This window comes from Sinorhizobium sp. RAC02 (genome assembly GCF_001713395.1).
Lineage (GTDB): Bacteria > Pseudomonadota > Alphaproteobacteria > Rhizobiales > Rhizobiaceae > Shinella.
In genome coordinates this window covers 567462-680896 of record NZ_CP016452.1, presented here as the reverse complement: position 1 = coordinate 680896, position 113435 = coordinate 567462, and the positions used below count along the sequence as shown (strand labels likewise).

Annotated in this window: 103 protein-coding genes and 9 pseudogenes (2 of these 112 cut by a window edge); 49 read left to right on the top strand and 63 right to left on the bottom strand. The window is 61.5% G+C overall.

All coding sequences use genetic code 11. The annotated features are described in order from the left end of the window. Positions 1-844, top strand: partial view of a hypothetical protein gene (locus BSY16_RS24320; protein ID WP_069062389.1) — the 3' portion only. Its footprint begins 56 nt before the window's first position; only the last 844 of its 900 coding nucleotides appear in the window; its start codon lies off the left edge, out of view; the stop codon is at positions 842-844. A gap of 127 nt (positions 845-971) precedes the next feature. Further along, positions 972-2051 (top strand): extracellular catalytic domain type 1 short-chain-length polyhydroxyalkanoate depolymerase, encoded by a 1080-nt coding sequence (locus BSY16_RS24315; protein WP_069062388.1) that lies wholly within the window; start codon positions 972-974, stop codon positions 2049-2051. A 220-nt stretch (positions 2052-2271) separates the two neighbouring features. Here BSY16_RS24315 and BSY16_RS24310 read toward each other — a convergent pair whose 3' ends face one another. From BSY16_RS24310 to dctP, 4 genes are all read right to left on the bottom strand, one after another. Continuing rightward, the gene (locus BSY16_RS24310; protein ID WP_069063682.1) at positions 2272-2481 is read right to left on the bottom strand and encodes a hypervirulence associated TUDOR domain-containing protein; all 210 of its coding nucleotides are present in this window, start codon (positions 2479-2481) and stop codon (positions 2272-2274) included. A gap of 17 nt (positions 2482-2498) precedes the next feature. Continuing rightward, complete coding sequence (locus tag BSY16_RS24305) at positions 2499-2735, bottom strand: DUF2934 domain-containing protein (RefSeq protein WP_069062387.1); 237 nt, start codon at positions 2733-2735, stop codon at positions 2499-2501. An 82-nt stretch (positions 2736-2817) separates the two neighbouring features. Beyond that, a complete protein-coding gene (locus BSY16_RS24300; protein ID WP_069062386.1) occupies positions 2818-3114 on the bottom strand; it encodes a PRC-barrel domain-containing protein in 297 nt (98 codons plus the stop codon). Positions 3115-3259: 145 nt separating this feature from the next. Next, positions 3260-4354: a TRAP transporter substrate-binding protein DctP gene (dctP, locus tag BSY16_RS24295; RefSeq protein ID WP_083243229.1), complete on the bottom strand. Its 1095-nt coding sequence runs from the start codon at positions 4352-4354 to the stop codon at positions 3260-3262. A gap of 156 nt (positions 4355-4510) precedes the next feature. Here dctP and BSY16_RS24290 point away from each other — a divergent pair, with 156 nt between their 5' ends. The 3 genes from BSY16_RS24290 to katE all read left to right on the top strand — a co-directional run bounded on the left by BSY16_RS24290 (position 4511) and on the right by katE (position 8120). Then, a complete protein-coding gene (locus tag BSY16_RS24290; protein WP_069062385.1) occupies positions 4511-5164 on the top strand; it encodes a TetR/AcrR family transcriptional regulator in 654 nt (217 codons plus the stop codon). A 211-nt stretch (positions 5165-5375) separates the two neighbouring features. Beyond that, positions 5376-5882, top strand: coding sequence for a YciE/YciF ferroxidase family protein (locus BSY16_RS24285; RefSeq protein ID WP_069062384.1), 507 nt, complete (start codon positions 5376-5378; stop codon positions 5880-5882). Positions 5883-5975: 93 nt separating this feature from the next. Beyond that, positions 5976-8120 carry a catalase gene (gene katE / locus BSY16_RS24280; RefSeq protein ID WP_069062383.1) on the top strand — a complete coding sequence of 715 codons (2145 nt, stop codon included), beginning with the start codon at positions 5976-5978 and terminating at the stop codon, positions 8118-8120. A 301-nt stretch (positions 8121-8421) separates the two neighbouring features. Here the strand turns inward: katE and BSY16_RS24275 are convergent, their stop codons facing one another. Together BSY16_RS24275 and BSY16_RS24270 are read right to left on the bottom strand one after the other, a co-directional pair. Further along, the gene (locus tag BSY16_RS24275; RefSeq protein ID WP_069062382.1) at positions 8422-8904 is read right to left on the bottom strand and encodes a pyridoxamine 5'-phosphate oxidase family protein; all 483 of its coding nucleotides are present in this window, start codon (positions 8902-8904) and stop codon (positions 8422-8424) included. 68 nt (positions 8905-8972) lie between these two features. After that, positions 8973-9440 (bottom strand): PPC domain-containing DNA-binding protein, encoded by a 468-nt coding sequence (locus BSY16_RS24270; protein ID WP_069062381.1) that lies wholly within the window; start codon positions 9438-9440, stop codon positions 8973-8975. 200 nt (positions 9441-9640) lie between these two features. Here BSY16_RS24270 and coxB point away from each other — a divergent pair, with 200 nt between their 5' ends. The 6 genes from coxB (at position 9641) to BSY16_RS24240 (ending at position 16186) form a co-directional block, all read left to right on the top strand. After that, positions 9641-10585: a cytochrome c oxidase subunit II gene (gene coxB / locus BSY16_RS24265; protein WP_069062380.1), complete on the top strand. Its 945-nt coding sequence runs from the start codon at positions 9641-9643 to the stop codon at positions 10583-10585. Continuing rightward, on the top strand, positions 10582-13086 hold the full coding sequence (ctaD, locus tag BSY16_RS24260) for a cytochrome c oxidase subunit I (protein WP_069062379.1): 2505 nt from the start codon (positions 10582-10584) through the stop codon (positions 13084-13086). The genes coxB and ctaD overlap by 4 nt, the downstream gene beginning before the upstream one ends. Before the next feature lie 4 nt (positions 13087-13090). After that, the gene (locus BSY16_RS32545; RefSeq protein WP_069062378.1) at positions 13091-13471 is read left to right on the top strand and encodes a hypothetical protein; all 381 of its coding nucleotides are present in this window, start codon (positions 13091-13093) and stop codon (positions 13469-13471) included. Continuing rightward, positions 13468-14100, top strand: coding sequence for a cytochrome c oxidase assembly protein (locus BSY16_RS24250; RefSeq protein ID WP_069062377.1), 633 nt, complete (start codon positions 13468-13470; stop codon positions 14098-14100). The genes BSY16_RS32545 and BSY16_RS24250 overlap by 4 nt, the downstream gene beginning before the upstream one ends. Then, positions 14094-15158: a c-type cytochrome gene (locus BSY16_RS24245; protein ID WP_069062376.1), complete on the top strand. Its 1065-nt coding sequence runs from the start codon at positions 14094-14096 to the stop codon at positions 15156-15158. Before BSY16_RS24250 ends, BSY16_RS24245 begins: the two co-directional genes overlap by 7 nt. Positions 15159-15316: 158 nt before the next feature. After that, positions 15317-16186 carry an alpha/beta fold hydrolase gene (locus BSY16_RS24240; RefSeq protein ID WP_069062375.1) on the top strand — a complete coding sequence of 290 codons (870 nt, stop codon included), beginning with the start codon at positions 15317-15319 and terminating at the stop codon, positions 16184-16186. Positions 16187-16384: 198 nt separating this feature from the next. Here BSY16_RS24240 and BSY16_RS24235 read toward each other — a convergent pair whose 3' ends face one another. The 4 genes from BSY16_RS24235 to BSY16_RS24220 form a co-directional block, all read right to left on the bottom strand. Beyond that, complete coding sequence (locus BSY16_RS24235; RefSeq protein ID WP_069062374.1) at positions 16385-17857, bottom strand: PQQ-dependent sugar dehydrogenase; 1473 nt, start codon at positions 17855-17857, stop codon at positions 16385-16387. After that, positions 17850-18266, bottom strand: coding sequence for a DUF2231 domain-containing protein (locus BSY16_RS24230; RefSeq protein WP_069062373.1), 417 nt, complete (start codon positions 18264-18266; stop codon positions 17850-17852). The genes BSY16_RS24235 and BSY16_RS24230 overlap by 8 nt, the downstream gene beginning before the upstream one ends. 319 nt (positions 18267-18585) lie before the next feature. Next, positions 18586-18783 carry a DUF2934 domain-containing protein gene (locus tag BSY16_RS24225; RefSeq protein WP_069062372.1) on the bottom strand — a complete coding sequence of 66 codons (198 nt, stop codon included), beginning with the start codon at positions 18781-18783 and terminating at the stop codon, positions 18586-18588. Between the two features lie 50 nt (positions 18784-18833). Continuing rightward, complete coding sequence (locus tag BSY16_RS24220) at positions 18834-19037, bottom strand: CsbD family protein (RefSeq protein WP_069062371.1); 204 nt, start codon at positions 19035-19037, stop codon at positions 18834-18836. A gap of 149 nt (positions 19038-19186) precedes the next feature. Here BSY16_RS24220 and BSY16_RS24215 point away from each other — a divergent pair, with 149 nt between their 5' ends. Beyond that, the gene (locus tag BSY16_RS24215; RefSeq protein WP_069062370.1) at positions 19187-19366 is read left to right on the top strand and encodes a hypothetical protein; all 180 of its coding nucleotides are present in this window, start codon (positions 19187-19189) and stop codon (positions 19364-19366) included. 91 nt (positions 19367-19457) lie between these two features. Further along, positions 19458-19922, top strand: coding sequence for a DUF3597 domain-containing protein (locus BSY16_RS24210; protein WP_069062369.1), 465 nt, complete (start codon positions 19458-19460; stop codon positions 19920-19922). 344 nt (positions 19923-20266) lie between these two features. Here the strand turns inward: BSY16_RS24210 and BSY16_RS24205 are convergent, their stop codons facing one another. Further along, positions 20267-21424 carry an acyl-CoA dehydrogenase family protein gene (locus BSY16_RS24205; RefSeq protein ID WP_069062368.1) on the bottom strand — a complete coding sequence of 386 codons (1158 nt, stop codon included), beginning with the start codon at positions 21422-21424 and terminating at the stop codon, positions 20267-20269. A 164-nt stretch (positions 21425-21588) separates the two neighbouring features. Here BSY16_RS24205 and BSY16_RS24200 point away from each other — a divergent pair, with 164 nt between their 5' ends. From BSY16_RS24200 to BSY16_RS24180, 4 genes and pseudogenes are all read left to right on the top strand, one after another. Next, positions 21589-22311: a winged helix-turn-helix transcriptional regulator gene (locus BSY16_RS24200; RefSeq protein ID WP_069062367.1), complete on the top strand. Its 723-nt coding sequence runs from the start codon at positions 21589-21591 to the stop codon at positions 22309-22311. Positions 22312-23029: 718 nt separating this feature from the next. Further along, positions 23030-23530, top strand: a pseudogene (locus tag BSY16_RS24190) (Rossmann-fold NAD(P)-binding domain-containing protein); the annotation flags it as partial. Between the two features lie 61 nt (positions 23531-23591). Next, a complete protein-coding gene (locus tag BSY16_RS24185) occupies positions 23592-24938 on the top strand; it encodes an NAD(P)/FAD-dependent oxidoreductase (RefSeq protein ID WP_150130131.1) in 1347 nt (448 codons plus the stop codon). Positions 24939-24970: 32 nt separating this feature from the next. Then, entirely contained in the window at positions 24971-25870 is a 900-nt protein-coding gene (locus BSY16_RS24180) for a DMT family transporter (RefSeq protein WP_069062363.1), read from the top strand. 11 nt (positions 25871-25881) lie between these two features. Here the strand turns inward: BSY16_RS24180 and BSY16_RS24175 are convergent, their stop codons facing one another. Together BSY16_RS24175 and BSY16_RS24170 are read right to left on the bottom strand one after the other, a co-directional pair. Further along, positions 25882-26580 (bottom strand): anti-sigma factor, encoded by a 699-nt coding sequence (locus tag BSY16_RS24175; RefSeq protein WP_069062362.1) that lies wholly within the window; start codon positions 26578-26580, stop codon positions 25882-25884. Continuing rightward, positions 26577-27131, bottom strand: coding sequence for a sigma-70 family RNA polymerase sigma factor (locus tag BSY16_RS24170; protein WP_069062361.1), 555 nt, complete (start codon positions 27129-27131; stop codon positions 26577-26579). Before BSY16_RS24170 ends, BSY16_RS24175 begins: the two co-directional genes overlap by 4 nt. 242 nt (positions 27132-27373) lie before the next feature. Between BSY16_RS24170 and BSY16_RS24165 the strand changes: the two genes are divergently transcribed. Further along, positions 27374-28162, top strand: coding sequence for a DUF4394 domain-containing protein (locus BSY16_RS24165; protein WP_069062360.1), 789 nt, complete (start codon positions 27374-27376; stop codon positions 28160-28162). A 285-nt stretch (positions 28163-28447) separates the two neighbouring features. Here the strand turns inward: BSY16_RS24165 and BSY16_RS32945 are convergent, their stop codons facing one another. The 6 genes from BSY16_RS32945 to BSY16_RS24135 all read right to left on the bottom strand — a co-directional run bounded on the left by BSY16_RS32945 (position 28448) and on the right by BSY16_RS24135 (position 34436). Continuing rightward, complete coding sequence (locus BSY16_RS32945; RefSeq protein ID WP_286157336.1) at positions 28448-28966, bottom strand: DoxX family protein; 519 nt, start codon at positions 28964-28966, stop codon at positions 28448-28450. A 119-nt stretch (positions 28967-29085) separates the two neighbouring features. Continuing rightward, a complete protein-coding gene (locus BSY16_RS24155; protein WP_069062359.1) occupies positions 29086-30000 on the bottom strand; it encodes an SMP-30/gluconolactonase/LRE family protein in 915 nt (304 codons plus the stop codon). A gap of 15 nt (positions 30001-30015) precedes the next feature. Further along, entirely contained in the window at positions 30016-30966 is a 951-nt protein-coding gene (locus BSY16_RS24150; RefSeq protein WP_069062358.1) for an ABC transporter permease, read from the bottom strand. Then, positions 30963-31904, bottom strand: coding sequence for an ABC transporter permease (locus BSY16_RS24145; protein ID WP_069062357.1), 942 nt, complete (start codon positions 31902-31904; stop codon positions 30963-30965). The genes BSY16_RS24150 and BSY16_RS24145 overlap by 4 nt, the downstream gene beginning before the upstream one ends. Then, entirely contained in the window at positions 31901-33355 is a 1455-nt protein-coding gene (locus BSY16_RS24140) for a sugar ABC transporter ATP-binding protein (RefSeq protein ID WP_069062356.1), read from the bottom strand. Before BSY16_RS24140 ends, BSY16_RS24145 begins: the two co-directional genes overlap by 4 nt. Positions 33356-33419: 64 nt before the next feature. Further along, entirely contained in the window at positions 33420-34436 is a 1017-nt protein-coding gene (locus BSY16_RS24135; RefSeq protein ID WP_069062355.1) for an ABC transporter substrate-binding protein, read from the bottom strand. A 237-nt stretch (positions 34437-34673) separates the two neighbouring features. Here BSY16_RS24135 and BSY16_RS24130 point away from each other — a divergent pair, with 237 nt between their 5' ends. Both BSY16_RS24130 and BSY16_RS24125 read left to right on the top strand, forming a co-directional pair. Continuing rightward, positions 34674-35951, top strand: a complete 1278-nt coding sequence (locus tag BSY16_RS24130) for a sensor histidine kinase (protein WP_286157335.1) — start codon at positions 34674-34676, stop codon at positions 35949-35951. Further along, complete coding sequence (locus BSY16_RS24125) at positions 35926-36648, top strand: response regulator transcription factor (RefSeq protein WP_069062354.1); 723 nt, start codon at positions 35926-35928, stop codon at positions 36646-36648. Before BSY16_RS24130 ends, BSY16_RS24125 begins: the two co-directional genes overlap by 26 nt. A gap of 88 nt (positions 36649-36736) precedes the next feature. Here the strand turns inward: BSY16_RS24125 and BSY16_RS24120 are convergent. Both BSY16_RS24120 and BSY16_RS24115 read right to left on the bottom strand, forming a co-directional pair. After that, positions 36737-37137 (bottom strand): annotated as a pseudogene (locus tag BSY16_RS24120) (transposase); the annotation flags it as partial. 814 nt (positions 37138-37951) lie between these two features. Next, a complete protein-coding gene (locus BSY16_RS24115) occupies positions 37952-38215 on the bottom strand; it encodes a hypothetical protein (RefSeq protein WP_069062353.1) in 264 nt (87 codons plus the stop codon). Positions 38216-38428: 213 nt separating this feature from the next. Here BSY16_RS24115 and BSY16_RS31700 point away from each other — a divergent pair. Together BSY16_RS31700 and BSY16_RS32940 are read left to right on the top strand one after the other, a co-directional pair. Further along, positions 38429-39183 (top strand): IS5 family transposase gene (locus BSY16_RS31700; protein ID WP_502695997.1). Its coding sequence is split into 2 segments (ribosomal slippage): positions 38429-38770 and positions 38773-39183, totalling 753 coding nucleotides; the frame shifts between segments, so codons are not numbered across the junction. Between the two features lie 474 nt (positions 39184-39657). Further along, positions 39658-40096 (top strand): annotated as a pseudogene (locus BSY16_RS32940) (Fic family protein); the annotation flags it as partial. Between the two features lie 566 nt (positions 40097-40662). On the opposite strand, the gene BSY16_RS24095 reads toward BSY16_RS32940, so the two are convergent. The 12 genes from BSY16_RS24095 to BSY16_RS24045 all read right to left on the bottom strand — a co-directional run bounded on the left by BSY16_RS24095 (position 40663) and on the right by BSY16_RS24045 (position 52522). Further along, on the bottom strand, positions 40663-41529 hold the full coding sequence (locus BSY16_RS24095) for an ATP-binding cassette domain-containing protein (protein WP_353652398.1): 867 nt from the start codon (positions 41527-41529) through the stop codon (positions 40663-40665). Next, a complete protein-coding gene (locus BSY16_RS33165; RefSeq protein WP_353652404.1) occupies positions 41456-41902 on the bottom strand; it encodes an ATP-binding cassette domain-containing protein in 447 nt (148 codons plus the stop codon). The genes BSY16_RS24095 and BSY16_RS33165 overlap by 74 nt, the downstream gene beginning before the upstream one ends. A 14-nt stretch (positions 41903-41916) precedes the next feature. Continuing rightward, positions 41917-42738, bottom strand: a complete 822-nt coding sequence (locus tag BSY16_RS24090) for an ABC transporter permease (protein ID WP_069062352.1) — start codon at positions 42736-42738, stop codon at positions 41917-41919. After that, positions 42735-43673, bottom strand: coding sequence for an ABC transporter permease (locus BSY16_RS24085; RefSeq protein ID WP_069062351.1), 939 nt, complete (start codon positions 43671-43673; stop codon positions 42735-42737). Before BSY16_RS24085 ends, BSY16_RS24090 begins: the two co-directional genes overlap by 4 nt. Positions 43674-43683: 10 nt before the next feature. Further along, positions 43684-45204, bottom strand: coding sequence for an ABC transporter substrate-binding protein (locus tag BSY16_RS24080; RefSeq protein ID WP_069062350.1), 1521 nt, complete (start codon positions 45202-45204; stop codon positions 43684-43686). 527 nt (positions 45205-45731) lie between these two features. After that, positions 45732-46382: an RraA family protein gene (locus tag BSY16_RS24075; RefSeq protein ID WP_069062349.1), complete on the bottom strand. Its 651-nt coding sequence runs from the start codon at positions 46380-46382 to the stop codon at positions 45732-45734. Continuing rightward, a complete protein-coding gene (locus BSY16_RS24070; RefSeq protein WP_083243102.1) occupies positions 46379-46999 on the bottom strand; it encodes a glutathione S-transferase N-terminal domain-containing protein in 621 nt (206 codons plus the stop codon). Before BSY16_RS24070 ends, BSY16_RS24075 begins: the two co-directional genes overlap by 4 nt. Positions 47000-47011: 12 nt before the next feature. Next, entirely contained in the window at positions 47012-47887 is an 876-nt protein-coding gene (locus BSY16_RS24065) for an SMP-30/gluconolactonase/LRE family protein (RefSeq protein WP_069062348.1), read from the bottom strand. Positions 47888-48051: 164 nt separating this feature from the next. Further along, positions 48052-49557 carry a tripartite tricarboxylate transporter permease gene (locus BSY16_RS24060; protein ID WP_069062347.1) on the bottom strand — a complete coding sequence of 502 codons (1506 nt, stop codon included), beginning with the start codon at positions 49555-49557 and terminating at the stop codon, positions 48052-48054. Between the two features lie 4 nt (positions 49558-49561). Continuing rightward, positions 49562-50011, bottom strand: a complete 450-nt coding sequence (locus BSY16_RS24055; RefSeq protein ID WP_069062346.1) for a tripartite tricarboxylate transporter TctB family protein — start codon at positions 50009-50011, stop codon at positions 49562-49564. A 50-nt stretch (positions 50012-50061) separates the two neighbouring features. Beyond that, a complete protein-coding gene (locus BSY16_RS24050) occupies positions 50062-51480 on the bottom strand; it encodes an MmgE/PrpD family protein (RefSeq protein ID WP_069062345.1) in 1419 nt (472 codons plus the stop codon). Positions 51481-51520: 40 nt separating this feature from the next. After that, complete coding sequence (locus BSY16_RS24045; protein WP_083243100.1) at positions 51521-52522, bottom strand: Bug family tripartite tricarboxylate transporter substrate binding protein; 1002 nt, start codon at positions 52520-52522, stop codon at positions 51521-51523. A gap of 137 nt (positions 52523-52659) precedes the next feature. On the opposite strand from BSY16_RS24045, the gene BSY16_RS24040 reads away from it, so the two are divergent. The 3 genes from BSY16_RS24040 (at position 52660) to BSY16_RS24030 (ending at position 55291) form a co-directional block, all read left to right on the top strand. Next, positions 52660-53523 carry an IclR family transcriptional regulator gene (locus BSY16_RS24040; RefSeq protein ID WP_069062344.1) on the top strand — a complete coding sequence of 288 codons (864 nt, stop codon included), beginning with the start codon at positions 52660-52662 and terminating at the stop codon, positions 53521-53523. 247 nt (positions 53524-53770) lie between these two features. Beyond that, positions 53771-54607: a hypothetical protein gene (locus BSY16_RS24035; protein WP_069062343.1), complete on the top strand. Its 837-nt coding sequence runs from the start codon at positions 53771-53773 to the stop codon at positions 54605-54607. Between the two features lie 105 nt (positions 54608-54712). After that, positions 54713-55291, top strand: coding sequence for a HutD/Ves family protein (locus BSY16_RS24030; protein WP_069062342.1), 579 nt, complete (start codon positions 54713-54715; stop codon positions 55289-55291). Positions 55292-55334: 43 nt separating this feature from the next. Here the strand turns inward: BSY16_RS24030 and BSY16_RS24025 are convergent, their stop codons facing one another. The 7 genes from BSY16_RS24025 to BSY16_RS23995 all read right to left on the bottom strand — a co-directional run bounded on the left by BSY16_RS24025 (position 55335) and on the right by BSY16_RS23995 (position 63129). Next, positions 55335-56507, bottom strand: coding sequence for a LysR substrate-binding domain-containing protein (locus BSY16_RS24025; protein ID WP_069062341.1), 1173 nt, complete (start codon positions 56505-56507; stop codon positions 55335-55337). Positions 56508-56647: 140 nt separating this feature from the next. Beyond that, positions 56648-57592: a LysR family transcriptional regulator gene (locus BSY16_RS24020; protein WP_069062340.1), complete on the bottom strand. Its 945-nt coding sequence runs from the start codon at positions 57590-57592 to the stop codon at positions 56648-56650. Between the two features lie 289 nt (positions 57593-57881). Continuing rightward, entirely contained in the window at positions 57882-59039 is a 1158-nt protein-coding gene (gene argE, locus BSY16_RS24015) for an acetylornithine deacetylase (RefSeq protein WP_069062339.1), read from the bottom strand. A 74-nt stretch (positions 59040-59113) separates the two neighbouring features. Continuing rightward, positions 59114-59791: a DUF1028 domain-containing protein gene (locus BSY16_RS24010; RefSeq protein ID WP_069062338.1), complete on the bottom strand. Its 678-nt coding sequence runs from the start codon at positions 59789-59791 to the stop codon at positions 59114-59116. An 11-nt stretch (positions 59792-59802) separates the two neighbouring features. Beyond that, the gene (locus tag BSY16_RS24005; RefSeq protein ID WP_069062337.1) at positions 59803-60222 is read right to left on the bottom strand and encodes a RidA family protein; all 420 of its coding nucleotides are present in this window, start codon (positions 60220-60222) and stop codon (positions 59803-59805) included. 89 nt (positions 60223-60311) lie between these two features. After that, complete coding sequence (locus BSY16_RS24000; protein WP_069062336.1) at positions 60312-61832, bottom strand: 4-hydroxyphenylacetate 3-hydroxylase family protein; 1521 nt, start codon at positions 61830-61832, stop codon at positions 60312-60314. A gap of 163 nt (positions 61833-61995) precedes the next feature. Continuing rightward, the gene (locus BSY16_RS23995; RefSeq protein WP_069062335.1) at positions 61996-63129 is read right to left on the bottom strand and encodes a branched-chain amino acid ABC transporter substrate-binding protein; all 1134 of its coding nucleotides are present in this window, start codon (positions 63127-63129) and stop codon (positions 61996-61998) included. Positions 63130-63394: 265 nt separating this feature from the next. On the opposite strand from BSY16_RS23995, the gene BSY16_RS23990 reads away from it, so the two are divergent. From BSY16_RS23990 to BSY16_RS31695, 7 genes and pseudogenes are all read left to right on the top strand, one after another. Continuing rightward, on the top strand, positions 63395-64312 hold the full coding sequence (locus BSY16_RS23990) for a branched-chain amino acid ABC transporter permease (protein ID WP_069062334.1): 918 nt from the start codon (positions 63395-63397) through the stop codon (positions 64310-64312). Positions 64313-64315: 3 nt separating this feature from the next. After that, positions 64316-65506, top strand: coding sequence for a branched-chain amino acid ABC transporter permease (locus tag BSY16_RS23985; protein WP_069062333.1), 1191 nt, complete (start codon positions 64316-64318; stop codon positions 65504-65506). After that, positions 65503-66294: an ABC transporter ATP-binding protein gene (locus tag BSY16_RS23980; protein ID WP_069062332.1), complete on the top strand. Its 792-nt coding sequence runs from the start codon at positions 65503-65505 to the stop codon at positions 66292-66294. The genes BSY16_RS23985 and BSY16_RS23980 overlap by 4 nt, the downstream gene beginning before the upstream one ends. Then, complete coding sequence (locus BSY16_RS23975) at positions 66287-66988, top strand: ABC transporter ATP-binding protein (protein WP_069062331.1); 702 nt, start codon at positions 66287-66289, stop codon at positions 66986-66988. The genes BSY16_RS23980 and BSY16_RS23975 overlap by 8 nt, the downstream gene beginning before the upstream one ends. A 105-nt stretch (positions 66989-67093) precedes the next feature. Continuing rightward, positions 67094-68485 carry an aspartate ammonia-lyase gene (locus tag BSY16_RS23970; protein WP_286157349.1) on the top strand — a complete coding sequence of 464 codons (1392 nt, stop codon included), beginning with the start codon at positions 67094-67096 and terminating at the stop codon, positions 68483-68485. Positions 68486-68689: 204 nt separating this feature from the next. Then, positions 68690-68932: a J domain-containing protein gene (locus tag BSY16_RS32155; protein ID WP_150130129.1), complete on the top strand. Its 243-nt coding sequence runs from the start codon at positions 68690-68692 to the stop codon at positions 68930-68932. Positions 68933-69272: 340 nt separating this feature from the next. After that, positions 69273-69602, top strand: a pseudogene (locus BSY16_RS31695) (IS110 family transposase); the annotation flags it as partial. A gap of 846 nt (positions 69603-70448) precedes the next feature. Here the strand turns inward: BSY16_RS31695 and BSY16_RS23965 are convergent. Then, positions 70449-70739 (bottom strand): type II toxin-antitoxin system RelE/ParE family toxin, encoded by a 291-nt coding sequence (locus tag BSY16_RS23965; RefSeq protein ID WP_069062329.1) that lies wholly within the window; start codon positions 70737-70739, stop codon positions 70449-70451. Then, positions 70736-70987, bottom strand: coding sequence for a type II toxin-antitoxin system ParD family antitoxin (locus tag BSY16_RS23960; protein ID WP_069062328.1), 252 nt, complete (start codon positions 70985-70987; stop codon positions 70736-70738). The genes BSY16_RS23965 and BSY16_RS23960 overlap by 4 nt, the downstream gene beginning before the upstream one ends. Before the next feature lie 580 nt (positions 70988-71567). Here BSY16_RS23960 and BSY16_RS23955 point away from each other — a divergent pair. Continuing rightward, positions 71568-71810: a hypothetical protein gene (locus BSY16_RS23955; protein ID WP_069062327.1), complete on the top strand. Its 243-nt coding sequence runs from the start codon at positions 71568-71570 to the stop codon at positions 71808-71810. A gap of 15 nt (positions 71811-71825) precedes the next feature. On the opposite strand, the gene BSY16_RS31685 is transcribed toward BSY16_RS23955, so the two are convergent. Next, on the bottom strand, positions 71826-72119 hold the full coding sequence (locus tag BSY16_RS31685; protein WP_171902479.1) for a sigma factor-like helix-turn-helix DNA-binding protein: 294 nt from the start codon (positions 72117-72119) through the stop codon (positions 71826-71828). A gap of 127 nt (positions 72120-72246) precedes the next feature. Here BSY16_RS31685 and BSY16_RS33310 point away from each other — a divergent pair. After that, a pseudogene (locus BSY16_RS33310) lies at positions 72247-72399 on the top strand (DUF6894 family protein); the annotation flags it as partial. Here BSY16_RS33310 and BSY16_RS32935 read toward each other — a convergent pair. Beyond that, the gene (locus tag BSY16_RS32935) at positions 72379-72510 is read right to left on the bottom strand and encodes a hypothetical protein (protein ID WP_286157334.1); all 132 of its coding nucleotides are present in this window, start codon (positions 72508-72510) and stop codon (positions 72379-72381) included. The pseudogene BSY16_RS33310 and the gene BSY16_RS32935 overlap by 21 nt on opposite strands. 646 nt (positions 72511-73156) lie before the next feature. Here BSY16_RS32935 and BSY16_RS31680 point away from each other — a divergent pair. Further along, positions 73157-73264, top strand: a pseudogene (locus tag BSY16_RS31680) (DUF2274 domain-containing protein); the annotation flags it as partial. 17 nt (positions 73265-73281) lie between these two features. Here BSY16_RS31680 and BSY16_RS32930 read toward each other — a convergent pair. The 4 genes and pseudogenes from BSY16_RS32930 to BSY16_RS23935 all read right to left on the bottom strand — a co-directional run bounded on the left by BSY16_RS32930 (position 73282) and on the right by BSY16_RS23935 (position 78040). After that, positions 73282-74301 (bottom strand): EAL domain-containing protein, encoded by a 1020-nt coding sequence (locus BSY16_RS32930; protein WP_069062326.1) that lies wholly within the window; start codon positions 74299-74301, stop codon positions 73282-73284. Positions 74302-74303: 2 nt separating this feature from the next. Further along, positions 74304-74489: pseudogene (locus BSY16_RS32925) on the bottom strand (GntT/GntP/DsdX family permease); the annotation flags it as partial. Positions 74490-74511: 22 nt separating this feature from the next. Then, positions 74512-76566 (bottom strand): hybrid sensor histidine kinase/response regulator, encoded by a 2055-nt coding sequence (locus tag BSY16_RS23940; protein ID WP_150130128.1) that lies wholly within the window; start codon positions 76564-76566, stop codon positions 74512-74514. Further along, positions 76544-78040: an ATPase domain-containing protein gene (locus tag BSY16_RS23935; RefSeq protein WP_069062324.1), complete on the bottom strand. Its 1497-nt coding sequence runs from the start codon at positions 78038-78040 to the stop codon at positions 76544-76546. Before BSY16_RS23935 ends, BSY16_RS23940 begins: the two co-directional genes overlap by 23 nt. A gap of 164 nt (positions 78041-78204) precedes the next feature. Between BSY16_RS23935 and BSY16_RS23930 the strand changes: the two are divergent. Next, positions 78205-79071 (top strand): annotated as a pseudogene (locus tag BSY16_RS23930) (ATP-binding cassette domain-containing protein); the annotation flags it as partial. Continuing rightward, positions 79068-80060 carry an endonuclease/exonuclease/phosphatase family protein gene (locus tag BSY16_RS23925; RefSeq protein ID WP_069062323.1) on the top strand — a complete coding sequence of 331 codons (993 nt, stop codon included), beginning with the start codon at positions 79068-79070 and terminating at the stop codon, positions 80058-80060. The pseudogene BSY16_RS23930 and the gene BSY16_RS23925, both read left to right, overlap by 4 nt. A gap of 149 nt (positions 80061-80209) precedes the next feature. Here the strand turns inward: BSY16_RS23925 and BSY16_RS33160 are convergent, their stop codons facing one another. Together BSY16_RS33160 and BSY16_RS23920 are read right to left on the bottom strand one after the other, a co-directional pair. After that, positions 80210-80368, bottom strand: coding sequence for a hypothetical protein (locus BSY16_RS33160; protein ID WP_353652403.1), 159 nt, complete (start codon positions 80366-80368; stop codon positions 80210-80212). Positions 80369-80625: 257 nt separating this feature from the next. After that, on the bottom strand, positions 80626-81414 hold the full coding sequence (locus BSY16_RS23920) for a transcriptional regulator (RefSeq protein ID WP_069062322.1): 789 nt from the start codon (positions 81412-81414) through the stop codon (positions 80626-80628). A gap of 119 nt (positions 81415-81533) precedes the next feature. Here BSY16_RS23920 and BSY16_RS23915 point away from each other — a divergent pair, with 119 nt between their 5' ends. Both BSY16_RS23915 and BSY16_RS23910 read left to right on the top strand, forming a co-directional pair. Next, positions 81534-83132: an ABC transporter substrate-binding protein gene (locus BSY16_RS23915; RefSeq protein ID WP_069062321.1), complete on the top strand. Its 1599-nt coding sequence runs from the start codon at positions 81534-81536 to the stop codon at positions 83130-83132. 75 nt (positions 83133-83207) lie between these two features. Beyond that, positions 83208-85211, top strand: coding sequence for a CocE/NonD family hydrolase (locus BSY16_RS23910; protein ID WP_069062320.1), 2004 nt, complete (start codon positions 83208-83210; stop codon positions 85209-85211). 215 nt (positions 85212-85426) lie between these two features. On the opposite strand, the gene BSY16_RS23905 is transcribed toward BSY16_RS23910, so the two are convergent. Further along, complete coding sequence (locus tag BSY16_RS23905) at positions 85427-86116, bottom strand: FadR/GntR family transcriptional regulator (RefSeq protein ID WP_069062319.1); 690 nt, start codon at positions 86114-86116, stop codon at positions 85427-85429. Positions 86117-86298: 182 nt separating this feature from the next. Here BSY16_RS23905 and BSY16_RS23900 point away from each other — a divergent pair, with 182 nt between their 5' ends. From BSY16_RS23900 to BSY16_RS23875, 6 genes are all read left to right on the top strand, one after another. After that, positions 86299-87099, top strand: a complete 801-nt coding sequence (locus BSY16_RS23900) for an ABC transporter substrate-binding protein (protein WP_069062318.1) — start codon at positions 86299-86301, stop codon at positions 87097-87099. 68 nt (positions 87100-87167) lie between these two features. Next, positions 87168-87842, top strand: coding sequence for an amino acid ABC transporter permease (locus BSY16_RS23895; protein ID WP_069062317.1), 675 nt, complete (start codon positions 87168-87170; stop codon positions 87840-87842). Beyond that, entirely contained in the window at positions 87839-88576 is a 738-nt protein-coding gene (locus BSY16_RS23890) for an amino acid ABC transporter ATP-binding protein (protein ID WP_069062316.1), read from the top strand. The genes BSY16_RS23895 and BSY16_RS23890 overlap by 4 nt, the downstream gene beginning before the upstream one ends. A 26-nt stretch (positions 88577-88602) precedes the next feature. Next, positions 88603-89883 carry a cysteine desulfurase-like protein gene (locus BSY16_RS23885; protein ID WP_069063676.1) on the top strand — a complete coding sequence of 427 codons (1281 nt, stop codon included), beginning with the start codon at positions 88603-88605 and terminating at the stop codon, positions 89881-89883. Between the two features lie 18 nt (positions 89884-89901). Further along, positions 89902-91302, top strand: a complete 1401-nt coding sequence (hydA, locus tag BSY16_RS23880; protein WP_069062315.1) for a dihydropyrimidinase — start codon at positions 89902-89904, stop codon at positions 91300-91302. A 367-nt stretch (positions 91303-91669) separates the two neighbouring features. Beyond that, positions 91670-92560: a LysR substrate-binding domain-containing protein gene (locus BSY16_RS23875; protein WP_069062314.1), complete on the top strand. Its 891-nt coding sequence runs from the start codon at positions 91670-91672 to the stop codon at positions 92558-92560. 3 nt (positions 92561-92563) lie between these two features. Here the strand turns inward: BSY16_RS23875 and BSY16_RS23870 are convergent, their stop codons facing one another. The 7 genes from BSY16_RS23870 to BSY16_RS23840 all read right to left on the bottom strand — a co-directional run bounded on the left by BSY16_RS23870 (position 92564) and on the right by BSY16_RS23840 (position 98653). After that, a complete protein-coding gene (locus BSY16_RS23870; protein WP_069062313.1) occupies positions 92564-93115 on the bottom strand; it encodes a gluconokinase in 552 nt (183 codons plus the stop codon). A 2-nt stretch (positions 93116-93117) separates the two neighbouring features. Continuing rightward, complete coding sequence (locus BSY16_RS23865) at positions 93118-94398, bottom strand: TRAP transporter large permease (protein WP_069062312.1); 1281 nt, start codon at positions 94396-94398, stop codon at positions 93118-93120. A 3-nt stretch (positions 94399-94401) separates the two neighbouring features. Beyond that, positions 94402-94953: a TRAP transporter small permease gene (locus tag BSY16_RS23860; RefSeq protein WP_069062311.1), complete on the bottom strand. Its 552-nt coding sequence runs from the start codon at positions 94951-94953 to the stop codon at positions 94402-94404. 77 nt (positions 94954-95030) lie between these two features. Further along, positions 95031-96026: a DctP family TRAP transporter solute-binding subunit gene (locus tag BSY16_RS23855; RefSeq protein WP_069062310.1), complete on the bottom strand. Its 996-nt coding sequence runs from the start codon at positions 96024-96026 to the stop codon at positions 95031-95033. Between the two features lie 25 nt (positions 96027-96051). Then, positions 96052-96957 carry an NAD(P)-dependent oxidoreductase gene (locus BSY16_RS23850; RefSeq protein WP_069062309.1) on the bottom strand — a complete coding sequence of 302 codons (906 nt, stop codon included), beginning with the start codon at positions 96955-96957 and terminating at the stop codon, positions 96052-96054. 14 nt (positions 96958-96971) lie between these two features. Beyond that, complete coding sequence (locus BSY16_RS23845; protein WP_150130127.1) at positions 96972-97271, bottom strand: putative quinol monooxygenase; 300 nt, start codon at positions 97269-97271, stop codon at positions 96972-96974. 23 nt (positions 97272-97294) lie between these two features. After that, positions 97295-98653 (bottom strand): NAD(P)H-dependent oxidoreductase, encoded by a 1359-nt coding sequence (locus BSY16_RS23840; protein ID WP_069062307.1) that lies wholly within the window; start codon positions 98651-98653, stop codon positions 97295-97297. A 447-nt stretch (positions 98654-99100) separates the two neighbouring features. Between BSY16_RS23840 and BSY16_RS23835 the strand changes: the two genes are divergently transcribed. The 4 genes and pseudogenes from BSY16_RS23835 to BSY16_RS23820 all read left to right on the top strand — a co-directional run bounded on the left by BSY16_RS23835 (position 99101) and on the right by BSY16_RS23820 (position 101254). Continuing rightward, the gene (locus BSY16_RS23835) at positions 99101-99346 is read left to right on the top strand and encodes a CopG family ribbon-helix-helix protein (RefSeq protein WP_069062306.1); all 246 of its coding nucleotides are present in this window, start codon (positions 99101-99103) and stop codon (positions 99344-99346) included. Beyond that, positions 99343-99633 carry a type II toxin-antitoxin system RelE/ParE family toxin gene (locus BSY16_RS23830; protein ID WP_069062305.1) on the top strand — a complete coding sequence of 97 codons (291 nt, stop codon included), beginning with the start codon at positions 99343-99345 and terminating at the stop codon, positions 99631-99633. Before BSY16_RS23835 ends, BSY16_RS23830 begins: the two co-directional genes overlap by 4 nt. Before the next feature lie 21 nt (positions 99634-99654). Continuing rightward, positions 99655-100705, top strand: a pseudogene (locus BSY16_RS23825) (sensor histidine kinase). Between the two features lie 177 nt (positions 100706-100882). Then, on the top strand, positions 100883-101254 hold the full coding sequence (locus BSY16_RS23820) for a response regulator (RefSeq protein WP_069061937.1): 372 nt from the start codon (positions 100883-100885) through the stop codon (positions 101252-101254). Between the two features lie 135 nt (positions 101255-101389). Here the strand turns inward: BSY16_RS23820 and BSY16_RS23815 are convergent, their stop codons facing one another. From BSY16_RS23815 to BSY16_RS23795, 5 genes are all read right to left on the bottom strand, one after another. Continuing rightward, positions 101390-101761: a COG4315 family predicted lipoprotein gene (locus tag BSY16_RS23815; protein WP_069061938.1), complete on the bottom strand. Its 372-nt coding sequence runs from the start codon at positions 101759-101761 to the stop codon at positions 101390-101392. Between the two features lie 156 nt (positions 101762-101917). Then, the gene (locus BSY16_RS23810; RefSeq protein ID WP_069061939.1) at positions 101918-103747 is read right to left on the bottom strand and encodes an ABC transporter ATP-binding protein/permease; all 1830 of its coding nucleotides are present in this window, start codon (positions 103745-103747) and stop codon (positions 101918-101920) included. Positions 103748-103947: 200 nt separating this feature from the next. Continuing rightward, on the bottom strand, positions 103948-104514 hold the full coding sequence (locus BSY16_RS23805; RefSeq protein ID WP_083243052.1) for a pyridoxamine 5'-phosphate oxidase family protein: 567 nt from the start codon (positions 104512-104514) through the stop codon (positions 103948-103950). A gap of 692 nt (positions 104515-105206) precedes the next feature. Next, positions 105207-106373 (bottom strand): GGDEF domain-containing protein, encoded by a 1167-nt coding sequence (locus tag BSY16_RS23800; protein WP_069062304.1) that lies wholly within the window; start codon positions 106371-106373, stop codon positions 105207-105209. 528 nt (positions 106374-106901) lie between these two features. Continuing rightward, positions 106902-113435 carry the 3' portion of an autotransporter outer membrane beta-barrel domain-containing protein gene (locus tag BSY16_RS23795; RefSeq protein WP_286157333.1) on the bottom strand. Its footprint extends 147 nt past the window's final position, so 6534 of the gene's 6681 nt are visible here — the last part of the coding sequence; its start codon lies off the right edge, out of view — the gene reads right to left on this strand; it ends in the stop codon at positions 106902-106904.

The window sequence follows — 113435 nt, the reverse complement described above, 5'->3', positions numbered from 1 at the left end:
TTTAGCGTGGGGTCCCGTCATCGGCGGCGCGGTGGCCGCAGCGGCAACCTCAATAATTCTTCTTCTTCTCGGCTCTGGCGTCGGCCTTACGATGGTGTCGCCATGGGCAGGCGACAGCGCGTCCTTTACCACCGTGGGCGTCACGGCCGCGATCTGGTTCGTGGTCGTACAATGGCTCGCTTCCGCTCTCGGAGGGTATTTGACCGGCCGCTTGCGAACCAAGTGGGCGAATGTCCATACGGATGAGGTGTTTTTCCGCGATACCGCTCACGGTTTTCTGAGCTGGGCGCTGGCAACTGTGGTCGTCGTGGGTATGGCGGGATCCGCCTTTACGTCGCTTGCCGGGACGGGCGTGCAGGCCGCGTCGACGGTCGCAGCAACCGCGACGGTTGCAGGCTCGGCCGCGGCGGCAAGCAGTGATGCGTCGCCCGACGCGGCCACGGGCTACTTCACCGACCTTCTCCTTCGCCCACAGAATCTGACGACCCGGGCGCAGGGGGACGATGCATCGGCCACCGCCGAGATTTCCCGCATCCTGGTGCAAGGCGCGGTAAACGATGGTGTGCCGGAAGCCGACCGGGCTTACATGTCCGCCATCGTCGCGTCGCGGGCGGGCGTGACCCCGGAGGAAGCGAGTGCCCGCGTCGACCAGGTCCTCCAGCAGGTCGAGGATGCGAAGAATGCCGCGCTGAAAGCCGCCGACGAGGCGCGCAAGTCCGCCGCGACGGTGGCGATGCTCGGTGCCCTGTCGCTGCTCGTCGGTGCGTTCATCGCGTCCGCTGCCGCTGCCCTCGGTGGACGCCAGCGTGACGACGAAGAAGCCGCATTGATCGTCAAGCGCTAGACCTGATCGAAGCCGCCTCCCGGGGCGGTTTCTTTCTTTAAAGCAGATTTATTGTGCAGTGCAGCAACCATATCGCTGCTGAGGTGTTAGAGTGTATGCGCCAATCCGGCGCGCCCTGGAGCACCCCATGCGATCCCTGTCCGATACGCTCGAACGCCTTGCCCGGTTGCGCGCGGTGAAACCCGCCGCCCCGACCAGCTCCATCCTCAGGAAACTCGATCAATTCGGGAGCAACCCTGGTGCTCTGACCGCGTGGCACCATGTGCCCAAACATCTGCCTGCCGCGCCGGCCCTGGTGGTCGTGCTGCACGGCTGCACGCAAACCGCCGCCGGTTACGATGCCGGCTCCGGCTGGTCGGCGCTTGCCGAGGATTACGGCTTCGTCGTCCTCTTCCCCGAGCAGGTTCGGCAGAACAATGCGAACCTGTGCTTCAACTGGTTCAATGCCGCCGACACGCGGCGCGACGAGGGCGAGGCCATGTCCATCCGGCAGATGATCGCCACGGTGGTCGCCGCACACCGCATCGACGAGCGCCGGGTCTACATCACCGGCCTCTCGGCCGGCGGCGCCATGGTGAATGCGATGCTGGCCTGTTACCCGGATGTTTTTGCCGGCGGCGCCATCATCGCCGGCCTCCCCTACGCATCCGCGTCCACCGTGCCGGAAGCATTCGATCGCATGCGCGGGCAAGGCCTTCCCAAAACGAGCGCCCTGCAGGCTAATCTGCGCGCCGCCTCACGCCATGAGGGCGCGTGGCCAACGGTTTCCGTCTGGCACGGAACAAGCGACAACACGGTGGTGCCTGAAAATGCGGCCGCGATCGTCGCGCAGTGGCGCGGCGTGCATGCATTGCCGGAACAGCCGACATCCTCACAGACATTCGCCAAATATTCCCGGTCGGCCTGGCGCGACGAACGCGGCACGGATGCCATCGGACTCTACCGGATCCCCGGCATGGCCCACGGCACACCCGTCGATTCCTCCACCGGCTATGGCCACGGCGCGCCCTTCATGCTCGATGTCGGCGTTTCCTCCACCGTGGAGATCGCAAGGACCTGGGGTCTCGCAGCCTCCTTCGAGCGCCGCGAACGCCCGAAGGCCGAAACCCTCGACGAGCGGCCGGCCAGACACCCGAGCGCCGGTGGTGGGAACAAGATCCAATCCGTTATCGAGAACGCGCTGCGCTCGGCCGGGCTTATGAAATGATGTGATCTTGGCTCGCCTGACACGGCGGAGCAGGTGCTCCGTCGTTGCTGAAGGAAGAACCGACGGTCCGACCGCCACAATCCGATAGCGATGGGCTTTGGTTCCGATGCGATAGAATGGAGCCTCGGCGGCGGCGACGCCGGCATGCGCCACGCGTCATCCGCCGTCGTCGAGGTGTGTCTTGCCGGCCGCATTCGAGGCTGACATCTGACAAAGGACTTTAGGCCTTCTTGAGTGCCTCGGGTTTGTGCGCTGCCCGCTTGCCCGATTTGTCGCTTTCGACAATGAACTGCGGATCGCTTTTCGTGGCCTTGACGGTGTGGTCCTTGATCTTTGTTTTGCTGGTCTGCTTCCTAACGACCTTGCCTTCGGTTTCGCCCTGGCTGGTATCCCATTTCACTTTGTCGGCTTTTTTGAACTTCTCGCTCATCTTGACCTCCAGCAACGTCAATCGGGGCTTGCCACTGAGGGAGGCTTGATGTTTTCGGGCTCGCTTTCCCTGTCGCCGCGTGCGAATTCGTCGTCGGCTTGCTGATTGACCCGGGTTACATCATCCGACGCATGGTCGCTCAATTGCCCCTCCTCCCCGGCGCGCCTCCAATGGTCGGCATGTTGACCGTCCGGACGGCCTTCATCCTCCCAGATTTTATAGGCACGCTCACGTTGCCGCTGCTCCTTGTCCATTTCAATCTCCCGCGAGTTTTGAGCCGATCTACGAACAAAAAGCCCGGCATCGAGCCGGGCTTCAGGTCTGCAGAAATACCTGTCAGTGGTGGTGTTCGGGCATTTCCTTGAGCTGGTCCTTGGTCCAGCTCGTCACCGCGTGAACGTCGCCGTCCTCGTCGCGCATGAACTCGAGATCGGTCAGCGGAACGCCGACCGGCTTCGCACCGATGCCAAGGAACCCGCCGACGTCGATCACAGCGGTGCTTCCGGAGCCAGCACCGTGGACATGGTCGAGCGTCCCGACCTTGTGGTCGTCCGCCCCGTAAATCGTTGCGCCCTCCAGGACGTCGGGGGTGAGTTCGGCAGCGGTAAGGCGTACGTGGTTCGTGTGGTCCATGTCGGTTTCCTCCATGTGGATTGGAGTGGTGGAAATCCGCATGGATCGCCTTTGTTCCGTCTAGACCTGACATTCCGCTCTGTTTCGAAAAGGCGGGTGTCCAGCGAACCGGCGGCGTGGGCTCGGCCACGCCGACCGAATGTCGTTATCTCTCAAAGTCGGCCATGATCGACGAGACAGCGTCGAGCGCAGCCTTCGCATTGATCCCATCGGCTTCCCGGTCCTCAGCCCACTTGGATTGAATGCCCGGGACACCGATGCCGTCCTCCCATTGGTTCACTTCTTCAAGAGTAAGACTGCGCACCGTCGCGCCAGCAGCTTTCAAGTCCTTCAGTTGATTGTCGAAGCTGGCATCCATGACGGGTCCGAGCGCCGTGTACGATTTCTCGCCCGCCCGACGAATGGCATCGCGGTCTTCCTGCGCCAGGGCGTCCCAAACGGACTTGTTCATCGCGAGGATGTAGACATGCCCGAGCCACAGGTCTTTCGAGACCAGAACGTTCGGTGCGGTCTCGTGGACCTTGAGCATGTAGCCGCTGTCGACATTGACCATGAGCCCGTCCAGCGTCCTCTGCTTCAGGGCGTCATAGATTTCCGGCCCCCAATGCATGGTCACCGGGGTAGCGCCCGAGTTTCTTAGGAAATCGAGGTGCCAGAAACTGGCGGAGCGCCACTTGCCGCCCTTCAGTCCGTCCAGGTTTTCCATGGGTTGAGAACTGTAGAATGCCACAGGGTATCCGGTCCCGAAGAAGAGGTGCACCAGGCCGTTTTTCTCCAGTTCTTCTGGAAATGCCGGAACTTCGGCGTAGACGCGCTGGAGGAACTCGATCTGCCTGCTGCCGGACGGACCCGTCGGGAAACCCTTGAATATCTGATGCAGGGGAAGTTCCTTGGCTGTGTACTCGGGCACCACCGTGGCCATGTCCGTAACCTGACCTCCGCTCACCGCGCCAAGCGCATCGTAGGCCTTTGCGATTTCGCCGTCCCAGTGGTCCTCAATCTTCAGGCGGCCATTTGACTCCACCTCGATGGCCGGAAACAGCACGTCCTTGAGGAACCGGGTTCGCATGCCACCGAGGGGTTCATGGTCGCTGAACTTGAGGACGCGCGGCGAAGACGACACCGTCTGCGCTTTCCCGTCAGCTATCCAGGCTGTAGACAGGACCATGCCGGCGGCAAGCGCCATGGCCAGTCTACGGGTCATTTTGACTCTGTGATCTGCTGCATTCTTGTCGTTCATCGCTCTGCTCTTCTTGCTTTCTGACATTCCGATACCGCCGAGGTCCACACCGCGGAGCCGTCTGCGAGCCATCTCCCCACCGTCGATCAGGCGGCAGGTTGACCCTGACCCCTCCCAAAAATATATCTGAACAATCCTTCAGTCAGGTATTCGCATTTGAAGAACGCCTCTCCGACCGTGCCACAGCGCCTGAAACCGAGGAAATTGCCACTCCAGGCGCGGTCCGGGGCGACCGTCGAGGCAATTCACGAAGCCGTGATTCAGGTTTTGCTTGCTGAGGGGCTCGGGCGGCTCACGACCACCCGTGTCGCAGAGCGGGCCGGATGTTCGGTCGGCACGCTGTACCAGTATTTTCCGAACAAGGAGGCGCTGCTCTTCGCGATCCTCCAGAGCCATTTTGAGGACGTCGTTGCTGCCATCAAGGCCATAGACATCGGCGCAGGAACTCGCCGTCTCGCCGATCTGGCCGATGCCCTGGCGGACGCTTACGTCTCGGTAAAGGTCGCACGGCCTGACGCAACGACGGCGCTCTATCGGGTGGCGGGCGCGATCGACCAGTTCCGGCTGTCCTCCGATGTGTTTGGACGGCTCCAGTCGGGAGTCGTTCGGGTCCTCGACAGTGCCTCCGATGTGAAATTCCGGGAGCCAGGGCAAACCGCGTTCACGCTTCTCGCCGCATTGGCCGGGCTTTCACGCGCAAGCTTCGGGGCCCTTGTCTCGGACACCGACATCCTGCTCCGATTGAAGGTGGAATCGCGGCTTCTCGCCCGGTCATATCTTGCCGCGGCGGCCAGGCAGGTGGAAGGCTAATGAACGGCACTTTCGAGAAGCTGTAAGTCGCCGACTTGGATCAGCCGTGGTGCGCCTAGGCTCAATGCGGATAGGTCACATAGGCCGTAGCGCCATCCGTACAACTTCCGCTGCCTTTGCCATGAATAATTTATTTTCGAACCGCAGGAACGTCGTCCCTGATCAACGGTTTCTTGAGTCCAACCTCTCGAAAACGTGATCGGAAACTTCAATGGCTTCGGAAAAGACTCTCAACGACCTCTTCCTTGATACGCTCAAGGACATCTACTTCGCCGAAAAGCAGATCCTGAAGGCATTGCCCAAGATGGCGCGTGCGGCCCAGTCGGAAGAAGCCAAAGCCGGCTTCCTGCAGCACCGCGATGAGACCCAGGGCCAGATCGAGCGCCTCGAACAGGTGTTCGAGCTGCTCGGCAAATCGGCCCGCGGCAAGACCTGTGAAGCCATCCAGGGCATTATCGCGGAAGGCGAAGAGATCATGGAAGACTACAAGGGCACCGATGCCCTCGATGCCGGCCTCATCTCGTCGGCCCAGGCGGTCGAGCATTATGAGATCGCGAGGTACGGTACGCTGAAGGCCTGGGCGAAACAGCTCGGGCTGAAGGACGCGATCCCACTTCTTGATGCCAATCTCCTGGAGGAGATCGCCACCGACCAGAAACTGACTGCGCTTGGCGAAGCCTCAGCGAACGCCAAGGGCTCGATGAAAAAAGCGGGCTAGACTGCCGACAACACGATCAGGCCGCCCTTGAAGGGCGGCCTTTCTGCTTTCGGGCCATCGGCGCCCGTTAAAACAGTTCATCAGGAGTCCATCATGGCCAAGAAGACGACCGCCTCGCCGCGCACTGCAACCGACACCGCTATAATCCACGATGTGAAACTACAGCGTGGGGCTGGGGGCGAACTGCACCAGACCGCCGAAGCCGACACGCCCTTGCTGACGACAGCCCAGGGCGGGCCGGTCGCGGACGACCAGAACTCGCTGCGCGTCGGCCCGCGCGGGCCGCTCGTGGTCGACGACTTTCATTTCCGGGAAAAGATCTTCCACTTCGATCACGAACGGATCCCGGAGCGCGTCGTCCACGCCCGCGGCTACGGCGCGCACGGCTTCTTCGAGACTTACGAGTCGCTCGCCGCCTACACCAAAGCCGACCTATTCCAGCGCGCGGGCGAACGCACCCCGGTCTTCGTGCGCTTCTCCACGGTGGCCGGCAACAAGGGCTCGGCCGACCTTGCCCGCGACGTGCGCGGCTTCGCAGTCAAGCTCTACACCCAAGAGGGCAACTGGGATCTCGTCGGCAACAACATTCCGGTGTTCTTCATTCAGGACGCCATCAAGTTTCCGGACCTGATCCATGCAGCCAAGCAGGAGCCCGACCGGGCGTTCCCGCAGGCACAAACCGCCCATGACAATTTCTGGGACTTCATCAGCCTGACGCCGGAAAGCATGCACATGGTCATGTGGACCATGTCGGACCGGGCCATTCCGCGGTCCCTGCGCTTCATGGAGGGTTTTGGCGTTCATACCTTCCGCTTCGTCAATGCCAAGGACGAGTCGACCTTCGTCAAATTCCACTGGAAGCCCAGGCTGGGCCTTCAGTCCGTGGCCTGGAACGAGGCGGTCAAGATCAACGGCGCCGACCCGGACTTCCACCGCCGCGACCTCTGGCAGGCGATCCAATCCGGCAACTTCCCGGAATGGGAATTGCAGGTCCAGCTTTTCGACCAGGAGTTCGCCGACAGCTTCGATTTCGACGTGCTCGACCCGACAAAGCTCATCCCGGAGGAAATCCTCAAGCCGCAGCCGATCGGTCGATTGGTGCTCGATCGCATGCCGGAGAATTTCTTCGCCGAGACCGAGCAGGTCGCGTTCATGACGCAAAACGTGCCCCCGGGCATCGACTTCAGCAATGACCCGCTGCTGCAGGGCCGCAACTTCTCCTATCTGGACACGCAGCTGAAGCGCCTCGGCGGCCCGAACTTCACCCATCTGCCGATCAACGCGCCGAAGTGTCCCTTCGCGCATTTCCAGCAGGATGGACATATGGCGATGCGCAATCCGGTCGGCCGGGTGAATTACCAGCCGAATTCGTTCAACGAAGGTCCGCGTGAATCTCCGACGCGCGGCCACCGCCCCTTCCCTGCCGAAGAGCAGGGCACCAAGGCCCGGCTGCGCCCGGAAAGTTTTGCCGACCACTATAGCCAGGCCCGGCAGTTCTTCATCAGCCAGACACCGCCGGAGCAACGCCACATCGCAGCCGCCCTCACCTTCGAACTCAGCAAGGTCGAAACGCCGGCTATCCGAGAGCGCATGGTGTCGCACCTTCTGAACATAGACGAGACGCTCGCGACAACGGTGGCCCAGAAGCTCGGCCTCCAGCCCATGCCGAAGCCGGCCGATGCGGCTGTTCCGACGCGCCAGGATCTCGAACCCTCGCCCGCGCTCAGCATCGTCGAGAACGGGCCGAAGCGCTTCGAAGGCCGCAAGCTCGGCATCCTTGTCACCGACGGCGTCGATGCCAAGCTGTTGAACGGGCTGATCACAGCGGTCAACAAGGAAAAGGGCACGTGCGAACTGATCGCGCCCAATGTCGGCGGCGTCACGGCATCGGATGGATCGTTGGTCAAAGCCCACCACATGATCGACGGCGGGCCGTCGGTCCTTTTCGACGCGGTCGCGTTGCTGACCTCTGCCGAGGCGATCGACGACGTGGTGGCGGAGGCGGCCGCGCGCGACTTCGTGGCGGACGCCTTCCAGCACTGCAAGTTCATCGGTTACGACCAGTCGGCCATGCCGTTGCTGGCCAAGGCCGGGATCGCCGATGCCCTTGATGAGGGGGTACTTGTCCTTCCCGGTGAAGACGGTCTTTCCGGGTTCGTGTCAGAACTCGGCAATCTGCGCGTATGGGGAAGGGAGCCATCGGTCAAACTCGGAAAGGCATCCCCTCCCGTCAAGTAACTCGTTAGGGACGCGCTCCTCGTGGAGAGTAGCGCGTCCTGCGCGGTGTCCAGCTGTGGAATGGGCGCCATTTTCATGAGATGCCGAGGTCCACGCGCTTACACGAGCGAGCCCTTTCAGCTTGCTCTGGGAAAGGAGCGCTTTGCCTTCGGCAAAACGCGTCCCACCCAGAACGGCATTCTTGAAAGGCGAGCGAGCCTATCCCACACGCCGGCCGGCGCGTCATAGCGAATGATGCGGGGGGCGGAGATACTGATGGGACCTCCAACGTGCGACCCCGATGCCGTACGCGCCATCCTGTTCACATCGTGACTTTGGCATTGTCGCCCATATCCGGTCGGGCGTGACTGACCGCCGCAGCTGCCATCTTAATGTAGCTGATGATCGTGCCGGGGCTATCCCAATATTCTGCGGACTCGGGGGTGACCTTCAGAATCCGAATTGAGGGATCGTCAGGATTGTCCCACCACGCCTTGGCCGGTGTCGCCCAGAGTTCACGGATCTTCTCGCGGTCGTCAAGAACCTCCGCCCTGCCGGATATCGAGACATATTTCTGGCCCTTGGAATCTGCGAAAGCCAGACAGACATTCGGCTGGCGCTCGATCTCATCGTCTTTGTGGCTGTTCACGTCAGTAAGGAAGTAGAAGGCGTTTTCGATGACTTCCGCGTAAGCCGACATCGGGCGAGCACGAATGGCGTCGCCGGTCTGCGTCGCAAGCATACAGAACCCAATCTTTTCGGCGAGTTCCCAGACCTTGGTCTGGTCGTCTTGAACATGTGACATTGCATTCTCCTTTGGGCGTAAACGGTGGCGGGTTGGGGTATGTGAGCGTGGCAGCCTATGCCCGTGGCTTAGACCGTTGCGGAAGCCTTCGTGGCCTTTTCGAGGTCGATGAGGGCTATGCCGAGATCGGGCCGGTGCTTTCGCCGGAGATCGGAACGTGTCTCGCGCAGCATGACTTCCAATGTGGGACGGACGTGGCCTTGCAGAAAATGCCCGCCCTTCGTGCTTCCATCGGAAAAACCGAGCACGACGTGCAGATGCAGACTGACCTTGCCGTCGTCGTCGATCGCCACGTCGCCTAGCATGCTCAGCACTTCGGATTGCACCTCCACGGGGATCTTCCGGTAGTTCCTGTTCTCAAATTCGAAGAAGGCAATCGTTGCGGAGCGAAAGGCGCCGATGGCGGTAATCGATGCGGCGGTTACATTTTCGCTTTCAGCAAAATCGGTGATGCACTTGAACGCTTCATCGCCCTCGTCGAGAACGAGGATGTACGTGCGCTCGCCTGCATCGTTTGCCAAAAGTTTGTGCTGCATGTTCCGCCTCCGATGGTTCGAGGGAGAATGGCCCAGGACGCACTTCTGTTCCGAGCAATCGCGACGCCCCCCAATTGAAGCTAGTTCACACTCCCTGCATCGCTACCCCTTGCCCGCCGGAAGATGCGAACCATATCGCTTCAGGACACTCGAATGGAGCGAGAGACATTTCCCGACGCGCCCTGCCCATCCTGCTGGTCATGTTGAGCGGCTGTTCCGGCACGCAGTCGGCGCTCGATCCTGCCGGCGAGGAGGCAGCCGCAATCTACACGCTCTTCTTCGTCATGGTCGTCGGCGGCACCCTCGTCTGGCTCTCGGTCGTGGGGCTTCTGCTCCACGCAGCGCGGCGGCGGGAGGTGCCATGGCGTGAAGAGACCGCCGGGCGGCTGATCGCCTGGGGCGGGGTCGCGTTTCCCGTGGTCGTATTGCTTGCGCTGCTCGCCTATGCGGTCTGGCTGATGCCAGCGATCCGGCCTTGGTTGGCGCGCGTCGCCCCGGCACCGGAGACGATCGAGGTCACCGGCGAGCAATTCTGGTGGCGCATCCGCTATCCGGCCAGTGACAGCATGGCGGGCTTCGAGACGGCAAACGAGCTGCGGCTGCCGGTCGGGTCGCGAACGGCCTTTTCGCTGGAGGCGGCCGACGTCATCCATTCCTTCTGGATCCCGGCACTCGGCGGCAAGATGGACATGATTCCCGGTCGCACAAATACGCTATCGCTGTTGCCGACGAAGACAGGCGTCTTCCGCGCGCCTTGCGCCGAGTTCTGCGGCACGTCGCACACGCTGATGGCCTTCTCCGTCATTGTCATGGAGCCCGCGGACTATATGGCGTGGCGGCGCGCGCAGGCGGCGGGCGAAGTTCCTGGCGGCAGCGAGGGCGAACAGCTTTTCGCCCGGCACGGCTGCGCGGGTTGTCATGGCGTGCGCGGCGTGACGGGGCCGGCAACGCTCGGCCCGGACCTCACCTTCTTTGGACAGCGCCAGACGGTCGGCGCCGGCACACTTACCAACACGGCGGAGAATGTCGCCCGTTTCATCCGCGACCCAGGCGCGGTTAAACCCGGCGCAAAAATGCCGGCCTTCGACATGCTGCCGGAACAGGACATCGCCGCCATCGCCACTTACCTGGTGGGGCTCCAATGACCGATCTCTCCAGTCAGGACCGGACCGCGCAGGAGGCGCAATTGCGCGAGGTCTGGCGCACGCCATCCGGCTGGCGCTACTGGACTTCCGTCAACAATACCGAGATCGGCTTGTGGTACGGCGCGGCCGCCTTCATCTTCATGCTGTTTGCCGGGGTGCTGGCGCTGCTGGTGCGGGTGCAGCTTGCCGTGCCGGGAAACGATTTTCTTTCCGCCGACGTGTTCAACCAGGCCTTCACCCTGCATGGCACGGTGATGATGTTCCTCTTCGCCGTGCCGATCTTCGAGGCGGTGGCGATCTTCCTGCTCCCTTCCATGCTCGGCGCGCGCGAACTACCCTTCCCCCGGCTTTCAGCCTTCGGCTTCTGGAGTTTCGCGCTCGGCGGCGTCTTCGTCTGCGGCTCGATCTTTTTCGGTGCGGCACCGAACACCGGGTGGTTCATGTATCCCCCGCTCGCCACCGACAAGGAATATTCCGGCATCGGCGCGGATATCTGGCTGCTCGGTCTCTCCTTCATCGAGGTCGCGTCGATCGCCGCCGCGGTGGAGCTGATCGTCGGCATCCTGAAGTGCCGCGCTCCCGGCATGCGCATCAACATGATGCCGCTCTTCGCCTGGTATCTGCTGATCGTGGCCGGCATGATCCTCTTCGCCTTCCCGCCGCTGATTGCCGGCGACATCCTGTTCGAGATGGAACGGATGTTCGACTGGCCGTTCTTCGACGCGGCGCGTGGCGGCGATCCGCTGCTCTGGCAGCACCTGTTCTGGATCTTCGGCCATCCGGAAGTCTATATCATCTTCCTGCCGGCCATCGCTCTGATGGCGATGATCGTACCGACCTTCGCGCAAAGACCGATCGTCGGCTATTCCTGGATCGTGCTCGCCGCCGTCGGAACCGGGTTCCTGAGTTTCGGCCTGTGGGTGCACCACATGTTCACCACGGGCCTGCCGCAGATATCGCTCGCCTTCTTCTCCGCCGCCTCCGAAGCGGTGGCAATCCCGACCGGCGTGCAGATCTTCGTCTTCATAGCCACCATGCTTGCCGGCCGCGTCATCTTTTCCGTGCCGATGCTGTTTGGCGCAGGCGGGCTTGCAATCTTCATCATCGGTGGGCTGACCGGCGTGATGGTGGCGCTGGTGCCGTTCGACTGGCAGGCGCACGACACCTATTTCATCGTCGCGCACCTGCATTACGTGCTGATCGGCGGCATGCTCTTCCCGATTGTCGCGGGTATCTATTATTACTATCCGCTGCTGGATGCACGAAAACTCTCGGACCGGCTGGGGAAAATCGCTTTCTGGCTGATGTTCATCGGCTTCAACGTGGCATTCTTCCCCATGCATCTGGCGGGCCTGCGCGGCATGCCGCGGCGCGTCTTCACCTATCCCGCCGATATCGGCTGGGACTGGTTCAACCTGATCTCCACCATCGGCGCCTTCGTCTTTGCCTCCGGCGTCGCCCTCGTGGTGATCGACGTGCTGCGCCCAAAACGTCGCCAGCCGAAGGTAGAGGAGAACCCCTGGAACGCCGGCACGCTGGAATGGATCAGCGAGCCGGAGGAAAAGTGGGGCGTGCGCTCCATCCCGATCATCAGGAGCCGCTACCCGATCTGGGACCAGCCCGGCCTGATCGAGGACATCAAAGCCGGCCGCTTCTACCTCCCCGATGCCAAGGACGGTGCACGCGAAACGTTGGTCACGTCCGTGCTCGATGCCGAGCCCATCCAATGTTTGCGCGTCGGCGGCACCTCGAACCTCACCATCATCGCCGCCTTTTCGCTCGGCGGCGTCTTCATCGCGCTGACCTTCCATTGGTGGATCACGACGATCGTCTGCGCAGTGGCGACACTTGCCGCAATCGTTGCCTGGCTCTGGACCGGAACCGCTGTGATTCCACGCGAGGAGATGCGTGATGTGGGTCTCGGCAAGACCTTGCCGCTCTACACATCCGGGCCGGAGTCGGTCGGCTGGTGGGCTATGTTCATCACCATGGCCGGCGACGGGACAGCCTATGCCAGCCTGATGTTCGGGTATTTCTTCTACTGGACGATCCACGAGGATTTCACCGCCGGCCATGCGGGTCCCGGTATTCTCTGGCCGCTTAGCGCCGCCGGCCTCTTCACGCTCGCCTGGGCGACCATGCTTGTCGCGCGATGGGTCAACGAAGCGGACCGGCGCGGCCTCACCCGCCTCGCGCTCACCGTCGCCATCCTCCTGACGCTTGCCGCCTGTTGCGCGGGGCTTGCCGGGCCCTATCTCACCGGTATGGACCCGACCGTGCATGTCTATCCGGCGATCGTCTGGGTCGTCGCCCTCTGGACCGTCGTGCATGGCGGCGTCGGCATCATCATGCAGCTCTACTGCCTCGCCAGGAACCTTGCCGGGCGGATGAGCGCGCGCCACGACATGGATCTTCGCAATGTCGTGCTCTACTGGCACTTCCTCGTCATCACGGCGATCACGTCCTTCGGTGTGCTCGGCCTCTTTCCGGGTTTGAGGTGACACAATGCGCCTCATCCCAAAGGACGTAGAAAGCCTCTGGACCCTCTTCACCGCACCGATCATCTGGGCGCTGCATTTCCTCGTCTGTTACGTCACCGCCGCCGTCTTCTGTGCCAAGGCGGGCGCGGCCCCCTTTTCCTTCGGGGCGATGCGGTTCGCCCTCTGCGGCGTCACACTGCTTGCCCTGTCGGGCATCGTGCTCTCGGCCTATCTCGCCTGGCGCCAATGGGGTTTTGGCACAGGCGATCCGCCGCACGACGAGCCAACCCGGAAAGACCGCTTGCTTTTCCAGGGATTCGCGACACTGCTCCTTTCCGGCCTCAGCTTCGTGGCCGTGCTCTTCGTGGCCGTGCCCCTTGCCTTCATAGAGGCGTGCCAGCCATGACATGCATCGCACGCCTCCTTGGCCCCGTGCTGCTCGCCGTGCTCGGTGCGCTATTTCTTGCCAGCTTCGGTGGCGGCTCGTTTGCGGCCCACATGGTGATCCACATGGGGATCGTCGCAGTGGCCGCGCCGCTCATCGCCTACGGCTTGCGTGACACGCGGCTCGATCCACTGCCGGGAACCCTCAGGGTAAGCCCCATGCTCGCGTCGTTTATCGAGCTCGTCGTCGTCTGGTTCTGGCATCTTCCCGCTTTCCGGGCGAGCGCCGATGCGAGCCTCATCCTGTCCCTTGTTGAACAGTCAAGCTTTCTGGTGGCCGGCGTCCTGCTCTGGCATGCCTGCTTCCGGCCGAAAGACGGCCGCCTCGCCGGCACGGCCGGGCTTTTGTTCACCTCCATGCACATGACCCTGCTCGGGGTGCTGCTCGCACTCGCTCCGCGTCCGCTTTATGGCGATGGCGATGGCGATATCACCTGTTTCGGCATTCCATTGTCTGCTGCCGCCGACCAGCAGATCGGCGGCGTTGTCATGCTCATGGCTGGGGCGCTGGCCTACCTCCTGGGCGGCATCCTGCTTCTTGCCGGCGTATTGCGAGACGGCGAGACGGTGCGGGAGAGAGCGCGATGGTGATCAGGTGGAGACATGTCGTCGGCGTCCTCCTTGCCGGCATATTGGGGGCCTTCCTCGTCGCCTGGTCCGGACTGATCAGCGTCAAGGCGAGCACAGGCCATTGGAGGATCACGGACCTCGTCCTGCACTGGGTGATGCGATCGTCGGTCCGCACCGCCGCGATCGGCACGAAGGTTCCAGCCTTCATGGAGGGCATGTTGCCAATGGCGGCCGGCCACTTCGAGGCCGGGTGCGCTGTCTGCCACGGCTCGCCCGCCATGCCGAGGCCGGAGAGCGTCGCCAGAATGCTGCCACCACCGCCCGATCTCAAGGGCAAGATCGCGACCTGGAGCGACGCAGAGCTGTTCCAGATCGTCCAGCATGGCATTCGCTATACGGGCATGCCCGCCTGGCCGGTCGCCGATCGCGAGGATGAGGCGTGGGCCATGGTTGCCTTCCTGCGCCGGTACCCGGAGCTCGATGGCGATCAATACCGCGTGCTGACGGGCTTCACCGCAACCGCGTCGCAGGGGATGGACCGGCTCGTCGCGACCTGCAATGGCTGTCATGCACCAGACCGTCTCGGGCCCGAAAGCCTCATTCCCCGGCTTGCCGGGCAGTCCGCCACCTATCTCGAACAGGCTCTCACCGCCTATGCCGACGGAACGCGCCGTAGCGGAGTCATGGCTGTCGCGATCGAGAAACTCACCGAAGCAGAGCTAAAGGATCTTGCCCGCCGTTTCGCGGGCGAACGCCCCGATCCTGTGCCCCAGTTGGCTGGCAATCTATTCGAGCGGGGCCAGACGCTCGCTTTAAAAGGCCATCCGAGCCGCGGCGTTCCCGCATGCCTCTCCTGTCACGACAAAGCCGAAGCAAACCCCAGCTACCCCCGCCTGTCCGGCCAACCCGCCGCCTATCTCGCAAACCAACTTCGGCTCTTCGTCGAGAAAAAGCGCGGCGGCGGACCGTTCAAGGAGGTGATGACCCGCGCGGCTGCCAAGCTGGAAGCGAACGACATCTCGGCGTTGGCCGCCTACTTCTCCGCTCGCGATATGGCGGATCAAAACGACGCGAATTGATCGGAACATCGCGTGCGGGAGCCTGTTTATCGATGCGTGAAGACTTGACGAGGCTGTGTTCGCGCGCACCCCCGTAGCCCTCTATGCGCAGCACCATGTCCGGGAGGTGCCGCTCTTGGCATCAAAACGAAACGAAAGTGGGTTTGAGGAGACTTCGAATGGATACGCTCGTTCGGCATCGTCGTGTTTCGGTCGGAGGGACCGACACTTTCTATCGCGAGGCTGGCCCACGGGATGCCCCGGTCATCCTGCTGCCACACGGCTATCCCTGCTCCTCCTATGAGTTCCGCAATCTCATGCCTTGCCTTGCGGACCGCTGGTGTCTGGTCGCGCCGGATTTCCCGGGCGCAGGCTACAGCGCAACACCTGACGATTTCGACTATAGCTTTGAAGGATATGCTGCCTTCCTGGAGACCTTTGTCGGAACCCTCGGAATCGACCGTTTCGTGCTCTACCTTCACGATTTCGGCTCGCCAATCGGTGCACGACTGGCGATCCGGCAACCGGACCGCATCGTGGCGCTGATCATCCAGAATGGAGACATTCCCTATGAGGACGCGCTGGGTCCGAAATATGCGGATATCGAGAAGACGTGGACGCTTCCGACCGCCGAGATGAAGAAGGCCCTTGCGGGGACGGTAACGGAAGAGGCGTTCAGGGAGGAGTTCCTCAACGACCTGAAACCGGAACTGGCAGCAGCGATCCCGCCTGATCTGTGGAAGCTCCATTGGTCGCTTGTCACGCCAAGACGCAAGGAGATCGCCATCGACCTGATCGCGGGGCTAAAGCAGAACCGGGCCTGGTTTCCGGACCATCGCAAATACCTGCGCGAACACCAGCCGCCGACGCTCATCGTCTGGGGTCCCAACGATCACTATATGCCAGAACGCTCGGCGCGTGCCTATCTGCGAGATCTTCCGGAGGCTGAATTGCATCTTCTCGATGGCGGGCACTGGCTGCTCGAAACCCACCTCGAGGAAGTGGTCCACCGTGCTCGCGATTTTCTCGGACGGGCGCATCCGGGTTGATTGGTATCAACTTTATGAGCGACAGTTTCCTGCGCAGACCGCAGCAATCCCGATCCGAAGAGCATACAGACTAAGGACGCAAAATAGGTCAATGCCATCTAATTGGCTGGACGGGACGATCAGATGAAACCGCAAGGACGCCAGTCTTCAATCGTTGTGCCTTGCGCTGCTCCACGGTCAGGCCCGCGCCCCAGCCGACTACTGACCGTCCTCGGGTGAAACCGCCGGTGCAATGTCGGTTTGAGAGGCGTTTCGTTCCTGGAGGGCATCCCGCGTCGAACCTTGGTCCTCGTTTGTCACGGCAGAGGTCGTTACCCGGTCGCTCGGTATTGGCTGCGCTGTGACTGACCCATCCGCTGCGGCGACGCGCCAGACGGTGTTTCCGGCATCGTCCGCGATCAATAACGCCCCCGTGCCATCGATTCCAAGCCCGACCGGACGCCCATGGACCTGGTCGTTTTCAAGAAACCCGGTAACGATATCCTGTGCCTTGCCAGAAGGTTTTCCATCGACGAACGGGACATAGATAACCTTGTAGCCGTTGAAAGCATTGCGGTTCCAGCTACCGCGGTTTCCGACAAAAGCTCCGTTGCGAAATGCCTCGGGCAAAGCAGAGTCGTTGGTGAAGGCAAGACCCAGGGCCGCGACGTGGCTCGACAGCGCAAAGTCGGGCGAGATCGCCTTTTCCACGAGATCGGGGCGTTCCGGACTGACCCGCGGATCGACGTGCTGGCCGTAATAGCTCCAGGGCCAGCCGTAAAAGCCGCCTTCCTTCACGGATGTCATGTAATCCGGAACGAGATTCGGGCCGAGCTCATCACGTTCGTTCACCACAGTCCAGAGTGCGCCCGTCTGGGGATGGAAGTTGAGCCCGTTGGGATTGCGAATACCCGACGCAAAAACCTTTGCGGCACCCGTCTGGCGATCGACCTGCCAGATTGCGGCACGCCCCTTCTCCGACTCGATCCCCCTCTCGCCCGCATTGGAGTTGGATCCGACGGAAGCGTAGAGGAAGCGTCCGTCGGGGCTGAGGGCGAGATCCTTGGTCCAATGATGGTTGATGGGCCCGCCAGGCAGCGGCGTGAGGATCCGGGGCTGCGCTGTGATGGCGCCACTACCAAGTTCGTAAGGATAAGCGAGTATCGCATCGGCAGCAGCGACGTAGAGTGTGTCCTCGTACCAGGCGACACCGAACGGCGAATTCAGGCCGGCCAGAAGGTCGACGCGCTCGTCAACCGTGCCGTTCCGGTCGCTGTCCCGCAGAAGAGTGATGCGGTTTGTTTGACCGCCACCGCCCGCATCACCTGCGGCCATGGACATGATCCAGCCGCGGATGATGTCCTTCGGACGTTCAAGCGGCTTGCCTGCGGGCGCCTTCGACTGGACCACAAGGATGTCGCCATTCGGAAGCGTATGAACGGTGCGCGGATTGGCCAGATCTTTCGCATAGACGGTGATGGTCAATCCAGCCGGAACTTTCGGAAGTTGACCATCCTGCCAGCCGACGACCGGCGCGACGTTGAGGTCCGGGAGGAGACTTTGCGAGGGCTCCGGCAGAACCGGATCTGGCCCAATTTGCTGCGTCGTATCGAACTCACCTTCACTACCGCTGCAGCCGACGAGAACAACGCCGGCGAACAAGGTCGCAAGTGAAATGCGGGCCTTAGACATTTACACCTCCTCTGCGACCGGCAAGACCTGCAACGGCCATGACGAGCACTGTGACGACGGAAACCGCAAGCCCATAAGGCATGACCGCCGTCCAGCCGTCTGCCGTGTGTATAAAACTGTTGAGGGCCGCGAGCGCGAACGCAGTGACCTGACCCAGCAACCCGAACAAAGTTGGCCCGTACCATCGCGCAACGAGGGCGATGAGCGCGACGATGATGGCGACCGCGCCGAATACGAGGCCGGCAAGGAGCAGCCATTCCGAGAAGTGAAGCCAGATCAGGTTGGTCGTTTGCCAGTACGCAACATCCGTCAAGAGCGCGAGAAAGAAGCAGGCGATCGGGAACGACAAGAAGAAGCGGTAGATAGCATAGGCTAGCGGGTGGGTGACCGGCATGGTGTATAGGGTCATTGCGTCAGCCTGCCATTTCGATGTGGAGCTGTGGACATACGCACGCGGGCCGAAAATGTTCCCTGTTTCGTTCCGGACCAGACTTTGGTTTCGAGACCAGCAGTTCTCACGCCACCATACAAATCTACCGCCGGCCGCGTGGGCGCCCTCCATGAAGTCGCGCATAGCATCGAACAGACGGCCTTATGGGCTAGTCGCGCACACCGTATGGACGACTGGCGGATAAGTGCGCAGTTGCGTTGGTGGACACTAGGGCAATGCCCTGAACTATCCTCGTCTGGTACAAACCGGCGACTCTGAATCCCGCAAACCACCGCCGTTAATGCGTAGAACTTACCACCTTGATCGAGCGAATACCGTCCGTGCGATCCTCTGCGACCAATTCGTCAACTTCGTCATCGACCTCTTTTTCCGCCTGCAGCCAATGAGCCAAGCTGCGGCCATCGAGGCAACCCTCCCGCTGCCACAATTCAAAGGCTCGTGCTGTAATGCGGCGTTCGCGTTCGTCGGTCATCATCTTACTCTCCGAAATGGAAAGGCCCGCCGGAACGACGGGCCTTTGTTGGATCACCAGGTCTGACGGCCATACCAATCATCGATATCTCGGGACACGCGATCCTTTTCGTAGCCGTAGCGCTCCTGAACTTTGCCTTCGAGCTGGTCGCGCTTGCCTTCGATCACGTCCAGATCGTCGTCGGTGAGCTTGCCCCACTGCTCTTTGATCTTACCCTTGACCTGCTTCCAGTTACCTTCGACTCGGTTCCAGTCCATCGTGATTCCCTTTCGTAAAGGCTGATCTTAATGAAATGCGTGAGGCCGACTTTTGATCCAGCGACGAGTTCCCATCTTCTTGCGTGTCGCCTGTCTTGGAATGCGCCGCAATACACCTATATTGCGATGCACAATAGGAGATGCGCACGATGATGAATGTAGGGAATCCGATCACTGAGCTTAGGAAAACGACGGGATACTCTCTTGAGCAGCTCTCAGTGATTTCCGGTTTGACCGAACTTGAAATCACCAAGCTTGGAAGCGGAGAACTCAAGGACCCGGTGAGGCTTTCTCGGCTGCTGACGGCGGCAGGCATAAAACAAGCCTAGTTTCTAACGGCAACACACTTGCCAACCCCGGACAATGCCATACTTCGCCAAGTGCACTCGGCTCGGGGTTCGCGATGAAAGGGATCGGAAAATGGGAATCTTCAGCTCCATCAAGGAAAAACTCTTCGGCAAGGCGGCGGAGACAACAGATGTTGAGAGCGCACCGACGAGAACAGTCCTTGCCAACGATGTTCAGACCAAGGCCGCGGGCGTTATCGCAACGCCCGATCTCGACAGTGAGGTCGCAGCGACGCTGGCGGGGGCCAATGCCGAACCTGCTTCCCTACGGCAGACTGCCCCTGTTGACTTAGCGGCCATCCTTGATGAAGCAGTGAAGAAATACGCAGAGAAGCTCGACTGGCGCCATTCGATTGTGGATTTGCTAAAGGCTCTGGGACTCGAAGCAAGCCTTGCTGAGCGCAAGGAACTTGCGGACGAGCTTGGCTACACGGGCGAAAAGACCGACTCCGCCACCATGAACACATGGCTTCACAAGGCGCTTCTGAAGGCATTGTCCGAAAATGGCGGGAAAGTCCCTGCCGATTTGCTGGATTGACAGATGTTGTAGGTCAAACTTTTCGCTGCCCTTGAGTTATCTTACCACACGCCCAGCGGTTTCGTTTCGATCGCTTGGACCGCACGTAAACGTTGAGAGCGCACCCTACCTTACCGAAAGCAGATATTGTTCGCCGCGTTCATGGCGTTGCCGTACCGAGCCGCTTCGGTGGCATCACGCCGACAAGACTGCAAGGCAATCTCATCGGCTTTCTCGGAGAGGCCAACGAAGTCGGCGTCGATGAATCGGCGGTATTCGCCGCGAAGCAGTCAAAATTTTGCATTTCGCCGTGAGAACGACCGTCTCGATCCCACGTAAGGCAGGCCACAAATGATCTGCGCCCTCTAGAATATGTTCTCAGTTGGAAGTCCGAGTGCGAGTGAACCCGCATATTGTGCCTGGGCTCCGGGCTGCATCGGATGATAGCGAGCGCCCTGTATATCCCGAAAACGGCGTTCCAGTCCGCTGTCCCGATAGAATGCCGCGCCACCCGCGGCCTCCATTGCAAGCTCCGTCACTTCGATCGCGTGCCGTGCGACCAAGGAACGGCCGATCATAATCTCGTTAATGGTTTCGGCGGACGGCGCATTTCGCCCAACCACATCCAACATCCAGCGATGTGCGATCTGGGCGGCTCTGAGAGACGTTTCCATGCGCCCGACCAGCCCGATCACGTAATCGCTGGTGGCTTTATCACGGACCATTTTGACCGCGATATCGCGCGCGCTCTCGGCGACGCCGACATAGACTGCGTAAATCAGAGGAAACGCGATCGTCCCGATGATTTGGAATACGGGGTGCCATTGCCCTGCAGCTCTGAAAAATGCAACACTCCCATCCGGCACGAAGAGGTTTTCGACGATGACGTCGTTCGACCCCGTTCCCCGCATTCCAAGCGTTCGCCAAGTATCCTCGATCGAAACCTCCGGCGATGCCATCGAAACGCCGAAATGAACGACGGAGCGAACGCCGCTCTCTTCTTCATGAACAGCTCCGGTCATCAGGATGTTTCCTGCCGCCGCACCTGACGTGAAGCGCTTGCGCGCGGTGATCCTGTATCCGCCATCAACTTTCACGGCTTTCCCTGATCCGCCGATCCAGTCCGATCCGCCGCTCGAAAGCAATACTACTTGTTCCGATGCAACACGTTTCAGGAGCGGTTCGACCGCGGCCACCTTCTGATGCCGCCAGCGCCAGGCGGGGATTGCGACTTGATGGGTGTGCATGGAAAAGGCAAGCGCCGTTGACCCGCAGACCCGCGCAATGGATTTGAGCATCTCAGCAAGTTCCGGTACTTCCGCACCCAGTCCGCCCAGTTCGATGGGAACGCCTGCCCGCATGAGACCGATGTCCTTCAGAAATGCGTAATTTTCACCGACGAAGGCATCGCTGTCGTCGATCGATGCGGCACGTTGGGCTAAGGTGGGCAGGATTGAATTGGTCAACTCGGCGATCGACAAACCGCCGCTAGAATTCTCCGCTGGTTCTATAATTCCGAGCATATCAGTGCCTCCTATCTGATGAGGATCTAAACTGTGCGCTCGTTTCAGATTAGCGGCTAGTACACGAACTGTACCAGATGTCGCCGCGGTATGGCGAGGAAGGGGTGATTGGCGGATCGATTGCTTTGCAATATCTTACCTGATCCAGACCGTTGGAGGTCCCCATGGTAGAGCGTGCCGGCTATGGGCAATTCTGCCCAGTCTCGATGGCGTCGGAAGTTCTCTGCTCACGTTGGACGACACTGGTTGTCCGCGAGTTCCTTTGCGGTTCGACGCGCTTCAATGAACTGCGCCGCGGTGTGCCAAAAATGTCTCCCGCACTCCTGTCTAAACGGCTGAAAGAGTTGGAGCAATCCGGGATTATCACGACAAGGAATGTAAACGGCACCACCCATTACCTGCTCACAGCAGCGGGCGAAGAACTGAGGCCTTTGATCATAGGGCTTGGCAACTGGGCGCAACGGTGGATGGAGTCACGACTTTCCCTGAGGAACCTAGACCCTTCTTTGCTTATGTGGGACATGCGGCGGAACCTCGATACGAAAACGCTCCCGGCTCGCCGTTGCACGATACAGTTTCTGTACCCGGAACTTTCAGCCTCCCAAAAGTGTTGGTGGCTGGTGGTCGAAAACGGAAAAGTCGATCTTTGCAATTTTGATCCGGGCTATGATGTGGACCTGCTTGTTGAAGCAGCGCTTAGTTCGATGACAGCAATTTGGATGGGCCTCTCGACCATACGGCAGGAAATCGATGCGGAAACGCTGAGACTGGAAGGGGACAAGGGTCTCGCGCGCAACATTCAAGAGTGGCTCGGTCTGAGTGTATTCGCCAAGATACCTCGAATGAGATCCATTGGAGACTCTCCAAAGAATGTAGCTGTTGAATGAAGAATGCGCCGTATGTGAAATTGCCGCGCGGCTGCGCGACGGCCATACCAAGGATTGACACGGAGCAGCCGAGGCGGTCGTTCGAGATGAAATTCCTTCCTTAAGCTCGATATCGCAGGTGCTTGAAGCCCATGCGCAATCGCGAGAAGTTTACTCGGGGTCACGGTGATGAAAGCAGCATGCTCAGCTCAATACCCGCCTGAGGGGCGGGACGCGGGCACAGGATATCGGCATCTTATGCTTGAAGTTAGGCGTTACATCAAGGTGATATACTCGCGCCTATGTAAGGATTTGCCCTACCCGATTCCGGGCGGCTTTCTAAAACAGTATCATCTTTGAAGCGGGGCCCTGCGTCCACGCTAGGGTGGATGCTTACATCGAGCGACTGTAATGCGATCGCGCTGAACATTCTACGATCTTGCGGAACCGTGTCGGCTCAATCTGACCTATGGAATAGGTGTCTATCAGATAACGTGCGAATGATGATCGCGCTTCGTCGGTCTTCGAGAACCACTCTTGCGTCACGATGTCATCGTACACTTGTTTGACGGCGGTTAGTTTTTCGGGCTGTAGGTGGTTGGAATGCATGGAAGTCTCCTGACTTCTCAGCGAAAACACCAGCGCTTTGTGAATGCCGTGGCGCGCTACGATGGTGCCGAGCCGCCCGAATGTACGCTCGACACCCACCCGGCACTATTAACTTTGACGTGCTTCGTAATCGACCGCTTTCCTGCGCTCGGGCTATTTCATCGAGACCTGGAGCGAGGTGGCGGGCGCTGCCCTGTCCGAGGGCGGGCTGCCATCCTTCCTCGACCCCGTCCAAAAGATTGCTATGGTCAGCACGATCGATGTCGGGCGCACCGCCGCGGTCCTGCTCTGCGAGGACTGGACCGGCCGGCGCATGGTGGAAATCGCCGGGCCGCAGGACTGGAGCGCCGGCGACGTGGCCGCGGCCTTCGCGCAGGCTCTCGGCCGCCCGGTGGTGCCGGCGCTGGTTCCGCCCGAGCGCCGCGCCGCGCTGCTGGCCGAAGAGGGCGTGCCCGGCGCGGTGGCAAGCGCGCTCATCGACATGTATGACGGCATCGCCAAAGGCCTGTTCCTGCACGAGGCCGGCACCGAACACCGCCGCGGCACGATTCCGCTTTCGACAGCGGTCGAGCGCATCGTCGCACGGTTACCGGCAGCATTCCGGGGCGCGAATCCGAGCGGAAGCCAGTAGTTTGGTGGCGGTTTATCTGGTACTGCCAAGGCAGCGACTCTCCTGCCCCAGAATGCATCCCGTGCTCACCTTTCCCTTCTCCCTGGCCGATCCCATCCGCTATCCCGGGCCACCGCCGCAGGCGTCCGAGGTGGTCATCATCGGCGGCGGCATCATCGGCGTCACCACGGCGCTCTTCCTGGCCAAGCGCAACATCTCCGTTACGCTGTTGGAAAAGGGACGCATCGCCGCCGAGCAGTCCTCGCGAAACTGGGGATGGATCCGCAAGCAGGGCCGCGATGCGGATGAGCTTCCGATCGTCATCGAGGCCTGCCGTCTCTGGCGGGAACTGGCCGAGGAAAGCGGCGAGGATATCGGCCTGATCCGGACGGGCGTGACCTATCTCGCCCGATCGCAAAAGGACCTGGCCGGCTTCGACGCCTTCATGAAGATCGCCGCCGAGCACGACCTCGACACCCGCCTCATCGATGCGAACGAGACCGCCAGCCTCTTCGAGGGTGCCGCACGCCGCTATGCCGGCGCGATGGTCACGCCCTCCGACTTGCGCGCCGAGCCGTGGCTCGCCGTGCCGGCGCTCGCCCGCCTTGCGGTGCGCCACGGCGTGAAGATCGTGGAAAACTGCGCCGCACGGGCGCTGGAGCTCTCGGCCGGCCGGGTCAGCGGCGTGTGGACGGAGGCGGGTCCGATCGCGACTTCCAGCGTGCTGGTCGCGGGCGGCGCGTGGTCCTCGCTCTTCCTGCGCAAACACGGCATTTCCATTCCGCAGCTCAGCGTGCGGGCCACCGTGGCCGCCACCGGGCCGCTGCCGGAGATCCATGCGGGTGCGGCGGCCGATGCGCAAATCGCCTTCCGGCGCCGGCAGGATGGCGGCTACACGCTGGCACCGGGCGGCAGCAGCCAGCTCTCTCTCGGCCCAGATGCCTTCCGCCACGCGCCAAAATATCTTCCCGTCCTGAAGGCCAATCCGCTGGGCATGCGCTATCGCCTCACCGCGCCGGCGGCGTTTCCCGACGGCTGGACGACGCCGCGCGACTGGACGCCGGACGGCGCGAGCCCCTTCGAGGCGATGCGGGTCCTCGATCCCGCGCCCGAACACGCCCGTCTCCGCGCGATCGAACGCGACTTCCAGGCGCTTTTCCCGCAGATCGGGCCGGTTTCGCTGCGGACGACGTGGGCGGGCATGATCGATGCCATGCCGGATGTCGTCCCCATCGTCGACCGCGCGCAGGCCATCGACGGCCTCTTCGTGGCGACGGGGATGAGCGGCCATGGCTTCGGCATCGGGCCGGGCATCGGGCGCGTCGTCGCGGATCTCATCCAGGGCAACGATCCCGGCCATCGTCTCCACCGTTTCCGGCTGGTGCGCTTCAGCGATGGAAGCCCCATTCGGCCAGGCCCCGGGCTTTGACGGGCGAAAAGGCATGACATCTTGAGGCCATCATGAGTTCCGGACTGATCGACACGAAACCGCTGGCCGGCATTGCGCTGGCCTCGGCCGGCTATGCCTGTTTCGCCATGCAGGATGCACTGGTGAAATGGATGGTGGCGACCTATGAGGTTCCGCAGATCCTGTTCGTGCGCAGCCTCGTCATCGTGCTGGTCTCCGGCGTGCTGATCCGCTTCTACCGCCATCCATCGATCCTGAAGAGCCCCTATCGCGGCACCGTGGTGCTGCGCGCCGCGCTGATGCTCGTCGCCTGGCTGCTCTACTACAACGCCGCGCGCTATCTGGGTCTCGCGGAACTCACCACGCTCTATTTCTCCGCGCCGATCATCACGGTCTTCCTGTCGATCCTCGTGCTCAAGGAGGCCGTGGGCGCGGGCCGCTGGATCGCCTGCGTCGGCGGTTTCGTCGGGGTCATCATCGCGGCCAACCCGTCCCATTCGCCCAACCTCATCCCCGCCGCCATGTGCCTCGTCGCGGGCTTCTGCTGGGCCTGGAGCACCATCCTCATCCGCCTCGTCAGCCGCAGCGAAAGCACGCTCACGCAGATGTTCGCGACCAGCCTGCTCTTCGGCATCGCCTGTGCGGCCACCTTTCCCTGGATGTGGAAAACGCCCGATGCGGAAGGGTGGATGCTGATGTTCGCGCTCGGCCTCGTGGCGACGCTCGGGCAGTTCCTGCTCTACGAGGGTTTTCGCTATGCGCCTGCCTCCGCGCTGGCGCCCGTCGAATATACCGGCCTGATCTGGGCCTTCGTCTACGGCTACGCCATCTGGGCGGAAATCCCGGCCCTCAACGTCTTCATCGGCGCCTTCCTCATCGTCGCCGCCAGCATGGTCCTCGTCATCTGGGAGCGCCGCGTCGCGCTGTCGCCGCGGAATATCGCCTCACCCTGAGCAGCGCGGTCCTAGTGCACCGCCTTGGCAAAGCCCTTGGCGAGGATCGGCCCGGTGGGACGGCCCGAGGTGGACCCACCCGCCTGTTCGAGCGTCAGCTCGTAGAGCTGGTCTTCATTCGGATCGGGCAATGTCGGCCCTTCCAGCCGGGCGGACCGGCTGCCGTCCAGAAGGCCGAGCGAAACGGGGCCGAGCTCGCGCGAGGGAAGCGTCCAGACCTGGATGGTCTTGTCGGCCGGCACCTCGAAGGCGCTGAGCAGGCGCACATTGGCCGTGTCATTGCCGAAGTCCTCGACGACCGCCTGCACCTCGCCGGCCTCGTTGAGCAGGACGGCAATCACCACCGGCTCGACCGTGCGGCCGAGGCTCCAGACGAGACCCGCCGCCAGGAGCAGCGTGGCGGCAAAGGAGGAAAGCGCCGCCAGCCGCCAGCCGGAGCGCCTGTTGTCGTTTGCCGGTGCGGCAACCGGACCGGACTCGCCGTGCGCCGGCAGGCTCGCCTCGATCCGGTGCCACAGTCCATCGTCGACAGCGGCCGGCGCAAGCTGGGTGTCGAGCGGCAGGAAGCGCTCGCGGCTGGCCGCGACCGCCGCGCGCAAGGCCGCGTCGTGCTCGATGCGCGCATCCACCGCCGCCGCCTCGCCGGCATCCAGCAGGCCCAGCACATATTCGTCCGCAAGCGAAAGCACGTCCTCTCTGCCGCCGGTCATGACATGCACTCCCTCAACGCCGAAAGGCCGCGCCGTATCCACGACTTCGTCGTGCCAAGCGGCAGGCGCAGGCGCCCGGCGATTTCGCCATGGGTGTAGCCGCCCACATAGGCCATGAGAATGCCGCTGCGCCGCGTTTCCTCCAGCCCGTCGAGGCATTCGCGCAGGCGGCTGTCGCGGTCGAGCATCTGCCAGGCCGCCATGACCTCGCTGGCATGGTCGCGGTCCTGCAGCGCCTCGATGTCGTCGACCGCCTCCTCGCGCCCACCGTCGCGCAGCAGGTTGAGCGCGCGGTTGCGAACGATGGCATAGATCCAGCCGCGCGCCGAACCCCTCTCGCGCGAATATTGATGCGCATGGGTCCAGATGCGGATGAAGGCCTCCTGCACGACCTCTTCCGCAAGCTCGCGCCGGCGCACGATGCGCTGGGCGACGGCGACCAGCCGGCCGCTTTCGCGATCGAAGATCACGCGGAGCCCGCTTCGCTCTCCCCTGGCGCAGGCAAGCACCGCGGCTTCCAGTTCGTCCGGATCGTCAGGTCTAAAAGCCAATCCACCCTCTTTCCGTCGAATAGTGCCGCCGGCCACGGTTTTCTCAAACGCAGTTGCCATCATCCGCATGATTTCGTCCAGTCATCTCTCCGGCATCGGTGCTGACAGGAAGACACGAGGGCGAGCCGGCTGGATGCAGCATGGAGATATTTTTTTGCCGGCTGCATCCAGGGGCCACCCGCCATGTGTCTTCGGATGGAGAGCATTTCCTCTCTCTAACGCCAAAAGCACCGGAGAACGACATGACCAAGCACTTCCACGCCCTCACCGCCTCCCTCGCCATCGGCCTTCTCGCCACCACCGCGTCTGCCGCGCCCATCCTCGGCCTTGCCGGCGAAAAGACGCTCGTGCTGTTCGACACGGAAAAGCCCGCCGTCTCGAAAACCATGGAGGTCGGTGGCGTCGACAAGCTCCTCGGCATCGATTTCCGCCCCGGCAACAAGACCGTCATCGGCGTCACCACGGATCACCGCATCGTCTCGATCGATCTCAACACCGGCGCGGCAACCGACGTCGCGAAGATGGACAAGACGCTCGATCTCTCCGAAGCGCCGGTCGTCGTCGATTTCAACCCGATGGCCGATCGTCTGCGCTTCATGACCGGCACGACCAACCACCGCGTCCATCCGGATACCGGCGCCGTCACGGTGGACGGCACGCTCGCCTTCGAGGAGGGCGACATGCACAAGGGCGAGACGCCGAACATCGTCGCCGCCGCCTATACCAATTCCTTCGGCAAACCGGAGAAGACGGCGATGTACAATCTCGATGCCACGATCGGCGCCCTCATCCAGCAGACCAAGCCGAACGACGGCACGCTGAAGGCGATCGGCAAGCTCGGACTGAAAGAGAAGCCAGCCACCTACGCGTTCGACATTCAGGGCGAGGAAGGTGGCAAGAACACTGCATACCTCGTTGCCGGCAAAATCCTCTACACGATCAGTCTTGAAACCGGCGCAGCAACGGAAGTCGGCGCCATTACCGGCGTAGAAAATGAGGTTCGCGACATCGCGATTCTCCCGGCGATGTAATCGGTTATCGGGGGCGGAGTCGAATGTGGCGTCCGCTTGCACCATTCGAAGACGACTATCGGCCGCGTGATCTGCGCGGCCGATCTCATTGTGCGAGCCATCTTAACAACGCTTACATCTTCGGAAGCAGGGCGTGGTCGATGGGGACAGAACGGCGGCGAAACGATCGAGGTGGAAATTTCAGGATCTCTTGGGGATCACGCGTCAAGAATATGGGCAACGACTATCGATTGAGTTCTGCCGGCCATGTTACGAGCCCGCCTGCGAACAGTGCGATCCAGACAATCACCGGTTGAAGCGGCAGACGGCAGATGTGGTACACCATTGCAGGATCGACGGCTCGCCTAGGAGCGTGTCCAGAGCGTGCTTGATGTTTGCAGGAAACACGCAAACCGCGTAGAGCGCCAGTCCAAAACCGGCCGCTCGCCTCAGCGACAAGATCAGTAAACCGACCGCGCTCGCGATTTCGCAGACGCCGGTCCCAAAGATCACAAGTCCCGGCGCAGGAACCCAACCAGGCGTAGTTCTCAAAAGCCGTGCAGGCCACACAATATTCAGCACACCAGTAATCCCAAAAGCAGGCAAGCCCGATCGCGCATCCGCGTCGCCAACACTCAAGTTTTTTCCGTCATAGGCAATCCGCTGTTCAAGCACGCGTTTGGCAGCCCTGAGATCGATGCGTCGCCCCGACACCTTTTCAATCGCCGCGACCACCAGATCGTTTGCGACGAAGTCCGATTTGTGGCTGAGATTGTGAACAACAATGAGCGCTGAACCGCGAACGTCGCGACGGTGTTCGACCATTTCGTCCCGGCCTTCATCGACTTTACGGGCGAGCACCGAGAGCCGGGAGTTGCACCGGATTCGTCCGTCGCCGGATGACACGATCGGGACGAAAACCGCTGGCGCCGCAGCAAGGCCCTTCAGGGGTGCTGGCTACCCGACACGGCGAGGTAGACCGAATAGAGCGAGGCTGTTGCCGTGATGAAAAGCCGGTTGCGCCGCGGACCGCCGAAGGTGAGGTTGGCGACGGTCTGCGGCACGCGGAGCTTGCCGATGAGTTTGCCCGCCGGGTCGAAGCAATGCACGCCATCGCCGGCGCTGGACCAGAGATTGCCTGAAACATCGGTGCGGATGCCATCGGGGATGCCGGCGTCGATGTGGCAGAAGACACGGCCGTTCTCGAGGCGGCGACCATCGATCACATCGAAGGCGCGGATATGGCGCGGCAGCGCAGGGTCGTGGCTCGCGGCGGAATCGGCGACATAGAGCGTACGTTCGTCCGGCGAGAAGGCGAGGCCGTTGGGCTGGGTGAAATCGCTGACGACAGCCTCGATCGCGCCGCTTTCCGGGTCGACGCGATAGACGTTGCGTGCCGCTTGCTCCGGCTCGGCCCGGTAGCCTTCGTAGTCCGAGAGGATGCCGTAGGTCGGATCGGTGAACCAGACGGAGCCGTCGGATTTCACCACGACGTCGTTGGGGGAATTGAGGCGCTTTCCCTGATGGCTATCGGCGAGGACCGTGACCGAACCGTCGATCTCCGTGCGCGTGACGCGGCGCAGGCCATGTTCGCAGGAGACGAGGCGGCCCTGCCGGTCGCGGGTGTGGCCATTGGCGAAATTCGAGGGCTGACGGTAGACGGAGACACCGCCCTCCGGCGTCCAGCGCAGGATGCGCTGGTTGGGGATATCGCTCCACAGGAGCTGGTTGGCATCACTGAACCAGACCGGGCCCTCCGCCCAGCGGCAACCGGTATAGAGCTCCTCCAGCCGCGCGCTGCCGACGATCAGATGCAGGAAGCGCGGATCGTGGATTTCGAAAGGGGAATCGGAGTGCATAGATGGGTTCCTGGATTACCGGGCGCCAGGTCTGCGGCCGCCCGCAAGCATGATGACGCTGATGATGATGAGGCCGGTCATGATGAGGCGCACGCCGGCGCCAAGACCGTAGGTGTTGAGCATGGAGACGACGAGGAACATAAACAGCGAGGCGCCCCAGATGCCGGGCACGTTGGAATCGCCGCCCGCGACCGCCGTGCCGCCGATGACAACGACGGCAATCGACATCAGGAGATATTCCGAGCCCATGTTGAGCGCCGCACCGCCGGAAAAACAGGCGAGCAGGTAGCCGGCAAGCGCGGCGAGCACAGCGCAGACGACATAGGTGACGAAGCGCACGCCATCGACGGGAATACCGGCCATGCGCGCCGCCGGCATGCTCTGGCCGATGGCGGAGATCCAGCGGCCGTAGAGCGTCTTTTCGAGCAGCAGCCAGGCGACAAGCGAGAGCACAAGCGCGATGAGCGCCACATTGGGCACACCAAGGGTGCTGGCCGTGGTGAAATCGGCAAGGAAAGGCGGCGGTTTGATGCGCAGGCCCCGGTTGGTCCAGATCGCCGTCGACTGCACGATGAAGCTCATCGACAGCGTTGCGATGATCGGCGGGATGCGCAGCGTCTTGATGAGCGCATAGTTGCCGATGCCGACGGCGACGCCGATGAGGATGGCAACGGCGAGGCCCGGCAGGATTATGCCGTTCTCGACATTCATCAGCTTGAGCGCCACCGTGCCGGCGAGCGTCATGGTGGCGGGCACGGAAAGGTCGATATTGCCAGGTCCCAGCGTGATGACGAACATCTGGCCAATGCCAACGATGATGGAGAAGGCGGCAAAGGTGAGCGCGGCCTGGGTGAGGCCGACCGCGCTTGCGCCGCCCGTGACGGAAATCGTCGCAAGCCAGACGACGAAGGCGGCGATCCACGACCAGATCCAGCTCTTCTGCGCAAGATGGCGGAACAGGGTCATCGCCGCTTCTCCCTCACCTCGATGCGGTTGAGGATGAGGCGAAGCGCCAGCACGACGATGAGGATCGCGCCCTGCGCGCCGATCTGCCAATCGGGCGAGATACGCAGGAACGAGAGGAACGAGCCGGCGAGCGTCAACGTCAGCGCGCCGATGACGGCGCCGACCGGTGAGACGCGGCCGCCTATGAACTCGCCGCCACCGAGAATGACGCCGGCGATCGAGAGAAGCGTATAGCGCAGCGCGATGTTGGCATCCGCGGAGGTGGTGAGCCCGACGAGCGCGATGCCGGCAAGCACCGCGAAGAGGCCGGCGAGCCCATAGGCCGCCGCGCGTGCAAAAATCGCCGACCAGCCCGCGCGCTCGACGGAGCGCTGGTTGCCGCCGACACCACGCACGAGCACGCCGAGCGAGGAGCGCATGACGAGAAAGTGGGCAACAACAGCGATAACGACGCTGGCGACGATTGCCATCGGCACGACCGGCGGTTTTACCGTCATCAGTGCGCGTGCCCAGTCCGGCGCCTGCCCGCCGGGCGCGGGCAGCAGCAGCACGGCAAGGCCAGCCCAGACAAAACTCATGCCGAGTGTGACAACGATGGACGGCAGGTTACGCAGGTGGATGACGACCCCGAGCAGCGCATAGACGCTGATAGCCCCGGCAAGGATGAGCAAACCGAGGAGCGGCGCATCACGCAGGAAGGTGGCAGTCACGCAGGCGACGAAGCTGACGAAGGCGCCCATGGAGAGGTCCAAATCGTTGACCGCCATGATCAGCATCTGCGCGATCGTGGCGAGCGCAATCGGAACCGCGAGATTGAACAGGAGGTTGAGGCCGACATAGCTCATCGCCCGCGGCTGGAGCCAGAAGACGGCTGCGAGCAGCACTGTCAGGGAGAGCGCCGGAATGAGGAGGCGCAGCGCGTCGCTGGATATCCTCATGCGGCCGGTCCCTCGAAGGAGGCGGCGAGGATGTTGGCTTCGCTGACGGCGTCGCCCGCGAGCTCGGCGACGATGGCGCCCTCGCGAAAGACATAGACGCGGTCGCACAGGCAGACCTCCTCCATCTCCGTCGAATACCAGACGAAGGTGCGACCGTTTTCTGCCTCCTGACGCACGATCTCGTAGACCTCCTGCTTGGTACCGACATCGACGCCGCGCATCGGATCGTCCATCAGCACGACCGGTGCGCGGGTCGAAAGCGCCCGTGCGAACAGCACCTTCTGCTGGTTGCCTCCGGAAAGCGACAGGATGCGGTTGCTCATGTCCGGCGTGCGGATCTCGATGCGCGTCTTCCAGTCCGCGCCGCGCGCGTCCTCCTCGCCGGTCCGCACCAGGCCGCTGCGCGTCATGTCACCGAGCGAGGCGATGGAGAGATTGCGCAGGATGCTCCAGAGTTCGAACACGCCGTTGAGGCGCCGGTCGCCGGCAACGAAGGTGACGGCCGGATCGCGTGCCGGCATCCAGGCGCCGCTTCGCGCCGCATGCAGCGCCATCAGCATCTCGGTCTGGCCATGGCCGGCGAGGCCCGCAAGCCCGACGATCTCGCCGCTCCGCGCAACGAACGGCAGGCCGCGCCCGCTTTGCTCCAGCACGACGGGCGCACTGGCAAGGTCACGCGCGGCACAGCGAGGGGCCTCGCCCTTCACCATGCTGCCCATGGTCTCGACGAGGCTGCGCTCGGAAAAATCCGCCGCCGGCCGCTCCGCGACGATGCGACCGTCCTTCATCACGACAATCCGGTCCGCGGTCGAAAGAATCTCGCTCAGGATGTGTGAGATGAAGATGACCGACCCGCCGCCCGCGACGAAGCGGCGGACATGGGCGAGCATCTGTTCGGCAAGGCTGGCATCGAGCGACGAGGTGGGCTCGTCGAGGATGATGAGGCGCGGCGCGACGCCCGCATCGGAAAAAGCGATGGCGATCTCGACCATCTGCCGCTCGGCGATTGAGAGTTCGCCGACCGTGCGGTCGCTCGTAATGCCGTGGCCGGGAAAGATCGCGGCAAGGCTCGCCTCGATGACCGCCCGCGCCCGCCGCCGCCAGCCGAAGCCGTCAAGCGAACGGTGCATCAGCCGGACATTCTCCACGATGGAGAGGTTGGGGCAGAGCGACAGTTCCTGGAAGACGCAGCGCACGCCGCGGGCGCGCGCCGCGGCGATGCCGTAGCGTGCAAGCGCCCCGTCATAGCCCACAACACCGCCCCCGTGGGGCGTCAGGCCGCCGTTGATGACACTGACGATCGTCGACTTGCCGGCGCCGTTGTGGCCGACGAGACCGACGCATTCGCCCGGCAGGATCGACAGCGTCACGCCGTCGAGCGCCTTGACCGCCCCGAAACTCACCCGGGCCTCGGTGACTGCGATCACCGGTTTCCGCATCTCACCCGTCATTGACCATCGCTTCTGTGCTGGAAAAGGCCGCGCAGCCAGGGCAACCGCGCCTCGCCGGGAGGCCTTACTTGGCGGCCTCGATGACCTTGATGGCGTCAGCCTGCGAATATTCCACATTCGCGACGCCGCCCGCCTGGGTGGTGGCGAGGTTTGCTTCCAGATTGTCCTGGTCAATGCGCAGGAACGGCACGACGAGGTCCTTCTTGACCTCCTTGCCGTCAAGAATCTGCTGGGCGACCCAGAAGGCGAGCGTCGAGACGCCGGGCGCGATGGAGACGGACATGGTCTCGTAGCCGCCTGCGTCCTTCTGTTCCTTCCACCATTTCAGCTCGTCCTCACGGTTGCCCATGACGATGACGGGTATCGGCCGCTTGGCCGCAGCGATCGCCTGCGCCGCGCCGTAACCGTCGCCGCCCTGCGTGACGACGCCGACGATCTCGGGCAGGCTCGGCAGGATGCCGGCGACGGCCTTCTGCGCGACGTCCTGCGCCCAGTCGCCATGCACGGAGCCGACGACCTTGAACTGCGGGAACTGCTTTACACCCTCATGGATGCCCGCCGAAATCTCATCATCGACGAAGACGCCGGCAAGGCCACGGATTTCGAGCAGATTGCCACCCTCTGGCAGCTTCTTCGAGAGGTACTCAACCTGGCTGCGGCCCATTTCCTTGAAATCGACAGCGATGCGCCAGGCGCAGGGTTCCGTCACGATACCGTCGAAGGAGACGACGGTGATGCCGGCATCGCAAGCTTCCTTGACCGCACCGTTCAACGCCGTCGGCGAGGCGGCGTTGACGACGATCGCGTCATAGCCTTGCAGGATCATGTTCTGGATCTGCGCGGCCTGTTCGGTCGCCTGATTCTCGGCCGTGGTGAACGGATCGGCGGCGGCGACCGCGCCAGCCTTCACGGCCTCGCCCGTCACCTTGTCCCAGCTCGTCAGCATGGCCTGGCGCCAGGAGTTGCCGGCATAGTTGTTGGAAAGGGCGATCTTCTTGCCCGACGTATCGGCGAAGGCGGAAGCAGGCATGGCGACGCACGCGGCGACGGCCGATGCCAGAAGCATCTTACGAATTCCCATCTGTCTCTCTCCCTCAGGATCCGGTAGGCCGGATCGAAATCGTTGTCCGCTGAGCTTCCTCCTCTCAGCCATTGCAGGATGCGGGACAACCGGGGACCTGTACAGGTGCGGTTCGGCAAGACATTTGCGGGATTTGCGCGAGAAGTTGCGGGTTTCCGCAAGACGCGGCTATGCTTGTCGGCGCTTACTGGAGGGCGGTGACGGCATGGGAGGCCGCCGCCGGGAGGATTTTCGCCCATGCTGCAACTCGCGCCCGCTGCGCTTTTCGAGCACTATCTCGGCATTTCGCGACTGCTCGCGGGCCAGCTCGATTTCCGCTCGGCCATCCGTTCCGTAGCCGCCGAGGTCGCGCATATCATCCCGCACGAGCATCTCGACGTCTGCGTGCTGGTGGAGGACGGCAACTACCACACCGCCTACGAGACCGGCATCGACACCGCGTGGGGCGACCTAGAAGGCGCACCCGTCGTCTACAGCCCGATCCGCTCACTGCTGTGGGGCGAGGTCGACTACCTCCTCAGCGACGATGCGACGACGGACCCGCGCTTCCGTTTCGAGGGTGCTTTTCGCGCGCCGATCGACGAACAATCGCTGCGCAGCCGCGTCCATGTGCCGATGAAGGTGGAGGGGACGATTATCGCGGCGCTCTCCTGCTCCTCCCGATCCGTCGGTCTCTATACGCTCGACGACGTGGAGCACGCCCGCGTCATCGCCGACCTGCTGACGCCCTACTTCTTCGCGCTACGCGCCGCCGAACAGGCGCAGCGCTCCGCTATCGTCGAGGCGGAAGCCCGCGCTCGGGAAGAGGGCCTGCGCCTCGGCGCGCTGCGCCTGACGGAGGCGCTCGAACAGGAACGGCAACGCATCGGCATGGACCTGCACGACCAGACCCTTGCCGATCTCACCCGCCTCGCCCGCCGCGTCGAGCAGCTTTCCCTGAGCGGCGAAATCGGCCCAGACACCCTGGAGCCGGTATCGCGCTCGCTGCAGCATTGCATGCATGATCTCAGGCAGATCATCGAACAGGCGAAACCCTCCGTCCTCCAGCTCTTCGGCCTCGCGCAGGCGGTTGAAAACCATCTCGACCGCTCGGTGCGCGACAGCGGCATGCCGATCCGCTGGGCGCTCGCCGACGAGACGGCCGGCGCACTCGACAGGCTGGAGCCGACCGTCAGCGTCGCCCTCTTCCGCATCGCGCAAGAGGCGATCAACAACGCCGTCCGTCACGCCCGGCCGGAGATGCTCGCCGTGCGCCTGTGCGTCGAGGCCGAAAGCCTCGTGCTCGACGTGACGGACGACGGCTGTGGCGTCGTGCGCCCGCGCGGGCGCATCGGTAGCGGCGTCGAAAACATGAAGACGCGTGCCCGGCTGATCTCGGCGACCTGTACGATCGGCACGGCGCGCAACAACGGCGGCACGACCGTAACGGTCCGGCTTCCCCTCGCCCCGGAACGCGGCGCGGGAGTCCTATGCGAAGGAGGAACGGGTGATGAAAGTCCTGATCGTGGAGGATGATCCGCTGCATCGTTCCTACCTGCACGAGGCGGTGTGCTCGGCGCTGCCGGAATGCGAGACGGTCATCGAGGCGGAAAACGGCCTTTCCGGCGAAAAGCTCGCGCGCGACCACAAGTCCGCGCATATCGTCATGGATCTCCAGATGGCGACCCGCAACGGCATCGAGGCGGCGCGCACGATCTGGAAGGAGCGACCGGAAACGCGCATCCTCTTCTGGTCGAACTATTCCGACGAGGCCTATGTGCGCGGCGTCTCACGCATCGTGCCCGACGGGGCGGCCTATGGCTACGTGCTGAAGTCCGCCTCGGACGAACGGCTGAAACTCGCCTTGCGCTCGATCTTCGTCGAAAGCCAGTGCGTGATCGACCGCGAGATCCGCGGCGTGCAGCAGAAGAGCCTGGGCCAGACGAACGGTTTCACTGATTCCGAATACGAGATCCTCATCGACATCGCCCTCGGCCTCACCGACCGGGCCATCGCCCGCCGCCGCAACCTCTCGCTCCGCAGCGTGCAGAACCGCCTCCAACAGCTCTACGACAAGCTCGACGTCTACCAGTCGACCGGCGAGGACAGCGAAGACGCGCGCTTCAACCTGCGCACCCGCGCCATCACCACGGCGCTCCTGCGCAAGCTCTTGAACTACAGCGCGCTGGAGAAGGCCGAGGCCGACCTCCAAGAGTGGCTGTCGAGCTTCTAACAATCCAGGAAGTGTTGATTGCCACTGAGACCTGACCCGGCGTGGCCTGATAGGGGATGCGGATAAAAAGTCGGATGGGATATGCGTTCAGTCCAAGGCGGTTTCGATATTCGATGGGACTGAGGGCGCCAAGTGATAATTTGATGCGCTTTTCGTTGTACCAGTGGATGTAGGCGTCCACCTCTCTGACGAACTGTTCGATCGTGGTCGCCCTCCAGTCTCGAGGGTAGAAGAATTCTTTTTTTTTTCGGCCGAAGAAGCCCTCGCAGGCCGCGTTGTCTTGCGAACAGCCCTTACGGGACATTGAGCGGACCAACTTCGCATCGCCTACCCTGGTGACCCAGCCCGGCCAGCGATAGCGGGCTCCGCGATCAGAATGAACGATAGGCCGTGCATCAACGTGACCACGGCTTCGATAGCGGCTTCCAGCATGGTATAGACCAGCCCCGCATCCGCCTGTGTTCCAATGGACCAGCTTATGACCATGCCGCCGCTTGCAGGCGTCCCCCACTCGGACCTGCTATCTTCTTGCAACCAGTACATTTGCGTTACCGCAAGCCGTGAAATCGACATGCCAAAAACCGAGGCGCACCCGGACTCACCACCGTCTTCAATGACGAAGACCGACCACTCATTCTTGTCTGCGAAGAGCATAACAGAGCTACCCGAGATAGCTTCGCCTCGTAAAATTGGGGCGAAAGGCGTCAAACTCTCATGGTCGCGCCCGCTAAACCGGCGACCCGTAGCACAACCCACGCCAATATTAGAGTCTATCGAACGAAAAGACCTCGGGATCATCGCTGACACCTATTCAACCCAAAAAGAACCCGACTTTGCGGAGCCGGGTTCCTTCTGGCGGCCACAGCTTGAGGTATCAGGGGCATTCGTGACCGCGGCAGAACATTAGCATTTGCTGCCGGATGAACAAGCAACACGACATAGTCATATTGAGCGACTTAAATCGAGACTGCAGGCGAAAATGATTAGATAGCGCCGGCTATGATCGAACCTACGCCCATGGCGGATCGGGGCTAGTATTTGTCGCGTATGAAAGAACAAACCCGATTGAGTACATTCTACGTGGCTAAACTTCACCGCGAAACACGAAACATTTAAAGTCCAATTCACGAACTTTTGAACCGGTATACCGCATTTGGGGGGTTAACGCGCGGTACGTCTAATCAGCTATACCGATTGCAACTCAATGTATTCCGTAGACTTTTCTGCAACCGATGCCCGATGGATCGAAAAGGACCCGGCTCATCTCTGAACCGAGTCCCACATCCACCCCCGGATGGTTCAATTACGTGCGACTGTAGTGCATGCGCGCTGAGCATTCTACGATCTTACGGAACCGTGTCGGCTCAATCTGACCGATGGAATAGGTGTCGATCAGATAGCGCGCAAATGATGATCGTGCTTCGTCGGTTTTCGAGAACCAGTCCTGCCTTACGATGTCATCGTACACGGCTTTGACGGCGGTCAGTTCTTCGGGCTGTAGGTGGTTCGAATGCATAGAAGTCTCCTGACTTCTCAGCAAGAACATCTGCGCTTTAATGAACGTCATGGCGCTCTCTGGTAGTGCTGATGCGCGAAGATACGCCCGACACCCCATCCGCACTATTAAATTTGACATACCCCGTGCGCTGGCGAAACGAAAAAGCCGGTGCAGTGTGCGCGCGCCACCGCACCGGCTTTCTCACATTAGGGTCCGGACCCAATAATTGGCTTTCCCTGAGCGCTGGGACATGATTCATTGCCGCGACGAAAGGGCGGTGAGATGTATGATTTCTTTTGGTTTTCCGATGCGCAGTGGGAACGGATCGAACCGCTCCTGCCAACGGATGTGCGGGGCAAGCCGCGGGTGGACGATCGTCGCGTGTTGAGCGGAATCGTCCACGCGCTGCGATGCGGTGGCCGCTGGGCGGACTGCGCCGACGTCTATGGACCGAAGAAGACGCTCTACAATCGCTTCGTTCGCTGGTCCGAGCGCGGCATCTGGGAAGGCATCTTCAGCGCACTTGCCGGAGCCGAAGATGCGCCGGACCGATTGTTCATCGATAGTAGCTGCATCAAGGTCCACCGCTGCGCAGGCGGGGGAAAAGGGGGGCCTTGGCTCATGGTATCGGCCGCACGAAAGGCGGACGGAACACCAAGCTCCATGCCGTCTGCGACGCGAAAGGTCGCCCTCACGTCCTGCTCCTGACGCCCGGCAACGTCCATGATTGCAAGGTGGCGAGGCTGTGTATCGAAGCCCTGCCGCCCTGCGCGCAGCTCGTCGCGGACAAGGGCTATGACAGCCAGGCTCTGCGCGAGTGGCTCGACGAGCGCGGTACCGAGGCTGTGATCCCGCCACGTCGAAATCGCAAGGTCCAGTACGAGTACGACCGCGCCGTTTACAAGCAGCGCAACGTCATCGAGCGTATGTTCTGCCGTCTCAAGGACTGGCGTCGCCTCGCCACCCGCTTCGATCGCAACATCAAAAACTTCATGGGTGCCGTCGCTCTCGCCGCGGCCGTCATCTGGTGGCTCTAGTGAGTCCGGACCCTAGTGAGGCACATTTCGTCGCAAGACTTTTGGGTAGTCCTGCAAGACAAAGATTAGCACACGCTTACATTATGACAAGACGGCCATGCACGCCATGAGAGAACAACCCGAAAATATCCAATTGCATACAAAAAAAGCCGGATCGACCACGCTGACAGTCGATCCGGCGGCTATGGCAGATGTCGCAGGGTCCGATACAAGGGTTTGGAGAGCCCCTACGACCTGAGAACATTAGCATGCGCACACATTCGAGCAAAGCTGCAACGCGCGCCAAGCAGGATGCACCCCAATCTGTTCAGGGCCGATGACTCCCGCTCGCATTTCTGTGGTCGTCCTCCCACCCAAGTTTACGGCAGTGCTCTTCCGCCGCGCTCACCGCATCACGCTGTTTTTCGAAGGGGCCGTCCAAATAGTTAGTCCGCGACGAATACAGCCTTCCCCAAAACGTCAAAGATGACCTGCAATGGCCGCCTATCGCGTATTCTGACCACCTTGTTGCTCCTACGGGCAGGCTACGCTTACGTCCCTTACAGCTCGCTCGAAAGCATCATCGAGCAAAGCAAGGAGAGCTATTACATCTCGCTTCGGCGCACGCAGGGAACGATCCGCAACGCCGAGCCCGACTGGAATCCCTGAATCGAGTACTTTCTGAGAACGCTTCATCGGCAGAAAACGCGGCTTGAAAAGAAAATGGAGCGCGGATGTATTATCCTCGCCGACATGCCGTAATTATCCGTGAAATTGCTCGAGTTGGCACGCGAGCACGGGCGGATTACGGTCGCAGAGGCTACACGGACTACCGATGCAAGCCACCATTAAGGATCATTTCAGGGCGCTCGTGCATCAAGGGCACCTCGTCCTGCACAGTGCCGGCCGCGGCGCATGGTACGGTCTTTCCTAATGAAGGGGTGTCAGGCCCATCTGAATGGATTTGCTGTTGAAAGGATCTGAACCGATGGCGCCTCAACTCAGATAAGCTAAGTGCCCGATTAACCGAAATTCACGGCATCACCCCTATATATGGAATTTTTAGCGGTGCCCGGTACGTCTTGATGGGTCATATCCGCAGGACCTACCACGTCGGATGAGGGCATCGAACGCGAGGAGCGGAACGCTTTGAGCCCCATCGACACCGGTCTAACCAAGCCCCTCAATAAACCAGTCTGGTATTTCATATTGGCCTCGGCGAACATTAGGGCCGCGGCTGACGTCGACCTTAGGCGTGGTGCCTGATTTGGCGTTGAGGAAACAAAAGAGTCGTTCATCTGGCTTGGTTGAAATGCAGAATACTTCTCCACCTCGTCACACGGATTCCATCAGTACCGACGCGTCACGGCCGTCAAAACCAGCCGCTTGCCCCCGAGAAGTGACTTAGCGGATCGTCGCTTAACCGGGAGAGGCCGCCATGGATAGCCTTCTCATCCAGTTGATCCCTTCCTTCGGATATTGGTCGGTAAAGGCTGAGAACTACATCATACCATCCACGCCCAATCGCACAACTCTCGTCGAAACCCGCTCGGCGAGGTGTTGATCATGCGTGACCAGCAGTATTCCAAGCTTCTTTTCGCTCACAATTTCCAGCAAGAACTCGATCACCTCCTTTTGGCTGACCGGATCGAGCCGCGAAGTGGCTTCGTCCGCAAACAGGAAGACGGGATCCAGCATCAGTGTGCGCACGAGGGCGAAACGCTGTAATTCTCCGCCTGAGATTTCCGACGGCAATCGGCCGAGTAGGTTGTCATGCAGACGCAAGCGGGCGCAGAGAGCCTGCGCATCACTCCATTGCCGCCCGTGCAGGCGCACGAGATCGGCAAGTCCCTTGCGGATCGATTGATGTGGTGCAAAGGCGGCAGGTGGGTCTTGGTAGAGTTTTTGGAACCGGAGCGGTGAAATTCTCGCGCGTCGCTCCACCTCTCCCCGGTCGGACGCGGTGAGCCCGAGCAGGATATTGCCAACGGTTGTCTTGCCGCAGCCGCTCGGTCCCGTGATCGCGACCACTTCGCCCGCACGGATTTCGATGTCGAGGCCGGAAAACAGCAGGTTTTCGCCGAAGGCCTTTTCAAGGCCGTGACCGGCCAACACCAACTCACCCCCGCTTGAAGGCGCCCGTCGCGCCCAGTGTTGCGGATCGGCGGCGATCAGCGCGCGCGTATAGTCGTGCTGCGGCGCCTCCAGCACGTTGTCGACTGGCCCGATCTCCACCAGCCGACCCTCCAGCATCACGCCCACCATGCCGCCGAGCGAACGGGCGACCATCACATCATGGGTGATGGTGAGCAGGAGCCGCCCCGCGTCGACCTCGCGCTTCAAGCGGGCGACGACACCGTTGCGCAACGCTGCGTCCAACCCCTTGGTTGGCTCGTCGGCGATTAGCAGGTCGCAATCGCCGGCATGGGCAATGGCGATCGCTACGCGCTGGCACCAACCATGGCTCTTGCGGTAGCAGCGATATCGTACGCCCCCATCGGGCCCGGCCCGTCGCAGCGGAGCCGGCGAGTAGGTCGACCCCGTCGAGAAGGATATGACCCGCGGCAGATAGTCCCATCGGCAGATTGCCCATGATCGCCTGCGCCACCAGGGATTTGCCCGAGCCGCTTTCACCGAGCAGCGTCAACGGTATGCCGGCTTCGAGTGCGAAGGTGATCTCGGAAACGATCGTGCCTTGTGGGGACGCTACCGACAGAGCGCTGACGGACAGTGCTTGCATACGTGGGTGAACGGTCATGCTCGGTCCTCCTGTGCGACGAGTTGCAGGCCGAGCACCAGCAGGAAGATCAGCACGGCCGGCAGCAGCACATGCAGCGGCGCTTCGGCATAATAGGGCAGCATCTCGACGATCATGCCGCCGAGTTCCGGCGTTGGCGGTTGCAGGCCGACACTGATGGCGCTCAGCGTCGATACCGAGATGATGGCAGCCGCCATCGCGAAGGCCGCAAGCGTCGCGATCATCGGTGCGATGACGGGCAGCACATAGTGGCGCAGGATATAGCCGGAACCAAAACCCAGCATGCGAGCTGCCTCGATATGCGGCTGGCCGAGGATGGTTTTGGCTCCGGCGCGCGTCACCCGATAGAATTCGACCCATAATGTGAGCGCAATGCCCAGAAAGAGCGGCCCGTAATTGCCGGGCGCAAAGGCAAGCAACAGAAGCACCAGCATCAGCCCTGGCAACGCCAGCACGATAGTTGCCAGCAGCTCTGCGAACCGCTCCAACCATCCGCCCCGCCAGGCAGCAACAAGTCCCAGCAGAACACCAGGGACGGCCGCCGCAAGCATCGTTACGAACGCCATGCCGAAGGATAGTCTTGCCCCATGCGCAAGCCGCGACAGCAGGCTGCGGCCGTAATGATCCGCACCGAGCAGATGATTTCCGCCGATGGGCGCGAGGCTTGCGGAAAAATCCTGTGCGGCCGGATCCGCCGTAATGAGGAGCGGCCCGAGCAGGGCGAAACCAGCAAGGGTCGCGAGCAGCCCAGCGCCGAAAATACGAATTGGCGAAAACCGACCACGTAAAGGGGCGAGTACACGTTCGTTCGGGCTCATTTGATCCTCCCGAGGCGGGGATCAAGCCAATGCGACAGGAGGTCGACAATTGTGGCGATCACGACGAACATCAGCCCCATGACCAACGCCGTACCCTGCACCATGGGAATGTCACGCTCGACGATGGCGTGAACCAGCGCGTGGCCGATACCCGGATAGGCGAAGAGCGATTCCACCACCACGACGCCTTCGACGAGGTAGATGGCCTGCAACCCAAGATAGGAGACGACCGGAATGGCGGCGTTGCGCAGCCCGTGCCGCCGGACAACGACAGCCTCGGACAGGCCCTTGAGCCGGGCGAAAGCGAAGTAGGGCGCGCTCGTGACACCTGCAACGGCATTATGCGTCACCCGGCTCGACATCGCCGCAAGCCCAAGCGCCAATGTAAGCGCCGGCAGCAGGATTTCGCGCGGCGAGCCGAAGCCGGCCGGCGGCAGCCAACCGAGATGCTTCGAGAAGACCAGCATCAAGATGAGGCCGAGCACGAAGGGCGGAACGGCGCGGAAGATCGCCGCACCTGCAAGGCTAAGGTGATCGACGACACCGCCCGGCTTCAAGCCGGAAAGCACACCGAGCCACGGACCGATTACAAGTGAGAGCACAAGCGCGGCGACCGCAAGCCAGACGGAGGCACCGAGCTGCACCTGTAGTTCGCGCAGCACAGGCGCGCCCGTTACCAGCGAATGGCCGAGATCGAAGCGCATGAGGTTCCCCAGCCACTCGCCGAGCTGGACGAACCACGGCCGATCGAGGCCTAGCTCCAGCCGCACCATTGCGGCCGCGTCGATAATAGCCACATCCGGTCCATAGCGACCGGCTGCAATGCGCATCGCCGCGTCCCCCGGCAGGATGTGCATCAGCACGAAGCAGAGCGCACCAACCGTGACGGCGACGATGCCCGCCTGCGCCAGGCGCGCGAGGAGAATCCTTCTCATCGCGCCATCCTCATTTCGCCCAGCGGATCGAGGAGAGACCGTAGTTCACCTCAAGCGGGTCCACCGCTACGCCAGCAATGCGTTTGTTCGAGACGATGGCGAGTTCCGACCAGGTAACCGGAATGCTCGGCAGTTCCTCTTGCAGGATTTCCACGGCGCGGTGCTGAAGCGGCGCGCGCTTTGCCGGGTCGCTGGTTGCCGAGAGCCCGGCAATCGCCGTCTGGATCTCGGCATTCTCCCAGCCAGTAGCGCCCCAGTCACTGCCGCCCGGGCTGTAGTCGTTGAGCAGCGTGCCGACGGGATCGGGCACGATCGAGTAGAGCCGTGAGATCAGCCCCATCTCCAATGTCCCATCCTTATGGCGGGCAGGAATCTCGGAGCTGTTGGCGACCGAGACCTTCGCTTCGATACCGACCTCGCGCAACTGGGCCTGGATCGCGGTGGCGATCGGGGGCAGTTCCGGCCAACTCGCATAGGTGAGCAGGGTCACGCTGAAGCGTCTGCCGTCCTGTTCGAGAATGCCGTCGCTGCCGGGCGTCCATCCGGTCTTCGTCAGCAAAGAGCGTGCCCGGTCGAGATCGCGGGTGAGCGGCGCCAGATCCTGGCGATACCAGCCCGACATGACCGGCGGGAAAAGCTGGGTGGCAACGAGTTCGGGGTTGCGCAGGATGACTTTGGTGATGCCTACCCTGTCGATGGCAAGGCTGATTGCCTGCCGTTCCTCTACATCGTCGAAGAACGGCGAACCAGCATTTACCTTGAGGATGCGCGTGCGGGGAATGGTGGCGATCTGCACGTCAAGGTCCGGATTGGCCTTCAGCCGGTCCACCGAAACGGGCAGCATGGAAAAGACCAGATCGGCTTCGCCGCTTTCGGCCATAAGCGCCCGTGTCTCCCCCTGTCCGACGGCGAGATAGCTGACGTCACCGATACCCGGCGTGCCACCCCACCAATGGCCGGAATCCTCCAATTCGAGTTTGGCCGGCGGCGTCAGCCGCTTCACGCGGTAAGGGCCGGAACCGATAATCTGCGTCACCTTGCCCGTGGCGTCGAAGGAAGACGGGGCGAGGATGATCGCGCTGAAATGCACGAGGTAGGCGGGCAAGGGCGAAAACGGCCTTTCGAGGCGGATCACGACGTCCTTCTCGTCGCTGGTGAGCCCCGCGATCGGTGCCTGCGAGAGGACGCCGGCACCGGCGCGCGCCCGTTCAAGGCTGGCGACGGCCGTTTCGGCCGTTACCGGGGAGCCGTCGTGAAAGACGGCATCCGGTCGAAGGGTCAGCCGCCAGGTCAGCCCGTCATCACTGACCTTCCATTTTTCCGCAAGCGCGGGAGCGAGCTTGCCGTCCTTGTCAGCCGTGACGAGTGTTTCCGCAACCTGCAAGCGGCTGAAGACATAGCCTGTCTGCGCCGGCTCGATCCCCGTGATCTCCCAGGGCCCGGCGACCTTGAGGACCTGTGCATCTGCGGGCGGCGCAAGGCCCGCGGCTCCCAATCCAAACGTGATGGCCAGCGCATAGGCAAAGCGCATGTCGATCCTCCAGTGACGGGGTGAAAACCAAGTGAGACGCTCCTCAAGCGAGGCGCCCGCTCTGGTTAATGTAATATCATTACGTTCGTCAATGGGAAAGTTATGTAATAACATACATGGATACATGCCGAGAAGACGCGCAAGAACGCTTCCGGCGCCTCGCCCTCCTGACACAACATTCGGACAATCGCCCGCCGCTTGAAGTGCTCGGCTGTGGTGGCCTGGTTGGAACCTTAGAATCCAGCGGGGATTAAGCCATTTTGACCCATCGAAGTCACTGCACCATAAGCCTATCCGCCGGGCGAACGCTTAACCCCCATGGAGTAGGCGTAAGCTATTGAACGGATCGAACCAACGACCGGCAAATTACAACCTACAGCTCAATGACAATTCCGTCTCGTCACCTTGAGTCGATCGATCAACAGATCCGGAATGAATATGTCTCGGGCGGGTGCTGTCGCCTTGGCCTCCTTGGCAAACGATCAAAGGCAGCAGCTACATCGCCCCCTCAACGGCCGATTGTCGCTTCAAACTAATCCTTCAGCATTACCGCAAGCTTGATAGAAAGCTTGCCGAAGTTTGATGTCACGCTTTTGTTCAGTCACCTGGATTTCGCATGCCTTGACGAGCACCTCGACTAGCTTATTGGCGGGGACGCAAGCTAGGCCATCGACGCTAAATGCCAAAAGGTCGCCAGGGTGGATTTTTACGCCGGCCAATGTCACCGGCTCACCGATGGACACGGTGTTCATTCGTCTCTTGCTGCGCAGCGGAGAAGTTCCCCGGCAGAGCACTGGAAGGGGACTTGTGGCCAACGCCTCCGCGTCGCGCGTCGCTCCGTGAAGGACGACACCGCTCAGGCCGTTGATCTGCGCCCTTAGCGAGTGACCCTCGCCCCATGTGGCGATGTCTATAGGGCAGCCCGCGTCGATGACGAGGATGTCGCCAGGGCTGGCCAGGGAGAGTGCTGCTTCTCCCTGGCGGACGATACTCGGCTTGCCGGGCTCCGCCAATTCCTGCCTCAGTGTGAACGCACGGCCGAAGACCGTGCCGCCCTTGCTGCCGAGCAGGCGATAGCCGCCGCCGGCATTCTGCGGCAGACCGAGTTCGTCCATGGCGTCACTGATCTGCCCGACGCCAACACCCGTTGCAATCGCCTGCGCGATGGCTTGCTTCATTTCGGCACCTTCGGTGCGGTTGCTGTGATGGAGGCCTTGGTCGAGACTGCCTCGAACCAGCTCGCAAGATGCGGACGACTGTCCCGCCAGTTTGCCGCCTCCGGAAGACGGACGTCGAACCAGCCGAGCGCGCAGACCAGCGCGATTTCGCCGATAGTAAGCATATCGGTCGCGAGTTCCTGGGCCTCTTTCTCGGCTGCATCGAGCCCGTTCGTAACTTTCAGAAGCTGCACATCCTTCCAGTCGGCCCATTGCTTGTCTCCCGGGCGCAGGCCCTCGATGCGGGCAAGTTGGCCGGCCTCGAGAATGCCGTCGCCGAGCGCATTACGGCGTAGCGCTGTCCACCGGGCAACATCGGATGGGAAAAAGCGCGGTGCGCCATCAAATTGATCAAGATATTCCGCGACGACCGTAGAGCCGTAGAGGACAGCGCCATCATCGAGCGTCAGCGCCGGGATCTTGCCGAGCGGGTTGACGGCGATCGCAAGGTCGAGTGGTTGGAGCGGATTGACCGGTGCCGGCACAAGTTCCAGCCTGTCGACGAGGCCTTTCTCATGCGCCACGATCATTACTTTGCGGACGAAGGGCGAAAGTCCACCGTAGAGAAGTTTCATCATTGTATGCTCCTATCAACCTTGAAATCGCGGCTCAGGCAGGCCTTTGACGCCGACATCGATGCGGAAGAGACCGCCGGCATCCGGCTCGGCGGCGCGCTGTTCGTCGCTAAGGCCTTGCCAGGCCGTCGTGACATAGAGAATGTCCCGGTTTGGTCCGGCAAAACCCGCACAGGTGATATTCGTCACCGGCATCTCGATGATCCGGTCGACCTTGCCATTTGGCGCGTAGCGAACGACACGCTTGCCAGCGAACTCGCAATTCCAGACGAAGCCTTCGGCATCGACCGTCGAGCCGTCCGGACGGCCTGGATTGGCTGTTAGATCCGCGAAGACGCGGCGGTTGGAGATCACACCCGCGTCGATGTCAAAATCGAAGGCCCACATCATGCGCTTCGGCGTGTCGGCGAAGTACATGGTCTTGTCGTCGGGACTGAAGCAGACGCCATTCGGGATGTTGATGCCGTCGAAGAATTTCTGCGCGGACAAATCCGAGCCGATGCGCCAGAAATTGCCGTCGTCCTGCCGGACCTTGTCGTTCATGCTGCCGAGCCAGAAGCGGCCGCGTCGATCGCAGCGCCCGTCGTTCAGACGGTTGTCCGGCAGATCTTCTTCCGGATCAAAGATCTTCTCGCGGTCGCCGGCACCTGGCGTGAAGGCATAGATGCCATCGTCCTGTGCCAGGAGCATACCGCCGCTTTCACGCAGCGCATAACTGCCAAGCGCGCGGCCACCCGTCAGGTAGACCTTGTGTTCGCGCGTTACCGGATCGAAGGACTGGACGCGTGGACGGCGGACGTCCATCCACCAGAGTAGATTGCTGCGGTCACACCAGACCGGCACTTCACCGACCTGGTCGCCGGATTTCACAACACATTCGATTTGCATCATCACTTTCTGATACTCCGTTGCATATCGTTAAAAGGCGCGCCCTTGCGACGCAGGGGCCCCTGCGCCGGGACAAGGTCTCCGGCCGCTGTCCGTCTTGCGGATCGGGGGCGTTTCAGAGTTGGGGGTGGTGCGCGTGAAGTCGGCGCACCGTCGGTTGGTGCGACTCAGGCTTCTTCCGTGAAGACCTCCTCGCGCTTTTTGCGGAACTGCGGAAGAATGACGGTGAGCATCAGCAAGACGGCGATCAGCAGGAGTATGGCCGAGAGGGGACGCGTCACGAAGGTCGTCGCATCGCCTTTCGCCAGAAGCATCGCGCGCTTGAGGTTCGATTCCAGCATCGGGCCGAGAATGAAGCCGAGGAGAAGCGGCGCCGGCTCGCATTTCATGCGCATGAAGAGGTAGCCGACAAAGCCGAACACCGCCGCCGTCATGATCTCAAACGTCTGGTTCTGGATGCTGTAGAGGCCGATTACGCAAAAGACGAGAATGGCCGGATAGAGGTAGCGATACGGCACCGAGATCAGCTTGACCCAGATGCCGACGAGCGGCAGGTTGAGCAGAACCAGCATCACGTTACCCACGAACATGGAGGTGATGAGACCCCAGAACAGCACCGGCTGCTGCGTTATAACCTGCGGACCGGGCGCGATGTTGTGGATCATCATGGCGCCCATCATCAAGGCCATGGTGCCGTTCGAGGGAATGCCGAGCGTCAGCATGGGAATGAAGGATGTCTGCGCGGCTGCATTGTTGGCAGCCTCGGGACCGGCGACGCCTTCGACCGCGCCATTGCCGAAACGTTCGGGATGTTTCGAAACCTTCTTTTCCAGCGTGTAGGCGGAAAAGGAGGCGAGCGCCGCACCACCCCCCGGCAGAATGCCGAGGACGGAGCCAAGCAGCGTGCCGCGTGCGGCGGCGGGCGTTGCCTCGCGAAAATCCTGCTTCGAAGGCCATAGTCGCGAGATCCGGTGCAGGATCGGCGTACTGCTCGTCTTTTCGCCTACATGGGCGATAATGTCGGCGAAGGCGAAGAGGCCCATCGCCACGGATACGAATTCGATACCGGTCGATAGTTCAAGCGAGCCGAAGGTGAAGCGATAGGCGCCGCTGTTGTTGTCGATGCCGACGCTGCCGAGCACGAGGCCGACGAGAACCATGCCGATCGCCTTCAGAAGCGAGCCATGCGCGAGGATGATGGCTGCGACAAGCCCGACAATCATCAGCGCGAAGTATTCGGCCGGCCCAAATGACAGCGCGACGGTGGCAAGCAGAGGCGAGAAACCGGCAACAAAGAAGGTGCAAACAGTGCCGGCAAACACCGAGGCGAGCGCGGCGAGCGCCAGCGCAGCACCGGCACGGCCGGCCTGCGCCATCTTATGCCCGTCGATCGCGGTGACGACCGAGGAGGCTTCGCCGGGCAGGTTGACGAGGATGGCCGTGGTGGAGCCCCCATACTGCGCACCATAATAAATGCCCGAAAGCATGATGAGGGCGGAAACCGGATCGAGCGCATAGGTGAGCGGCAGAAGCATCGAAATGGTGGCTAACGGGCCGAGACCCGGTAGAACGCCGATTGCGGTTCCGACCACGACGCCAACGAAACAGTAAAGCAGATTTGCCGGCTGAAGCGACGTCGCAAAGCCCGTCAGGAGATTGGAGAACAGGTCCATCGTCTCACTTCCAGAACAGAGGGATGCGCAGGTCGAGCCCGACGATGAAGAGGAGCCAGGCCATGATGGTCAGGCCGGCGGCCGAGATGAGTACGCACGCTATACGGCTGTTGCGTGCGGCCAGCGATGAAACAAGCACCAGCGCCGGAATGGCGATGAACAGGCCCGCTGTCAGCAACAGAGCGCCCGAAAGCAGGATTGCGCCGGTAGTGACGACTGCCGATCGCCACTCGAAGGGTGGCGCCGCCGGCTGCTCGGCGCGAACCGCCTTAGCCGTCACCAGCAGGCCGACCACGAAGAGAAGCACGCCCAGCGCCAGCGGAAACATTCCAGGCCCCATCTGGGAGGCGCGTCCAAGCGAATACTGAAGGGATTGCCAGGCAACAAATGCACCGAAAAGGGCAAAGAACAGGCCTGCCTGGCCATCAGGCGTCGCGTAAAAATTGTTTCTCATGGGGTTCCTCCTCCCGCGCACCGGCGAACAAGCAAGCGCTTTTGGCAGTTCTATTGCGCCGCCTCCGCGCGGCGCTTGGCAGACGGAGTCAGCGGACGCAAAAGCGTCGCAACATCGCCAGCCTTTTCAAGGTCCTTCAGTGCGTTGAACGCGCTTTGAGCAACACCCTCATCGACGCCGCAGCTCCTTGCACAATCCAGGAATTTGACGTTGAGGTCCGTCCAGCTCAGGGCGCGTTTTGGATGACCGGGCGCTGTGTCGATCCGCTGACGGATGGTGCGGCCATCGGTGAGTAATGCCTCGACGATAACGAAGCCACGCGTGCCGGCGCTCTTCTTGTTGTAATCCGGATCCTCGGCCCCACAGGCCTCGTCCTCGATGACCTCGATCTTCTCGTATAGCGACCAGATTTCCGGCCGCATCACTGCCGCATCCTCGAACGAGGCGATCGTCAGGTGGCGGTCGAGCATGGACACAGCGAGCCCGTAGGGCATGCTGAACTTGCCTTCCAGCCCGGTCTTCGGACGGTTGAACCGCAGCGGCAGCAGGGCGCCGGGCACGACACGGCACGTGAGCTTTTCCAGCTGGCCAAGCAGGGGCCCTACCTCCCGCTCGATCTCAGCCACGCCATCGATGGCGCGGTGCGTGGCATAGCACGTCGGGAATTTCTTCAGTGCGATACCCGGCGACACGATCGTCCAGGGACTGCCGAGCAACGGCAGGACCTTGTCGGCATCGCTCTCTTCCGTGCCATAGGCTGAAAGGTAGCCACCCTTGTCCTCCAGGGCTGAAAGGGAGGACGTGAAGCCCGAGCGCACGAGATCGACGGCAATGACTGCCGACTGCGCGGCCCAGCCGGAGTGCAGCGGCTTGGTCATCGTGCCGAAATTGGCCTGTATGCCGCAGGCCGTCGAGGCGGCAAGACTCGTTGCCATGCGCGTCTCGTCCACTGAAACACCGAAACGCCGCGCAAGGGCGGCCACCGCGCAGAACAGCGCAATGGTACCGGTCGTGTGATAACCGCGTTGGTAATGTTTAATGCCAACGCCCTGTGACAACTTCGAGCCTACTTCCAGACCGACGATATAGGCGTCGATGAACGCTCGGCCGGAAATCGGCGCGTCGTAACACTGCGCGATGAGAGCCGGCATGATGACGGCGGCAGGATGCCCCGGCATCATCGACAGGACATCATCGAAGTCGAGCGCGGCACCGAATGTGCCGCCGACAAGTGCGGCTGCCGGCGCATTGGCAGCAGCGTCCGTCCCGATCAACGGAACGGCGCCCTTCCCCATGCGCGAAACATAGTCGAGCATCGGCTTTGCGACATCGCTGCCGGCACCCGACATGATGACGGCGACGGTGTCGACGATGACGCGCTTGGCGAGTTCGATTGCATCCTCCCCGGCATCGGCGATGTCAGCATTCTTCACGAACTCGGCAAGGCCGAGCGAAAGACTGGCGGTCATTGGCATTTCCTTTTGCTCTACGTCTGCTGCCGTCGTCGTCTTACTGCGCGACGATATTGGCATCCTTGATTACCTTGCCCCACTTTTCGGCGTCAGCATTGACGAGCGCCTTGAAGTCGGTCGGCGTGCTGCCGACGATCGTCGTCGCCGATTCAGCCCATTTGTCGATCAGAGCCTTGTCCTTGAGAGCCACGTTGATATCTGTGGAAAGCTTATCGACCACGTCGCTGGGCGTCCCCGCCGGCGTGAAGATCCCCCACCACAGACGCACGTCTATGCCGGGATAGGTTTCCGCAAGCGTCGGCACATCCGGAAGGATAGCTGCGCGCTTCGTGTCCGTCACGGCAAGCGCGCTACTCTTACCGTCCTTCACATGGGGCAGCATATTGACGACGTTGGAGAAGCCGACATTCACCTGACCGGAGATGAGGTCAAGGCTTGCTTGCGCGATGCCATCATAGGGCACATGCACCAGCTTTATGCCTGCCGCCTCCTGGAAAAGCTCCGCGGCCAGATGCGCCGCGCTGCCCTGCCCGACGGATGCATAGGTGATGGACTCCGGTTCGGCCTTTGCCTTCTCGACCAGTTGGGCAATTTTGGTTAGGCCCATCGAGGGGTGGGCCGTGATGAGCATCGGCGTGAAGCCGAGCTGGGTGACCGGCTCGAACGCGGTCAGCGTGTCGAACGGCAGGTCTGGACGCAGGGCACGGTTCATGGCGTGGGTCGCGACACTGCCGACGAGGATCGTGTAGCCGTCAGCATCCGCATTGGCCACGAACTGCGTCGCCACGACGCCGTTGGCGCCCGGCTTGTTCTCCACCAGCACCGGCTGGCCCCACACCTTGGAAAGATGCTCGCCGATGGCGCGGGCCAGAAGATCCGGCGGGCCGGCCGGTGGGAAAGGAACGACGATCGTGACGGGGCGATCCGGATAACCTTCCGCGGCAGCGATAGCCGGCGCGAAGGATGCAAGGGCACTACCGGCCATGGCAATGAGGCCGAGGCGGGCAAAGGTACGAACAAAAGCTCTGCGGGTGGTCATGTTTCCTCCATTTGGCGATCGGCTCCACTTCCGATTTCAGGTTTGTGCCACTATTTGGGAAAAACATCAAGTTCTGAATATTGCGATATTCGATATTTTATGTATGGTGCGGTCAAACAGTGGAGCATGCGCAGGCGATGGAAAAGACAACCGGGGAAAAGACGAGCATCGATCGTGCGTTTGAAATCCTTGATCTGCTGGATGAAAGCAGCCCGACGGTGTCGCCCGAACAGATCGGCGAGACGCTCGATCTCTCCCGCTCGACCACCTATCGATACCTTCGTGTTCTGTGTAACGCCGGGCTTCTGGTTCAACTCAGCCGCGGCAACTATTCGCTCGGTCCGCGCATCGTCGAACTCGAGCGCAAGATCCAGATCAGCGACCCGATGACGTCCGTTGGAAACCGGATCATGCCAGAACGCGCGCGGCGCGTGCCCGACAGCGTGCTCATCCTCTGCGGCCTGTGGGGCGACCGGGTGCTTTGCCTGCGTCAGGAAAATGGCGAGGCGTCCGGCGAAGCACCGCTCCGGCTGTTGCGTGCACGCGGCCTGCCCTTCTCGCTTTTCAAGGGCGCCGCGTCGCTCGCGATACTTGCCAACCTGCCCCCTGCCCGCCTGAAGGCGCTTTTCCTGCGCAGCGGCTCCGATATCGCCGAGGCAGGCCTTGGCGACAACTGGACGGACTTCCGGCGCCGGATGAATGCCATTCGCAAGGCCGGATCGTGCATTACGGTCGGAACGTTTGAATCCGACCTCGCCGCCATCGCGGCCCCGATCTTCAACGACGAAGGCGCAGTTATCGGCAGCCTGACCCGAATCCTGAAGCGAACGCATCCGCAATCCGATGACGCGTTGGCGGCGGATGTCCGCGAGGCGGCGCATCAGTTTTCCCAAGAGCTTCAGAATGGATCAAGTATCAACGGAAACCATTCCGAGACGAGGCGTCTGCGTGAAAGTGATGCGGCCCTTCTTGGAAGCCTAATCGAGCACGTTTCAACCTGAAGCGAGCCTCCAGTTAATATTGCTCTTGAAAGGTTACGAACGGTCGACCCGCTCATTGATTTTCAATCAGGGTTTATGAGATTTGCTGAAAACCCTTCACCTCGAAACTATCCTGCGCATATGCGTCCGCTCTAACTAGCTTGGGGTGGCTTAACAAGGATTTCTCGATGCAGTGGCACGAAAGATCGGATTTTCGCTCGGAACTGACGGCCCTTAAGCTAGGCGTCCTCAACAGGAGCGAGATCCGATGCCCGCCACGATATCCGCCTACCCGCTGCTGCACCGCGCGCCAGGCCTGCCTGAGGTGGTGGAAGGAGGGCTTGCCGCGGATCATCCGTTGCGCGGCGGCGTCCTGATGCTCGGCAATTTCGACGGATTCCATCTCGGCCATCAGGCGCTGGCGCGCATGGCACATCAGATCGCCGGGGGCCGGCCGGTGGCGGTCATGGCCTGCGAACCCCATCCGCGCAGCTTCTTCGGCAGGGAAACTGCCCTGTTCCGGCTGGCGACGCCGGCGGCCAGGCGCCTGCAGCTGTCTCACTATGGCGTGGATTTCATCTATTCGCCTCGCTTCGATCAGGCCTTTGCCGGCCTCAGCCCGCTGGAATTCGTCGACCGCATACTCGTCGGAGCGCTCAGCGTGCGCCATGTGATCGCGGGGCCGGACTTCCGTTTCGGCAACCTGCGTGCCGGTGACATGGCATTGCTGACGGATCTTTGCACCACTCGAGGCTTCGGCATCAGCATCGCGCCCGACGTCACCCATGCGGGCGTGCGCGTCTCCTCGACGCTCATCCGGGCCGCGATCGAGGCCGGCGACCTCTCCGGGGCCACCCGGCTCATGGGACATGACTGGCTCGTCGAAACGGAGGGCACGGACGATGGCGGCCGCAGGCTGCATCCAATGCTCTGCCGGCCCCGGCCGGGGCGCTATATCGGCTCGGGCGAAGGCCGCGACGAACGGGTGCGCATCGACATCGACGCCGATGGCACATTCCGACCACTCGGGCCGCATTCACTTCCGGCCCTGCGGGACATGTGGCAGCTCGAAGGACAGCCTGGCCGACGCAAGCTGCTCCAGTGAAGCGCGGCGCGATTGCCGGTGAAAAACTTTAGGAACCCCGCGACGCGCAGTGCCGATCAATTGCAACGAGGCGGTCACGCTTTGCCGCCGCTTGAAAGGAAGAGAATGACTATACAGCACCTACCCGCCACCGGCTATGTGGCCATGCCGTGGAAGAACGGTACGGGTTCTACAGACGAAATCTGCCTGCTGCCGGACGGCGCCTCACGCGATGCCTTCGCGCTGCGGGTCAGCCGGGCGTCCATTGCCACAACCGGCGTCTTCTCCGCATTTCCCGGCGTGGAACGGACCATCACCCTGATCGAGGGCGAGCGCCTGACGCTGGAATTCGGCGACCACGATGTGGAGCTTGTCATCGGCCATCCCTACCGTTTCGATTCCGGCCTGACGCCGGTCGGCGTGCCGAAGGGTGGGCCGGTGCGTGTCGTCAATGTCATGGCGGCGCGGGATGCCTGGCAGCTCGCTCCGGCCAGCGTCCTCACCAAAGGCACGGTCGTGCAGCCTGAGCCGCAGGGCCTGGCGTTCGTTTTTGCATTGCGCGGAACCTCCGGCCTGTCGGCCTCGCAGGAGACTGTCACCCTCGGCGAAGGCGACTGCGCTCTGCTGGACGCGCCCGCCCGGTTCACGCCGGACGCTGGTGCGGCCATTCTCGTCGTGCCGCTCCGCGCGGCGTCGGGCGTATAGGAGAGGCGTTGCGAGGCAGGCCTTTGGCCCGCCTCCTTGTCATTCAGCCGATCGATCCGCCCTTCTTGAAGACCTCCAGGCAGCATTCGATGAAGCGCCGTGCAGGGCCGGACAATGCCTCGTTCCTCCGGTGGGCGATGACGATCGAGGAAGGAGCCTGCTGGCCGACCAGCGGGCGCACTACGAGCTTCATTCCGTCATAGGTCATGTCTGTCGCCGGCTTGGTGGCGAGGAGCGCATAGCCGAGGCCATGCCCCACCAGGCCGCGCACCATCTCGAAGGAGATCGAGCGGTGCGCGATAAGCGGTTCGACTCCGGCCGCGCGCATCACGCCCACGAAATAGTCGGCGCTCGGCGGCGCGTCGAGCAGCACCATCGGCTCCTCCGCCAGTTCCGTCGCGTCGATCTCCGGCTGTGCCGCGAGCCGATGGCCGTCGGGGAGGAGCACATAGGGCGACAGGTGATCGAGCGGGATTTTCTCAAGGTCGACACCGAGGTCGATATCGTACAAAAGGGCCAGCTCGCTCTCGCCGGCGCGCAGGCTTTCGCTCAGTCGGCGCTGGTCGCCCTCCACCAGGCGAATACCTATACCCTCCATGCGCTGGATCAGCCGGGGCATGATGAAGGGGCCGAACGTGTGGAAACAGGCAACGGACAGTTGGCTTCCCGCATTCGCCCGGGCAGCGGCCAGCGACCGGGCGCCATCTATCCGCATCGAGGCGCCATAGGCCCGGTTGGCATAAATGAGCGGCGAGCCCAAACGGGAGACGTGCAGGTCGCGCACTTCGCACAAGAAAATGTAGTGGGTTCCGACCTTTTCCGAGGAGAGCAGCCGGCAATCGAAGGCGACGAGCGGATCGACGATGCGCGGCGCGCCGGAGGGCATCGACACCCATTCCGTGCACTCGAACTTATCGTTGACCTCCTCCTTGAAGCGGCCGGCAAAGGTATCGGAAATATAGGACTGGTCGTCGCGCAGCACGTTCACACAGAGAACGCCGTTCTCGACGATCTTTGCCGCGGCCGGACTGAGATGATGCACGCAGACGAGCAGGGTTGGCCACGCGCTGTCGGCCGATACGGAAGCCATTGCCGACACCGTCACGCCTGCACGCCCGGCCGGCCCGTCCGTCGTTACGATGTTCACCGTGCATGCGGCATGGCTCATCCCTTCGAGAAATCTGAGCCGAATGGTCTGTTCAATCTTCGTTTCCAAGCCCCGCACTCCGTCGTTCCAACTGGTTGAATGACCGCCCGAAAGCGGAAGAACGCGTGCATTGTTCCAAGACGGAGGCTGAGGGAAAAGAAGGCTTTTCTGGCGTTTTGCCTCAATAAAAACTTGGGAAGGTCAACGTGTCAGGTCGCGCACGGCGGTTGCGGAACCGAAACCATGCCGGGCAGGCTGCCCTCCTGGATCAAATCGCGGCAGAGGTCCTCCAGGGCCTCCGCAACCCGCGAGCGCTTCAGTTCCTTGAGCGTGGCAAGGCCCAGCTTCATGGGCGGATAATCGTCCTGCAGTTCGACATAGGCGAGCGGATAGCCATTCTCCGCGCTCATGTTGCGCGGCCGCACCGTCATCATCGAGAAGCCGATACCGGCGCCGACATAGGAGCGGATGGCGGACGGAAGGCTGGTTTCGGCGACGACCCTCGGCGCAATGCCGGCGCGCTCGAATAGAGAGAGGAAATATTGCCGGGTGAGCGGCAGGTCGAGCAGGATGAACGGCTCTTGCTCCAGGTCGGTTAACTTCAACCGGGGCTTCTTGGCCAGCGGATGGTCGGCGGCAAGGAGGATATAGGTCGGCAGCTCGGCGAGCGGCACGAAGTTCATGTCGGCCGTCATGCTCAATTCATAGGTCAGCGCCACGTCGATGCGGGCGTTGCGCAGGCCTTCCAGCAGTTCCGCCTCGCTTCCCTCGGTAACATGCAGCTGCACCTCGGGGTAGCGCGCCACGAAGCTCTTCCACAGTTCGGGAACGATCAGCGGTGTGAAGGTGCGGAACGAGCCGAGATTGATCGGCCCGGCCACCACGCCCATGGCCGAGTTCACGACGTCGTAAAGGCCCTGCGTGGTGCGCAATGCCTCCTTCGCGGCGACGAGCAGCCGCTGGCCGGCGGGCGTCAGCGACAGGCCCTGCGCGTGATGGCGCACGAACAGCTGGGCGCCGAACTCGATTTCGAGATGCAGGATGGCCGCCGAAATCGACGGCTGCGAAATGTTCACCTGCTCGGCGGCACGCGTGACGCTCCCCGTCTCCGCGGCGGCGATGAAATAGCTCAGTTGACGAAGGGTGAAGCGCATGCGGTCTTCCTTCCAGCCGTACCCCAGTCGGAGGCCGACAGCGTTATGATGCCTGCGCAGTATCCCTTTCCACGGAGAGAGCGGCACATTCCGCCGCATGTACGGCGGAAATCCACATCTTTCGCGAAGGGCTTCGCCGCAGCGTAGAGCTTGCGGACACACTTCCTCTCATGCGGGCAGCGTCCGCCCTCTTCAGGGGTTCCGCCGCTGTTTTTTCACATGATCACGCCCGGTGCAAAAAACAAATCCGCATCTTCAAAAGCCCGGCTTCAGCCTTTCCTATGCCCCGTCACAGCCCGGCGGCAAGCGTTTGCACGAGCCGGTCCAGCATACTGTCGCAGGCCGCCAGCTGCTCGATCTCGATATATTCGTCCGGCTTGTGCCCCTGATCCATGTGCCCCGGACCGCAGACCACCGACGGAACGCCGAGCCGGCTGTCGAAGAGCCCTGCCTCCGTGCCGAAGGCGACCTTGCACACCGGACCGTCGTCCTCCAGTACGCGCCGAAGAAGCCGGACGATATCTGCATCTTCGCCGGTATCGAGGCCGGGATAGGCATTGACCTCCTCGATGGCGATCGCGGACTCGGGAAAACCCACCCGCAACGGCGCGACGATCGCCTCGGCCCCGTCGAAGATACGGGCGAGGATCGCTGCCGGGTCATCGGCGGCGACGTTGCGGATCTCGAAATCGATGTCGCAGCGGTTCGGCACGATGTTGAGGGCCTGGCCACCGCTCATGCGCCCGGCGTGGATGGTGCTGATGGCAACGTCATAGGCCGCGTCGCGGGCGCCGCTTTCGGCAAGTCGCCGCTGCTCGCGACGCAGCACACCCAGAAAATCCGCGCCGAGATGCAGGGCGTTCAGCGCCGTCGGCGCGAGGGCGGAGTGGGCAGAATGGCCGATACAGCAGGCCCTGAGGGCGAGCTTGCCCTTGTGGCCGGTCGCGATCCGCATGCCGGTGGGCTCGCCGACGATGCAGGCCATCGGGCGCGGCGTGCGGTCCGCCAGGCTCTCCAGCAGGTCGCGAACGCCGACACAGCCGATCTCTTCGTCATAGGAAAAGGCAAGGTGAAGCGGCGTCTGCAAATCGCGGCCGGCAGCACGCAGCGCAACTGCGATGGCGGCGGCGACGAACCCCTTCATATCGGTCGTGCCGCGCCCATAGACCCGGTCGCCGTAGATGGAAAGGCGGAAGGGATCGCGGGTCCAGGCCTGGCCCTCGACCGGCACGACATCCGTATGGCCGGACAGCACCACGCCACCGCGATCCCGGGGTCCGATGGTGGCGAAGAGGTTCGCCCGGGTGCCGTCAACGCTTGCGACGAGCATCGTCTCGATGCCTGCGCCATGAAGCAGGCCCTCCACGAAGTCGATGAGGTCCCGGTTGGATCTCCGGCTGAGGGTGGGAAAGGCGACCAGCCTTTCCAGTATGTGGAGCGTCTTCATAACGTCCTATCTGAAACAAAGCCCTCACCCGGCTTCTTGCCGGATAAGGGTCATGGACGAGGCGGTTGGACGCTTTACACATCGCCCGGCACGCCGTAGCTGGGCGCCTCGGACGGGTTGAGGGCGCGCGAGACATAGGCTTCCATCTCGCCCTTCCATCTGTCCCACAGCGTCGCCAGCTCGCCGATCGGATCCTCGTCGGCCCAGTCCACGCGCAGGTCGGCAATCGGCCAGGCCTGGTCGCGCACGAGGATCATCCCGACCGAATGGACAGGACCTTCCTCGCCGCCCGCCGCTTCGGCGGCACGCATGGCGGCCAACAGCCGGTCGCCGAGGCTCTGCCCGGCGGCCGCAGTGAAGGCCGCCACCATCGCTTCCGGCACGCCCGGATCGGACAGCAGGTTGCCGGCGGCAACCACGCCCGGCCCGGTCGCGACCCGGTGGGTACCGAGCGTCCGCGCCCCAGAGAAGGAGGCGGTGCGGCCCTCGGCGTCGACCAGTGCAAGCTGACGGTAGTCCAGGTGCGGCGCGTCACGCTTCAGCGCCTCGAGCGCTTCGCCTGCCGAAAGGCCGCCCGCCATCAGGTCGAGCCCCTTCGGGCCAAGCCGCGGATCGGTGATGTTCTGCGTCGCCACCGCACCCACGCCGGCCCGGGCATGGGCGCAGCGCGCGGCAACGCAGGGCGAGGAGGACGAAACGGCCACGCCGAACATGCCGGTCTCGGGGCAACGCGCGGAAATCGAGAAGGTCATCGCGCCCTCCGTCAGGCAGCGTCGGGAATGACGGCGGTCACTTCGATCTCGACCACCCATTCCGGCCGCGCGAGCGCCGGCACGACGAGGCCGGTCGAGCAGGGATGCACACCCTTCATCCACTTGCCCATTTCCTGGTAGACGGCCTCGCGGTAGCGGATGTCGGTCAGGTAGACGACAATGCGGCAGATATGCGCCATCTCGCTGCCGGCCTCCTCTAGCAGCATCTTGATGTTTTGCATCGTCTTGGCGGTCTGCTTGCCGGCATCGCCGACATGCAGGCACTCGCGGGTGTCGAGGTCCTGGCTGACCTGGCCGCGCAGGAAGACCGTGGTGCCGCGGGCGACGACGCCCTGGCTGAGGTCGTTGTCGAGGTTCTGCTCGGGATAGGTCTTCTTGGTGTTGAAGGGGCGGAGCCGTTTGTGAATCATGTCTCTCATTCCATTGCTTGAGCCGGTCGGCCCGGCCGTTGGGTGGTTCGGAAGCAAGGGGCAGCCCCGGAGAGAGCCGCCCCGGTCGATCATTCCGCTGCGGCGCGCTTGGTGTCCGCGGCAAACCAGCTCGAGATGGCGTTGTCTCCGGGCGTCAGCGTGCGCCCGGCCATCACGCGGTCCGACAGGCCGGCGGCTTCCTTGACGAAGGCGAGCGGGCCGTCCCAGTCGAAGTTGCGGTAGACGGCAGCGAGATGCGCGAACGGCGGGGACTGGGCGAAGAGCTGGAAGGTCAGCCGGTGGCCGGCATAGTCCGAGTTCAGCAGGTCGCGGGCAAAGGCCAGCAGCTTGCGGCGGTCGTCGGCGACCCATTCGTCGTTGATGCTGTAGTACTTGTCGAGCCACGGCTTGGTTTCCGGGTTCTCGAAGGACGCGGCATCCGGCGTCACGCAGATCTGGCCGCCGCACAGTTCGCGGGCGATGTGCATCATCTCGTGAAGCTGCGAGCAGGCGAGGACGCGGCCCGTATAGAGCAACGACTGGTTCGGCATCATCAGCCCGGCGGGCGAACGCTCGCCGAGCGCAATCGCCGCGGTCAGATGCGCATTGATGCCTTCACGGTAGACGGCGAGCTGGGCGAGCTTCTCCTGCACCGCCTGCTGCTTGTCGAGGCCCGTCTGGCGCGCGTTGAACAGCGCCGCGCCGATCATCATGTCGGCAACCTTGAGGTTGCGCTGGACGAAGGCGAAGGCGGAATAGCGGTGCAAAGTCGCGCGGATGAAGGATGCGGCCTTGGTATGACGATAGAAAAGAACGTTTTCCCACGGGATCAGCACGTCGTCGAAGATCACGATCGTGTCTACCTCGTCGAAGCCGTTGGCCAGCGGATAATCCTTCTTCGGCGCGCGACCGGCAAAGCCGGTGCGGCAGATGAAGCGCAGGTTCGGACTGCCCAGGTCGCAGATGAATCCGACAGCGTAGTCGCTCAGCGCATTGTTGCCCCAGTTAGCGATGGTCGGCTTGGTGAAGGCCTGGTTGGCATAGGCGGCGGCAGTCTCGTATTTCGCGCCCCGCACCACGATGCCGGCATCGGTCTCCTTCACGACATGCAGCAGCATGTCGGGGTCCTGGTCTTGCGGCGCCTTCGAGCGGTCGCCCTTCGGGTCGGTGTTGGCGGAGACGTGGAAGGGATCTTCCTTCAGCACCCGGTGAATGTGCGTTTCGATGTTCTTGGAGAACTGCGGGTCGACCTCGTTGAGGACGTCCTGCCCGTCGAAGAGGGACCACATTTCACCGACGGTCTCGTCGCCGACGCGGGTGACGACGCCACCCACATCGTTCAGCAAATGGTCGGTCGCGCGGCGCTTGGACCACCAGTCATCCTGCGTGTAGGGCAGCGCGCTGCCCAATGCGTTGCGCTCGCCGTCCTGCACGACGGTCATAATGTCGCGATGGGCTTCCTCATGCTGCATGTCGAAAATGCGAGCCCGGATATCCACGATCGGCTGGAACTGCGGATGGGTCGTGACATCGCTGACGCGCTCTCCGTTTATCCATACGCGCCGACCGTCGCGGATGGAGTCTTTGTATTGTTGACCTGTCCTGATCATCGGGGATCCTCTTGGTTTTCTTGGAAATTCGGGCTTTGCCGCCGAGCGGCTCGGGGCCCCGGTCTGGTGTTAGCAAGCCGCGGTACGGACCGAAAATATGGGTTTCCGTACCCATGCAGCAGTTTTTCCGATGCCGGATCGTCTCCGGCACCGGAGGGTTCCGTTACTCGGCGCGGGTTTCCCAAACGCCGTTGCGCACTTCCTTGATCTCGATTGCGACCGGGATCTGGGTCTGGCCGTTGGCGTCGAACGTCGTCTCGCCGAGCACGCCGTCGTACTTGATCGCGCGGATGGCCTTGGCCAGCGCTTCCTTGTCCTCGATGCCGGTTTCCTTGATGGCGGCGAGCAGGATGTTCGCCGAATCGAAGGCGTATTTCGTATAGGGGCTGGTTTCCTCGGCGAAGGCGCGCGCCTTGTAGTCGGCGGTCATCTTCTCCAGCTTCGCATTGGACTGGGCAGCCGGGTAGCTAACCATGGTGCCTTCGGCAGCGGCACCCGCGAGCGTCACGAATTCCGGATCGTAGAAGCCGGAAATGCCGATCATCGGAACCTTCAGCCCGATCTCCACCATCTGCTTGCGCAGGATGCCGGCTTCCGCGATGACGCCGCCGAAATAGACCGCATCCGGCGCCGCCTCGCGCAGCTTGGTGAGCGTGGTGCGGAAATCGACGGTACCGACTGGGAAGAGGTCCTTGCCGATGATCTCGCCGCCCGCCTCGGTGAAGAACGTCTCGAAGGCGGCCGTGTTGGCGGTGCCATAGTCGCTGGTGTCGGCGATGATGGCGATCTTCTTGGCGCCGAGCGTCTTCGCCACCCATTCCGCCAGCGGCTTGTTCTCCGTCACGAGCGTCGGTGTGACGCGGGTGATTTCCGGCAGGTTCTGCTCGGTGATCTTCGGGCTGATCGCGCCCCAGACGATCATCGGCACCTGGAAGCGGTTGAAGACCGGCATGGTCGCGAGCGCCACGGGGCTGTTCCAGTGGCCGGTCGCCGCGACGACCTCGGGATCGTTGACGAGCTTGAGCGCCGCCGCAACGCCGGTCTGCGGATCGGAGGCGTCGTCGAGCATCACCGCCTCCACGTCGTAGGGGTAGCCCGCGGCGTTCGCCTGTTCGATCGCCAGCAGGAAGCCGTTGCGCGCGCCCAGCCCTTGCTGCGCGTTGCCCCCGCTGACGGGGCCGATGAAGCCCAGCTTGATATGGGGCTTGTCCTGCGCCGCCGCCGGTATCGCGAACAGGGCTGCGGACAGCATCAAGCCGGTCACGAGCGTGCGCCGGCGCAAAGTGAGTTCGTTCATTCGTTCACCCTCTTGTTGCTATTTCGGCCGGGCGGTCCGGGAGCATGTCCCGACGTCGTGGTTGCCTCGGCCATGTCTGAAAGCTGCGGGATGAGGGCTCCGTCAGAAAGTCGTAATTTCTGATGGCCTGGATCAGAAAACCCTTCCCAGCGGGGACGAGCTTTCCCTTGCACCAGCCGGGATGACGCCAATAATCCCCCCGGCACGGCACCGGGTCTCGAGGAAGGCTCGAAAGGCCGTTGCCCAAAAATGAGGGAGAACTTCAATGGACGCTCTGGTTGCGCAGCATTTGCTCAACTGGCTGGTGCTCGCCAGCATATACACCCTACTTGCGCTCGGCTTCAGCCTGCTCTTCGGCGTTCTGGACGTCATTCATTTCTCCCACGGCGACGTCGCCATGGTGGCGCCGTTCGTGGCGCTCCTTGCCGTGCAAACGGTGGCGACGATCGCAGCGCCGATGGGCGCGCCGGCAGCACTCGTGCTGGCGATCCTCGTTTCGATGGTGGCGATCGGCCTCTTGGGCGTGTTGCTGGATTGGCTGGTGATCCGGCGCTTCCGCAATGCTCCGGCCATGATGGCGCTGGTGGCGACCGTCGCGCTCGGCACCGTCATTCGCGAAATGATCCGCACCTTCTATCCGCAGGGATCGAACCCCAAGCCCTTCCCGGCAATCGCGTCGGGCTCGTTCACCATCGGCGATTTCGTGCTTCCGACCTTCAGTCTGATCGTGATCGCCGTCAGCATCGCCATGGTCGTCGCGCTCTTCGCCCTTCTCACCCACACTTCGGTGGGCACGCGGATCCGCGCTGTCGCCGAGGACCGCAACATTGCCCGGCTGATGGCCATCCGGCCGAACCGGATCTTCGCCATCACCTTCTTCATCGCCTCAGCGGTGGGGGCCATCGGCGCCGTGTTCTTTGTCAGCCATGCCGGCGTGGTGCGCTTCGACTTCGGCGTCCAGCTCGGCCTGATCGGCTTTTCCGCGGCGGTCATCGGCGGCCTGGGCTCGATGCAGGGCGCCATCTTGGGCAGCCTGCTGATTGCGGGCGTGGACGTGCTCGTACAGATCCTCGTGCCCGACGGGGCGTCCTACCGGCTCGTCTTCATGTTCGTGCTGACCATCCTCGTCCTCGTGCTCAAACCCTCCGGTTTGTTGGGCAAACCCGTCTTCGAGAAAGTCTGATCCATGTCGCAAACCGAAATTGACAACGAGGTTCTGGCGGTCCGCCCGGCAGCCGCAACGAATGCTGCGATCGTCACGGCGGTCGAAATCGGCGGCGCCGCGCTGCTGGGCGCTTTCCTGCTCACGGAAATGACGGCGGTCACCGTTTTGCTGCTGGCGCTGATGGGCGCGATCTTTGCACTCCTACAGCTGCGCCCGCAGGTGGAGGAGCGCATCGTGGCCGCATTCCGCGAACAGCGCCACCTTGCCATCGCGCTCGGTGCGCTGCTCGTCCTTGCCTATCCCTTCTTCATGCAAGGCAGCAGCTATGTGCTGCATCTGCTCATCGTGGCGCAGCTCTACGCCGTCCTCGCGCTGGCGCTGAACTTCCAGCTCGGCAGCGCCAACATCCCCAACTTCGCCACCGGCGCCTCCTATGGGATCGGCGCCTATACCTCGGCACTATTGGCGATCCACTTCGGTATCTCCTTCTGGTGGACCCTGCCCGCCTCCGCCGTGGTCGCCACCCTGTTCGGCTTTCTGCTCGGCTTTCCCTCGATGCGCACCAAGGACAGCTATCTGGCACTCGTCACAATCGCCTTCGCCATCGTCGTGCATCAGTTGCTGAACAACTTCAGCTGGACGGGCGGTGCCAACGGCCTCGTCGGCATCCCGGCGCCGACCCTGTTTGGTCATTCCTTCGCCCGGCCCATCGAGATCCTGGGCTTGCGCCTGCCGAGCCAGGCCAACTTCTATTATCTCTCGGCAGCACTGGTGGGCGTGTCGATCATCGCCGCCAAACGCCTGCACGACAGCCGCGTCGGCCTTGCCTGGAATGCGCTGCGCGCCGATCCGCTGGCAGCACGCTGCCAGGGCATCGACATCGTGCGCTACAAGATGCTGGCCTTCGGCGTCGATGCGTTCCTCGCCGCCTTCGCCGGCACGATCTACGCCTTCTATGTTAGCTACATTTCGCCCGACAACTTCACCTTCCTCGTCTCGGTGACGATCATGACGATGGTGATCGTCGGCGGCATGGACAACACGCTCGGCGTCATCATCGGCGCCTTCCTCCTGACGATCCTGCCGGAGAAGCTGCGCATCTTCTCGGATTACCGGCTACTCTTCGTCGGTATCATCGTCATCCTCTTCCTCATCTTGCGCCCGCAGGGTCTCTTCCCACAGCGCGCGCGCAACTACGGAGCCCATCAATGAAAAGACCGCTTCTGGAGGTTCGCGACCTGTCGATCCGTTTCGGCGGCCTCGTCGCGGTCGCGGAGGTCGACCTCACACTCAACGCATCCGAAATCGTCTGCATGATCGGCCCGAACGGCGCCGGCAAGTCTACGCTGCTCAACCTGATCTCGGGCATCTACCGCCCGACCCAGGGCAACGTGACACTGGACGGGCAGAACATAACTGGCTGGCCCGCCCACCGCATCGCGGCGGCGGGGATCGCCCGCACCTTCCAGTCGAGCCGGCTCTTCAACGACTTGACGCTGCTCGACAACGTGCTGATCGGCATGCATACGCGCACCAGCGCCGGGGTGCTGCAGGCCCTGCTGCTTCCCGGCAAGGCGCGTGCGGAACTGGAGGCCGCCGCCGGGCGGGCGGGCGAGCTGATCCGCTCCATCGCCCCGCATCTCTACTCCAAGCGCCACACCCTGGCCGGCGCCCTGCCGCAGGCCGACCGGCGGCGGCTGGAAATCGCCCGCGCACTCGCCTCCGAACCGAAGGTCATCATGCTCGACGAGCCCTCCTCCGGCATGGACGACCGCGACACCGATGCGCTGATCGCGGACGTGCGCCGAGTGATGGCCGAGCGGCCGGGCCTGTCGTTCCTGATCATCGAGCACGACATGCGGCTGGTCGCCACCCTGCCGGACCGGGTCGCCGTGATCGACTACGGACGCAAGATCGCCGACGGCGATTTCAGCGAGGTGCGGCTCATGCCGCGCGTACAGGAAGCCTATCTTGGACAAAAGGCCGCCACCCATGCTTGAGATGAATTCCGTAAGCACCAGCTACGGCCCCGTGCCGATGCTGCGCGACGTGTCCCTCACTGTCGGCCCGGGCGAAATGGTCTGCCTGCTTGGCCCCAACGGTGCGGGCAAGAGCACCACGTTCAACGCCATCTGCGGCCTGTTGCGCAGCGATGCGGGCAGCATCCGCATTGCCGGCAAGGACGTGAAGGAGAGCGGGACGGAGCGGCTTGCGAGCCTCGGCGCCGGCTTCGTGCCGGAAGGCCGACGCCTTTTCCCAACGCTGACCGTGCGCGAGAACCTGCGGCTCGCCTTCGACGCCGCCCGCAATCCCGCGCTCGATTTCAGGGCACAGATCGACCACATGGCCGATCTCTTCCCACGCATCCGCGAGCGGCTGGGCCAGAAGGCCGGCACCATGTCCGGCGGCGAGCAGGCTATGGTGGCGCTTGCGCGCGCGCTGATCGGGGATCCGGCGCTCGTGGTGATGGACGAACCCTCGCTCGGCCTGTCACCCAAGCTGATCGACGAATACTTCCAGATCGTTGCCCGCATCCGCAACGGGGGCAAGGCCGTGCTGCTGATCGAGCAGAACGCCGAGACGGCCCTCTCGATCGCCGAGCGCGGCTATCTTCTGATCCGCGGACAGATCGTCCTCAGCGGACAAAGCAGCGACCTGCTGAAGGACGACACGATCCGCCATCTCTACCTCTAGCCATCCAGCAGGCGGCCCGCGAAACGCGGGCCGCGCGGCATGTCTTTCATTCTTTCCAGATGGGATCTTCCCTTGACAGCGACGACGCAGCCAGAGCGCATTGAAATGGACCCGCTCGGTCCGGTGGCGATACCGGCGGATGCCTACTACGGGCCGCAAACCGCCCGAGGCATCGCCAACTTTCCTATTTCAGGCATCCGGATAAACCACTTTCCCTATTTTATCCGGTCGCTTGCCTACGTAAAATTGGCCGCCGCCCGGGCGAACGTTCGGCTCGGCGATCTCGACCCGGCAAAGGGTGAAGTGATCCGGCAGGTCTGCGAGGAGATCATCGCCGGTCGGCATCACGACGCCTTTCCCCTCGATGTCTTCCAGGGCGGGGCCGGCACCTCGACGAACATGAACATCAACGAGGTCATCGCCAATCGCGGCCTGGAGATCCTCGGCCTGCCGCGCGGCGCCTATGCGGCGCTGCACCCCAACGACGATGTAAACCTCGCCCAGTCGACCAACGACGTCTACCCGACCGCCATTCGCCTCGCCATCATGTTCGCTCACGAACAGCTTGGCCAGGCGCTGGCGCTTCTCGCGGCGGAATTCGAGGCGAAGGCGGCCAGTTTCGCCGACATCCTCAAGCTCGGCCGCACGCAGTTGCAGGACGCGGTGCCCATGACGCTGGGACAGGAGTTCGGCGCCTTCGCCATCACCCTGCGCGAAGACGTGGTGCGGTTGCAGGAAATCGTCTCGCTGTTCCGGGAGGTCAATCTCGGTGGAACCGCGATCGGGACCGGGATCAACACCAGCGCGGACTACCAGGCGGCGGCCGTCGACGAACTTCGCAAGGTCACGGGCCTGCCGGTCGTTGCCGCCAGCAACCTGATCGAGGCGTGCTGGGATACGGGTGCCTTCGTCCTCTTCTCCAGCATGCTGAAGAGAACGGCTACGAAACTGTCGAAGATCTGCAACGACCTGCGTCTACTTTCCAGCGGCCCGCGGGGCGGGTTCAACGAGATCAACCTGCCTGCCTTGCAGCCCGGTTCGTCGATCATGCCCGGCAAGGTCAACCCGGTGGTGCCGGAAGTGGTGAACCAGGTGGCCTTCCAGATCATCGGTTACGACCTGACGATCACGCTCGCCTCCGAGGCAGGGCAATTGCAGCTCAACGTGATGGAGCCGGTCATCGCTTACAATGCGCTGCATTCCATCGAACTGCTCACGAACGCGATCGACACGTTGCGCCTTCGATGCGTGGCCGGCATCACGGCCAATCCCGAAACCTGTCGCAAGCATCTCGAGGCCAGCACGGCGATCGCCACCGCGCTCGCGCCGGCGATCGGCTACGAGCGCGCGTCCGATCTCGCCAAGCAGGTGCTGGCGAGCGGCCTGACGATCCGGGACATCCTTGCCCAGCAAGTCGACCTGCCGCAGGACCTGATTGCACAGACCACCGATCTGCACCTGCTGGTGCGGCCGGCCCCCTCCAGACTGGCCTCCTGAACCGGTACCATTCCCATCCCCGCAGGGCGCTGCCAGTCCCCTGCAAACTGCCCGGCGCTCGCAAGACCGTCGGGCTTTTTTTGCGGGTGAGGCCGGGCATCCCTAGGCCGCAGATCGAAATTTCTGATCCTCTGGATCAGCAAATCATCGTTTTCATTCCTGCACGACACCCTATCGTTGCCCTGATGATTTCGAGGTGACAGCGTGACTCTTTACGAAGTCCTCAGGGTAACACCCGACAGTACATCCACCGATATTGAGGTGGCCTACGCAAAGCGGCGAGGAACATCCCATACAGGATTTCTCGGCAAACTGGTGCTTGCTCTCAAGTTATACGCGGACGTCGACTACGCCTACTCGATCCTCTCCAATCAAATGACGCGTCAGCACTACGACAGGTCTCCAGATGATTTCTTGGAGTTCTATCCGGTGGCGATTGTAATCTAGCGAGGCTTGACCATGATCGGCATTCGAAAATCCGACGAACCGCTTCTCGACGCAGCCGCAAGCGCAGCACGCGCCGACCGGAGTGCCCTTCGGGCCGCGATCAGGCAGTCCGACGCACTGGCGGCGCGAAGCGGTCCGCGCGTCTTGGCCAGGTTCATCGGATCGGTGCGGGCATTCTTTCTCCGCTACGGGACGAGGCGGACGCCTTGAACATGGGGTAATCGCGGACGCTTCCCCTAACGACATTGCCTTAGCAATATCTGACATGGGTAGTTGCCCCCGGTAAGATGAATACGGGCTCACGATTGGAACCGGGCCCAGCATCAAATGGGAGGCAACCATGGACCAACATATCGGGCTTGATGTTTCGTTGAAAGATACTGCGGTCTCCATCCGAGAGGATAGGAAGCGGATCTGGCGAGGCAAATGCCCCTCTGATCCGAAAGCATTGTCGCAGATCATCCGCAAACATGCTCCGCACGCAAAGCTGGTTGTCTTTGAGACAGGCCCGCTGTCGACTTGGTTCTATCCCGCGCTGACAGCCGAAGGAATTCCCGCGATTTGCATCGAAGCACGTCATGCGCAAAAGGTTTTGAATGAGACCCTCAATAAGACTGATGCCAATGATGCGGATGGTCTAGCGCAGTTGGCCGAAGCCGGATTTTACCGGCTTCCTCTACCCGATCAGCACCTTCACCCCGGCGATTGGCGTCGGCATCATCTCGACTGCCATCTTGGCAGTCGCCCTCGCCGCGCTCTACGGCTATGACCTCAAGGGCCGGGCGCGATCGGTCTATGTGATCACCGCGACGGCCGGGCTCTACCTCAACCTGTTCGTGCGCCAATCCGGCCGATGCCAATTCGCTGACGACGAAGGGCACGGCCTATTACCGGCATCTGAAGCGCGACATTATCGAGAAATACCCGAACGAAGCGGACATCCCCCGATCGGATCGTATACGCGAACGATCTCTGCCGCGCCAACCAAGACGCGCCCGCCAAGGCCGAAGCGCTTGGCTGGCGAGAGCCGAAAGTGAATTTGAAGTTGTTGCCGACTTGAGAGGGCAGAATTTTGAAGATGCACATTGGAAGAGTTGTTCAACGATTGCTGGCGGTGATACTGGCGATCTCGATGGTGTTCGCAAATACGGCGAGCTCTTTTGCCGCCCCGCCGGTCGGTTCGTATATCAAATCATCAGCCGTTCAATCGAGGTCGTTGCGACTCGCTTCATCTCCCCCGACGCCATGGATCCAACCATTCCAAGTGTTGGCACCAACCGCTACGCCCACGCGGAAAACGACCCAATCAACAAAAGTGATCCAAGCGGTCACATTGCGATCCTTGCTCCTGTGATTGGTTGGGCCGGCGCCGGAGGGGGCTGCCAAGGCCTAGTTGGTTCAATTGTGGGGATTGCAACGGGAACCGCTATCGGTGTCGCTCTTTTTGGAGGTCCACCAGCGAATGAGGAGGCGACGCCGGAAGATTTGCTTGGCGCGAATGTGAAAGGTCCGCGCTCTAGGACAGCAGCGTTTGCCAGTCCTGTCGCCCATGGAGAACGCGCACGATGAGAACGCCCTCGTCCTGCACGACGTAGGCAATCATGTGTGATCCATAGGGATGAAGATGTGTCGGCGGATTAAGTTCTGTGCGCTCGCGCGCGATGTAGGGATTGTCGGCCAGAAGCTCGAACGCTGAAAACAGACCTTCAATGTAACGCTCGGCCTGTGCAACGCCAAAATCTCTGACGCCGTGCCCATAGAGGTCGATGATGTCCTGATCCGCTAAACGGGTTGTGCGGTACTTCATGCGCCCCGCACAATGGCTGCTTGCTTACGGGCGGCTTCCAGTATGTCCGACTTTGAGCGTGTGCTTACGCCGCTCTCCAAGCCCTCGGTGACAAGCCGTTGCAGTTCGGCGATCTTGTCTGCCCGGTCCTGATCGCGGCGTATGAGGTCGCGCACGTAGTCGCTTGCATTACTATATCTGCCGGTGCGAGCCTGCGCCTCAACCCAGTCTTTCATCGGATCAGGCAGTGACACGTTCATTGTAGCCATAGGGCACCTCCATACGACTAAAATGGCATAGTTTGCCAAAAATTGCCATTAAATTGTTGATCTACGGTATTGCTCCTGAATGGGAAACCAGCCTGCCTTCCAGGCTGGTCTTCACATAACCGCTGATCGCCTCGACGGCGAACGTGTCCGGGGTGAGGCAGGGCACCAGTTCGGCATCCAACGCCATGAAGCTGCGATAGATCAACAACTGAGTGTAGGTGCGTGCCGCTGTGGCGCGGTGTTAGGCTAGAACTGCGATTGAAATCGCACCTGGGAGCGCCATATATCGATAGCTTGCCGCGACGCAGGCCGGGAGCTGCGGAGCGGTAAGCACATCTCGCCGAGCGGCTTCTGTTATGAATACCCGGGCGCCTCAAGTCCCGTCCGGGATTAGGGAGACTGCTGAGACCCCCTCAGTGGTCTCCCGCCTCACCTACTTCTGTAGCGCTGCATGCTTCTCCAGCGAGTCCCGCCACTCATTTGCTCAAAGTCCACGAGGCGCCCGCAAACGGCCCAGCAGATCTGGTTGCAGCGCGCGGAAACTCCCGTATTGTGACGCCCTCGAATCAGAGGGTGGAACATGACATCGTTTGGACAGGGGAGCGGTGTTTATGAGCCGCAAGATCTCGCCGCCATGAAGGTGTTGTTTGACGAAATTACATCTGAGCCGTGGTTCAGTGGCGATCCGAAAGCTAAGAAGTCCTTCGCAAAGTACCTACTCGAAAACTATCCGGACGGGTCTTACGATCCAGCGAAGCACCGATCGGCTATTGAGGATGCCGCGCGCAAATATTTTTCCGATTGGCCACCCGGAAGGATTTAGCCAGCGTCGAGAATTTCACTGTGGTGGCGATAGCTCCGTCACGAGCTTCTCCCGTGCACGGTTGTATCGACTTTCAACGGTTCCGATATTGCATCCGGCTCGCTGCCCTGCATTTTCGTAGGAAATGCCATCAAGGAGAATGGCTAAACCGATTTGCCGTTGGTTCGGGCCGAGATGGCCGATCGCGCGTCCTTGCACATGCCATTCCTGGATGGCCGGCGAAATTGCCATAGTCGAGCAGCAGTCCAACAGCACCGGAGAAGAGTAAGGTGGCAAAAAATTCATCTCGCCCGGATTTTGATAACTCATTCGACCCTCCATCAGAACGCGATTCAATGCGACGTTCCAAGAAGGGTTCCCAAGTTGCGCTGGATTCCGTGAGGCGCCCTTACGGGAACAATCGGTAAATCTCATTCATGTCCGGCGGAGGTCCCGGATGCCAAAATACTACTTTCACATTCGCAATGGCAAAGAGCTCGAGGTCGACGACGTAGGTACCGATTTTGCGAGCCTGGAAGTTGCAGTGAGCGACGCAAAACTGGCTGCTAGGGAAATGATTTCAGAGCTTTTAATGGCCGGTGAAATCCTGGACGGTCAGCAGTTCGAGATCATGGACAATCGAGGTGAGGTTGTCGCGAAAGTGCCATTTCAATCGGTTCTTCGACTTCACAAGGTCCGCCCCCATGGGGCAGGTGCTCATCGAGGCGGATTATCCGGCCGTGGCCGGCTTATGTTGAGCAAATCGCGAGGCTCACGGGCGGGCTTTTTCGTGAACCGTACCGGATTGGCAGAATCAGACCTTCCCGCTGGCCGGCAAACGGCTAAGCTAAGGCCGAGGCCTCTCTGGCTCTCCCGCGATACTGAGCCAAGGGTATCGCCTTCTTGCCCCGCCATCGTGCGGGGCTTTTTTAGGTCTGAATCGTACCAAGCCGAGCCAGGCCGCAAAATCTCGTCCCCTTCGGAAGGTCACCATGGTGGGGGCGAAAGCCTCCACTGCGCACGCTCATGAAATCCTGCTCCAAAAAAAACTCGACGAGCGCGACGCTCGCAGACCTCGTCGATGCCGCCAGGATGAACAACGGACTGAATGGCAGCGAGCAGATCGCATCCTTTGGCCCTGCCGTGGAACTGGGACCGCGAGCCGCTCTCTCGCTCGCGATGGTCCTCCCATGAGCTCCTGACGAATGCTGCAAAATACGGGACTTTGTCGAATGGCAATGGGCGGGTCGACATCCCATGGAGCATCGAACGCCGCGATAACGCCGAGGTAGTCGTGATTTCCTCGCGGCCGGAGGCCCATCTGTTCCGGAACACACCTGCGAGCGCACGGGCTTCGGCTCGCGTTTCTGCTGGCCGAAGACGGCGCGCCGGTTGAGCCCGCTAAACTGAGCATACCGATGCTGGAGCGCTTCGTTGCCACCGATCGCGGGTTCGCGAAAGCCAAGCGCCGGTAATCATCGCCGACGCCGCATCATGTTGGGCCGTTGCCGGACCTGCTCTGGTAGAACATTTGAAATTGCTCGGCAGGCAGCGCCTTCGCATAGAGCCATCCTTGCCCGAACTGGACATTGGCATTCTTGAGGTAGGCTTCCTGTTCGGGTGTCTCGACGCCTTCGGCGATCATGGCGAGTTTCAGTTCATGCGCCATCGCGATGATATGAGATGTCACGACGCTTCGCGCGGCATCATGACCGATCACATCGACGAAGGACTTGTCGATCTTCAACGCATCGAGCGGCAACCCTTCAAGCCGCGACAGGCTGGAGTAGCCAGTCCCGAAGTCATCGATCGCGACGCGATACCCGGCTGCCCGTGCCGTCTCAACCGCGTGTGTTGCTGTGGGGCCATTCATGAAGCCGCTCTCCGTCACCTCGATCCAGATCTGGGACGGATCGATCCCGGCTTTTGCAACGGCTGCAGCCAAGACCGGCAGGAAACGCCCGCTTTCCATGTCGCGGGCCGGAATGTTGACGGAGATATGCAAATCCGCACTGCCGCGGAGCAGAGAGCTCATTTCGGTCGTAACAATTTCGATCACCAGATCGGTCAATGGCGAGATCAGGCCGCTCGCCTCCGCCAGAGGGATGAACTGGTCAGGCGGCACCATGCGACCGCTTCTCTGTCGCCAGCGCACGAGTGCTTCGGCGGCGATGCATCGCCCCGTCGCGAGTTCAATGATCGGTTGGTACTGAACGACGAATTCGCGATTTCGGACTGCCTGCTCCAAGGTCTTTTCAGGAGAGAGTTGCAACCTCGAAATCCAGATGATGATCCCGATGAGGGCGAGCGAAATGGCCACGCTAACGGGCAGGATATAGCGCCAGTCGACCGCGGCGGCATTTCCCGCCTGCTCCTTGTCGATCAGAGCGAAAGCAACCAGTCCCGCCGTGGGGCGGGCGGCAAAGACATAGCGTGTATCCGTTCCGAAATGTTGACCGGATATGAGCGCCTGGACTGCTTGCGGATCAGCGGGGCCGGTAAGTTCAAGCACATGCGGCCGACCAGCCTGAAGCCGGCATCGTTCACATGGCTTAGCACGGTTGCGCCGCAGACAATGGCGATGATGAGGAAGTACAGATCGAAGGAACTCCGCCCGGTCGTCGCGGCGACGGCGGGCGCGAGCAGGCCTGCCATCGTGGTCGGCGCCACGCTGGCCGAGCCCTGCGCCACGCACAGCGCGAATGGGTTCAGCGGACCTGCGTCAGCGAGCTGAAAGAACCTTCGCCATCTCAAGAGCAAGTTGCTGCTGTGTGTAGGGTTTTCCGAGGCGGCCAACATCAAGCTCGATCCCGGACGGTAGCTCCGCATAACCCGACGCGATCAGTATCGGGATATTAGGGATCAATGTGCGTGCGGCAATAACCAGCTCGCCACCGGTCATTCCAGGCATCGAGTAGTCAGTTATGATGAGGTCGAAACGATTGTCGCGCTTGAGCACTTCCAGCGCCTCATCACCGGAATGCGCCTCCACCACCTCATGGCCGAGATCGGTTAGTAGATCGACGGAGCTCATCGCGATCAGAAAGTCATCGTCGACCAGGAGGATGCGCTTGGGGCTGGAAAGGTCGCTGGCGGCCTGCTTTTGAGGCGCAGCCGACACGGACGTGATGTCGTTGCTCGTCGGTATCCAGAGCTCCGCAGTCGTACCACGTGCGGGCGTACTTGCGAGACTAAGAGCGCCTCCAAGCTGAAGCGCCAGTCCGTGGATCATGGAAAGTCCAAGCCCCGTTCCTTTGCCTAGCTCCTTCGTGGAGAAAAACGGTTCGACGGCCTTTTCCAGAGTCTCCTTATCCATTCCGTAGCCCTCATCGACCACTGACAAGACACCGTACTCGCCAGGCGCAAGCAAACCCTTCTGCGTGGTCTGGTTCACGGAACGAAGATCGATACGGATTGTCCCACCGTCTGGCATGGCATCGCGCGCATTGACGACGAGATTGAGCAGTGCCAACTCCAGTTGATTTGAGTCCGCCGAGATTACAACCGGAGAGTCGGGGAGGCTGGTTTGGATGACGACGCTGGATCCCACGGAGCGTTTCATAAGGTCGGCCATGCCGCGCACGAGAGTACCAACATCTACAGGTCCAATATGCAGATCCTGCCGACGAGCAAAAGCCAGAAGACGCTGCGTAAGCGATGCACCGCGCCTTGCGCCTTGAAGAGCGCCCTCTACCAACCGCACAGCCTTTGGATCGTCGCAAGCATGCTTTCGCAGAAGCTCCAGATTTCCAAGAACGGCCATGAGCAGGTTGTTGAAGTCGTGGGCAACACCGCCGGTTAACTGCCCGATAGCTTCCATCTTCTGCGCCTGACGAAGCTGATCTTCTGCCCGCTCGCGTTGCGCGACCTCGGCCATCACGAGGGCATGAGCCCTATGCAATTCTTCCGTGCGAGCACTAACACGCTCCTCCAGGGCTACGTTCAGGTGCCGTTGATGCTCGTCCGCCCTAATCCGATCGGTAATATCGGATGATACACCAACGAGTTTCATCGCCCTTCCAGTTCGATCCCTATAAAGCTGTGCGCGTATTTCGGCCCAGTGAACTGCTCCATTCGGCCAGATAGTGCGGCATTCGATGGCATAATCAGCGCCGGTTTCCAGCGTCGCCTTGACCGCTCGTTCCATCCTATCCCGATCGTCGGAATGGATGCTGGCTAGGAAATCCCGATAGGTAAAGGCATCTTCAACGCTGCGGCCGAAAATAGCCCGACAGATGGACGATGTGGTCAAATCATAGGTCGCAAGATCAAGCTCCCAAGCGCCCAACCGACCCGCTTCAAGGGCCGTCTGAAGCCGCCGTTCGCCTTCATCAAGCGCTTCCATCCGCAAGCGCGCCTCATATTGTCTCCGTCTTCCTCGCAGTGCCGAACGCGCGACACTTACGAAGGTCGTGACATGGAAGGGGCGCTCGACGAAGCTAACGTTGCCCAAGACTTCGGATAGGCGCGCCGCGGCAGGGTTGCGTTCGGGACCGCCGCCGCGATGAGTAAGAATTATAAATGGAAGGTCGGACCAGCTTGGTTGATCAGCGATCCAGGCAGATAGATGTCGAAGATTGTACGGACGCAATGCCTCCTCCGTTATCACTGCGAACGCGACATCTTCGCCCAGTCCCGCAATGAATTCAGGGAGGTCGGCGGCGACCGTAGAGGGAATATCCGCCTCCGAAAGTATCGAGGACGCGATCTGCGCGTCGCGCCCCATGGGAGCGTGGATCAAGGCCGCAGCGTTTTTATTGGGAATTGTCGCCACCATCGTTGGGACGCGGGGCGACTTGGGGCTCGCCGACAAACGTCGGCACCCCTCTCAAAACGCCTTGAAAGCCCGAAAGCGGCGCGCCCAAAGTCAGCCCGGCATTCGTGATACGGAACTCTCGAATAGTGTCTTCATGGAACCCAGTGCGCTTCTTTATCACCGAGACAGCGCGCCTCACCTTACCGAGCGCCTCGAAGTAACGCAGTAATATTACGGTATCAGCAAGGTAAGTTACATCCACCGGGGACTTCATGTCTCCCACTAACCCGTGCTGCGCAACGGTAAGATAAGTGTTTGTACCCTGGCGGTTTAGATATTGTAGCAACTCGTGCAAATGCAGAATAAGTGCATTTTCCTCTGGCATCGACGCTTGGTAACCATTGACGCTGTCGATAACGACTGTTTTCGCATCAAAGGTGGCAACTTTGTCGCGGACGCGCTGCGCGAACTCTCCTGGCGAGAGTTCCGCCGCATCCAACTGCTCGATGTAAATCGCTCCCTCGTCTCGCATGCGTTCGAGATCCAGCCCGAGCGCCTTTGTGCGGGAGAACAGCAGGCCAAGCTCCTCGTCAAATATGAAAATCGCCGCTTTTTCTCCCCGGCCTACTGCAGCCTTCACAAATTGAAGGGCGAACAGGCTCTTCCCCGTTCCGGCCGGGCCTATGAGGAGGGTGCTCGAGCCGCGCTCAATACCGCCGCCAAGCAGGGCATCGAGATGGCCAATCCCGCTGCCCAGGGGCGTTCGTTCGAAATCCGTCCGATGTTCAATTGCGCGCAGCCGTGGGAAGACAGAAACACCACCAGTCTTGATCGTGAAGTCATGATAGCCGCCCCTAAACGCCTGTCCACGATATTTCACGATACGAAGACGGCGCCGCTCTGAGCCGTAATCAGGCGCCAATTGCTCCAGGTGAACAACACCATGAACTACGCTATGCACGGTCTTATCCATGTTCTCCGCCGTCATATCGTCCAGCAGAAGAACAGTGGCACCGGTCTTGGAGAAGTAGTGCTTTAAGGCCAAGATCTGGCGGCGATAGCGCAGGGAGCTTTGTGCAAGCAGCCTGATCTCGGAGAGGCTATCGAGCACGACACGAGAGGGTCGAAGCCTTGCGAAGGCCTCAAAAATCATCTTCGTCGTTTCACCAAGTTCCAAGTCGGATGAGTAAAGCAGGCTCTGCTGCTGATCGGCATCAAGAAGGCTCTCTGGTGGCACGAGTTCAAAAATCTCAATTTGCCCGGAAAGCTCCATTCCGTGCGACGCCGCGCTATCACGCAATTCATCTTCGGTTTCAGACAATGTGATGTAGAGGCATTTCTCCCCCTGCTCCGCACCCTGCTTGAGGAACTGCAAGGCAATCGTGGTCTTGCCCGTACCGGGGGACCCTTCAAGGAGAAACACATGGCGCCTCGTGAACCCACCAGACAGGATGTCATCGAGCCCATCAATGCCTGTTAATGCCTTCGCTTCCATATACACATCCCGTTGCTACTCGAGAACTGAGATAGAGCGACGAACGAACATTGCAACAGAAGGCGCCGTCGCCGATTGGCCATTTTGGTGATCATCAGGATTATGAACCGGCAAGCTCTCATGGCGTGGAATGTCCAACATTGGCCGGAACGCACCACGGCCGGGTCAACGATGTGGAGCCGGCAGAGCGCGACATCGCCATGGTCTTCCAGAACTATGCGCTCTATCCGCATATGACAGTGCGCCAGAATCTCGCCTATGGCCTGAAGAACCGCAACACGCCGCCCGCCGAGATCGACCGGCGCATCGCCAGCGCCGCCAAGACGCTGGAAATAGCGCAGTATCTCGATCGCAAGCCGCGCCAGCTTTCGGGTGGTCAGCGCCAGCGCGTCGCCATGGGCCGGGCCATCGTGCGCGAGCCCGCCGCTTTCCTGTTAGACGAGCCGCTTTCCAACCTCGACGCCAAGCTGCGCGGCCAGATGCGCATCGAGATGAAGCGCCTGCAGCGCGCGCTCGGCACGACGAGCGTCTATGTCACCCACGACCAGATGGAAGCGATGACGCTTGCCGACCGGCTCGTCGTCGTCAATGCCGGCCGCATCGAGCAGGTCGGCACGCCGCTCGAACTTTATGAGAAGCCGGCAACCACTTTTGTCGCCACCTTCATCGGCTCGCCGTCGATGAACCTCCTGCAGGGCGCGGATGCGCCCTCCGGCTGGTCGCTGGCGGGGCATGTGCCGCGGCCGAAGGGCGGCTATACGCTGGGCGTGCGGCCGGAGGACCTGTCGATCGTCTCGGCGGATGGTAAGCCCTTCGATTTCCAGGCGACGGTGCGGGTCGATGGCATCGAGCTCGTCGGGCCCGAAAGCCTGCTGCATGGCAAGCTGGCCGATGGCACAGACCTCGTCGTCCGCGTTTCGGGCCGCACGCGCATCGAGATCGGCAGCGAGGTGACCGTCGGCGGTAGTGCCGACGTGCTGCACATGTTCGGTGCTGATGGCACGCGGCAGGAACGGGGAAGAGCCTCTTGATAACACGTACCGTTGCGGCCCTCGATGTTCCCCCCTTCTCTGACCGGGCGGGTATTGCGGCTATGGAGAGAACGGCCGCTGCCTATGATGCGGCCATGGCCGAGCGGCCGGAAATTATTAGCATCGAGCGCGGCGGGACTTCTTCCGCCGCCGCACCGCTCGCCTTTCCGTTCACCGTCGCCGCCTGGAATCTCGAGCGCTGCCTTTTCCCCCCGGAGAGCGCTATCCACCTTGCTGCGACGGGTGCGACGGTCGTGCTTCTCTCGGAGATGGACAATGGCATGGCGCGCACGCAGCAGCGCCATCCGACGGCCGAGCTCGCTGGCGCGCTAGGCATGAGCTACGCCTACGGCGTGGAGTTCATCGAACTCGATCTCGGCTCCGAAACCGAACGCGCCTTCTGCCGCGATGATTTCAACGAGAAGGGTTTTCATGGCAACGCGCTGATGGCGGCGGTTCCCATAGAAGATCCCTTCATGATCCGGCTCTGGGGCGAACGCATCTGGTTGATAAACGGCGGCGATCAGCCGCGTCTTGGCGAACGCTTCGCAATAGGTGCCGTGGTCCGTACCGAAAGCGGCCCTTTTCTTGCCGTCTCCACCCATCTGGAGAGCGCCACCAGTGCAGCCTACCGAGAAAGACAGGTGCGCGAACTGATCGACGTACTGGACGCCCATTTCTCCGGCCTGCCCGTGTTGATTGGCGGTGATCTCAATACGGGACTTCAGGACGATGGGAATTTCGAAGCGGAAGGGCTGTTCGCCATGAGCGCTGCCCGCGGTTTCGACCGTCATGGCAGTCCGCTGGACGTGCCGACGCTGCGGCAAAGCCTGATCAGCGCGGCACCAGCGCGCCCGCTCAAGCTCGACTGGTTCCTGTCACGCGGCGTAAGGATCGGCGATAGCCGGATCACTCCGTCGCTGGATGCTACCGGTCGCCCGCTTTCCGATCACGATCTGATTACGTGCGTCGTGGATGGGTTTTCGTAGCCGCCCCTCTCCGTCAGTCGGCCACAACACCACCGCTGCCGCTCCCCGATATTCCCGGCCCTTCCACAAAAAAAGCCCCGGACGCGAGCCATCTGGCTTCATGGGCCAGAAAAAATGTCAGTAGAACGATCAGCGCCGATACTCCGCCGTCAGATCCGTCCACGCATGGCAGCTCTCTGTCGTTTAACCTCAAACAAATGATTGTGTTCGTAAAAGAAGGCCTGTCTCCGACCGTTTTCTTTGGCTCGATTTAGCGCTTTGTCCGCTTGCTTCAAGCAGTCATCAGGCTCTGGGCTTTCCCCGGTAATGACCGCGATCCCGACACTGGTGCCGATACGTACTTAATGACCGTCGATTTTGTGAGGCGCGCTGATGCTGCCCGAGCCCGGCGCGACGGCACGCTCCGCCGCCGACAGCGGCGAAGCGAGAAGAAGGCCGATCAGGAAAACAGACAGCCGTCTTGCCGGGCTGATTCATGTCATGGTCATCGCCCCTTGCAACATGATTCGTCCTCGTGATGTCGCAGCCTCTTGAACCTTCGACAGGACGACTCTCCTGGGCCTCGTCAGTATTCAGTCGGCACGGTCAGAAGCTCAGCTGGGGGGCCATCGAGGAAGCTCCGTACCGTTGGTGGCAACTGCCGCGCGTTAAGCGGCAGCACGCCGCAGCGCGACAGCGTCGCCCGCAGGTTGGGTTTGGAGCCGAGGTAGCGCCAGATCATGCGTGAGGCATAGGGCAGGTTTCCCTGTCGCCATGCGACGCCGAGAGTTACGCCGCGCAGGTAGACTCGTTGGTGCGCCGCCTCGAACGGAATGAGGATGGTCTGTGACAGCATCGGATTCATCCCGAGGCTACGCTCGGTGATGAAGATGCGGTTGCGCCAGAAGGCGGCAAGGCCGGTATATTTCGAATCCTGGCGAATCTCACTGTCGCTGTCGCGAATGCGCTCCATGGATTTCACCCGCATTTCACCATGCCCTTCATAGATCCGGCTCAACGAGCAAATCACGAGACCCGGCCAGGAGGGAGAGCGATGATAGGTCTGGAAATAGCCGGTGTGCCTGCGAAGCGCCTCGATATCACCTGGAAACCCCTCGAGCAGACCGGCCCGAACTGCAACAGGTGGTTCCAGCTTCTGCAGGCGCTGGCGAAAAATCGCCGGCGCCAGCGAGAAATCGCCGGCGGCCAATCCGAAATAGTCGGCAATACGGGCAAGATTATACGAAGAAGGCTGCGTGTCACCGTTGATATAGCGATTGAATTGCTGACGGTTGATCGCGACCTGCCGGCAGATATGTGAAATCGAGCGTTGCGTCGCACAAGCCAACTTCAGGTTTTCGAGAAAATTCTCCACGCGCCAATCCGTTCGCCATAGCTTAAACTAGCTTAAAATAGCATCAACCTGCGAAATTGCGCAACGGTCGTGCAACGCTAGGCTCGGGTCCGACAACACCACAAATGGGGACCACGAAAATGTCAGACCTCGGCAAGACTCCCAGTGCAACCATCTACGCGAGCGCCGTCAACCGCCGCGAATTCTTGGGTGGCGTCGCCGCCCTTGGCGGCACAATGATGCTGAGCCCAGGCGGTATTTTGATGCCGAAATCCGCCCTTGCCGCTGATGAACCGAAACGCGGCGGCAATCTCAAGCTCGGCATGAACGGCGGCGCGACCAGCGACACGCTTGATCCCGCAGGCTACAGCGCCTCCGTCCTCTTCGTCGTCGGGCGTCTGTGGGGCGATACGCTGGTCGAATCCGACCCGAAGACCGGCGCGGCGCTTCCTTCCCTCGCCACCAGCTGGGAACCGTCTGCTGATGCCTCCGTCTGGACCCTCAAGCTGCGTGATAACGTCTCCTTCCACGACGGGACCAAGATGACGGTGGCCGACGTCGTCGCCACCCTGACGCGCCACGCGGATGCCAATTCGAAATCCGGCGCGCTCGGTCTCCTCTCCTCCATCAAGACCATCGAGGAGAAGGCGGGCGATCTGGTGCTGACGCTTACGGAAGGCAATGCCGACCTGCCGCTGCTTCTGACCGACTACCACCTGATCATCCAGCCTAAGGGCGGAGTGGAGAACCCCAATGCTGCCATCGGCACCGGGCCCTATGTATTGAAGAGTTTTGAGGCGGGCGTGCGCGCGACCTTCGAAAAGCACGCCGCCGACTGGCGTTCGGACCGCGGTTTCGTCGACAGCGTCGAAATCATCGTGATGAACGATACGACGGCGCGCATTGCCGCCCTTTCCTCCGGCCAGGTGCACTTCATCAACACCATCGATCCCAAGACCGTGCCGCTGCTGGAGCGCGCGCCGACGGTGGAGATCGTGCGCAATGCCGGCAAGGGCTTCTATGCCTTCCTGATGCATTGCGACACCGCGCCGTTCGACAACAACGACCTCAGGCTCGCCTTGAAATATGCCATCGACCGGCAGGCGATCCTCGACAAGGTGCTCGGCGGCTACGGCACCATCGGCAACGACTATCCGGTGAACGGCAACTACGCGCTGGCTCCGGAAGATATCGAGCAGCGCGTCTACGATCCCGACAAGGCCTCATTCCACTTCAAGAAGTCCGGCCATGAGGGTTCCGTTCTGCTACGGACCTCCAGCGCCGCCTTCCCCGGCGCCGTCGACGCCGGCGTGCTCTTCCAGGAAAGCGCCAAGAAGGCAGGCATCGACATCGAGGTGCGACGCGAGCCGGAAGACGGCTACTGGACGAATGTCTGGAACGCCCAGCCCTTCTGCGCCACCTATTGGGGCGGACGCCCGACGCAGGATTCGCGCTACTCGACCTCTTACCTCTCGACAGCGGAATGGAACGACACCCGTTTCAAGCGCGAGGATTTCGACAAGCTCGTGCTGCAGGCCCGCTCCGAACTGGACGAAGCCAAACGCAAGGCTCTCTACCGCACCATGGCGCTGATGGTCCGGGACGAGGGCGGCCTGATCCTGCCGGTCTTCAACGACTATGTCATGGCGCAGAGCAAGAGCGTGAAAGGCTATGTCAACGATATCGGCAACGACATGTCGAATGGCTATATCGGCAGCCGCGTCTGGTTCGACGCGTAAGCTCAGCAACCCAATCCCCTACAGGACGTCGGAGCGTTTGCGCGGCAAACGCTCCCGAACGGAGTATCCAGAACCATGTCTGGCAAACGCCCCTTCACTATCATCGAGAACGAATGGATAACGCTTGCCGACGGCACGCGGCTCGCCGCCCGCATCTGGATGCCGGAGAATGCCGAAAACGACCCGGTACCCGCGGTTTTCGAGTTCCTGCCCTACCGCAAGCATGATGGAACCTGCCTGCGCGACGATTCCACCTATCCGGAATTCGCGGCCGCCGGTATTGCCGGCGTGCGTGTCGATATCAGGGGCTCGGGCGAGTCCGACGGCGTCATCGACGGCGAATATACCCCGCTGGAACTGGCAAACGCCTGCGAACTCATCGCCTGGATTGCCAGCCAGACTTGGTCGAACGGCGCGGTCGGCATGATGGGCATCTCCTGGGGTGGCTTCAACTGCTTGCAGGTTGCGGCCCTGAGGCCGCCGGCATTGAAAGCCGTCATTTCCATCGCCTCGACCGTCGATCGTTACAACGACGACATCCACTACAAGAACGGCACGCATCTTTCCGCCCAGCTTTCCTGGGCCGCGACCATGCTGGCCTATCAGTCGCGCTCGCCGGACCCGGCACTTGTAGGCGACCGCTGGCGCGAGATGTGGCTCGAACGGCTGGAAAACGAGCCCTATTTCATGGAAGAGTGGCTGACGCACCAGCGCCGCGACTCCTTCTGGAAACACGGCTCCATTAGCGAGAATTTCAGCGATGTGCAAATTCCTGCTCTTGTCATCGCCGGCTGGGCGGACGGCTACCGCAACACGCCGCTGAAGGTGGTGGAAGGCCTCGGCGACAAGGCCAAGGCTCTGATCGGCCCCTGGGTGCACAAATATCCGCATTTTGCCTGGCCCAAGCCGCGCGCCGACTTCCTCGGCGAGGCGATCCGCTGGTGGAATCATTGGCTGCGCGGCGAAGAGAACGGCATCGAAGCCATGCCGCAGGTGCGCGCCTATATCATGGACGATATCCGGCCTGCCCCCCGACGCGATTTCGACAACGGCTTCTGGATCGGCAAGCAGAGCTGGAGCGAGCCGGAGGCCGCGAATTTCTATGTCGATCAGGCAGGCACACTGGTTTCTGGAAACCCGCTCCCCGGCACCCACGGGCATGATTGCTATATCCGCTCGCCACTCGACACCGGCACGGCCTCAGGGGAATTCTTCACCCTGAAGCCCGACGCGGAAATGGCGCTCGATCAACGCGGAGATGATGCTGGCTCGATGGTCTTGGAGACGACAGTGCTGGAGGAGGAGGTCGACATCCTCGGTCGCCCGGTGCTGACGGTTGAGGTCGCCTGCGATGGGGACTGGGCCAATCTCTGCGCCCGCCTCATCGACGTGCATCCGGATGGCACTGCAACGCGCGTATCCTTCGGCGTGCTGAACCTTGCTCATCGCGATGGATACGAAAATCCCAAGGCCATTACCCGGAACGAGAAAACCACAATCCGCATCGAGCTTGATGCTTGCGGTTATCGTTTCCGTAAAGGCCACCGCATCCGCCTGTCGATCTCAACCGCCTATTGGCCGATGATCCTGCCGGCGCCGACGGATCCCGGTGTAACGCTCGATCTCGCCTCGCTCGGGCTTGCACTACCAAAGCTCGGCGCACACGAGAAGATCACGGTCAAGGAACCGGACAATCCCGATCCGCTGCCGAAATATGTCGAGCACACACCCGGCACGACGCGGCGCTGGGTGACGAAGGATATGACGGCCAACCGCACGGACTATCATATCCATGAGGACAGCGGGCTTTCAGAGCGGCCTGGTACGGGTCTTTCCACCCGCCAATTGCGCGAGGAAGAGTGGTCGATCAGCCCGGACGATCCACTCTCTATGAGCGGCCAGTCCACCTGGACCTGCGACATGCAGCGCGATGGTTGGTTCCTGCGCACCGTCTCCAACGCGCGCCTGACCTGCACTGCACAGGAATGGGTGACGACCGCCGAACTCATCGCATACGAAGGTGAGACCGAAGTCTTCCGCAAGACGTTCGAAAAGCGCGTTCCCCGTGACTTTATGTAGAGGCCGTTCGGGCATCGCTTGATAGGCGATTACCCGGCGCATGGCGCCACGTAGACGCTCAAGGCTGGGCACTGAAAGCAGATCTTTGCCTAGTCGTGACGTGGGGCTTGATCGTGTGGCCAGCCGTTGTGCCAATTGAGCGCCATGAATGGAACCTTTCTTCGACGAGCCAGGCCGGTCCTTCGAGGCACATGCGGGCTTGTTCGTCTGAACCGTTATGGCTCCAGTCCCGCACACCGCGCGGTGTTGCGAATGTGTGTTTCCATTTCGATCCGGGCGGCGGCCGGGTCGTTGGAGCGCAGGGCTGCGATGATGCGACGATGTTCGGCGATCGAAGCGCGCATGCGCGCAGGATCGGTAATGGGTATCGGCTGTCGCTGCGTCGCCGTCACTTGTTCGCGCACGGATTCATAGAGCGCGCGAAGCATAGCGTTGCTACAGGCGGACGCGATGATCGCGTGGAATTCCAGGTCCGCCTCGACGTTGGCCAGGAGGTCCTGCTGGGCCCAACCGTCTTCCATCTGCCGTGTCAGCCTTTCCATCTCGTCCAGTTGATTGGCCATCAGCCGCCCTGCCGCGAGACTGGCCATCTGCCCTTCCAGCATGATCCGGGTCTGGAACACGTCGAAAACCGAGTAGCTGTCGGAGTAACGCCAGGGCCCCATATGGGTGGAGGCAGACGATGGGCCGCCAGCAACGAAGGTCCCCCGCCCTGCCTCTGTCTTCAGCAAGCCCAGTGTCTCAAGCGTCAGCAAAGCCTCCCGCAAGGAGGCGCGGCTGATTCCGAATTTCCGCGAGAATTCGCGCTGCGAGGGGATTTTTTCCCCGGGCTTGAGGCTGCCACTCTGAATCATGCTCTGAATTTCGCGGGCGACGGATTGAGGGACCAAGATCTTGTTCAGCATTGCGTTCTTCCATCTGCCCTTGTGATAGGGCCCGTGCGGTGCGGGGGGCCGGTCTCGCGACAAGTCTATTTTATCGACACCATCTCTTGCAATTGCCAAACAGGCATGCTTCCTTGGTCTTACTGGTCTGACCAGTTAGACCAAGGTAACCGTTTCATCGCTAAAAAATCAAGGGGAACCTCATGAACGCGTTTACACTCATTGCCTCGACGACCATCTCCACCCTGTTTGCCGCAGCAGCGTTTACAACCTCCGCCCTCGCCGCCGATCTCACCGTCGGTGCCAACATCGGCAACGTTCCGTGGGAATTCCAGAACGCGTCGGGCGAAACCGTCGGCTTCGAAATTGATCTGATAAGCGAGGTCGGCAAGCGGCTGGGCAAGTCGGTAGAATTCGTCAACGTCCCGTTCAACGGCCTGTTTTCGGCCGTCCAATCTGGCCGCATAAATATGGCGGTGTCGTCTATCACCATCACCGACAAGCGGCTGGAATCCGTGACCTTCGCCCAGCCTTACTACGACAGCGATCAGTCCTTGACAGTGACGGCAGCCAGCGGGATTACCGGGCTTTCGGGCATGGAAGGCAAGGTCGTTGGCGTCGACACTGGCTCGACGGGCGACATGTGGGCCACCAACAACGGTGCGCAATACAAGTTCGGCGAAATCCGCAAGTTCGAAGGCCTGTCGCCCGCCATGCTCGACCTCGTTGCCGGTCGCGTCGACGGCTACATCAGTGACATCCCCGCACTGCTCTACTACGTCAAGGATAAGCCGGACCTCAAGGTGGTCGAACGCATCCCTACCGGCGAAAAGTATTCGGTCATGTTCAACAAGGGCGACCCGCTAGCCAAGGAGGTCAACGACGTGATCTCGACGCTTAAGAAGGAAGGTTTCGTCGCTAAGCTGCATGAGACCTGGTTCGGCGCCAAGGCCGAGGACACAACCTCGACGGTCATGGTCATGGACATGCCGGTCGCCAAGTAAGTCATGCCTCCTCGTGACGGCGGCACTCTGGTGTCGCCCTCAACTCCACAGCGACGGCCGGTGGTTCCATGAATCTAGTCAACACATTCTTCAATATTCCCATCCTGATCGACACATTCCCGCTTCTATTGTCGGGATTGCTCGTCACACTGGAGATTGGCGTGACCAGCATTATTGCCGGTCTCGCAGGCGGATTGTTCCTCGCTCTGGTCAGGCTCTATGGGCCGGGCCTCGCGCCATTCCTCGCCAAGATTTACATCGACATCTTCCGCTCGATCCCGCTGCTGGTGCTGTTGATCATCGTCTACTACGCCCTGCCCTTCGTCGGCATTCGTTTCTCGCCATTCGTCTCTGCGGTCGTTGCGCTCACACTCGTCTCCGCCGCCTACACTGCGGAAATCTTCCGCGCAGGCATCGAGGCGATCCCCCATGGCCAGTTCGAAGCCTCGCAGGCGCTCGGGCTCTCAGGCCGTCACATGATGGTCGACGTGATCCTGCCGCAAGCGATCAAGATCGTCATCCCGCCGCTGACCAACAATTGCATCAACGTCCTGAAGGATACGGCCCTGGCCTCCGTCGTCGCCATGCCCGACCTTCTCAAGCAGGCAACCCAGGCGCAGGCGCTGGCCGCCAACCCCACTCCCCTGATCGGCGCGGCGTTGATCTATGTCGCCTTGCTCTGGCCGCTGGTCGCCGTCGTCGCGCGGCTGGAAAATCGTTTTGGCAAGGACAAACGCCCATGACCCCCCTGATCAAGATCAGCAATCTGATGAAGGCCTATGGCGCGTTCACGGTCCTGCATGGCATCGATCTCGATATTGCGGAGGGCGAGGTTGTCTGCGTCATTGGGCCCTCGGGGTCTGGAAAATCGACGTTGATACGCTGCATCAACCGACTGGAGGCTTTTTCCGACGAGAGCAGTATCGTCGTGGACGGCGTTACCGTCGGCCCCGGCAAGGCGCTGGCGAAGGTCCGTGCCGAAGTCGGCATGGTGTTTCAGTCGTTCAATCTGTTTCCACATCTGACCGTCCTGAAGAACGTCATGCTGGCGCCGATGCGGGTACGCGGCGCAAAGCCAGCGGAAGCTGAGCGCAAGGCCCGAGACCTTCTAACCCGGGTCGGCATCGCCGAACAGGCTGAAAAGTATCCGGGCAAGCTTTCCGGGGGGCAACAACAGCGCGTTGCGATCGCCCGCGCGTTGGCGATGGAACCCAAGGTCATGCTTTTTGATGAGCCGACCTCTGCACTCGACCCGGAAATGGTCGGTGAGGTGCTGGATGTGATGAAGACGCTTGCCGGCACCGGCGTGACCATGGTCGTCGTCACCCACGAAATGGGCTTTGCCCGCCAGGTGGCCGATCGCGTCATCTTCATGGACGGCGGACGCATCATCGAGCAGGGCACGCCCTCCGAAATCTTCGACAATCCCAAAGAAGACCGGACGCGCAGCTTCCTGCGCTCGGTTCTCGATCATTGAAAACAATATTGGGTCTGGAGGACCATATGCCGAACCAAAATACATCCGCAAAAGGCGCGCTGGACCTCGATTTCGTCCGCAGCCAGTTTCCCGGCCTGTCCCATGGCTGGACGTTTTTCGACAATGCCGGCGGGTCGCAGATCCTGAAGCGGGCCGTCGAGCGGATCAATACCTTCCTCTATGACAAGAATGTCCAGATCGGCGGGAGCTACGAGGTTTCGCAGGCAGCTGCAAGGGCACTCTACGAGGCCCGGACGGCGGCCATGCATCTCGTAAACGCATCACGGCCGGAAGAAATCGTCTTTGGCAACTCGACGACGGCGCTCTTGCAGAACCTTGCCCGCGCTATGACGAGCCAACTCGCTCCTGGCGACGAGATCATCATCACGATCGCCGACCACGAATCCAATATTGGTCCGTGGGACAGGCTGCGTGATGCCGGCATCACCATCAAGACGTGGCCCCTTAACAAGGATACCTACACGTTAGACCTGGTCGATCTCGAGCCTCTTATGTCGGCGCGCACCAAGCTCGTCTGCGTCACCCATGTGTCCAATATCCTCGGTTCAATCAATCCGGTGCGCGAAATCGCTGATTTCGTTCATGCGCGGGGCGCCCGCATCTGCGTCGATGCTGTCGCTTACGCGCCGCATCGCGCGGTTGACGTCCAGGCCTTCGATGTCGACTACTACGTCTTCAGCCTCTACAAGACCTATGGTCCCCATTATGCGCTGATGTACGGCAAGTATGACCATCTGCTGGAGCTGGATACGCTCTATCACTATTTCTATGGCAAGGACAAAGTGCCGGGCAAACTGGAACCGGGCAATCCGAACTACGAACTTGCCTATGCCACCTGCGGCATCGTCGATTATCTTACCGAGATTGGCGAAATGGCTGGCGAAACCGGTTCCACCCGCGAGAAGATCGTTGCGGCTTATGGTGCGATCACGGCGCAGGAAAACGCGCTTGTCGACCGGCTGTTGACTTACCTGCGTGGCCGCAACGACTGCCGTATCATCGGCCCTAGCGCCAACCGGGACGGCACCCGTATTCCGACGATCAGCTTTGTCTTCGACGGCCGGGATTCTGCGGAAATCTGCAAGGCGATGGACGCCCATCGGATCGCGATCCGGTTCGGCGACTTCCACTCGCGGCGATTGGCGGAGTATCTCGATCTCACGGAAAACAATGGCATGGTCCGGGTCTCGATGGTCCACTACAACACGATCGAGGAAATCGACCGGATGACAAAGGCGTTGGATACGATCCTTGCATCACCTGCCAGCTCCGCGACCGCCGCCTGAGAACCGGAAGAGCCCGCCATGTCCTTCGACACGATCATCCGGAACGGCACCATCGTTACCGCCAGCGATACTTTCCGATGCGATGTCGGTATTCGCAATGGCCGCATCATCGCAATGGCCGAAAACCTTGATGATGCGGACGAGATCATCGATGCCAGCGGCCTCTATGTGATGCCGGGCGGCATCGATAGTCATGTGCACCTGGCGCAACCGTCCGGCGACGGAATCGTCATGGCCGACGATTTCGCCAGCGGCACGCTCTCGGCAGCCTTTGGCGGCAATACGACGGTCATGCCGTTCTGCCTGCAGGAAAAAGGATCGACGCTGCGAGAGGCGCTCAAGGCGTATCACGCCAAGGCGGAGGGGGAGTGTTATATCGATGTGAGCTTCCACATCATCGTAACCGACCCGACGAGCCATGTGCTCGGGCAGGAATTGCCGGCCCTTGTGGCGGATGGATACACGTCGATCAAGGTGTTCATGACCTATGAAAACCTGCGTCTGCGCGACGATGAAATCCTGGCGACGCTGGATAGCGCCAGGACGTCTGGCGCGCTGGTCATGGTCCATTGCGAAAACGAGGACGCAATCCGATTCCTGATCGGCCGTCACGAAGCGAATGGCGAGTTTGCCGCAAAATATCATGCGACAAGCCGCCCGGTCGCCGCCGAGCGGGAGGCGACGCACCGTGCTCTCTCGCTGGCGGAGATCGTCGATACGCCGATCGTCATCGTCCATGTATCGAACCGGCAGGCAATGGAGGAAATTCAACGCGCGAGGGCACGCGGTAGCAAGGTGGCGGGCGAGACCTGCCCGCAATACCTTATGCTCACGGCTGACGACCTCAACGCCACGGAATTGGAAGGCGCAAAATTCGTCTGCTCGCCACCGCCACGCGACGCGGAAAGCCAGATTGCCTGCTGGGAGGGGCTGCAGAACGGTACGTTCGACCTGTTTTCGTCCGACCATTGCCCCTTTCGCTACGACGATGACGCGGGCAAGCTCAATGAAAAGGGCAAGCGAAACTTCCGATGGATCCCCAACGGCATTCCCGGCGTCGAAACGCGGCTGCCGATCCTGTTTTCGGAAGGCGTCAGCAAGGGGCGCATCGATCTCAACCGGTTTGTCGCCTTGTCTTCCACCAATCACGCCAAGCTGTATGGCCTCTATCCACGCAAAGGCACGATCGCCATCGGTTCTGATGCCGATATTGCACTGTGGGATCCGAAGAAATCGGTCGTCATCACGAACGATATCCTTCACCACGGTGCTGACTACACACCATATGAAGGGCTAGCGATCACCGGCTGGCCGGTGCGAGTGATGGTACGCGGAAAGACGGTTATCAATGGAGAGGCGCTCGTTGCCGAGAAAGGTTTGGGGAACTATTTGGCACGAGCACGTTCACCGTTGGTCTAGCTAGCGGATGTTGGTCGATCCTCTTTGCCGCTTCTCGCTCCTGGGCGTACTCTAACCAACGAGCACTTTACAGACGCCCGTGAAGCGAACGTGAGAAGAGCTTAGTTGCTGCGGGTCTTGAGAAGCTGGCGCGCCTGATAGGTGCGAGCCGCGATGAACAGTTCCCACAGGCGGCGAGTGGTGTTCAGCGATTTGCGAATGTCGGTCGAACGCATCGTCATGTCCTCGTTTTCCTGACGAGACCTTACAGCCTGGCGTGCCGGCGATGCTATGCAGATTGCGCATTGCTGTATTGCCGTCTACTCGGCGCTTGGCGGGACGGACGACAGGTGGTTTAACAACGCGAACCTTCTGCGGACAGTCCCTGATGCACATCCCCATCAAGCCGATCTTCGTTTTCCATACAGCCGCTCGTGCCGGCAGCATTTCGCGCGCCGCCAAGGAACTGAGCGTCACGCCATCGGCCGTCAGCCAGCAGATCCAGGCGCTTGAACTGCAGCTCGGGGTCTCGCTGCTCGCCAAAGCGGGCCGCGGAATCGTGCTGACGGAGGCGGGAGAGCGCTACTTCTCGATGATCGCCGACCAGGTCGAGCACATTGCCGAGGCGACGGCGACGATCAAAGGGTTCCGCTCGGTGACAAGCCTCATCGTCCGGGCGACGCCGACGCTTTCCAACAAGTGGCTTCTTCCACGATTGGGAGCCTTCCTCGACCAGCAGCCTGACTTGGAGGTCCGGCTGGACGGCACGAACGAGCCGACGGACTTCAACCAGGAGATCGTCGACATCGAGCTGCGGCACGGTGACGGCCGATGGCCGGGGCTGTTCGTCGAAGGCGTTGTGGAGGAAGAATTCAGACCCGTCTGCGCGCCGCACTATGCCGCCGCCGGCAGCCTCACCCCGGCAGACCTGCCGAAGTTCCGCCTCATCCATTCCGCCAAGTCCCAGGCGCAATGGACGACATGGTTCCCGTTGGCCGGCGTCACGCCAACCGATCGCTGGCAGCGCGTGCTGTTCGACCGCAGCCATATGGCGATCGACGCCGCGAGCCGCGGCATGGGCATCGCGCTGGAAAGCACGCTGATGATGGAGGAGGAACTGGCCTCGGGCCGCCTCGTCTGTCCCGTCGCGTCCTATCCGGCGCTCCGGCTGGTGACCCAGTGGATCGTCTGCCCGTTCGACCACCTGCGGCGAAAGAAGGTCCGGACCTTCCTCGACTGGCTGCGCGACGAACGGGATGTCTGGGCGGCGAAGGGCTGAGGATCAGCTGCCGACCGTGGTTCGGCCATCGAGGCGGGCAAGCGCCGCCGCGACGATGTCGTCGGGCGACAGGCGGATATCGAGGGACAAGACGCCCTCGTCTTCGCCCGGTGGTTCCAAGGTCTGCAACTGGCTTTCCAGCAGCGAACCGCCGGCAAAGTGGTTCTGGCGATGGGCGAGACGGTCGCCGATCAGCTCCGGGGAGCCCGTGAGATAGAGGATCGGGAACGCCCCGATCCTCGCGCGGAGGAAATCGCGATAGCTGCGCTTGAGGGCCGAGCAGGCAATGACCACGGGCCGGCCTTGCGCGCCGAGTGCGGCGTCCGCAACGGCCGCCAGCCATGGCCAGCGCTCGTCATCCGTGAGGCCGATGCCCTGGCGCATGCGCTCGACATTCTCGCGGCTGTGATGGACGTCCGCTTCGATGAAGACACCGCCGAGCGCCGCGGCGAGCCGGCTGGCTATCGCGCTCTTACCCGTGCCGGCAATGCCCATGACGAGTATAGGACCGGCCTGCGCCCTTTGGGAGCGCAGGCCTTGAACCGCATCGGTCATCGTCAATACATCCCGAGCAGGCGGATCGGCCCGAGCGTGAGGATCGGGAACAGGACGAGGGCGAAGATGGCGAGCGTGAGCACCGCCATCGGCGCCAGCGAACCGCGGATAACGTCCTCCACCCTCATGTTCGCCACCTGCGCCGCCGCGAAGAGGCAGACGCCGACGGGCGGGGTCACCAGGCCGAGCGTCAGCGTCATGACCGTCACGATCAGGAAATGGATCGGGTCGATGCCCAGCGCCTGCACCGGCGGCATCAGCACGGGGATGAGGATGAACATGGCCGGGATCGCTTCCATGAAGATGCCGATAATCAGGAGGAAGACGAAGATCACCAGCATGCCGGTCACCGGCCCGAGGCTCATGACCTTCATAAGTTGGGCCACCTTTTCCGGAAGGCCGTCATAGGTGAAGATCCACGCGGCGAGCTGCGAGGTCGCGGCGATGAAGAGGATCGTACCGGAGATGCGCGCCGTCGAGATGAGGATTTCCGGGATCTCGCGGATAGGAAGGGTCCGGTATACGAGAAGCCCGAGCACCGCGACATAGACCACGGCGATTGCCGCCGCCTCAGTGGGCGTGAACAGGCCGCTGGCGATGCCGATGATGAGGATCAGCGGGGTGAGCATGGGCAGGATGGCGCGCAGGCCGGTGACCACGACGAGGCGGAGGTTGAACGGCGTCGGCGGATTGTAGCCGTAGTAAACCGAATAGAAGTGGTTGAAGACCAGGAAGGCGAAGGCGATGAACAGGCCCGGCACCAGGCCGGCGACCAGCAGCGTGCCGATGGAGACATTGGCGATGGAGCCTGCGATGACGACGAGGATAGACGGCGGGATGATCGAAGACAGCGTCGCCGTGCAGAGCGTCATGCCGACGGCATAGCCCTTCGGAAAGCCGTGCCGTTCCATCGCCTTGATCTCGATGGCGCCGACCGAGGCGATGTCGGCGACCGAGGAACCGGAGACGCCGGAAAAAATCACCGACGAGATCACGTTGACATGGCCGAGACCACCCGGAAGCCAGCCGACGATCGCCTCTGCGAAGTCGAAGATGCGTTCGGCGACCCGGCCGCGCTCCATCACCGTGCCGACAAGAATGAAAAGCGGCACCGCGACCAAAAGGAACGAGTTCATCGAGGAGAACATCGTCTGCGAGAGCAGGTCCATCGGCATGGAGGTGTAGAGCCAGAGCGTCGCGACACCGGCGAGCGCCAGCGCGACGGCAAGCGGTATGCCGAGCATGCTCAGCCCGAAGAAGGAAAGGAGGAGAAAGAGCGACATGGATCAATGCCCCGATGAGATGGAGATGTCGGCATGAGCGCTTTCGCCCGCCGGCAGGCCGAGTTCAGGAAGCGCGATCAGGTCGCGGCGGCGGCGCAGCGAATCGAGGATCGCCAGGATCGCGATCACCGCGGAAACCGGCATCACCATGCCGACGACCCACATGGGAATGGGCAGCGTCGCCGCGGTCTCGCTCATCATGATCTGCTGGCGTACCAGCGTCAGCCCGGTCCATCCCATCATCGCGAAGAAGAAGACCGAGGATATGACATAGATCGGCACGGCGAGATGTTGGAAGAGCCCGCGCGCCATGACGAGAAAGACGACGACGCGAGCGCTTTCGACGGTCCTGAACCCGGCGGCAAGGCCAAGGAACACCATCCAGATGAAGAGGAAGCGAGTCGCTTCCTCCGTCCAGGGAAACGGATGCCCGGCAAGGCGACCGACGACCTGGATCAGCACGACGATCAGGATGCCGAAACAGGCGGCGCCGGCCGCGACATCGGCGATGATCTTCACGAAAGTACCGAGCGGGGAACGCAGGGGAGCACGCATGGAATGCCTTTCCGCAGCAATGGGACCAAACCGGGTCACACGGCACCCTCCCCGAAAGCAAGGTGCCGGTCGGGACATCAGTTCGTCTTGGCGAAGGACTGGGTGCGATCGAAGAAGGACTGGTCCTTTACCAGAGCGGCGAATTTCTCCGACAGTCCGGCGGCGACCGCGACGAAGGCCTGGCGCTGTTCCTCGGTCAGTTCGTTGACCTCCATGCCGTTCGCCTTGAGGGTCTCGAGCGACTTAGCGATATCCGCGGCGTCGTTCTCGGCCTTCCAGGCCTCGGCTTCTTTGGCGGCGTCCTGCAAGGCGGCCTTGAAGGCGTCGCTGAGGCCCTGGTAGCGCGCCGGGTTCATGCCGAGCACCCAGGCGTCAGCGATGTGGTTGCTGATCGTTGCATATTTCTGCACTTCGAACAGGCGGGCGCTAACCGGAACATTGAGCGGGTTTTCCTGTCCATCGACGACCTTCAGCTGCAAGGCGTTGTAGACTTCAGCAAAGGCCATCGGCGTGGGCGCCGCCCCCATCGCACCGAAGAATTCCACCCAGAGCGGGTTGTTCGGCACGCGCAGCTTCATGCCCTTGAGATCGGCCGGTGCGGTGATCGGCAATTTGGAATTGGTGATCTGGCGCAGCGGACGGGACCAGAGATCAAGGCCCAGAATGCCGATATTGCTCAGATCGCCCTGCAATTCCTTGCCGATGTCGCTGTCGAGATAGGCGCGCAACTGTTCGATGTCACGGAACTGGTAGGGAATGGCGATCGCCGTGAACTTCGGATTGAAGGTTGCATAAAGCGAAGTCGAGTTCAGCAGCATATCCAGCGAGCCGCCTGCTAGCTGCTTGACGCCGGCCGACGGATCACCGCCATAGAGCGTGCCGTTGGCAAACACCTTGATCGTCAGTTCGCCGTTCGTCTTGGCTGACACCAGTTCGGCGAACTTGTTGGCGGCAAGGGTGATTTCCGAGGTGTCGGCATCCGGCGTCGAAAGCGTCAGGGTTTCAGCCATGGCAAGCGAGGCCGAGAACAGGGTTGCCGCTGCGACGAGGCCGCGAACGATAGTGCGTTTCATGTCAAATCCTCCCAAAAAGTTGATGTCAGGCACAAGCCGTCGGTTGCGCGGTCTCGTTCATGCGCCGAAGTTCAAGTATGATTCCGCTATGATCCAGATCACCACCGCCGTTGTCGACCATGGCCTGGTAGAGCCGGTCGACCTCCTCGCCGACCGGTAGTCGCAATCCACGGCTATGGGCGAATGCCAAAGCCGTGGATGTGTCCTTCACCTGGTATTTCGCAGGCCCGCCGGGCCGGAAATCGCCCGTTACCATCCTAAGGCCGTGCTGGCGGAAAATGGTGGAGTCGGCAAAGCCGCCAAGCAGTGCCTCACGGACGCGGGCCGGGTTCGCGCCGCCCCGTTCGGCAAGCGTCAGAGCCTCGGCAACCGCGCAGATCGTCGAGGCAACGATGAGCTGGTTGGCGAGCTTCGTCAGTGCGCCGCTGCCGGCAGGACCGACATGCGTCACCCGGCCAAGACAGGCGAAGATGGCGGAAAGCGCGGTTACATCCGCCTCGACGCCGCCCGCCATGATGGCAAGCGTGCCTTCCCGCGCCCCCTTCTCGCCGCCGGAAACCGGGGCGTCGCTATAGGCCAGGCCCCGTTCGACGGCCCGCTCGCCGATGAGCACCGCCGTTTCCACCGGAATGGAACTCATGACGACGAGCGCGGCTGCGGGTGTCATCGCGGCCACCACGCCGCCGCTTCCAAGAAGCAGATCCTCGCAAACCGGGCCGGAGTTGAGCATGCAGATCACCACGTCGGCCCCGGCGGCGGCTTCCGCCGCCGAACCCGCGATCCCGACGGCACGGGACGACAGTTCAGCCGCCTTGTCCCTCGTGCGGTTCCAGGCGACCACCTGAAAACCCGCATCAGCCAGCCGGCTCGCCATGTGGCCGCCCATGATGCCCGTTCCAATGACGGCGATCCGCTTCAGAGTTTCGGCCATCGCGCATGCTCCCTTCACGGATAGTGGCGCTGAAGGAAGCGGACAGGCAGCTCCTCCAGGATAAGGGATGGGAGTGCCGCCTGGAAACGCCTGAGATGCGGCGTTTGCATATGGGCATCGAAAGCCGCACGGCTGTCATAGATCTCGTAGAAGACGACGGTGCTGTCTTCTCCTTCGGGCTGGACGACATCGAACTGCCGGCAGCCCGGTTCATCCGCCACCGAATGCGCCGCATCGTCGCGCGCCGCTTCCAGAAACGCCGCCAGCTGCTCCGGCCGGACGCGAAACTCGGCGATGACGACGAAGGCTGCCATCGTCCCGTCCCCTGCCCGCGCCATCAGGCCGCCGCCTCTTGGCTGGGGCGAAAGCGGGCTTCCATCTCCTGGCGCAGGGTCACGACATCGAGGTCATTGACGATCTCGACATCGTCGAAGCTGACGATCTGGTCCTTCCTGATCGGCCGCTTGAGCTTGACGTCGTGGGCAAGGCCGATCGGCAGGGCCTTCAGGTCAAGGCTACGCGTGGCCGGGATGGCGTTCGCCCAGACGGCGTAACCGCCCTCGCCGTCGAGCATCTCGCCGGGTTGCATGTCCTTCTTGGCGGTTGCCACCGCATCGCCGCGGAATTCCCTGGAGCAGCCGGTCGGCTCGTTGCGCAGCACGGTGGAGAGGACGCTGATCGAGGTCTCAAGGCCGATGATGTGGAACGGGCGCCACATGGAGGCATACCAGCCCGATGGATCGGTCAGCAGGCCATATTGCTTGAAGCAGGCGCGGGCATATTCGTTGTGCGCCTTGAAGGTGACGAAGACGCCGTAGCGGATGTTGTTGAAGACCTCGCGGCCATCCGGTTCCTGACTGGCCGCGATGTCGACCAGGCCTGACCGGGCCATGCGGCCGCCGTCGCTTGCCGGGCGGAAGACGCGGGCGAGGTCATGAAGACCGGCCGGCGGGAAGGCGAGGCCGTCATCCGGGCAATCGAGGCCCGTGCCGTTGGCGACCGCCGCCATCTCGATCGCGGCCTTGGTGCCGTCAGTGAAGGAGTTGTAGAGCTTCGGGTTGAGGTTGTCTGCGGCGACCTGTTCTTCGGTCCAGCCAAACAATCCCCACACTGTATCCGGCGTCGAATAGCGGTAACGCGGCTCGAAATTCATGCCTTTGCCGGCGGAGGTGACCTCGAAGCCGGTGGCGCGCGCCCAGTCTACCAGCTCGCAGATCAGGGCCGGCTGATCGCCATAGGCCATGGAATAGATCACGCCGGCAGCGCGGGCCTTTTCCGCCAGGATCGGGCCGACCATCACGTCGGCCTCGACATTGACCATCACGACATGCTTGCGGCTTTCGATGGCGCCGAGCGCGTGGCGCGTCCCGGCGATGGGATGGCCGGTCGCCTCGATGACGCATTCGATCTCGTCGCAGCCGAAAATCGCGTTGACGTCGTCGGTCACGAAGGTCTGGCCGGTCTTCAGCGCGTCGCCGCAGCTCTGTGCCTGGTAGCGCTCCTTGGCCCAGCCGACACGCTCCATGGATTCGCTTGCCTTGGCGACGTCAAGATCGGCGACGGCCACCATATGCAAGCCATCAATGCGCTGGGCCTGCGCCAGGACCATCGAACCGAACTTGCCGGCGCCGATCAGCGCGACACGAACGGGACGGCCGTTGGCCGCACGCAGGGAAAGAAGGGAATAAAGGTTCATCGACAGGGTCCTCAGCTAGGGGATGATTGTGAGGAGTACCCCGCTGAGTTGGACGCATCGACGAGCACGCGGCGGCGCCATGCGCCTGCCTTCCGCAGTCGTTCGAATGAGCCTTGTCTCCTCCGGGGAAGGCGAACCCGCCGCCACTCCCAGCCGCCTCCCGAGCAGCTTGGAGAGGAAGGTATGCCCGTTGAGCGCTTAGCTCAATTTAGAAAGTCGAACAAACTTGTTAGATTTTCTAATCAATCATGCTTCATGTTTCGCGAGGGCAGTTTGGCAGACTGCAGGTTGCCCCCCTAAGGTAAGGGACAGGACTAAGCTCTTGATGGGATTGGAACCAACAACCCGGCAGTTTCGCTACTAAGCAAACGGCGGCAGACGTCAATTGAACCTTGACGAACCAACATGGTTCAAAGATAGTCAAGGTGAACAAGAGGCGAGGTTTTCATGACCGCATTCACCATCCGCGTCCCGGACGAAGTGGCCGACCGGCTGAACCAGATTGCTCAAAAGCTCGACCGCTCCCGCTCTTACATGGCAGCACAAGCCATTGAAGATTTCGTGTCACGCGAAGAATGGCAGCTAGCGGAAGTTGAAGCCGGAATTGCCGAGGCAGACCGCGGCGAATTCGCCAGTGACGACGAGGTGGCACGCGTGGTCGGTAAATATGTCAAGACGACATCTCGGTCATGACGCAGAGGCGCATCCGCTGGACCGTGCGAGCGTTGCGCCGGCTTGATGAAATTGGTGCGTACATTGAAAAAGACGACCCGGATGCCGCTGCACGCGTGGTTGCCCGACTAGTAGCGTCTGTCGACATGTTGGAAGAGCAGCCGACCGTTGGTCGCATCGGTCGCCTCACCGGCACGCGCGAAGTTGTATTGTCCGACATTCCCTACATCATCCCTTATCGGGTTCGCCAGGACATCGATATCATTACGGTGATGCACGCCTCGCAGAAATGGCCGAAAAGGCTGTAAAAGCAGTTGAGGGCCATTTCCATGTCGAACGCACCGATAGTTTATTTCGAAGCGGCGAGTACGCTTGCCGTGGTGGTTTCATCGAACGAGCCGCTGCTTTTCCTCTCCAAAGACCAGAGGGTCATTGCAGCGAGCACATCGTTCTGCCGGACGTTCGAAATCGATCCCGCGACTATTCCCGGCAGACCGCTCGGTTCGCTTGGAAACGGCGAATGGGCAATGCCCAACCTCGCCTCGCTCCTGCAGGCGACCGCTTCCGGAAGCGCGCGGATCGAGGCCTACGAAATCGATCTCCAGCGGCCAAACCGCAGGACGCGACAGTTGATCGTCAATGCGCAGATCCTCGACGATGGCGACACGGCGCATATCCGGCTCCTGCTGGCCATCACCGACGTCACGGACGCGCGCGCCGAAGCGAAACTGAAAGACGATCTTATCCGGGAGAAGGCCATCCTGATGCAGGAGGTCCAGCACCGCGTCGCCAACAGCCTTCAGATCATCGCCAGCGTTCATGCAGAGCGCACGCCGGGTTCAGTCCGAGGAAGCGCGCGGCCATCTGCACAACGCCCATCACCGGGTCATGTCGATCGCGGCCGTGCAACGGCAGCTTTCTACGTCCAGCGGCGGCAGCGTCGAGCTTCGCACCTACTTCACGCAGCTTTGCGAAAGCCTTGGCGCGTCGATGATCGCCGACGACGACCGGCTTTCGATATCGGTGACAGTGGATGACAGCGCGGTGGAAGCCGACATTTCCATCAGCCTTGGGCTGATCGTGACCGAATTGGTGATCAACGCGCTCAAGCACGCCTTCCCGGGGCAGCAAACCGGCACGATCCTTGTCGACTATTGCTCAACGGGCGGCGACTGGACGCTTTCTGTCACTGACGACGGCATCGGCATGCCGACCGGTAGCGTTGCCCCCAAGTCCGGCCTTGGGACCGGCATCGTCGAAGCGCTTGCCAGGAACCTAAACGGCGAAATCCAGGTGAGCGATGCGAACCCCGGGACCGCCATAACCATCAGGCATCGGGGAGACGCCGATCGCCAAACCAGACTTCCGGCCGCCGCCTAGAGCTATTCCAGCAAAAGTGCGCAGCGGTTTCGCGCCCGGAATTGCAAAAAACAAAGAGAGGGAGCGTTTTCGCGATTCGAAGAAAAGCGGAAACGATCCAGGAACTTATCCCCCGCTGGAACGCTCTATCAGGGAGCGGACAGGGTCCGCTTCAAACGATGCCCTGATGAGGGTCAGATGTTCAACGGCAAGGCGGTCATCCTCGTGGTCGAAGACAGTGCTCTCATTCGGATGAGCGCCATCGATCTGGTGCGATCTGCGGGTTACGAGGCCCTTGAGGCGAGCGACGCCGACGAGGCCATTCGCATCCTGGAAGCGAGAGCGGACATCGACCTGGTGTTCACGGATGTACAGATGCCGGGAACGATGGACGGCATCAAACTGGCCCACTACATCCGTGATCGATGGCCGCCGGTGAAATTGATCGTCGCGTCCGGCAATGCAATCATCGAAGAGAGCAACCTGCCGACGGGGAGCCGGTTCTTCGCGAAACCCTATGAAGATCATGCGATCGCAGACGCGATGGCCCGTATGCTGTTGAGCCCATAGGGGTCCCCGCGCGTGCCGGAGGCATGTCCGCACAGCAAAGCCGGCACCCTCGACTGAGAAATTTGCCGGCTCCGTCATTCTTTCGCTGGACAGCGGGCGATCCGAAGATCGCCCGTTCAAGGGATTGCGGATTGGTTACTTGGCCAGATGCCAAACGCCCCCGACGCCGTCGCCGTTGGTTTCACCGGCCTTCTTGTCCTCGACATAGGTGTAGAGCGGCTTGCCTTCATAGGCCCACATCTCCATGCCGTCCGCCGCCTTGACCAAAGACCATTCTCCTTCAGCCTTGGCGCTCGCGGCGGCGTGGAATGCCGGCCATTTCTTCAGGCAGTCCGCATCGCAGTTTGACTTGTCTTTGGCATCCTTGTCGAAAGTGTAGAGGATCATCCCCTTCTCGTCGGCCAAAGCCTTGCCCATCTTGGTGTCGACCATCTTGGCAGGCTCGGCTGCGAACGCCGACCCGCACAGAGCAGACACCAGGCCGATCGCAATCAACATCGTTCTCATGACATTCTCCAATTCGGGAGTGCCGGCGGAATGCCAGTAGCGCCCGATCTAACGAGGAGAAACCCATCAGGGCTGGAAGAGGTTCCCTTCGGCGTCATCCAATCGGAACGGTCAAAACGGCAGCGGGCGATTCCAGTCGAGCCGGCCCCGCCGTCGTCACCCCTCCGCCGCCTGACGCCACGCCGCGATGGGTGTTTTTTCCGCCACGCCGTTCTCAACGGAGAGCACGCTGTCGAAGAAATCGGCACCGCTCGCGGATCGTATGGGCGAAACGTCATGCATGACGGCGATCACCGTCGCCTCCGGGCAATGGTCCCTGATCGCCTGATGGAACGCGTACACGGCCTGGGTATCGAGCGCGCTCGTTGCCTCGTCGAGAAACAGCAGGCCGGGCCGGAGCAGGAGGATCCTGGCAAGAACAAGCTTCTGCTTCTGGCCTCCGGACAAAAGCAGGTCCCAGCTTTGGCCGTCGCGGCCTTCCTTCAGGAGTTCGTCGATGAGTTCGCCGAGCCCCGCCTCGTGCAACGCCACCGCGACGCGCGTATCGGGGTAGTCCCCGGCCGCGTCCGGAAGGCAGACGAGATCCTTCAAGGACACTGCCTGAAGCTTGACGTCCTGGGCGGCATACAGGGTCCTGACATGCCTCGGCATCGCGATCTTGCCGCGACCATGCGCCCATAGACCGTTGATCGCCTTGAGAAGCGAGGTCTTGCCGCTCCCGGACTCGCCAACGACCAAGGTCCACTCGCCCGGCAGGAACCGTAGATTTGTGGCGGCCAGAAAAGGAAGATCGGCGCCCGCATGCAGAAGCTCGATCTGCCGAAGAGCGAGACCGAGCGCGGAATCCTGCTTCGTATACTGGAATTCGTACAGGCCGGTTTGCGAATAGAATACCTCGGGTCGCTGAACGGTTTCGATCGCCTCCGCGAGATCGGTTATGCGGCGGGCATTCGCCCTCAGCGTTGCAATGTCGGGCATGACGTGAATGAACCACGAACATTCGTTGATGAGCGCATTGGCCAGCTCGGCACCCGTAACGTAGTGCTGCAGGCTGACCTTGTTGTCCATGTAGGGAATCAGGCCCGGCGCATAGGCGACGATTCGCGAGCCGATGAAATTGTGGACGAGTTCGAACCCCAAATAGCCGGCAGTCACCCGGTTCAGGCTAGCCCAGGTTTTGTCGATGTCGAGATACCGGCGCGCATTGACGACCTTCTGGGCCCTTTCGCCATGGAGGACGGCAACATGGAAGCTGCGATGCAGCAGGGTGTTCAATTCGGCGCGGTAGCTGCCCTCGGCCCATTGCATGCGCACCGACAGGCGCTGGAGGATCCCACCGAGCTTCGCCGCGACGACGGTGTTGAGCGACACGTAAATCGCGACCGCCGCGAAGGCCAGGAACGCGCTGCCATAGCTGCCCAGGAACGCGAGCCCTCTGACATGGCTCGACATCTCGATGAGCTTTCTGCCGACGAAGCCAAGGGACAGCACGACGCCGGCAATGCCCATCGCGAGCCCGATTGCGCCCCCGGTCATGCCTTTGATCGATTCCTGGACGCGTTGATCGACATTGTCGGGCGCGGGGGTAGCCGATCCGGTCGCGTCGGATCCGAATTGCTGAAGATGGAAATGCGTGTGGTTGGTATCGAGCAGGGCTTCGTTGAAGCGCCGGTCGAGCCATTCGCGCCACTTGCGGTGGAGCGTGGTCGAAAAGAAATGGCGGACTGCAGTGAAACACACGTCCTTCAGGATGGCGATCGCGGCAAGCGTTGCCGCTGTCGTCAGCAGGGCCGTGGGGGTGGTGCGGGTGGTCGGATGGTGGAAGTAGGCGATCCGGTTGATCAATTCGCCCGAGGTGACGGCGAACCAGACGCTGGCTTGGGCGGACAATGCCGTCAGCACGAGGATGGCGGATGTCAGTCCCCAGGCCTCGCGCCAGCTTTCGGAAAGCCAATAGGCGCGCATCAGGCCCCAGAAGCTGCGCATCGAGGAAACCGGGCTTGCAGGGCCACGCGTCTCGCCGCCGAGCAGCCTTCTTACGGATGCGCCTATTCGCCGGGCATGACTGCGCATGGCGACTTCATCTCCCCGAACCGATGCAAGCGGAAACCTGGGGCAGGCGCCGCGGATGTCAAATCGAGACGGCGAGGCCTTCAGGCTCGCTCACAGGAATGTCGCCCCTGACGTCAGGCCATCGTGGCCTGCCGCCCCGACAATGTGTCGATCTCCACGCGATAGAAGATGGGCCGCGTTTGCGCGTCCGGATACGCAACTCCTTCGGGCTTGTAGGCGCCCGGTTCCCACCAGTTGCCGCGCTCCTGCAGGAGCCGCCAGGCACGCATGTGTTCGCTATTGTCCTGTTCGTCGTCAGGCATTTCCCGGTAGACGCCCTCCAGAAGCACGCTCTTCCACTCTTCCAGCGTCGCCAGCTGCTCGACCTGCACGCAGACATGTGGATTGAAGCGAAGACTGTCGATCTTCTTTCCCGGCAGGGAAAAACTGTAGAAAACGCGTTTCTGGTAGACGTAGCGGATCGGCACGACATAGGGCCGGCTGCCCGAGATACATCCCAGATGGCCTATGCTGTTCGCCGACAGCGCGGCCTCGCATTCCGCTCTTGTCATATCCCGCAAAATCATTTCGACCTCCTGGCATCGCTGCCTTGGAAAGCGCAGCGGTAGATGCCCGCTGCCTGCGATCGACTCTGCGCCTTTTTCCGCGCTGCGGCAAACGGGGCAATGCGGCGGACGCATCGCAGCCACGCCGATTTTCCTACGGAACAAGACCGCTCATGGAACGTTCGTTCGAAGTGAGGTGCCATCCGTCCGCAGCGTGCCACCTACGGTAACGCGGCGGAGACGGTAGCGAGCACTCACAGGAGCCTGCCATGAACATCACCACCCTTCTCATCATCGTTCTTATCGTCGCCGTATTGGGCGGCGGCTTTTATGGCCGTGGGCGTTGGTATTAAGCCACACCTTCCCACTGCTCGCTGGCGGCGAGCCAACCCCGGGGAACGTGAAGAGGAAGAAGCAGTGTGACCGGCGCCGCGCCGGTCAAGTTTTTTCTTCCTGGAAGTTTACGACCACCGTCGCTGGACAAGATTGTGTTCTTTGAGTTCCCTTTTAAGCTCTTGACCGGATTCGAACCGACGCCACTTCAGTCTGTGTCAGACATTTTGCGGCAGTCTCTGCATCTTAGCGGAACGTGGAGATTACACTGCGCGAATTTATTGGTTCCGTGCGAGGAGTCCAGGACACTTGGTGAGCTCTTCTATTTCGATATCAGCAAGATTTCACACAGTCATCATTTGGCGCTCCACCCGAGCCAGGATGAGCAATCGACAAAAAGTCGTTTTGGGCAGTTCGTCGCTTGCGGTGAAATCGCAAACTGGGTCAGATCCTGTCGATAGCCAACACAGCGTTGGCAAGCTGGATTTAGCTTCTCAACTAGACGACATTCCAGCGCGCGAATTTTGGCCAGCGGGCCGAACGCAATCACGTCCATCAGCTTTGGCCTGGTAAAGAGTGCGATCGGCACGATCCATGAGCGCTTCGAGGCTCTCGCACTCCTGCGCAATTGCAATTCCAAAACTGGCCGTCGGCTGGGCCTCTCCCGAAACGACAGACGGTGCGACCTCTTTGAATGCCTTCCGAGCCTCTTCGGCTAAAAGGTGCGCAGCAGTGGCCTTGCCGGGTGGAAGCAATACCGCAAATTCCTCGCCGCCAAGGCGGGTTATGATCGCGTCACGCGGGGCTCTTTCTTTGAGGACTTCTGAAAAGCATTGGATAATCCTGTCGCCGCCGATATGCCCAAAACGATCGTTAATCGATTTAAAGTGATCGAGGTCACTCAGGATCACCGCAACAGGGGCGTTGATGGTCTGTCTCGCCAACGCGTCGCGCGCACGGGGTTCAAAACCCCTGCGATTGAGTAGCCCGGACAAAGCGTCGACTTGAGCGTCCGATTTCATGCCCTCCATAACGTCGCTTGCGATCACCGCGAATATGCCAACCGCCGTCATTGCGCAAATAAGAGCATCCGAGATCGAGACGACCAGCCAATAACTTCCCTCGAACTGTCCGACCTCGGCGCCTGACGCGAGTAAATAAAGAGGCCTGAGCAAGAAACCCGCACACGAAATGATTATAAGGCCAAGCAGCACTTGCTCAACCGGAGTTCGGTATGATGCCTTTGCAACGTCCAGCAGCATGATGAAACCGACCGCCGCGAGCCCGCAATTGAGGTAAATAACCCGCGCCAGAAGGCTAAGCGCTACGAACTGATGGTAATAGAGCGCTCCCAACGCAATTGCCGCGATACTGACGAGGATCTCATAGCGTGGCCTTCGTCCGCGCCGATTGGACAACCCGACGGACAACAATATCATTGCTAGCATTAGGAATACGTTAGCCGACAACCGCAATACGGGATTCTCTAACGCAAAGGCAAAATAGAATATACCGAAGCAAAGAACCCTTATCGCATATGAAAGAACTAGGATGCCAATATATTTAAGGTGTTTATGATGGAGCCAAAGAACGAACAGGGACACACAAAAGATCGCCGACATACTGGTATTCAGCAGACCAATGACGCTCTGATAGCTCATACCGTACCGCACACTAAGATCAACTCTTGCCCCTCGTCCACATGGCTAAGACTGTGATTACCCTGTGTCCGTAAATATCGCGTGAAGCTGGTCCGAACATGGCCAAATTACCTCCCGTTTCACAACGCCCTCCCAAATACTGTATTCATTTGTCACCATGATGAGGAGACCTATAGCGGTAGGGCGATGCCCGCCCGAAAATGTAGCTAGGCTTCGCTCCTTCAAAATAAGGGGCCTATCAACCCGCGTTGGAGAGCGGGCAAGCCCATCCCCTCGGCGTGAACGCCGGAAGTCGCCACAGGCCGCAATGACTCCGTCGCATCACCAGTGCGTCAGGCTTTATTGAGGCTGACGGTGGCGGTGGCGTCGCTTTCCGGACGCTTATATCTTACGAAGATGGGCGCTAGGTATCGGCGATGTCACCGCTTTTCCCTGCCGGCCATGTCGATGACACGAGGCTATTCGAGCCTTTTCACAACCTGTTTACCGCTCAGGAGATTTTGTCTGGGCAACAAGCATATTCGCAACCTAAAATTTAACATTCAGACCCATTCTCCCTGTCAGAGTATGGTTATGCCCGAAGTTGTTTAGATTCGTGTCGACCGTAGCTTCCCCATAAATGGCGTACTTATCATTGCCCCAACTGTAGGTGCCCCCTAGACCGAGGCCACCCCAAAGTGCTTCTTGCTCGGTCATGAACTTGACACCGGAAACCCGGACATCCGAGTTCGACTGTAAGTCGTAGTAGAGGTTCGCAACGCCATAGGCATGGAGACGACGTGTCTGGCCGTTTCTGTCGGCCCAGCTGTTCTCATAGTCGGCAGAAATGCCAAGGCGCCCTCTGAGCTTATGCGCGTCCTTCAGCGAAACCGCACCGCCGAAGGGATCGGTGAAGTCATTGTAGTCGATTCTCGAATAGGTCAGCTGCGCCTGCGGGGTCACTGACCAATTGGTGCCGAGCGCAATCTGTTGTCCTGCCTCCAGTCCGAATGCATAGCCGAAGCCATCATTGCCCGAAATCCGGCCGGTAGCCACAGCGGAAGAGGAAAGGTTGCTGTCGTACCAGGTGGCGTTCGCTTGGGCATCCAGATAAAGGCCGGATGTCCCGTACCAGGTCATCGACCCATCCAGGCCAAAACCGGTACTTGTGATCGAGCCGTCGCCGATGGTCGAAGACACATCGGCGGAGATTGTGCCGTATCGCGCGGAAAAACCGACGACCAGATCACCTGCATCTCCAGAGTAGAGCTCCCCATCTGCCCCGCCCTGCAATTGCCAGATGTCTACGTCATAGTTCGCTCCTGTAGTCGACTTCCTGGGGTCGATGCTAGCCTGTCGACCAAGGATCCGCCCCCACATGCCGCTTCCGGCACTGTCGGCATCGACCGCCGAGTTCGCAACGGCCGCGCCGCTGGACCATGAGCGGTTGCCAAGGCGTTGTTGCAGCGTATCAAGTTCATTGAAGCTCTGCAGCACGTTTGCATAGACCTCGTAGATCGGAGTGAGCGGCTGGTAGAGGGGAGTTTCGGAATTCAGGACCGAGCGCAGATACCAATCGCCGTCGGTGGGTGTGCTTTCGCCGCCCTGATAGAGGCGATACGCATAAGCACCTGCTATCACCGCCTGGTCGCCCTCGAAGACGTAGTTCCCGAGAAGCGTGAAGCTGCCGTCCGAGACCCCGGCGACATCGATGATCTTGATGCCTTCGACGGTTTGTGCGCCGACACCGGCGAGGTTGATCACCTTCAAATTTGTGTTGCCCGACGTATCGCCGGTAACGATCAGTTTGTCGGTGGCAGAATTGTCGTCGCCAAGTACGGTCTCGATTTCGAGCGTGCCCCCACTGCCGACATAGTCGCCGGCGACGGTGAGCATGCCGATCAAATCTCCGGGTGCAATCGTGCCGCCGGAAAAATTAGTGGTTTCCCCCACCTGTCCCATGCCCTGAAGTCGCCCGCCTCTGACCGCCATCGATCCGCCCAGAACATCGTTGACCGAGAGAATTCCCTTTTGGACCTGGGAACTACCCGTCAGGGCGGAATTGTCGCCCGTGAGAATGGTGGTTCCCATGCCAGTCTGGTCGATGCCGCCGGTTCCGGTAACTACACCGTCGAATGTCACCACATCTGTGCGGTTGAACGCCAGGATGCCGTTGTTGGTCACGTCGCCCAGGAGCGAGCCCGTCGTACCACCGTCTCCGAGTTCCAAGGTGCCGTCGGCGATCGTGGTCCCGCGGGTATAAGTGTTGTCAGCAGTTAGAATGGTCTTCCCGCTGCCGATCTGGTGGACACTCCCCGCCCCCGAGATGACGCCGTCGAATGTCACCACATCCGCGCGGTTGAACGCCAGGATGCCGTTGTTGGTTACGTCACCCAGGATCGAGCCCGTCGTGCCGCCGTTGCCGAGTTCCAGAGTGCCGTCGTCAATCGTGGTCCCGCCGCTATAGCTGCTGCCGCCGGACAGAGTAGTTGTACCCGAACCAAGCTTGGTGAGAGAACCGCTACCAATAATCGTGCCATTGAAGGTAATGTCGTCGGAGCGGTTGAACGCCAGGATGCTGTTGTTCGTAACATTACCCTCAAGGCTGCCCGAAGTGGCACCATTGCCCACCTGCAGCGTTCCGGCTGTGATCGTGGTGCCTCCGGTCTGCGTCGCATTGCCGGTGATGACGAGGTTTCCCGTTCCATCCTTGGTCAGGGAACCGACGCCGCTCACACTGCCGGTGAGCGTCGCCGTCGTGCCGGCGTCGGTCAGGAATGTACCTGCACCAGTCAGATCCACGCTGCGGCCGGAGGTGATGTCGGCGGTGGTGTTGAGCGTACCGCCATCGAATGACAAACCACCCGCAGCGGCGCCAAGATTGGCGTCGGAGGCGATCTGCACCGTGCCGCCGTTAATCGCCGTGCCGCCGGTATAGGTGTTCGTTCCCCGCAGCACGAGCGTGCCGAGATCGGTCTTGACGAGTTGGCTGGTGCCGCTCAGTTCCGTGTCGATGGTGGCGGTGTACCCTGAACCTGTCGCCGTTCCGTCGCCGACGCGGACCGTCACCTGCGGCCCGACGAGTGTCAGCGCATCGCCAGTGATCGCGTAGCCATCGCTGGCAAACTGCATGCCGGCAACCGTCACGGCCCCGGCGCTATTGTCTACCGTTACTGTGCCGGAGGTGCCGGCAAAAACCGCGAAGCTGCCATTCTGGTACGGGGCGTTGATTGCGCCGGTCGCCTCGGTCCAGTTGTTGTCAGCGCCACCAAGATGCCAGACGCCGTCGCCACCACTGATCGTCCCGTCGTTCTTTGGGCCGGCATCACCGTCCCAAAAGTTCAGGTCCAGCCCTGCCGTATTGATCAGGTTTACCTGGTGATCGACCGATGTCTGTAAGAGGGTTTCGCTGCCAAACGGCATCGTTCCGAGTTCGAGTCCGTTGTCGGTCAGCGTGCCATCGTAGTTGAACACTCGGTAAATGCCGCTACCGAAGGTGCCGCCGGACGATACGGACACATTGAGCGTCCCGTCCAGGATCAGGTCACCACCGACATTGACCAAATCGTTGAGGGCGCCGCCGACCACGCCTGCTTCGCCGAACTGGTAGTCCAGTGTCGCGCCGTCGGCCAGCGACAGGTCTCCGTTGATCGTCAAGGTGCCAGGACTGCTGCCCGGCGCCAGGATAGCACCGTCAGCAATCGTTACGTCGCCACCGAGCGTGCCGCTGCCGCCGAGGGTGGCGCCGCTGTTCACCGTGGTCAGTCCGGTCGCCGCACTCTGGTCGCCATTGACCAGCAGCGTACCGGTATTCACAGCGGTCGCGCCGCCATAGCTGTTGTTCGCGGTCAGTTCGAGCACGCCGGCACCGTTCTTGACCATGATTCCGCTGCCAGAGATGACGCCGTCGAACACTACGGTGTTGGACCGATCAAAGACCAGCGTACCGTCGTTTGCAACATCCCCGGCGACGGAGCCCGTGGTGCCGCCATCACCCAGTTGCAACGTACCGGTGACGATCTTGGTGTTGCCTTCAAAGGTGTTGTCGGCAGTGAGAATGGTCTTCCCGCTGCCAATTTGGTGGACGCCTCCCGTCCCCGATATTGTGCCGTCGAATGTCACCACATCCGCGCGGTTGAACGCCAGGATGCCGTTGTTGGTTACGCTACCCAAGATCGAGCCCGTCGTGCCGCCGTCTCCGAGTTGCAGCATGCCGGCTGTGATCGTGGTGCCTCCGGTCTGCGTCGCATTGCCGGTGATGACGAGGTTTCCCGTTCCATCCTTGGTCAGGGAACCGACGCCGCTCACACTGCCGGTGAGCGTCGCCGTCGTGCCGGCGTCGGTCAGGAATGTACCTGCACCAGTCAGATCCACGCTGCGGCCGGAGGTGATGTCGGCGGTGGTGTTGAGCGTACCGCCATCGAATGACAAACCACCCGCAGCGGCGCCAAGATTGGCGTCGGAGGCGATCTGCACCGTGCCGCCGTTAATCGCCGTGCCGCCGGTATAGGTGTTCGTTCCCCGCAGCACGAGCGTGCCGAGATCGGTCTTGACGAGTTGGCTGGTGCCGCTCAGTTCCGTGTCGATGGTGGCGGTGTACCCTGAACCTGTCGCCGTTCCGTCGCCGACGCGGACCGTCACCTGCGGCCCGACGAGTGTCAGCGCATCGCCAGTGATCGCGTAGCCATCGCTGGCAAACTGCATGCCGGCAACATTCACAGCACCGTCGCCATTATCCACCGTCACCGTGCCGGACGCGCCGGCAAAGACGGCGAAGCTGCCGTTCTCATAGGGCGCATTGATCGTCCCGGTCGCCTCGGTCCAATTGTCGTCGGCGCCACCAACATGCCAGACGCCGTCGCCACCATTGATCGTCCCGTCATTCTTGAGGCCGGCATCACCGTCCCAGAAACTCAGGTCCAGCCCTGCCGTATTGATCAGGTTTACCTGGTGGTTGACCGCCGTCTGCAGGATGGTGTCGCTGCCAAACGGCATCGTACCGAGTTCGAGTCCGTTGTCGGTCAGCGTGCCATCGTAGTTGAACACTCGGTAAATGCCGCTACCGAAGGTGCCGCCGGACGATACGGACACATTGAGCGTCCCGTCCAGGATCAGGTCACCACCGACATTGACCAAATCGTTGAGGGCGCCGCCGATCACGCCTGCTTCGCCGAACTGGTAGTCCAGTGTCGCGCCGTCGGCCAGCGACAGGTCTCCGTTGATCGTCAAGGTGCCGGGACTGCTGCCCGGCGCCAGGATAGCACCGTCAGCAATCGTTACGTCGCCACCGAGCGTGCCGCTGCCGCCGAGGGTGGCGCCGCTGTTCACCGTGGTCAGTCCGGTCGCCGCACTCTGGTCGCCATTGACCAACAGCGTACCGGTATTCACGGCCGTGGCGCCGAGATAGCTGTTGTTCGCGGTCAGTTCCAGCACGCCGGCGCCGTTCTTGACCATCGTTCCGCTGCCCGAGATGACGCCGTCGAACACCAAGGTGTTGGACCGATCAAAGACCAGAGTACCGTCGTTTGTAACATTCCCGGCGACGGAGCCCGTGGTGCCGCCATTCCCCAGTTGCAACGTGCCGTCAGCAATCGTGGTGTTGCCTGCAAAGGTATTGTCAGCGGTCAGCGTCGTCTTGCCGGTGCCGGCCTGTTCAATCCCTCCGTTGCCCGAGATCAGGCCAGAAAAAATCACATCGTCCGAGCGGTTGAATGCCAGCACACCGTCGTTGGCGACGTCTCCGAGGATGCCGCCGGTCGTGTCGCCATCGCCCAGCTGGAGCGTGCCGGCGGTGATCGTGGTGCCGCCGGTATAGCTGTTGTCTGTCGTCAGGATCGCGGTTCCCGAACCGGCCTTCTCAACCGCGCCGCTGCCCGAGATGACGCCATCGAATGTCACTAAATCCGCGCGGTTGAAGGCCAGGATACCGTTATTGGTAACGTCGCCAAGGATCGAACCCGTCGTCCCCCCGTCGCCAAGCTGCAATGTGCCTTCGAAGATCGTGGTGCCGCCGCCGTAGGTGTTCTCACCAGTCAGGCTCAATGTACCCAAGCCGTCCTTCGTCAAACTGCCAACGCCTGCAATTACAGGAGCGATGCCGATATCATGGCCATTCGTGTCGATGATTCCACCACCAGCGCCAAGGTTCACCTGCTGACTGCCGTAGTTGGAGAAGAATGAGGCGTTATCGTCGATAGCGCGCACAATACCGCCATCAATTGTCAGATCAGCTGTTCCCATGCCGCCCCGGAACCCACTCGTTTCCAGAATCCCGCGGCCCCCCGGCGTGCCGTTGACACTCAGCGTTCCGCTAGCGTCTGTCGCTGAAATGCCGAGGTGTACGCCCCTCTTCGCAAAAACGCGCGCCCCATCTTCGATGGTCACCGAGCCAACGCCGAAATTACCCAGGACGAGGTTGAAGTCCGTCACTTCCCAGTTCGAATTGCTTCCCGTCACTGTAACGGTTCCGACGCTGCCGGCACCGGCTCCCACATAGCCCTGGGAACTAGTCACGGTGGCACCGTCTTCGACCCGCATGATACCTGTGCCATAACTGCCGACGGTAAGCTGTCCGGAATTGACCCATGTCGAAGTTCCGCCGGTGACAACCACATCCGCGGCACTCAAGTCGCCAATAATAGCCAGGGTATTTGAAACGCGCCCGCCATCCTCAATCCGCAAACTTCCATTATCGATGGTCAGCCGTCCTGTATTTTCCCAAGATGAACCGTTTCCAGAAACCAGCGCGTCGCCGTGGAACAATTGCCCAAGAGAGGCATCCGTGTTTACGAGAACCCTGCCACCACTGAGGATATTCAGTGCGCCAGTGGCGCCTTCACCAACCACGAAATAGCTGTTGTTGATCCAGGTCGAGGCATTCCCGCTACCATCACCCCCCGACACGGTGGCAATACCGTCGATGATGCCGCTGCTGTTGGTGACCAGGCCACCGTTTTCGATATTGAACGCTCCGCCATCCGTACGGGTTTCCGTGGTCGTCAATGTGGAGCCCGTCCCCGTCACGGTCACCGTGCCGCCAGATCGTATGGTGACCGTGTCGCCTTCGGCATCGTTGCCGGAAAT

Excerpts from the sequence above, each read along its gene's own strand:
- BSY16_RS32945 (WP_286157336.1), bottom strand. The coding sequence starts at position 28,966 with ATGGTCGAACACCGTCGCGACGTTCGCGGTTCAGCGCTCATTGTTGTT.
- BSY16_RS24210 (WP_069062369.1), top strand. The coding sequence starts at position 19,458 with ATGGGAATCTTCAGCTCCATCAAGGAAAAACTCTTCGGCAAGGCGGCG.
- BSY16_RS24305 (WP_069062387.1), bottom strand. The coding sequence starts at position 2,735 with ATGGACAAGGAGCAGCGGCAACGTGAGCGTGCCTATAAAATCTGGGAG.
- BSY16_RS23990 (WP_069062334.1), top strand. The coding sequence starts at position 63,395 with ATGGACGCTCTGGTTGCGCAGCATTTGCTCAACTGGCTGGTGCTCGCC.
- BSY16_RS23805 (WP_083243052.1), bottom strand. The coding sequence starts at position 104,514 with ATGCGTCCGCCGCATTGCCCCGTTTGCCGCAGCGCGGAAAAAGGCGCA.
- BSY16_RS33165 (WP_353652404.1), bottom strand. The coding sequence starts at position 41,902 with ATGCAAGCACTGTCCGTCAGCGCTCTGTCGGTAGCGTCCCCACAAGGC.
- BSY16_RS24270 (WP_069062381.1), bottom strand. The coding sequence starts at position 9,440 with ATGCAGCACAAACTTTTGGCAAACGATGCAGGCGAGCGCACGTACATC.
- BSY16_RS23865 (WP_069062312.1), bottom strand. The coding sequence starts at position 94,398 with ATGTCGCTCTTTCTCCTCCTTTCCTTCTTCGGGCTGAGCATGCTCGGC.
- BSY16_RS23875 (WP_069062314.1), top strand. The coding sequence starts at position 91,670 with ATGCACATCCCCATCAAGCCGATCTTCGTTTTCCATACAGCCGCTCGT.
- BSY16_RS24055 (WP_069062346.1), bottom strand. The coding sequence starts at position 50,011 with ATGAGAAACAATTTTTACGCGACGCCTGATGGCCAGGCAGGCCTGTTC.
- BSY16_RS24180 (WP_069062363.1), top strand. The coding sequence starts at position 24,971 with ATGAGTTCCGGACTGATCGACACGAAACCGCTGGCCGGCATTGCGCTG.
- BSY16_RS31685 (WP_171902479.1), bottom strand. The coding sequence starts at position 72,119 with ATGAGTTATCAAAATCCGGGCGAGATGAATTTTTTGCCACCTTACTCT.
- BSY16_RS23850 (WP_069062309.1), bottom strand. The coding sequence starts at position 96,957 with ATGGCCGAAACTCTGAAGCGGATCGCCGTCATTGGAACGGGCATCATG.
- BSY16_RS23810 (WP_069061939.1), bottom strand. The coding sequence starts at position 103,747 with ATGCGCAGCTTCTGGGGCCTGATGCGCGCCTATTGGCTTTCCGAAAGC.
- BSY16_RS23860 (WP_069062311.1), bottom strand. The coding sequence starts at position 94,953 with ATGCGTGCTCCCCTGCGTTCCCCGCTCGGTACTTTCGTGAAGATCATC.
- BSY16_RS24315 (WP_069062388.1), top strand. The coding sequence starts at position 972 with ATGCGATCCCTGTCCGATACGCTCGAACGCCTTGCCCGGTTGCGCGCG.
- BSY16_RS23965 (WP_069062329.1), bottom strand. The coding sequence starts at position 70,739 with ATGAAGTACCGCACAACCCGTTTAGCGGATCAGGACATCATCGACCTC.
- BSY16_RS24050 (WP_069062345.1), bottom strand. The coding sequence starts at position 51,480 with ATGACCGCCAGTCTTTCGCTCGGCCTTGCCGAGTTCGTGAAGAATGCT.
- BSY16_RS23890 (WP_069062316.1), top strand. The coding sequence starts at position 87,839 with ATGACCCCCCTGATCAAGATCAGCAATCTGATGAAGGCCTATGGCGCG.
- BSY16_RS23970 (WP_286157349.1), top strand. The coding sequence starts at position 67,094 with ATGGACCCGCTCGGTCCGGTGGCGATACCGGCGGATGCCTACTACGGG.
- BSY16_RS23975 (WP_069062331.1), top strand. The coding sequence starts at position 66,287 with ATGCTTGAGATGAATTCCGTAAGCACCAGCTACGGCCCCGTGCCGATG.
- BSY16_RS24135 (WP_069062355.1), bottom strand. The coding sequence starts at position 34,436 with ATGGGAATTCGTAAGATGCTTCTGGCATCGGCCGTCGCCGCGTGCGTC.
- dctP (WP_083243229.1), bottom strand. The coding sequence starts at position 4,354 with ATGAACGACAAGAATGCAGCAGATCACAGAGTCAAAATGACCCGTAGA.
- BSY16_RS23940 (WP_150130128.1), bottom strand. The coding sequence starts at position 76,566 with ATGGTGGCGACAATTCCCAATAAAAACGCTGCGGCCTTGATCCACGCT.
- BSY16_RS24090 (WP_069062352.1), bottom strand. The coding sequence starts at position 42,738 with ATGAGCCCGAACGAACGTGTACTCGCCCCTTTACGTGGTCGGTTTTCG.
- BSY16_RS24005 (WP_069062337.1), bottom strand. The coding sequence starts at position 60,222 with ATGATTCACAAACGGCTCCGCCCCTTCAACACCAAGAAGACCTATCCC.
- BSY16_RS24300 (WP_069062386.1), bottom strand. The coding sequence starts at position 3,114 with ATGGACCACACGAACCACGTACGCCTTACCGCTGCCGAACTCACCCCC.
- BSY16_RS24010 (WP_069062338.1), bottom strand. The coding sequence starts at position 59,791 with ATGACCTTCTCGATTTCCGCGCGTTGCCCCGAGACCGGCATGTTCGGC.
- BSY16_RS32545 (WP_069062378.1), top strand. The coding sequence starts at position 13,091 with ATGCGCCTCATCCCAAAGGACGTAGAAAGCCTCTGGACCCTCTTCACC.
- BSY16_RS23900 (WP_069062318.1), top strand. The coding sequence starts at position 86,299 with ATGAACGCGTTTACACTCATTGCCTCGACGACCATCTCCACCCTGTTT.
- BSY16_RS24080 (WP_069062350.1), bottom strand. The coding sequence starts at position 45,204 with ATGCGCTTTGCCTATGCGCTGGCCATCACGTTTGGATTGGGAGCCGCG.
- BSY16_RS32935 (WP_286157334.1), bottom strand. The coding sequence starts at position 72,510 with ATGAGCACCTGCCCCATGGGGGCGGACCTTGTGAAGTCGAAGAACCGA.
- BSY16_RS24150 (WP_069062358.1), bottom strand. The coding sequence starts at position 30,966 with ATGACCCTGTTCCGCCATCTTGCGCAGAAGAGCTGGATCTGGTCGTGG.
- BSY16_RS24310 (WP_069063682.1), bottom strand. The coding sequence starts at position 2,481 with ATGAGCGAGAAGTTCAAAAAAGCCGACAAAGTGAAATGGGATACCAGC.
- BSY16_RS24030 (WP_069062342.1), top strand. The coding sequence starts at position 54,713 with ATGACTATACAGCACCTACCCGCCACCGGCTATGTGGCCATGCCGTGG.
- BSY16_RS24200 (WP_069062367.1), top strand. The coding sequence starts at position 21,589 with ATGGTAGAGCGTGCCGGCTATGGGCAATTCTGCCCAGTCTCGATGGCG.
- BSY16_RS24035 (WP_069062343.1), top strand. The coding sequence starts at position 53,771 with ATGCCCGCCACGATATCCGCCTACCCGCTGCTGCACCGCGCGCCAGGC.
- BSY16_RS24140 (WP_069062356.1), bottom strand. The coding sequence starts at position 33,355 with ATGACGGGTGAGATGCGGAAACCGGTGATCGCAGTCACCGAGGCCCGG.
- BSY16_RS24115 (WP_069062353.1), bottom strand. The coding sequence starts at position 38,215 with ATGACGTTCATTAAAGCGCAGATGTTCTTGCTGAGAAGTCAGGAGACT.
- katE (WP_069062383.1), top strand. The coding sequence starts at position 5,976 with ATGGCCAAGAAGACGACCGCCTCGCCGCGCACTGCAACCGACACCGCT.
- BSY16_RS24085 (WP_069062351.1), bottom strand. The coding sequence starts at position 43,673 with ATGAGAAGGATTCTCCTCGCGCGCCTGGCGCAGGCGGGCATCGTCGCC.
- BSY16_RS24155 (WP_069062359.1), bottom strand. The coding sequence starts at position 30,000 with ATGCACTCCGATTCCCCTTTCGAAATCCACGATCCGCGCTTCCTGCAT.
- BSY16_RS24285 (WP_069062384.1), top strand. The coding sequence starts at position 5,376 with ATGGCTTCGGAAAAGACTCTCAACGACCTCTTCCTTGATACGCTCAAG.
- BSY16_RS24250 (WP_069062377.1), top strand. The coding sequence starts at position 13,468 with ATGACATGCATCGCACGCCTCCTTGGCCCCGTGCTGCTCGCCGTGCTC.
- BSY16_RS24245 (WP_069062376.1), top strand. The coding sequence starts at position 14,094 with ATGGTGATCAGGTGGAGACATGTCGTCGGCGTCCTCCTTGCCGGCATA.
- BSY16_RS24045 (WP_083243100.1), bottom strand. The coding sequence starts at position 52,522 with ATGACCACCCGCAGAGCTTTTGTTCGTACCTTTGCCCGCCTCGGCCTC.
- BSY16_RS24000 (WP_069062336.1), bottom strand. The coding sequence starts at position 61,832 with ATGATCAGGACAGGTCAACAATACAAAGACTCCATCCGCGACGGTCGG.
- BSY16_RS23960 (WP_069062328.1), bottom strand. The coding sequence starts at position 70,987 with ATGGCTACAATGAACGTGTCACTGCCTGATCCGATGAAAGACTGGGTT.
- BSY16_RS23885 (WP_069063676.1), top strand. The coding sequence starts at position 88,603 with ATGCCGAACCAAAATACATCCGCAAAAGGCGCGCTGGACCTCGATTTC.
- BSY16_RS24215 (WP_069062370.1), top strand. The coding sequence starts at position 19,187 with ATGATGAATGTAGGGAATCCGATCACTGAGCTTAGGAAAACGACGGGA.
- BSY16_RS24220 (WP_069062371.1), bottom strand. The coding sequence starts at position 19,037 with ATGGACTGGAACCGAGTCGAAGGTAACTGGAAGCAGGTCAAGGGTAAG.
- BSY16_RS24275 (WP_069062382.1), bottom strand. The coding sequence starts at position 8,904 with ATGTCACATGTTCAAGACGACCAGACCAAGGTCTGGGAACTCGCCGAA.
- BSY16_RS23910 (WP_069062320.1), top strand. The coding sequence starts at position 83,208 with ATGTCTGGCAAACGCCCCTTCACTATCATCGAGAACGAATGGATAACG.
- BSY16_RS24070 (WP_083243102.1), bottom strand. The coding sequence starts at position 46,999 with ATGATGAAACTTCTCTACGGTGGACTTTCGCCCTTCGTCCGCAAAGTA.
- BSY16_RS24065 (WP_069062348.1), bottom strand. The coding sequence starts at position 47,887 with ATGATGCAAATCGAATGTGTTGTGAAATCCGGCGACCAGGTCGGTGAA.
- BSY16_RS23980 (WP_069062332.1), top strand. The coding sequence starts at position 65,503 with ATGAAAAGACCGCTTCTGGAGGTTCGCGACCTGTCGATCCGTTTCGGC.
- BSY16_RS24175 (WP_069062362.1), bottom strand. The coding sequence starts at position 26,580 with ATGACCGGCGGCAGAGAGGACGTGCTTTCGCTTGCGGACGAATATGTG.
- BSY16_RS23845 (WP_150130127.1), bottom strand. The coding sequence starts at position 97,271 with ATGGCAGCCTTCGTCGTCATCGCCGAGTTTCGCGTCCGGCCGGAGCAG.
- BSY16_RS23855 (WP_069062310.1), bottom strand. The coding sequence starts at position 96,026 with ATGAAACGCACTATCGTTCGCGGCCTCGTCGCAGCGGCAACCCTGTTC.
- BSY16_RS24230 (WP_069062373.1), bottom strand. The coding sequence starts at position 18,266 with ATGACCCTATACACCATGCCGGTCACCCACCCGCTAGCCTATGCTATC.
- BSY16_RS24225 (WP_069062372.1), bottom strand. The coding sequence starts at position 18,783 with ATGATGACCGACGAACGCGAACGCCGCATTACAGCACGAGCCTTTGAA.
- BSY16_RS23830 (WP_069062305.1), top strand. The coding sequence starts at position 99,343 with ATGACGCAGAGGCGCATCCGCTGGACCGTGCGAGCGTTGCGCCGGCTT.
- BSY16_RS23815 (WP_069061938.1), bottom strand. The coding sequence starts at position 101,761 with ATGAGAACGATGTTGATTGCGATCGGCCTGGTGTCTGCTCTGTGCGGG.
- BSY16_RS23995 (WP_069062335.1), bottom strand. The coding sequence starts at position 63,129 with ATGAACGAACTCACTTTGCGCCGGCGCACGCTCGTGACCGGCTTGATG.
- BSY16_RS23895 (WP_069062317.1), top strand. The coding sequence starts at position 87,168 with ATGAATCTAGTCAACACATTCTTCAATATTCCCATCCTGATCGACACA.
- BSY16_RS23835 (WP_069062306.1), top strand. The coding sequence starts at position 99,101 with ATGACCGCATTCACCATCCGCGTCCCGGACGAAGTGGCCGACCGGCTG.
- BSY16_RS24240 (WP_069062375.1), top strand. The coding sequence starts at position 15,317 with ATGGATACGCTCGTTCGGCATCGTCGTGTTTCGGTCGGAGGGACCGAC.
- BSY16_RS24205 (WP_069062368.1), bottom strand. The coding sequence starts at position 21,424 with ATGCTCGGAATTATAGAACCAGCGGAGAATTCTAGCGGCGGTTTGTCG.
- BSY16_RS24020 (WP_069062340.1), bottom strand. The coding sequence starts at position 57,592 with ATGCGCTTCACCCTTCGTCAACTGAGCTATTTCATCGCCGCCGCGGAG.
- BSY16_RS23870 (WP_069062313.1), bottom strand. The coding sequence starts at position 93,115 with ATGACCGATGCGGTTCAAGGCCTGCGCTCCCAAAGGGCGCAGGCCGGT.
- BSY16_RS24165 (WP_069062360.1), top strand. The coding sequence starts at position 27,374 with ATGACCAAGCACTTCCACGCCCTCACCGCCTCCCTCGCCATCGGCCTT.
- BSY16_RS24060 (WP_069062347.1), bottom strand. The coding sequence starts at position 49,557 with ATGGACCTGTTCTCCAATCTCCTGACGGGCTTTGCGACGTCGCTTCAG.
- BSY16_RS23955 (WP_069062327.1), top strand. The coding sequence starts at position 71,568 with ATGACATCGTTTGGACAGGGGAGCGGTGTTTATGAGCCGCAAGATCTC.
- BSY16_RS23800 (WP_069062304.1), bottom strand. The coding sequence starts at position 106,373 with ATGAGCTATCAGAGCGTCATTGGTCTGCTGAATACCAGTATGTCGGCG.
- ctaD (WP_069062379.1), top strand. The coding sequence starts at position 10,582 with ATGACCGATCTCTCCAGTCAGGACCGGACCGCGCAGGAGGCGCAATTG.
- BSY16_RS24075 (WP_069062349.1), bottom strand. The coding sequence starts at position 46,382 with ATGAAGCAAGCCATCGCGCAGGCGATTGCAACGGGTGTTGGCGTCGGG.
- coxB (WP_069062380.1), top strand. The coding sequence starts at position 9,641 with ATGTTGAGCGGCTGTTCCGGCACGCAGTCGGCGCTCGATCCTGCCGGC.
- BSY16_RS23915 (WP_069062321.1), top strand. The coding sequence starts at position 81,534 with ATGTCAGACCTCGGCAAGACTCCCAGTGCAACCATCTACGCGAGCGCC.
- BSY16_RS24235 (WP_069062374.1), bottom strand. The coding sequence starts at position 17,857 with ATGTCTAAGGCCCGCATTTCACTTGCGACCTTGTTCGCCGGCGTTGTT.
- BSY16_RS24130 (WP_286157335.1), top strand. The coding sequence starts at position 34,674 with ATGCTGCAACTCGCGCCCGCTGCGCTTTTCGAGCACTATCTCGGCATT.
- BSY16_RS24125 (WP_069062354.1), top strand. The coding sequence starts at position 35,926 with ATGAAAGTCCTGATCGTGGAGGATGATCCGCTGCATCGTTCCTACCTG.
- BSY16_RS23905 (WP_069062319.1), bottom strand. The coding sequence starts at position 86,116 with ATGCTGAACAAGATCTTGGTCCCTCAATCCGTCGCCCGCGAAATTCAG.
- argE (WP_069062339.1), bottom strand. The coding sequence starts at position 59,039 with ATGAAGACGCTCCACATACTGGAAAGGCTGGTCGCCTTTCCCACCCTC.
- BSY16_RS24040 (WP_069062344.1), top strand. The coding sequence starts at position 52,660 with ATGGAAAAGACAACCGGGGAAAAGACGAGCATCGATCGTGCGTTTGAA.
- BSY16_RS23840 (WP_069062307.1), bottom strand. The coding sequence starts at position 98,653 with ATGAACCTTTATTCCCTTCTTTCCCTGCGTGCGGCCAACGGCCGTCCC.
- BSY16_RS23935 (WP_069062324.1), bottom strand. The coding sequence starts at position 78,040 with ATGGAAGCGAAGGCATTAACAGGCATTGATGGGCTCGATGACATCCTG.
- hydA (WP_069062315.1), top strand. The coding sequence starts at position 89,902 with ATGTCCTTCGACACGATCATCCGGAACGGCACCATCGTTACCGCCAGC.
- BSY16_RS23985 (WP_069062333.1), top strand. The coding sequence starts at position 64,316 with ATGTCGCAAACCGAAATTGACAACGAGGTTCTGGCGGTCCGCCCGGCA.
- BSY16_RS24145 (WP_069062357.1), bottom strand. The coding sequence starts at position 31,904 with ATGAGGATATCCAGCGACGCGCTGCGCCTCCTCATTCCGGCGCTCTCC.
- BSY16_RS23820 (WP_069061937.1), top strand. The coding sequence starts at position 100,883 with ATGTTCAACGGCAAGGCGGTCATCCTCGTGGTCGAAGACAGTGCTCTC.